110 protein-coding genes, 2 tRNA genes and 3 pseudogenes (2 of these 115 cut by a window edge) are annotated in these 111,758 nt (G+C 68.7%); 51 read left to right on the top strand and 64 right to left on the bottom strand.

Going from position 1 to position 111,758, the window contains the following annotated elements; genetic code table 11:
• Both nbrcactino_RS05930 and nbrcactino_RS05925 read right to left on the bottom strand, forming a co-directional pair.
• Positions 1–213 carry the 5' end (the start) of a dihydrofolate reductase family protein gene (locus nbrcactino_RS05930; protein WP_161926516.1) on the bottom strand. 369 nt of this gene lie to the left of the window's left edge, so the window shows 213 of its 582 coding nt (coding positions 1–213); its start codon is at positions 211–213; its stop codon lies off the left edge, out of view.
• A gap of 2 nt (positions 214–215) precedes the next feature.
• Positions 216–1,124, bottom strand: coding sequence for a helix-turn-helix domain-containing protein (locus tag nbrcactino_RS05925; RefSeq protein WP_161926515.1), 909 nt, complete (start codon positions 1,122–1,124; stop codon positions 216–218).
• A 135-nt stretch (positions 1,125–1,259) separates the two neighbouring features.
• On the opposite strand from nbrcactino_RS05925, the gene nbrcactino_RS05920 reads away from it, so the two are divergent.
• From nbrcactino_RS05920 to nbrcactino_RS05885, 8 genes and pseudogenes are all read left to right on the top strand, one after another.
• Complete coding sequence (locus nbrcactino_RS05920; protein ID WP_161926514.1) at positions 1,260–2,231, top strand: pirin family protein; 972 nt, start codon at positions 1,260–1,262, stop codon at positions 2,229–2,231.
• A 5-nt stretch (positions 2,232–2,236) separates the two neighbouring features.
• The gene (locus nbrcactino_RS05915; RefSeq protein ID WP_161926513.1) at positions 2,237–2,695 is read left to right on the top strand and encodes a MarR family winged helix-turn-helix transcriptional regulator; all 459 of its coding nucleotides are present in this window, start codon (positions 2,237–2,239) and stop codon (positions 2,693–2,695) included.
• A complete protein-coding gene (locus nbrcactino_RS05910; protein ID WP_161926512.1) occupies positions 2,692–3,423 on the top strand; it encodes a pirin family protein in 732 nt (243 codons plus the stop codon). Before nbrcactino_RS05915 ends, nbrcactino_RS05910 begins: the two co-directional genes overlap by 4 nt.
• A gap of 5 nt (positions 3,424–3,428) precedes the next feature.
• Positions 3,429–3,502 (top strand) — tRNA-Leu (locus nbrcactino_RS05905).
• Between the two features lie 75 nt (positions 3,503–3,577).
• Positions 3,578–3,763 (top strand): annotated as a pseudogene (locus nbrcactino_RS05900) (MerR family transcriptional regulator); the annotation flags it as partial.
• 93 nt (positions 3,764–3,856) lie between these two features.
• Positions 3,857–4,861: an IS481 family transposase gene (locus tag nbrcactino_RS05895; RefSeq protein ID WP_161925515.1), complete on the top strand. Its 1,005-nt coding sequence runs from the start codon at positions 3,857–3,859 to the stop codon at positions 4,859–4,861.
• A 158-nt stretch (positions 4,862–5,019) separates the two neighbouring features.
• Entirely contained in the window at positions 5,020–5,442 is a 423-nt protein-coding gene (locus nbrcactino_RS18125; RefSeq protein WP_228460698.1) for a TipAS antibiotic-recognition domain-containing protein, read from the top strand.
• Between the two features lie 176 nt (positions 5,443–5,618).
• Positions 5,619–6,485: a hypothetical protein gene (locus nbrcactino_RS05885; protein ID WP_161926510.1), complete on the top strand. Its 867-nt coding sequence runs from the start codon at positions 5,619–5,621 to the stop codon at positions 6,483–6,485.
• Between the two features lie 29 nt (positions 6,486–6,514).
• Here nbrcactino_RS05885 and nbrcactino_RS05880 read toward each other — a convergent pair whose 3' ends face one another.
• From nbrcactino_RS05880 to nbrcactino_RS05870, 3 genes are all read right to left on the bottom strand, one after another.
• On the bottom strand, positions 6,515–7,369 hold the full coding sequence (locus nbrcactino_RS05880) for a cytochrome c biogenesis CcdA family protein (RefSeq protein ID WP_161926509.1): 855 nt from the start codon (positions 7,367–7,369) through the stop codon (positions 6,515–6,517).
• Positions 7,370–7,372: 3 nt separating this feature from the next.
• Complete coding sequence (locus nbrcactino_RS05875) at positions 7,373–8,140, bottom strand: DsbA family protein (RefSeq protein ID WP_161926508.1); 768 nt, start codon at positions 8,138–8,140, stop codon at positions 7,373–7,375.
• 95 nt (positions 8,141–8,235) lie between these two features.
• Complete coding sequence (locus nbrcactino_RS05870) at positions 8,236–8,769, bottom strand: GNAT family N-acetyltransferase (protein ID WP_161926507.1); 534 nt, start codon at positions 8,767–8,769, stop codon at positions 8,236–8,238.
• A 144-nt stretch (positions 8,770–8,913) separates the two neighbouring features.
• Here nbrcactino_RS05870 and nbrcactino_RS05865 point away from each other — a divergent pair, with 144 nt between their 5' ends.
• The 4 genes from nbrcactino_RS05865 to nbrcactino_RS05850 all read left to right on the top strand — a co-directional run bounded on the left by nbrcactino_RS05865 (position 8,914) and on the right by nbrcactino_RS05850 (position 12,841).
• A complete protein-coding gene (locus nbrcactino_RS05865; protein ID WP_161926506.1) occupies positions 8,914–10,239 on the top strand; it encodes an HNH endonuclease signature motif containing protein in 1,326 nt (441 codons plus the stop codon).
• Between the two features lie 127 nt (positions 10,240–10,366).
• Positions 10,367–10,933, top strand: coding sequence for a GNAT family N-acetyltransferase (locus tag nbrcactino_RS05860; RefSeq protein ID WP_161926505.1), 567 nt, complete (start codon positions 10,367–10,369; stop codon positions 10,931–10,933).
• Positions 10,934–11,022: 89 nt separating this feature from the next.
• Positions 11,023–11,952, top strand: a complete 930-nt coding sequence (locus nbrcactino_RS05855) for an LLM class F420-dependent oxidoreductase (protein ID WP_161926504.1) — start codon at positions 11,023–11,025, stop codon at positions 11,950–11,952.
• A gap of 16 nt (positions 11,953–11,968) precedes the next feature.
• Positions 11,969–12,841 (top strand): DNA-3-methyladenine glycosylase family protein, encoded by an 873-nt coding sequence (locus tag nbrcactino_RS05850; RefSeq protein WP_161926503.1) that lies wholly within the window; start codon positions 11,969–11,971, stop codon positions 12,839–12,841.
• A gap of 10 nt (positions 12,842–12,851) precedes the next feature.
• Here the strand turns inward: nbrcactino_RS05850 and nbrcactino_RS05845 are convergent, their stop codons facing one another.
• A complete protein-coding gene (locus tag nbrcactino_RS05845) occupies positions 12,852–13,550 on the bottom strand; it encodes a response regulator (protein WP_161926502.1) in 699 nt (232 codons plus the stop codon).
• Positions 13,540–14,781 (bottom strand): sensor histidine kinase, encoded by a 1,242-nt coding sequence (locus tag nbrcactino_RS05840; RefSeq protein ID WP_161926501.1) that lies wholly within the window; start codon positions 14,779–14,781, stop codon positions 13,540–13,542. Before nbrcactino_RS05840 ends, nbrcactino_RS05845 begins: the two co-directional genes overlap by 11 nt.
• Positions 14,782–14,955: 174 nt before the next feature.
• On the opposite strand from nbrcactino_RS05840, the gene nbrcactino_RS05835 reads away from it, so the two are divergent.
• The gene (locus nbrcactino_RS05835; RefSeq protein WP_161926500.1) at positions 14,956–15,144 is read left to right on the top strand and encodes a hypothetical protein; all 189 of its coding nucleotides are present in this window, start codon (positions 14,956–14,958) and stop codon (positions 15,142–15,144) included.
• A 44-nt stretch (positions 15,145–15,188) separates the two neighbouring features.
• Positions 15,189–16,637 (top strand): cytochrome P450, encoded by a 1,449-nt coding sequence (locus nbrcactino_RS05830; protein WP_161926499.1) that lies wholly within the window; start codon positions 15,189–15,191, stop codon positions 16,635–16,637.
• 4 nt (positions 16,638–16,641) lie between these two features.
• Here nbrcactino_RS05830 and phoU read toward each other — a convergent pair whose 3' ends face one another.
• From phoU to pstS, 5 genes are read right to left on the bottom strand one after another with little or no spacing between them, the layout of a single operon-like run.
• A complete protein-coding gene (phoU, locus tag nbrcactino_RS05825; protein ID WP_161926498.1) occupies positions 16,642–17,313 on the bottom strand; it encodes a phosphate signaling complex protein PhoU in 672 nt (223 codons plus the stop codon).
• Between the two features lie 47 nt (positions 17,314–17,360).
• On the bottom strand, positions 17,361–18,137 hold the full coding sequence (gene pstB / locus nbrcactino_RS05820) for a phosphate ABC transporter ATP-binding protein PstB (protein WP_161926497.1): 777 nt from the start codon (positions 18,135–18,137) through the stop codon (positions 17,361–17,363).
• 44 nt (positions 18,138–18,181) lie between these two features.
• Positions 18,182–19,084, bottom strand: a complete 903-nt coding sequence (pstA, locus tag nbrcactino_RS05815) for a phosphate ABC transporter permease PstA (RefSeq protein ID WP_161926496.1) — start codon at positions 19,082–19,084, stop codon at positions 18,182–18,184.
• 1 nt (position 19,085) lies between these two features.
• Positions 19,086–20,117, bottom strand: coding sequence for a phosphate ABC transporter permease subunit PstC (pstC, locus tag nbrcactino_RS05810; RefSeq protein ID WP_228460697.1), 1,032 nt, complete (start codon positions 20,115–20,117; stop codon positions 19,086–19,088).
• Positions 20,118–20,139: 22 nt separating this feature from the next.
• Positions 20,140–21,204, bottom strand: a complete 1,065-nt coding sequence (gene pstS, locus nbrcactino_RS05805; protein WP_161926494.1) for a phosphate ABC transporter substrate-binding protein PstS — start codon at positions 21,202–21,204, stop codon at positions 20,140–20,142.
• A 201-nt stretch (positions 21,205–21,405) separates the two neighbouring features.
• On the opposite strand from pstS, the gene nbrcactino_RS05800 reads away from it, so the two are divergent.
• On the top strand, positions 21,406–24,579 hold the full coding sequence (locus tag nbrcactino_RS05800; protein ID WP_228460696.1) for an AfsR/SARP family transcriptional regulator: 3,174 nt from the start codon (positions 21,406–21,408) through the stop codon (positions 24,577–24,579).
• A 1-nt stretch (position 24,580) separates the two neighbouring features.
• Here nbrcactino_RS05800 and nbrcactino_RS05795 read toward each other — a convergent pair whose 3' ends face one another.
• The 4 genes from nbrcactino_RS05795 to nbrcactino_RS05780 form a co-directional block, all read right to left on the bottom strand.
• On the bottom strand, positions 24,581–25,408 hold the full coding sequence (locus tag nbrcactino_RS05795; protein ID WP_161926493.1) for an ABC transporter permease: 828 nt from the start codon (positions 25,406–25,408) through the stop codon (positions 24,581–24,583).
• Positions 25,409–25,429: 21 nt separating this feature from the next.
• A complete protein-coding gene (locus nbrcactino_RS05790) occupies positions 25,430–26,428 on the bottom strand; it encodes an ATP-binding cassette domain-containing protein (protein ID WP_161926492.1) in 999 nt (332 codons plus the stop codon).
• A gap of 84 nt (positions 26,429–26,512) precedes the next feature.
• On the bottom strand, positions 26,513–27,331 hold the full coding sequence (locus tag nbrcactino_RS05785) for an N-acetylmuramoyl-L-alanine amidase (protein ID WP_161926491.1): 819 nt from the start codon (positions 27,329–27,331) through the stop codon (positions 26,513–26,515).
• A gap of 5 nt (positions 27,332–27,336) precedes the next feature.
• A complete protein-coding gene (locus nbrcactino_RS05780) occupies positions 27,337–27,735 on the bottom strand; it encodes a hypothetical protein (protein ID WP_161926490.1) in 399 nt (132 codons plus the stop codon).
• Between the two features lie 60 nt (positions 27,736–27,795).
• Here nbrcactino_RS05780 and nbrcactino_RS05775 point away from each other — a divergent pair, with 60 nt between their 5' ends.
• From nbrcactino_RS05775 to nbrcactino_RS05760, 4 genes are all read left to right on the top strand, one after another.
• Positions 27,796–28,416, top strand: a complete 621-nt coding sequence (locus nbrcactino_RS05775) for a phosphoribosylanthranilate isomerase (protein ID WP_161926489.1) — start codon at positions 27,796–27,798, stop codon at positions 28,414–28,416.
• 4 nt (positions 28,417–28,420) lie between these two features.
• A complete protein-coding gene (locus nbrcactino_RS05770; protein ID WP_161926488.1) occupies positions 28,421–29,062 on the top strand; it encodes a hypothetical protein in 642 nt (213 codons plus the stop codon).
• 124 nt (positions 29,063–29,186) lie between these two features.
• Positions 29,187–30,962 carry an acyl-CoA dehydrogenase gene (locus nbrcactino_RS05765; protein WP_161926487.1) on the top strand — a complete coding sequence of 592 codons (1,776 nt, stop codon included), beginning with the start codon at positions 29,187–29,189 and terminating at the stop codon, positions 30,960–30,962.
• Positions 30,963–30,987: 25 nt separating this feature from the next.
• Positions 30,988–31,701: a hypothetical protein gene (locus nbrcactino_RS05760; protein WP_161926486.1), complete on the top strand. Its 714-nt coding sequence runs from the start codon at positions 30,988–30,990 to the stop codon at positions 31,699–31,701.
• 22 nt (positions 31,702–31,723) lie between these two features.
• On the opposite strand, the gene nbrcactino_RS05755 is transcribed toward nbrcactino_RS05760, so the two are convergent.
• Positions 31,724–32,974 carry a hypothetical protein gene (locus nbrcactino_RS05755; RefSeq protein WP_161926485.1) on the bottom strand — a complete coding sequence of 417 codons (1,251 nt, stop codon included), beginning with the start codon at positions 32,972–32,974 and terminating at the stop codon, positions 31,724–31,726.
• Between the two features lie 74 nt (positions 32,975–33,048).
• Between nbrcactino_RS05755 and nbrcactino_RS05750 the strand changes: the two genes are divergently transcribed.
• Both nbrcactino_RS05750 and nbrcactino_RS05745 read left to right on the top strand, forming a co-directional pair.
• Positions 33,049–33,810: an SDR family NAD(P)-dependent oxidoreductase gene (locus tag nbrcactino_RS05750; protein WP_161926484.1), complete on the top strand. Its 762-nt coding sequence runs from the start codon at positions 33,049–33,051 to the stop codon at positions 33,808–33,810.
• 112 nt (positions 33,811–33,922) lie between these two features.
• Positions 33,923–35,461: a phospholipase C gene (locus nbrcactino_RS05745; protein ID WP_161926483.1), complete on the top strand. Its 1,539-nt coding sequence runs from the start codon at positions 33,923–33,925 to the stop codon at positions 35,459–35,461.
• Positions 35,462–35,502: 41 nt separating this feature from the next.
• On the opposite strand, the gene nbrcactino_RS05740 is transcribed toward nbrcactino_RS05745, so the two are convergent.
• The 16 genes from nbrcactino_RS05740 to nbrcactino_RS05670 form a co-directional block, all read right to left on the bottom strand.
• A complete protein-coding gene (locus nbrcactino_RS05740) occupies positions 35,503–36,177 on the bottom strand; it encodes an MspA family porin (RefSeq protein WP_161926482.1) in 675 nt (224 codons plus the stop codon).
• A 5-nt stretch (positions 36,178–36,182) separates the two neighbouring features.
• A complete protein-coding gene (locus nbrcactino_RS18490; protein WP_371864488.1) occupies positions 36,183–36,461 on the bottom strand; it encodes an MspA family porin in 279 nt (92 codons plus the stop codon).
• Entirely contained in the window at positions 36,400–36,867 is a 468-nt protein-coding gene (locus nbrcactino_RS18485; RefSeq protein WP_371864487.1) for an MspA family porin, read from the bottom strand. Before nbrcactino_RS18485 ends, nbrcactino_RS18490 begins: the two co-directional genes overlap by 62 nt.
• 36 nt (positions 36,868–36,903) lie before the next feature.
• Positions 36,904–37,593, bottom strand: a complete 690-nt coding sequence (locus tag nbrcactino_RS05730) for an MspA family porin (protein WP_228460695.1) — start codon at positions 37,591–37,593, stop codon at positions 36,904–36,906.
• 326 nt (positions 37,594–37,919) lie between these two features.
• Positions 37,920–38,585 carry an MspA family porin gene (locus nbrcactino_RS05725; RefSeq protein ID WP_161926481.1) on the bottom strand — a complete coding sequence of 222 codons (666 nt, stop codon included), beginning with the start codon at positions 38,583–38,585 and terminating at the stop codon, positions 37,920–37,922.
• Between the two features lie 48 nt (positions 38,586–38,633).
• Complete coding sequence (locus nbrcactino_RS05720; RefSeq protein WP_161926480.1) at positions 38,634–39,320, bottom strand: MspA family porin; 687 nt, start codon at positions 39,318–39,320, stop codon at positions 38,634–38,636.
• A 250-nt stretch (positions 39,321–39,570) separates the two neighbouring features.
• Positions 39,571–40,209 (bottom strand): TetR/AcrR family transcriptional regulator, encoded by a 639-nt coding sequence (locus nbrcactino_RS05715; RefSeq protein ID WP_308470333.1) that lies wholly within the window; start codon positions 40,207–40,209, stop codon positions 39,571–39,573.
• A gap of 106 nt (positions 40,210–40,315) precedes the next feature.
• Positions 40,316–40,579, bottom strand: coding sequence for a ferredoxin (locus nbrcactino_RS05710; protein WP_161926479.1), 264 nt, complete (start codon positions 40,577–40,579; stop codon positions 40,316–40,318).
• On the bottom strand, positions 40,576–41,613 hold the full coding sequence (locus nbrcactino_RS05705) for an NADH-ubiquinone oxidoreductase-F iron-sulfur binding region domain-containing protein (RefSeq protein WP_161926478.1): 1,038 nt from the start codon (positions 41,611–41,613) through the stop codon (positions 40,576–40,578). The genes nbrcactino_RS05710 and nbrcactino_RS05705 overlap by 4 nt, the downstream gene beginning before the upstream one ends.
• A complete protein-coding gene (locus tag nbrcactino_RS05700) occupies positions 41,610–42,212 on the bottom strand; it encodes a ferric reductase-like transmembrane domain-containing protein (protein ID WP_228460694.1) in 603 nt (200 codons plus the stop codon). Before nbrcactino_RS05700 ends, nbrcactino_RS05705 begins: the two co-directional genes overlap by 4 nt.
• Positions 42,173–43,186: an FAD:protein FMN transferase gene (locus nbrcactino_RS05695; RefSeq protein ID WP_161926477.1), complete on the bottom strand. Its 1,014-nt coding sequence runs from the start codon at positions 43,184–43,186 to the stop codon at positions 42,173–42,175. Before nbrcactino_RS05695 ends, nbrcactino_RS05700 begins: the two co-directional genes overlap by 40 nt.
• The gene (locus nbrcactino_RS05690) at positions 43,183–43,428 is read right to left on the bottom strand and encodes a hypothetical protein (protein WP_161926476.1); all 246 of its coding nucleotides are present in this window, start codon (positions 43,426–43,428) and stop codon (positions 43,183–43,185) included. Before nbrcactino_RS05690 ends, nbrcactino_RS05695 begins: the two co-directional genes overlap by 4 nt.
• A gap of 18 nt (positions 43,429–43,446) precedes the next feature.
• Positions 43,447–44,676 (bottom strand): oxygenase MpaB family protein, encoded by a 1,230-nt coding sequence (locus nbrcactino_RS05685; protein ID WP_161926475.1) that lies wholly within the window; start codon positions 44,674–44,676, stop codon positions 43,447–43,449.
• Between the two features lie 123 nt (positions 44,677–44,799).
• Entirely contained in the window at positions 44,800–45,753 is a 954-nt protein-coding gene (locus nbrcactino_RS05680) for a hypothetical protein (protein ID WP_161926474.1), read from the bottom strand.
• Between the two features lie 5 nt (positions 45,754–45,758).
• The gene (locus nbrcactino_RS05675) at positions 45,759–47,183 is read right to left on the bottom strand and encodes a serine/threonine-protein kinase (RefSeq protein WP_161926473.1); all 1,425 of its coding nucleotides are present in this window, start codon (positions 47,181–47,183) and stop codon (positions 45,759–45,761) included.
• Between the two features lie 36 nt (positions 47,184–47,219).
• Positions 47,220–47,936: a TetR family transcriptional regulator gene (locus nbrcactino_RS05670; RefSeq protein WP_161926472.1), complete on the bottom strand. Its 717-nt coding sequence runs from the start codon at positions 47,934–47,936 to the stop codon at positions 47,220–47,222.
• A gap of 141 nt (positions 47,937–48,077) precedes the next feature.
• On the opposite strand from nbrcactino_RS05670, the gene nbrcactino_RS05665 reads away from it, so the two are divergent.
• From nbrcactino_RS05665 to nbrcactino_RS05650, 4 genes are all read left to right on the top strand, one after another.
• Positions 48,078–49,148 (top strand): ferredoxin reductase, encoded by a 1,071-nt coding sequence (locus nbrcactino_RS05665; protein ID WP_161926471.1) that lies wholly within the window; start codon positions 48,078–48,080, stop codon positions 49,146–49,148.
• 2 nt (positions 49,149–49,150) lie between these two features.
• Complete coding sequence (locus tag nbrcactino_RS05660) at positions 49,151–50,338, top strand: fatty acid desaturase family protein (protein ID WP_161926470.1); 1,188 nt, start codon at positions 49,151–49,153, stop codon at positions 50,336–50,338.
• Between the two features lie 27 nt (positions 50,339–50,365).
• Positions 50,366–50,731, top strand: coding sequence for a hypothetical protein (locus nbrcactino_RS05655; RefSeq protein ID WP_161926469.1), 366 nt, complete (start codon positions 50,366–50,368; stop codon positions 50,729–50,731).
• A gap of 146 nt (positions 50,732–50,877) precedes the next feature.
• Positions 50,878–51,393 carry a DUF4395 domain-containing protein gene (locus tag nbrcactino_RS05650; RefSeq protein WP_161926468.1) on the top strand — a complete coding sequence of 172 codons (516 nt, stop codon included), beginning with the start codon at positions 50,878–50,880 and terminating at the stop codon, positions 51,391–51,393.
• 57 nt (positions 51,394–51,450) lie between these two features.
• Here nbrcactino_RS05650 and nbrcactino_RS05645 read toward each other — a convergent pair whose 3' ends face one another.
• The 5 genes from nbrcactino_RS05645 to nbrcactino_RS05625 all read right to left on the bottom strand — a co-directional run bounded on the left by nbrcactino_RS05645 (position 51,451) and on the right by nbrcactino_RS05625 (position 55,817).
• On the bottom strand, positions 51,451–52,407 hold the full coding sequence (locus nbrcactino_RS05645) for a Ppx/GppA phosphatase family protein (protein ID WP_161926467.1): 957 nt from the start codon (positions 52,405–52,407) through the stop codon (positions 51,451–51,453).
• Positions 52,404–52,925 carry a DUF501 domain-containing protein gene (locus nbrcactino_RS05640; RefSeq protein ID WP_161926466.1) on the bottom strand — a complete coding sequence of 174 codons (522 nt, stop codon included), beginning with the start codon at positions 52,923–52,925 and terminating at the stop codon, positions 52,404–52,406. The genes nbrcactino_RS05645 and nbrcactino_RS05640 overlap by 4 nt, the downstream gene beginning before the upstream one ends.
• A gap of 7 nt (positions 52,926–52,932) precedes the next feature.
• A complete protein-coding gene (locus nbrcactino_RS05635; RefSeq protein ID WP_161926465.1) occupies positions 52,933–53,688 on the bottom strand; it encodes an FtsB family cell division protein in 756 nt (251 codons plus the stop codon).
• 13 nt (positions 53,689–53,701) lie between these two features.
• Entirely contained in the window at positions 53,702–54,988 is a 1,287-nt protein-coding gene (gene eno, locus nbrcactino_RS05630; RefSeq protein WP_161926464.1) for a phosphopyruvate hydratase, read from the bottom strand.
• Between the two features lie 73 nt (positions 54,989–55,061).
• The gene (locus nbrcactino_RS05625; protein ID WP_161926463.1) at positions 55,062–55,817 is read right to left on the bottom strand and encodes a lytic transglycosylase domain-containing protein; all 756 of its coding nucleotides are present in this window, start codon (positions 55,815–55,817) and stop codon (positions 55,062–55,064) included.
• Between the two features lie 136 nt (positions 55,818–55,953).
• On the opposite strand from nbrcactino_RS05625, the gene efeU reads away from it, so the two are divergent.
• The 3 genes and pseudogenes from efeU (at position 55,954) to efeB (ending at position 59,413) form a co-directional block, all read left to right on the top strand.
• A complete protein-coding gene (gene efeU / locus nbrcactino_RS05620; protein ID WP_161926462.1) occupies positions 55,954–56,910 on the top strand; it encodes an iron uptake transporter permease EfeU in 957 nt (318 codons plus the stop codon).
• Positions 56,903–58,120, top strand: coding sequence for an iron uptake system protein EfeO (gene efeO, locus nbrcactino_RS05615; RefSeq protein ID WP_161926461.1), 1,218 nt, complete (start codon positions 56,903–56,905; stop codon positions 58,118–58,120). The genes efeU and efeO overlap by 8 nt, the downstream gene beginning before the upstream one ends.
• A gap of 25 nt (positions 58,121–58,145) precedes the next feature.
• A pseudogene (gene efeB, locus nbrcactino_RS18480) lies at positions 58,146–59,413 on the top strand (iron uptake transporter deferrochelatase/peroxidase subunit).
• 9 nt (positions 59,414–59,422) lie between these two features.
• Here the strand turns inward: efeB and nbrcactino_RS18010 are convergent.
• From nbrcactino_RS18010 to nbrcactino_RS05595, 3 genes are all read right to left on the bottom strand, one after another.
• Positions 59,423–60,916, bottom strand: a complete 1,494-nt coding sequence (locus nbrcactino_RS18010; RefSeq protein WP_186343309.1) for a nucleoside triphosphate pyrophosphohydrolase — start codon at positions 60,914–60,916, stop codon at positions 59,423–59,425.
• 65 nt (positions 60,917–60,981) lie between these two features.
• Positions 60,982–64,566, bottom strand: coding sequence for a transcription-repair coupling factor (gene mfd, locus nbrcactino_RS05600; RefSeq protein ID WP_161927611.1), 3,585 nt, complete (start codon positions 64,564–64,566; stop codon positions 60,982–60,984).
• A gap of 238 nt (positions 64,567–64,804) precedes the next feature.
• Positions 64,805–65,947 (bottom strand): IS30 family transposase, encoded by a 1,143-nt coding sequence (locus tag nbrcactino_RS05595; RefSeq protein ID WP_228460689.1) that lies wholly within the window; start codon positions 65,945–65,947, stop codon positions 64,805–64,807.
• A 311-nt stretch (positions 65,948–66,258) separates the two neighbouring features.
• On the opposite strand from nbrcactino_RS05595, the gene nbrcactino_RS05590 reads away from it, so the two are divergent.
• The 3 genes from nbrcactino_RS05590 to nbrcactino_RS05580 are packed head-to-tail and all read left to right on the top strand — an operon-like array spanning position 66,259 to position 67,675.
• Positions 66,259–66,612: an ArsR/SmtB family transcription factor gene (locus tag nbrcactino_RS05590; protein WP_161926460.1), complete on the top strand. Its 354-nt coding sequence runs from the start codon at positions 66,259–66,261 to the stop codon at positions 66,610–66,612.
• Positions 66,609–67,106: an SRPBCC family protein gene (locus nbrcactino_RS05585; RefSeq protein ID WP_161926459.1), complete on the top strand. Its 498-nt coding sequence runs from the start codon at positions 66,609–66,611 to the stop codon at positions 67,104–67,106. Before nbrcactino_RS05590 ends, nbrcactino_RS05585 begins: the two co-directional genes overlap by 4 nt.
• Positions 67,106–67,675 carry a TIGR03086 family metal-binding protein gene (locus nbrcactino_RS05580; RefSeq protein ID WP_161926458.1) on the top strand — a complete coding sequence of 190 codons (570 nt, stop codon included), beginning with the start codon at positions 67,106–67,108 and terminating at the stop codon, positions 67,673–67,675. Before nbrcactino_RS05585 ends, nbrcactino_RS05580 begins: the two co-directional genes overlap by 1 nt.
• A 15-nt stretch (positions 67,676–67,690) precedes the next feature.
• Here the strand turns inward: nbrcactino_RS05580 and nbrcactino_RS05575 are convergent, their stop codons facing one another.
• A complete protein-coding gene (locus nbrcactino_RS05575; RefSeq protein WP_161926457.1) occupies positions 67,691–68,548 on the bottom strand; it encodes a SecDF P1 head subdomain-containing protein in 858 nt (285 codons plus the stop codon).
• 37 nt (positions 68,549–68,585) lie between these two features.
• Here nbrcactino_RS05575 and nbrcactino_RS05570 point away from each other — a divergent pair, with 37 nt between their 5' ends.
• Both nbrcactino_RS05570 and nbrcactino_RS05565 read left to right on the top strand, forming a co-directional pair.
• The gene (locus tag nbrcactino_RS05570; RefSeq protein ID WP_161926456.1) at positions 68,586–69,002 is read left to right on the top strand and encodes a nuclear transport factor 2 family protein; all 417 of its coding nucleotides are present in this window, start codon (positions 68,586–68,588) and stop codon (positions 69,000–69,002) included.
• A 25-nt stretch (positions 69,003–69,027) separates the two neighbouring features.
• On the top strand, positions 69,028–69,477 hold the full coding sequence (locus tag nbrcactino_RS05565) for a DMP19 family protein (RefSeq protein WP_161926455.1): 450 nt from the start codon (positions 69,028–69,030) through the stop codon (positions 69,475–69,477).
• 59 nt (positions 69,478–69,536) lie between these two features.
• Here the strand turns inward: nbrcactino_RS05565 and nbrcactino_RS05560 are convergent, their stop codons facing one another.
• The 5 genes from nbrcactino_RS05560 to nbrcactino_RS05540 all read right to left on the bottom strand — a co-directional run bounded on the left by nbrcactino_RS05560 (position 69,537) and on the right by nbrcactino_RS05540 (position 76,357).
• Entirely contained in the window at positions 69,537–71,048 is a 1,512-nt protein-coding gene (locus nbrcactino_RS05560) for a TLP1 C-terminal extension domain-containing protein (RefSeq protein ID WP_161926454.1), read from the bottom strand.
• A gap of 2 nt (positions 71,049–71,050) precedes the next feature.
• On the bottom strand, positions 71,051–71,728 hold the full coding sequence (locus nbrcactino_RS05555; protein ID WP_161926453.1) for a TetR/AcrR family transcriptional regulator: 678 nt from the start codon (positions 71,726–71,728) through the stop codon (positions 71,051–71,053).
• A 40-nt stretch (positions 71,729–71,768) separates the two neighbouring features.
• Positions 71,769–72,731: a metal-dependent hydrolase family protein gene (locus nbrcactino_RS05550; RefSeq protein ID WP_267130394.1), complete on the bottom strand. Its 963-nt coding sequence runs from the start codon at positions 72,729–72,731 to the stop codon at positions 71,769–71,771.
• A gap of 559 nt (positions 72,732–73,290) precedes the next feature.
• On the bottom strand, positions 73,291–74,526 hold the full coding sequence (locus nbrcactino_RS05545; RefSeq protein WP_161926452.1) for an oxygenase MpaB family protein: 1,236 nt from the start codon (positions 74,524–74,526) through the stop codon (positions 73,291–73,293).
• 106 nt (positions 74,527–74,632) lie between these two features.
• Complete coding sequence (locus tag nbrcactino_RS05540; RefSeq protein ID WP_161926451.1) at positions 74,633–76,357, bottom strand: HNH endonuclease signature motif containing protein; 1,725 nt, start codon at positions 76,355–76,357, stop codon at positions 74,633–74,635.
• Between the two features lie 234 nt (positions 76,358–76,591).
• Between nbrcactino_RS05540 and nbrcactino_RS05535 the strand changes: the two genes are divergently transcribed.
• A complete protein-coding gene (locus tag nbrcactino_RS05535; RefSeq protein WP_161926450.1) occupies positions 76,592–77,041 on the top strand; it encodes an Hsp20/alpha crystallin family protein in 450 nt (149 codons plus the stop codon).
• A gap of 103 nt (positions 77,042–77,144) precedes the next feature.
• Here nbrcactino_RS05535 and nbrcactino_RS05530 read toward each other — a convergent pair whose 3' ends face one another.
• The 3 genes and pseudogenes from nbrcactino_RS05530 to nbrcactino_RS05520 form a co-directional block, all read right to left on the bottom strand.
• On the bottom strand, positions 77,145–78,101 hold the full coding sequence (locus nbrcactino_RS05530; RefSeq protein ID WP_161926449.1) for a hypothetical protein: 957 nt from the start codon (positions 78,099–78,101) through the stop codon (positions 77,145–77,147).
• 555 nt (positions 78,102–78,656) lie between these two features.
• On the bottom strand, positions 78,657–79,397 hold the full coding sequence (locus nbrcactino_RS05525) for a hypothetical protein (protein WP_161926448.1): 741 nt from the start codon (positions 79,395–79,397) through the stop codon (positions 78,657–78,659).
• 11 nt (positions 79,398–79,408) lie between these two features.
• Positions 79,409–80,365 (bottom strand): annotated as a pseudogene (locus tag nbrcactino_RS05520) (hypothetical protein); the annotation flags it as partial.
• A gap of 52 nt (positions 80,366–80,417) precedes the next feature.
• Between nbrcactino_RS05520 and nbrcactino_RS05515 the strand changes: the two are divergent.
• Entirely contained in the window at positions 80,418–81,515 is a 1,098-nt protein-coding gene (locus nbrcactino_RS05515) for an IS630 family transposase (protein WP_371864484.1), read from the top strand.
• 162 nt (positions 81,516–81,677) lie between these two features.
• On the opposite strand, the gene nbrcactino_RS18475 is transcribed toward nbrcactino_RS05515, so the two are convergent.
• From nbrcactino_RS18475 to nbrcactino_RS05505, 3 genes are all read right to left on the bottom strand, one after another.
• The gene (locus nbrcactino_RS18475; RefSeq protein ID WP_371864483.1) at positions 81,678–81,992 is read right to left on the bottom strand and encodes a WXG100 family type VII secretion target; all 315 of its coding nucleotides are present in this window, start codon (positions 81,990–81,992) and stop codon (positions 81,678–81,680) included.
• A gap of 44 nt (positions 81,993–82,036) precedes the next feature.
• Positions 82,037–82,108 (bottom strand) — tRNA-Gln (locus nbrcactino_RS05510).
• Positions 82,109–82,181: 73 nt separating this feature from the next.
• The gene (locus nbrcactino_RS05505; RefSeq protein ID WP_161926445.1) at positions 82,182–82,937 is read right to left on the bottom strand and encodes an SDR family oxidoreductase; all 756 of its coding nucleotides are present in this window, start codon (positions 82,935–82,937) and stop codon (positions 82,182–82,184) included.
• Positions 82,938–83,050: 113 nt separating this feature from the next.
• Here nbrcactino_RS05505 and glmU point away from each other — a divergent pair, with 113 nt between their 5' ends.
• The 3 genes from glmU to arsC are packed head-to-tail and all read left to right on the top strand — an operon-like array spanning position 83,051 to position 85,891.
• Positions 83,051–84,538 carry a bifunctional UDP-N-acetylglucosamine diphosphorylase/glucosamine-1-phosphate N-acetyltransferase GlmU gene (gene glmU, locus nbrcactino_RS05500; RefSeq protein ID WP_161926444.1) on the top strand — a complete coding sequence of 496 codons (1,488 nt, stop codon included), beginning with the start codon at positions 83,051–83,053 and terminating at the stop codon, positions 84,536–84,538.
• A gap of 34 nt (positions 84,539–84,572) precedes the next feature.
• Complete coding sequence (locus nbrcactino_RS05495; protein WP_161926443.1) at positions 84,573–85,550, top strand: ribose-phosphate diphosphokinase; 978 nt, start codon at positions 84,573–84,575, stop codon at positions 85,548–85,550.
• A 2-nt stretch (positions 85,551–85,552) separates the two neighbouring features.
• On the top strand, positions 85,553–85,891 hold the full coding sequence (gene arsC, locus nbrcactino_RS05490) for an arsenate reductase (glutaredoxin) (RefSeq protein WP_161926442.1): 339 nt from the start codon (positions 85,553–85,555) through the stop codon (positions 85,889–85,891).
• 27 nt (positions 85,892–85,918) lie between these two features.
• On the opposite strand, the gene nbrcactino_RS05485 is transcribed toward arsC, so the two are convergent.
• Genes nbrcactino_RS05485 through nbrcactino_RS05460 form a run of 6 tightly spaced genes read right to left on the bottom strand, consistent with a single transcriptional unit; the run spans position 85,919 to position 91,594 of the window.
• On the bottom strand, positions 85,919–86,380 hold the full coding sequence (locus tag nbrcactino_RS05485; protein ID WP_161926441.1) for a limonene-1,2-epoxide hydrolase family protein: 462 nt from the start codon (positions 86,378–86,380) through the stop codon (positions 85,919–85,921).
• A gap of 50 nt (positions 86,381–86,430) precedes the next feature.
• Positions 86,431–87,168, bottom strand: coding sequence for a hypothetical protein (locus tag nbrcactino_RS05480; protein WP_161926440.1), 738 nt, complete (start codon positions 87,166–87,168; stop codon positions 86,431–86,433).
• A complete protein-coding gene (locus nbrcactino_RS18120) occupies positions 87,165–88,796 on the bottom strand; it encodes an ABC transporter ATP-binding protein (RefSeq protein WP_228460693.1) in 1,632 nt (543 codons plus the stop codon). The genes nbrcactino_RS05480 and nbrcactino_RS18120 overlap by 4 nt, the downstream gene beginning before the upstream one ends.
• A complete protein-coding gene (locus nbrcactino_RS05470; protein WP_371864552.1) occupies positions 88,793–89,608 on the bottom strand; it encodes a hypothetical protein in 816 nt (271 codons plus the stop codon). Before nbrcactino_RS05470 ends, nbrcactino_RS18120 begins: the two co-directional genes overlap by 4 nt.
• A gap of 5 nt (positions 89,609–89,613) precedes the next feature.
• Positions 89,614–90,642, bottom strand: coding sequence for a hypothetical protein (locus nbrcactino_RS05465; RefSeq protein WP_161926439.1), 1,029 nt, complete (start codon positions 90,640–90,642; stop codon positions 89,614–89,616).
• A complete protein-coding gene (locus tag nbrcactino_RS05460; RefSeq protein WP_228460691.1) occupies positions 90,635–91,594 on the bottom strand; it encodes a hypothetical protein in 960 nt (319 codons plus the stop codon). The genes nbrcactino_RS05465 and nbrcactino_RS05460 overlap by 8 nt, the downstream gene beginning before the upstream one ends.
• Positions 91,595–91,879: 285 nt before the next feature.
• Here nbrcactino_RS05460 and nbrcactino_RS05455 point away from each other — a divergent pair, with 285 nt between their 5' ends.
• The 4 genes from nbrcactino_RS05455 to nbrcactino_RS05440 all read left to right on the top strand — a co-directional run bounded on the left by nbrcactino_RS05455 (position 91,880) and on the right by nbrcactino_RS05440 (position 95,391).
• Positions 91,880–92,518, top strand: coding sequence for a 50S ribosomal protein L25/general stress protein Ctc (locus tag nbrcactino_RS05455; protein WP_161926438.1), 639 nt, complete (start codon positions 91,880–91,882; stop codon positions 92,516–92,518).
• A 15-nt stretch (positions 92,519–92,533) separates the two neighbouring features.
• Positions 92,534–93,103, top strand: coding sequence for an aminoacyl-tRNA hydrolase (gene pth / locus nbrcactino_RS05450; protein WP_161926437.1), 570 nt, complete (start codon positions 92,534–92,536; stop codon positions 93,101–93,103).
• Between the two features lie 70 nt (positions 93,104–93,173).
• A complete protein-coding gene (locus nbrcactino_RS05445) occupies positions 93,174–94,244 on the top strand; it encodes a beta-ketoacyl-ACP synthase 3 (RefSeq protein WP_161926436.1) in 1,071 nt (356 codons plus the stop codon).
• Between the two features lie 127 nt (positions 94,245–94,371).
• The gene (locus nbrcactino_RS05440) at positions 94,372–95,391 is read left to right on the top strand and encodes a beta-ketoacyl-ACP synthase III (protein ID WP_161926435.1); all 1,020 of its coding nucleotides are present in this window, start codon (positions 94,372–94,374) and stop codon (positions 95,389–95,391) included.
• A 6-nt stretch (positions 95,392–95,397) separates the two neighbouring features.
• On the opposite strand, the gene nbrcactino_RS05435 is transcribed toward nbrcactino_RS05440, so the two are convergent.
• Both nbrcactino_RS05435 and nbrcactino_RS05430 read right to left on the bottom strand, forming a co-directional pair.
• Entirely contained in the window at positions 95,398–96,114 is a 717-nt protein-coding gene (locus nbrcactino_RS05435; protein ID WP_161926434.1) for a siderophore-interacting protein, read from the bottom strand.
• 39 nt (positions 96,115–96,153) lie between these two features.
• A complete protein-coding gene (locus nbrcactino_RS05430) occupies positions 96,154–96,639 on the bottom strand; it encodes an MTB12 C-terminal domain-containing protein (protein WP_161926433.1) in 486 nt (161 codons plus the stop codon).
• 155 nt (positions 96,640–96,794) lie between these two features.
• On the opposite strand from nbrcactino_RS05430, the gene nbrcactino_RS05425 reads away from it, so the two are divergent.
• Genes nbrcactino_RS05425 through nbrcactino_RS05415 form a run of 3 tightly spaced genes read left to right on the top strand, consistent with a single transcriptional unit; the run spans position 96,795 to position 100,266 of the window.
• On the top strand, positions 96,795–97,544 hold the full coding sequence (locus nbrcactino_RS05425) for a TetR/AcrR family transcriptional regulator (protein ID WP_161926432.1): 750 nt from the start codon (positions 96,795–96,797) through the stop codon (positions 97,542–97,544).
• Positions 97,541–99,172, top strand: a complete 1,632-nt coding sequence (locus nbrcactino_RS05420) for a peptide chain release factor 3 (protein WP_161926431.1) — start codon at positions 97,541–97,543, stop codon at positions 99,170–99,172. Before nbrcactino_RS05425 ends, nbrcactino_RS05420 begins: the two co-directional genes overlap by 4 nt.
• Positions 99,172–100,266 carry a hypothetical protein gene (locus tag nbrcactino_RS05415; protein ID WP_161926430.1) on the top strand — a complete coding sequence of 365 codons (1,095 nt, stop codon included), beginning with the start codon at positions 99,172–99,174 and terminating at the stop codon, positions 100,264–100,266. Before nbrcactino_RS05420 ends, nbrcactino_RS05415 begins: the two co-directional genes overlap by 1 nt.
• Before the next feature lie 18 nt (positions 100,267–100,284).
• Here nbrcactino_RS05415 and nbrcactino_RS05410 read toward each other — a convergent pair whose 3' ends face one another.
• Complete coding sequence (locus nbrcactino_RS05410) at positions 100,285–101,286, bottom strand: enoyl-CoA hydratase/isomerase family protein (protein ID WP_161926429.1); 1,002 nt, start codon at positions 101,284–101,286, stop codon at positions 100,285–100,287.
• A gap of 129 nt (positions 101,287–101,415) precedes the next feature.
• On the opposite strand from nbrcactino_RS05410, the gene nbrcactino_RS05405 reads away from it, so the two are divergent.
• From nbrcactino_RS05405 to nbrcactino_RS05395, 3 genes are read left to right on the top strand one after another with little or no spacing between them, the layout of a single operon-like run.
• On the top strand, positions 101,416–103,395 hold the full coding sequence (locus nbrcactino_RS05405) for a hypothetical protein (protein WP_186343308.1): 1,980 nt from the start codon (positions 101,416–101,418) through the stop codon (positions 103,393–103,395).
• Between the two features lie 4 nt (positions 103,396–103,399).
• Entirely contained in the window at positions 103,400–103,597 is a 198-nt protein-coding gene (locus tag nbrcactino_RS05400; protein WP_161926428.1) for a hypothetical protein, read from the top strand.
• Positions 103,591–104,865 carry a hypothetical protein gene (locus nbrcactino_RS05395; RefSeq protein WP_371864482.1) on the top strand — a complete coding sequence of 425 codons (1,275 nt, stop codon included), beginning with the start codon at positions 103,591–103,593 and terminating at the stop codon, positions 104,863–104,865. The genes nbrcactino_RS05400 and nbrcactino_RS05395 overlap by 7 nt, the downstream gene beginning before the upstream one ends.
• Here the strand turns inward: nbrcactino_RS05395 and nbrcactino_RS05390 are convergent.
• Entirely contained in the window at positions 104,826–106,103 is a 1,278-nt protein-coding gene (locus nbrcactino_RS05390; RefSeq protein WP_161926427.1) for a PGAP1-like alpha/beta domain-containing protein, read from the bottom strand. The two genes, nbrcactino_RS05395 and nbrcactino_RS05390, sit on opposite strands and share 40 nt — an antisense overlap.
• 97 nt (positions 106,104–106,200) lie before the next feature.
• On the opposite strand from nbrcactino_RS05390, the gene nbrcactino_RS05385 reads away from it, so the two are divergent.
• The 3 genes from nbrcactino_RS05385 to nbrcactino_RS05375 all read left to right on the top strand — a co-directional run bounded on the left by nbrcactino_RS05385 (position 106,201) and on the right by nbrcactino_RS05375 (position 110,123).
• A complete protein-coding gene (locus nbrcactino_RS05385; RefSeq protein ID WP_161926426.1) occupies positions 106,201–107,793 on the top strand; it encodes an ATP-binding cassette domain-containing protein in 1,593 nt (530 codons plus the stop codon).
• Complete coding sequence (locus nbrcactino_RS05380) at positions 107,790–108,629, top strand: aldo/keto reductase (RefSeq protein WP_161926425.1); 840 nt, start codon at positions 107,790–107,792, stop codon at positions 108,627–108,629. The genes nbrcactino_RS05385 and nbrcactino_RS05380 overlap by 4 nt, the downstream gene beginning before the upstream one ends.
• 168 nt (positions 108,630–108,797) lie before the next feature.
• The gene (locus nbrcactino_RS05375) at positions 108,798–110,123 is read left to right on the top strand and encodes an HNH endonuclease signature motif containing protein (protein WP_161926424.1); all 1,326 of its coding nucleotides are present in this window, start codon (positions 108,798–108,800) and stop codon (positions 110,121–110,123) included.
• Positions 110,124–110,224: 101 nt separating this feature from the next.
• Here nbrcactino_RS05375 and nbrcactino_RS05370 read toward each other — a convergent pair whose 3' ends face one another.
• A protein-coding gene (locus nbrcactino_RS05370; RefSeq protein ID WP_161926423.1) for an ABC-F family ATP-binding cassette domain-containing protein crosses the window boundary here: on the bottom strand, positions 110,225–111,758 show its 3' portion. It continues 317 nt past the right edge of the window; 1,534 of the gene's 1,851 nt are visible here — the last part of the coding sequence; its start codon lies off the right edge, out of view — the gene reads right to left on this strand; the stop codon is at positions 110,225–110,227.

Here is a 111,758-nt window from a genome sequence, read left to right as displayed (position 1 = left end):
GAACCACGCCTCACCGGTCGAGGCGAGGTGGGCCAGGACCCATTCGTAGGTGGTCGAGCCCATGACCAGGGCACCGACGCCGGCGATGAACTCCGCATACGAGCCGAATCCACCGTCCTCCTGTGGCTGGCGCAGCAGCCAGTCCAACGAATCGTCGGGGTCGGCCAGGAAGCCGTCGAGGGTCGTCGCGGTGTAGTAGCGGACGGTCGTCATGGTCAGGTTTCCTCTCCCCGCACGCGGCGGGCCCAGGTGATCGGATCGCCGTCGCCGGGGGTCACGCCGGCGACGGCGAGCAGGTGTCGGGCGAGGTGGCGGCGGGCGGCGGCAAAGGTCAGGATGTGCGCGACGATGCCGCCGACCACGAAGCTCTCCGGCGGCTCGCACAAGGCGTCGACGATGCGGTCCTCCCACGCCCCACGGCTGTCGATGTCGCGCACGACGGCCAGCCAGCGCGGCGCCACCGCGTCGTGCCGTTCGATCAAAGAGGCCGGGTCGTCGGGGGCCGGCGCCGGGAAGTCGGTTCCCTCGATCGCGGCCAACCAGACCTCCTTGGCGAAAACGAGCCGGGTCAGGACCTCGCACAGCGATCCCTCCGGCCCCTCCCATTCCGCCACGGTGTGGTCAGCCAGGATGGTGCGCCGGTACTGCTCGTCGTGGACCTGCTTGGCCAGGTCGAGCAGCTCGCGCGTCTCGTCGAGGTCGTGGCCGATGAGCTGTTCGGTCAACGGGTTCATGGCGGATTCCTCGGCTCGGACCCACAGCGACATGGGTGGGTGGAAGTGGATCCCGTTGGGCGCGGGGAGCCAGTGCGACGCCGACGGCGTGCTCGGCGGATGCCCGAAGGCGCGGGCGAATGCGCGGGAGAATCCCTCCACCGAGGAGTAGCCCGCCGCCCAGGCGGCATCGGTCACCGTGCTGCCTTGGCGCAGCTGCCAGGCGGCGCGTTCGAGCATGACGCGGCGCCGCATCGCCACCGGGGCCTCCCCCGCACCCGCGGCCAGTTGTCGGGAGAAGTGGAACGGCGAGGCGTAGGCGTCGTCGGCCATCTGCGTCAGGGAGTGGTTCCCCTCGTCGAGGACGGCGTCGAGGAGTTCGCGCAGCCGGTCGCGGTTCGCGGAGGTCATGGGTTTCAGTCTGACCGTCCGGCGGGTCGGGTGCTTGACCGTTCTTGCCGGGAATAGCCCGGACCGCAGCGTGGTTGCAGGAAGCAGATAGTTCAAATTTGAGCTATTCTCAGCGAGAACCGAAGGAGACCGGTCATGCCAGCCATCACCGCCGACACCCTGACCCTGCCCCGGCTGCGTGAACCGGGCCTGGAAACGGTGTCGCGAACCGTCAAGACCATCACCACCGGCCCGCGCGGCTACGAGGGCGAGGGATTCCCCGTCGTGCGCGCCTTCGCCGGGGTGAGCAGCGCCGACCTCGACCCCTTCATCCACATGGACCAGATGGGCGAGGTCGACTACGAGCCCGGCGAACCCAAGGGCACGTCCTGGCACCCGCACCGCGGGTTCGAAACCGTGACGTACATGATCGACGGCCGGTTCCAGCACCAGGACTCCACCGGCGGCGGCGGGCTCATCGAGAACGGCGCCACCCAGTGGATGACCGCCGGGTCGGGCATTCTGCACATCGAGACCCCACCGGCCGAGCTCGTCGAATCGGGTGGGCTGTTCCACGGCATCCAGTTGTGGGTCAACCTGCCGGCGGCCGACAAGTTCCTGACGCCGAAGTACCAGAACCTCGAGGGCGAGGGGTTGGCCCTGGTGACCTCCCCCGACGGCGGCGCGCTCATCCGCGTGATCGCGGGCGAGATCGACGGCCACCACGGACCCGGAGCCACCCACACTCCGATCACCTTGGCGCACGCGACCGTTGAACCGGGCGCGAGCGTGACGGTGCCGTGGCGGTCCGACTTCAACGGACTGGTCTACGTCCTGTCCGGGCGCGGCACGGTCGGGGCCGAGGGCCGACCCATCCGCCAGGGACAGCTCGCGGTGCTGGGTTCCGGGGACGCGATCACCGTCGCCGCCGAGGCCACCCAGGACTCGAACCGGCCCGCGTTGGAGGTCCTGTTCCTGGGTGGGCGCCCCATCCGCGAACCGGTCGTCGCGTACGGGCCGTTCGTGATGAACACCCGCCAGCAGTTGGTCGAGGCCATCGAGGACTACCAGGCCGGGCGCCTGGGCCAGATCCCGCCGGACGCGATCATGCCGCACACGGTCCGCTGACGCCGATGGGCACCGACCCCCGGTGGGCCGCCTGGCAGCCGTTCATCGAGACGTCGGCGCAGATCCAGACTCGACTCGACGAGGATCTGCGCCGGCGCCACGGTTTGACCCTGGCCGATTACCAGGTGCTCCTGCTGCTGTCGCACGCACCGCACCACCGGTTGCGGATGAGCGAGATCGCCGACGCGATGGTCTTCTCGTCGTCGCGCCTGTCGTATCAGATCGACAAGCTCGCCCGGGCCGACCTGGTGCGCCGCCAGCGCGACGACAGCGACCGCCGTGGCAACTTCGCCTGCCTGACCGAGACCGGGATGACGACGTTGCGCACCGCCGCCGACGACCACCTCGCTCTCGTCAAGCAGATCTTCATCGACAAACTGACCCCCGACGACGGGCGAGCGCTCGCCGCGATTCTCGCGCGGCTGGGCGACACCCGCCGACCGACCACCGAGGAACGACCATGATCACCGTGCATCCCGGCGCGCAGCGCCACCATTGGAACAACGAGTGGCTCGACTCCTGGCAGTCCTTCCCCGCCACCGGCAACTACGACCTGGTGGGCAACGCCCACGGCGTGCTGATCGCCCACAACGACGACACGATCGATCCGGGCGAGGGGTTCGACCGCCACCAACACTCCGAGGCCGAGATCCTCTCGTGGGTCTTGCAGGGCGCGGTCGAGCACCGCGACTCGCAGGGCAACAGCGGGATCCTGCGCCCCGGCCACATCCAGCGGATGACCACCGGCACCGGGATCTCGCACAGCGAGCAGAACGCCATGCCCCGCTCGTCGCGGACCCCGACGCGGGTCGTCCAGATGTGGCTGCTGCCCGACACCCCCGGACTGCCGCCGAGCTACTCCGAGGCCGATCTGGCCGCGCGCCTCGCCGACGGCGAGTTGGTGCTGGCTGCCTCCGGCCGACCCGGTACCGACCCCGCGGTGACCATCAACAATCGCTACGCCTCGCTCTACATCGCCCGACTGAAGTCGGGCCAGCGCGTGACGCTGCCGGGCGCCCCCTTCGGACACCTCTACGTGCCCGACGGACGGCTGAGTGTCGCCGGCGTCGACGCCGAGCTCACCGGCGGCGATGCGGTGCGCTTCACCGACGCCCCGGCGACGGAGGTCACCGCCGTCGAACCCACCGAACTGCTCTACTGGGAGATGCACGCCAGCCCGGTATCGTCGTAAGCCGCGCCCCCATAGCCCAATTGGCAGAGGCAGCCGGCTTAAAACCGGCACAGTGTCGGTTCGAGTCCGACTGGGGGCACCGTATACATTCCTGCCGGCTCGCTCGCGTTTTTCGTTTGACATTGACGCAACGAGAACCTTTAGCGTGGCGGGCATGGAGTGGTCGATCCAGCAGATAGCCCGGCTCGTCAGCACCACCAGCCGTACCCTTCGTCACTACGACGAGCTCGGCCTGGTGCCGCCCAGCCGCATCGGCAGCAACGGCTACCGCTACTACGACGAGCACGCGCTCGTGCGGTTGCAGCGGGTGCTGCTGCTGCGCGAGCTCGGGCTAGGTGTACTTCCCCGACACGTTGTGAACATCTGAGGTAAGACGAAGACCTCCGGGCAGGATGTGGGTTACCACACTCACCATCTAGCCACGGAGGTCTTCGTGACTCACGCTAACGCACCTTTGACGCCGGAGGGGCGTCGACGTCTTGCTTCACTCGTGGTGGACCAGGGCTGGTCACTGCGGCGCGCTGCCGAACGGTTCCAGTGTTCACCGGCCACAGCCAAGCGGTGGGCCGACCGCTACCGCGCCGGCCAGGTGCTGACCGACCGCAGTTCCCGACCCGCCCGTTCACCGGCCCGGCTGCCCCGCCGCACCGAACGGCGGATCATCTGCCTGCGGTACACGCGCCGGTGGGGCCCGCATCGGATCGCCTATCACCTGGGTATCCCGCGTTCGACGGTCGGCCGGGTCCTCGACCGCTATCAGATGCCGCTGCTGGCCAATATCGACCAGGCCACCGGACTGCCGGTACGCAGACCGAAACCGAAACGGTACGAGGTCGGCCGGCCCGGCCAGCTCGTGCACGTCGACATCAAGAAACAAGGCCGAATCCCCGACGGCGGCGGCTGGCGTGTGCATGGTCGCGGATCGGCCGCCGACCGTACCGCCGGTGTGGCCCGCGACCGGGCAGCACGCTCGGGAGCACCGGGCTCGCGTGGCTACCGCTACCTACACCACGCCGTCGATGACCACTCCCGGGTGGCGTACTCGGAGATCCTTGATGACGAACGCAAGGAGACCGCGGCCGGCTTCTGGCGGCGGGCGAACGCGTTCTTCGCCGAGCACGGCGTGAGGGTGACCGCAGTGATGACCGACAACGGCTCCTGCTACCGCTCAACGATGTTCGCCGAAGCACTGGCCGACGCCGGGATCAAACACAAGAAGACCAAGCCCTACCGGCCACAGACGAACGGGAAGGTCGAACGCTTCAACCGGACCCTGGCCGCCGAATGGGCCTACGCGAAACCCTATGCCAGCGAAGCCGAACGAGAAGCCGCCTACACCGCATGGCTCCACCACTACAATCACCACCGACCCCACACCGGGATCGGCGGCCAAGTCCCCTCAGACCGCGTACACAACCTCACGGGGAAGTACAGCTAGGGCTGCCGCAGATCGCCGACGTGCTCGCCCAAGAGTGCGACGAGGCATCGGCACTGACCACCCATCTGTCGCTGCTACGGCAAGAACAGGACCGACTCGCCCGGCAGATCGCTGCGGTCGAGCACACCATCAACACACTGAGAGAAGGTGAAGAACTCATGGCAGAGACCATGTTCGACGGTTTCGACCACACCCAGTACAAGGATGAGGTCGAGCAACGCTGGGGGAAGGACGCCTACGCACGCTCCGACGCTTGGTACCGAGGCATGAGCGACGAGGAGCGCCGTGCCTGGCAGGCTCGGGTCGAGCAACTCGCCCAGGACTGGACCGCCGCCGCGGAGGCCGCGGAGATCACTCCCGACTCGCCGGCGGCGCAGGACCTCGCACACCGCCACATCGACTGGCTCCGTGGCATTCCGGGTACTCCGGCCGCCGAACCGGACGGCGACCTGGTGGCCTACGTGCGCGCCCTGGCCGAGGGCTACGTCGCTGATGAGCGGTTCGCGGCCAATTACGGCGGCGTCGAGGGCGCGTCATTCGTCCGAGACGCGCTCCTCGCTTACCTTGAGCGAACCCATTAGGCGCCATTTCGTAACGTATTGTTAAACTCGCATAAATAAGCCGGAAGGCCTTGTTACCCAGGGCATTCCGAGGCCCTATTGTGATTCTCGACACATCGGGTCATTCCAGCGTGCGAAGCGCCTCTCCCCCGCCATACATTCAACGCGCCAACAATGGCAAAAGGGAGAGGAATACCATGAAGTCGGGGATTAAGAAAGCGGATTCAGTCATTGAACCGCGCCACGGGTGGGGCCGACGAGTATCCGGGGCCGGCCTTGCCGGTGTCGCACTGACGGCGGCTCTCGCCACCGCGGTTCCGGCCGCGACCAATGCAGCCACCACGACGCCGGCCCACGCGTCGACGACCACATCGGCCGCCATCGTGCCGACCCACCTTCTGCGCGCCGACGCTCCGATCGTGTGGCACGTGTCGCCCGTCGCGGCGACGTCGGCCCTGCCGACGCCGGCGCTCCCGGCCGGCGCACTCGACGCGATCCCCGGCCGCCACGAGGTGGCCTCGCCGGAGGTCATCGGCCAGTCCGCCGGTGTCGGCGCCATCATCGGCGGCGTGGCCGGAGGTGTCATCGGCTTCATCGGCGGCGCGGTCGCCGCTCCGGTCATCGGCGTCATTGCCACCACGTTGATCGGCGCCGGTGTCGCCGCAGCCTGCGCCGCCGGAACTGGCGTCCTTCCCCCGGCGGGCGTCGCCTGCGCTGTTCTCCTGCCGCTGGCGATCGTGATCGCGGCCCCGGTCACGACGATCGCCGCACCGCTGATCGGAGCCGTCATCGGCGCCGGTATCGGTGCTGCCATCGGCGGCGGAGTCGGTGCGGCGATCGGCGCTTCCTACGCGTCGTCGCACGTCCCGGCCCCGAAGCAGGCCGCCGCGGCCAAGCGTGTCGCCACCACCGACCAGGGCGTTGCCGCCCCCAAGGTGCTGACCGACATCACCAAGGACACGACGGTGAAGAACATCATCAACGCCGCCGACAAGGCTGCGAGCACCCGTCCGGAGCTCGCCGGTGTCCGCGAGTGGGGCAAGCAGTTCCTGCCGCAGAACTGATCGCAAATCGCAATCCGGCCGTGGGCCCGTCACCGAAAGGTGGCGGGCCCACCGTCGTCTGGGCGTCTCTCACGCCCGTGCCCGGTCCGCCGGACGGCCCGCGACACGAGCCACCCGCCACCCACCAGAACGACCGCGACGAGTAGGACCGCCACATTGGAGACGCCCGCGGTCGTGCGCATGATCCACGATTCCAGCCGGAACTGATCGGTCGCACCGACGATGCCGCCCACCGAGGCCGACCCGTCGGTGACGAGCAGCAGGATGCCGACCCCGATGGTCAACACTCCCCCGACGATCATCGTGATCGTGTTGTGCCAGCGGCCGATACGGACCTCGCGGGGCCGCACGAGCCGGGCCACCACCGGCAGCCGATCCCAGACCACGGCCAGCACCAGCAACGGCACCACCATCCCGGCGGCAAAGACCATCAGCGTGATGCCGCCGAGCACGGCGTTCCCACCCAAGGCCGCATAGGTCAGGGCGGCGCCGAGTAGCGGCCCGGCGCAGACCCCGGCAAGACCGTATACCGTGCCGAGCGCGTAGACCGCCACCGTCGAAGTCCCCGACGAACCCGTCGTCGCCGAAAAGCTCGGCAGCGGGATCCCGACGACCATCGCCGCGCCGAGCGCGACGACCACCCAGGCCGCCACGGTGACGAACGTCGACCGGTGCTCGGTGACAAAGGAGCCGAGCGTCCCGGCCAAGATCCCCAACGGGACCAGGGTGGTGATGAGTCCGAGGTAGAAGACGCCGGTCCGCGCGACCAACATTCCCGTACTGCTGAACGCGTAAGAGAAGAACGCCGGCAACAGCATCACCGAGCACGGGCTGAGCAACGTGAGGATGCCGCCGAGAAAGGCGCCGAGGAGGCCGAGTTCCATCAGTCAGCGCGGTTGCTTCGCCGCGGTCCGCACCGCGTCATCGAGATACTTGCGGAAGGTTTCGATCGGTTGTGCACCGGCCAGCGCCGATCGCCCGGCGACGAAGAACGGGACACTCGACACGGTGAGCTGCTGGGCCTCGGCAGTGGCCGCCTGCACGTCGACGACCAGCTTCTCGTCGTCGAGGTCTTTCTCGAACCGGGCCATGTCCGGCACGCCGGCCTTCTTGGCGAAATAGACGAGGCGCTCGCGCGGGAGGTCGGGATGCCCCTTCTCTGGCGCCTCGCCGTAGACGGCCTTGATGAAAGCGAAGTACTTCCCCTGTCGGCCGGCCGCCGCCGCCGCGGCTCCCGCCTTCTCCGACTGCTCCCCGAAGAAGGCGACGTCGGTCACCTCCAGCCGGATCTTGCCGGTCTGGATGTACTCCCTCTCGATCTGCGGCAGCACCTCGCGGTTGAACACGGCACAGAAGGGACAGCGCAGGTCGGTCCACAGGACGAGGACGACTGGGGCATCGATATCCCCCATCGCCATCGGGTCCTTCGGGTCGCGGCGCACCATCTGCAGTTCGTCGGGTCGCGGCCCCGCAGCGGCGCTGCTCGGAGCCGTCGACGACGCGGGTCCCGCCGCCGGCTCGCCGCTGCGCTGCGTGATTGATGCGACGACGACGAGTGCCCCGAAGACCGCGACGACCACCGCAACGATGATGATCAACCGCTTGCGTCGGGAGAAGTCCGATTCACGCTTCCAGCCGCCCGTGGTGTCATCCATACCCCACACTTATCGGGTATCGCGGCTCGACGCCAATCGGCTGGGCCAGTCGGGCCGGATCACCCAGGGATATCAGCCGCCGGCGACTCGCCCGTTCACCGCGCTGTCCACGAGGCGCGGTCCAAGCGGTGCACGAGACAGTCGTCCTCGCCGAACACCTGGCGCCCGACCGGCACGAAGCCCAGGCGCTGATAGAACCGGTGCGCATCGGTGTTGGAGGCCAACGGGTCAATGATGATGGCGACGATTGCCGGATCGGCAAATGCGTCGTCAACGGCCTGGGTCATCATCTCGGTGCCGTAACCGCGGCCCAACATGTCTGGTTCGCCGATCCAGATGTCGACGGCACGAAGGTTGGGCCCGACATCGCCCCAATAGTGAGTGGATTCGAGCTGCGGGTCGATGATTTGCATGGCCCCGATCGGATGGCCGTCAACCTCTGCTATGAGGTGATAGCTGACCTCACTGGCCCCGGCGATTTCTTCGGTCCACGCTGTCCCATCGAACGCTGTGGTCGCCGTCGGATCGTCGGTGATACACGCGATCACGTGCGGCTCGAGATCCCAGCGTTCCAACACCGGAACATCGTCGATCGACGCACGTCGGAGGATCACCCGGCTGCCAGCCATACGTCGAGGCTAACCCCGACGTTTGAGCAGGTCAACGTCTTGTCAGACCCACAATATAGGATTACTATGTAATTGAAAGCAGATCAGCACATAGTTTCTAACCGGGTCGCACACCATGATGCGAATCCGGACCTGGGGGGTCTCATGAACCACGACGAACTTGCTGGCATCGTCGCCGAGCTGGCCGATGATTTGGCGCCGACGGCGGTCGAATCCGGGACCGGCCTGGGTGCGTTGTTGTCGTCGGCTGAGACGATTGTCGATGACAAGGCCTTGTTGGGGGTGATGGTCACCGCGGTGCGGATGGGCAACGTCGCCTCCTATCTCTTGGCCGCTGCGACGGCTCGCGCCGAGGCCATCGGTATCCCGGTACGGCACCGGTTGAAGAGCGGCCGCGATCTGTTGCGGGAGCTGCCGTTGGCGCCGGCCGCCATCAACCGGGTCGCTCGGCTGGCCCAGCACCTGGATGATCTGCCGAACCTCGCGCGCGAGGTCCGCGACGGCGACTTGGGAATCGAGCACGCGGATGCGGTGATCCGCGGCTTGGACCACATTTCCACCCGCATGGGGGCTGATGGATTTAGCGAGGTGCGGGACAAGACCACATCGACATTGTTGGCGCACGCCCGGATCGATCAACCCGCCCAAGTCATGGAGAAGGCCCGCGAACTCGGCCACGAGCTGGCACCACTCGATCCGCCCAGCACACCACCCGCGGACAACCCGTCGCTCAACCAAGCAGCGATCACCCGGACCGACGAGGGGCGGGTGACCCTCGAAGCCGATCTGGACCAGTTGTCTGGGGAGAAACTCCACACCGCGCTAGACGCGCTCGCGAAGCCCATCCCCGCACCCGACGGCTCCCCGGATCCGCGTACTCGGGCGCAACGCACCGCTGATGCCTTGGTCACCATGGTCAGCAGCTATCTGGCCTCCCGGAATCGCCCGACGGTGGGCGGAATCGTCCCGCACATCACCATGACCGTGCCCTTGCCTGTCCTGGTCGGTAGGGGTGGTGAAGGAGACTCGCGGGTCGCGCGGTTGGGATTCACCGGCTCGGTCTCAGCCGACACCGCACGAGAAATCGCCTGCGGTAGCACCGAAGTCACCGCGCTGATCACCGCAGACTCGGTGCCGTTAGATGCCAAACGCACCCAACGCTTCGTCACCGGAACCCTCCGCCGCGCGTTAGAAGCACGCGACGGCGGATGCCAATTCCCCGGCTGCGGCAGACCACCAGCCTGCTGTGAAGGCCACCATATTCAGCATTGGGCTGACGGCGGGGAGACGAACCTCAAGAACACCGTGCTGCTGTGCAGCCTGCATCACCACACGTATGTCCACGGCAAAGGCTGGAACATCCAAATCGGCTTCGACGGCCACCCCTGGTTCCAGAGTCCCGAAGGAGGTGACTGGATCCGCTGCCACAACCGACGCAGCCTCACCCTCGCCGACCACGCCGCCGCCTAACCCCGGCCACACCCACCTGAAAATTCCACCAGCGCAGCACCTTCGGCCCCCGGGCCACCCACGTACCTTGAGAACTTCATAGCGCGGCCGCCCGACCACCACTGCCTCACGCACTACGGTGGACGGCATGCCGATCGTGCCCGTCGATGAGGGAAACCGGGCGGACGCCTGCCGACTGTTGGCCCGCGCGTTCCGCGACGACCCCGTCGTCCGCTGGACCCTGGGTCCCAACCCGAAGCGCGACGACGCGATGTTTCGATTCGTCGGCGAATTCCATCGGGCGCCGGGCAGCTCGGCCCTGTACCTCGACGACGACGGACACCAACTGGGCGCCGCAATCTGGGATCCGCCCGGCTACCGGCCCGGTGCCGACAACTGGCGCAGCGGACTCCGCGCATTGGCGACATTCGGGACCCGGATCCGGCGCGGCGTCACCATCGACGCCCTGTTCACCAAGCTGCGCCCCAAGGAACCGCACTGGTATCTCTCGACAATCGGCGCGATCCACCAGGGTCGCGGAATCGGGAGCGCCCTGCTGGAGCACCGGCTCGGACAGATCAGCGGACCGGCCTATCTGGAGAGTTCCAACCGCGCCAACCTGCCGCTCTACGAGCGATACGGCTTCGAGGTCGTCGACGAGATCACCCTCCCGATGGACGGCCCGCCGGTGTGGCCCATGTACCGGCAGGGATAAGCCCGCCAGGCATGAGCCCGGCAGGGATGAGCCCGCCGGCAATTCCGACGAACCCGTCACGCCGCAGGTCATCACGCTAGGTTGGAGACGTGGACCTCCGCATTTTCACCGAACCCCAGCAAGGCGCCTCCTATGACGATCTGCTGGCGGTTGCGCACCGCGCCGAGCAGCTCGGCTTCGACGGCTTCTTCCGCTCCGACCACTACCTCAAGATGGGCGGCGTCTCCGGCTTGCCGGGACCGACCGACGCGTGGCTAACCCTCGCCGCGCTGGCCCGCGACACCTCGCGGATCCGCCTCGGCACACTGGTCACCTCGGCCACGTTCCGCCTGCCCGGCCCGCTGGCCATCTCGGTGGCCCAGGTGGACCAGATGAGTGGCGGCCGTGTGGAACTCGGCCTGGGTGCAGGATGGTTCAACGACGAGCACAAGGCCTACGGCATCCCGTTCCCGCCGGTGCGGGAACGGTTCGACAGGTTCACCGAACAGCTCGAGATCATCTCCGGACTGTGGGCGACGCCGGCCGACGAGACCTTCTCCTTCACCGGTGACCACTACACCCTCACCGACTCCCCCGCCCTGCCGAAGCCGGTCCAGTCACCACCGCCGATCATCATCGGCGGCCAGGGTCAGACACGCACACCGGCCTTGGCGGCCCGCCACGCGGCCGAGTTCAACGTCGCATTCCAACCGATCGACATCGTCACCCGGCAGTTCCGCCGCGTCTCCCAGGCCTGTGCGGCCATCGCGCGCGACCCCGCCAGCATCCGTCGCTCCGTCGGCCTGGTCCTGTGCTGCGGCGGCACCGACGACGAGTTCCAACGACGCGCCGCCGCGATCGGCCGCGATCCCGAGGAGCTCCGCGAAAACGGGGCGGCCGGCACCGTCGAGGAAACCGCCGCGGCCATCATCAAATACCGCGACGCCGGGGCCACGCGCGTCTACCTGCAGGTGCTCGACCTCGCCGACCTCGATCACCTCGACCTGGTCGCCGAGGAAATCGCCCCGCTACTCGCCTGACACCGCACCACCGCTCGTGCCACTCACCCGGACCTGGACTCCCGGCTATCCGCTCGACGTCCGCGCGACGACGGGACACCACCGGCGCGGAACCGGCGATCCCACCATGCGTTTCGACGCCGACGGATCGCTCTGGCGCACCTCCCACACCCTCGACGGCCCGGGCACTCTGCACCTGTCGGTGCGTACCGGAACCGTCGAGGCCCGCGCCTGGGGTCCCGGCGCCGCGTGGCTCATCGACCGGTTCCCCGCCTTGCTCGGGGCCGACGATCATCCCGAGGACCTGACCACCGACCATCCGGTGGTCCGGCGGCTGCACGAACGGGCCGTCGGGATGCGGCTGGGACGGACTGATCGGGTGTGGGAGGCCCTCGTCCCGGCGGTGCTGGAACAGAAGGTGGTGGGGACCGAGGCTTGGCGCGCCTGGCGCTACCTCCTGCGGCGCCACGGCGAACCCGCGCCCGGCCCCGACCCGGCGCTGCGCGTCCCGCCGCGCCGGGAGGACTGGGCCTTGATCCCGTCCTGGGAATGGCGCCGCAGCGGCGCCGAGCCGGTCCGCATGCGGACCATCGTGCGTGCCGCCGGGATGGACGTCGAACGCGGCATCGACCACCTGACGTCGCTGCGCGGGATTGGCCCCTGGACCTCGGCCGAAGTCCGCCGCCGCGCCATCGGCGACCCCGACGCCGTCCCCGTCGGCGACTTCCATCTCCCGTCGGTGGTCGGCCAGACCCTCATCGGCGAACCCGTCGACGATGCCGGGATGCTCGATCTACTCGAACCCTTCCGCGGCCAACGGGGCCGCGTGGTGCGACTCTGCGAGCGCTACGGAACCCGGCCGCCCCGGCGCGGGCCGCGGGTCTCGGTGCGCGACTACCGCGACTTCTGACCACCCCGGTCTAACCACCACCACCGTTGCGCGGCGCGACCACCCCGTGGTCGAAGGCGAAGACGACGGCGGCCGCCCGGTCGCGCACCGCCAACGCCCGGAAGATCTTTCCGACGTGGCTCTTCACGGTGACCACCGAGATGACCAGCTCCGCGGCGATCTCGTCGTTGCTCAGACCCCGCCCGATCAGTTCCAACACGGTGCGCTCGCGCGCGGTGAGTCGGTCGAGGGCTTTGGCGCCGTCACCGACGGCGACGGGTGCCGACGAGGACCGGTAGGTGTCGAGCACCCGCCCGGTGACGGCCGGGTCGAGTACCGCCTCACCGGCCGCGACCAGGCGGACCGCGCGGATCAACTCCTCGGCCGGCGAATCCTTCAGGACGAACCCGGCCGCACCCGCGCGCAGCGCCTCGGACAGCAGTTCCTCGTCCCGAAACGTGGTGAGCACCAACACCGGCGGGCCGACGCGGCCGTCGGTGTCGGCGGCGCGCAGCGTCCGGGTCGCCGCCATCCCGGAGACCCGCTTCATCCGCAGATCCATCACCACCACGTCCGGGTCATGGGCCGCCACCGCCGCGGGCAGCTCGTCACCGTCGCCACACTCGCCGACGATCTCAAAACCGTCGCGCCGGCGCAGGATCCGCCGAAGGCCGGATCGGACCAGTTCCTGGTCGTCGACGAGAACGACCCGAATCGGCTCAGCGTCCACCGAGCACCCCCTCGATCTTCGCGCACACACTGTCCGTCGTCGGCACCGCGGCGAAGACCGCGTCCACCACCCACTGCCCGTCGACGACCCCGGCCCGGAACTCACCGCCCAGGTTCTCCACCCGCGACCGCATCCCCGAGACCCCCAGCCCCGAGCCTCCCAGCCCCGAACCCCCGCGCCCCGATGACTTCGACCCTGCTGGATTGGTCACGCGCACACCGAAACCACCGGCCTCCCGCGGGCCGACGCCCACCGCGACGGCAACACCGGGCACGTGGCGGCAGGCATTGCTCAACGACTCCTGCACCACGCGGTACACCGCGAGTTCGGTGGCACTGGTCAGGTTCGCCGCCGGCGGATCGAAGCGATACCGGATTTGGGAGCCCGCCCGACGGAACCCGGCCACCAGCCGGTCCAGGTCGGCCAGGCCCGGCTGGGCCGTGTCCGGCGTGCCGTCGGAGCGCAAGAGTTCGATGGTGCGGCGCACATCCCCCATCGCCTCGCGGCCCTGGGTCTCGGCGTCGCGCAGGGCCTCGACGGCCTCGTCGACATCGCCGGCCGCGACCACCCCGTCCTCGTCGCGCCCCGCCTCCAGGGCCCGGCGCGCGGCGGTGACGTTGAGCAGCACGATGCTCAACGAGTGGGCGACGACGTCGTGCACCTCGCCCGCAATGCCGGCGCGTTCCACGACCTGCTGTCGCGACCGGGCCTGATGTTCGGCCTCCATCGCCTTCAACTGCTGCTGCAACAACTGGCCGACGCAGGTGCCGAACCCCACCATCAAGACGATCAAGCCACCCTGGTCCACGACCCCGGCCACCGCCCCACCGGCGGCCGTCGCGGCGAACAACAGCGAAAACAGCCACGCCGGGCGGAACGGCATGACCGCGGCCAACATCGTCGCACCCACCACCAGGAGCAACGGCGACACGTCACCGTGGACGGGCACCAACCAGAACAGGATCACGGCACCGATGTAGTACCCCGAGAGCAGGCCCACCACGATCTTGTGCGGGTGGACCACCGACGCCACGATGGGGCTAAAGCACAGAGCGACGGCACCGCCCAGCGCGGCCCACTGCCACCCGGTGGGGCCGGAAACCAGCCGCTGTCCGACGGCGAACAGGCAGAAGAACGCCTGGCCCAGATCCGCGATCAGCATGTAACGCGGCGGGTAGTCGTAGCCCAACTTGGCAAACATCAGCCGATAGCGCTCGAACAGCCAACCCATCCCGGTAATCGTAGTCGGCGGACCGGCCCGCCGCCTCCGTCTACGGTCGGAGACCGCCTCCACCCCGAGACGGGCAACAAGTTCCACCTCGAGGCCGCTGACCTGCGCCGATCTCCCCCATAGCGTTGATGTCACCCCGACTCCCGCCGGGTACAACAACCGAAGGAGTACGCCATGATCTACCTCGTCATCACCACTGTCGCCATCACCGTCGCGCTGGTGCTGCACGACTTCTCCCACGGCCTGGACTTCCGCTCCCGCGAGTTCGCCGACGCCCTCGCAGAGCGCGAGCGCCGGATCGAGGCCCGCCGCAACGAGGCCCGCCGGGCCCTCGCCACCGATCCGCACCAGCACGCCGCCTGAGCAGCACCCAGCGCACTACCATCAAAACCGGGAAGGGACCCTTGATGACTCGCACGATGACCGCACCGCCCACGCTCGCCGTTCCCCATTGGCACCTCGCCCCGCCCGGCGCCCGATCGGGCATCGGCGAGGCCGCCGATGACGGGCCTGCCGCGCCTGTCGCGCTCGTCAGCGGGCGCCGACTCCGCCCCCTGGGCGCGTATTCGGACTCGCTGCGGTTCGTCACCCATCAGGGCGACACCCTGTTCGCCGCGGCGGCCCGCTCGGCCGGCACCCCGGGCGGGGATGCGCTGCACTTCGACCTCGCCGGCGGCCCGGGGCCGGCCGTGGTGCTGTTCGACCCGGCGCACATCAAGACACTGATGACCGCCGACGAGTCCGTCGCCCCGTCGGCCACCCACCAGTCGCCGCTCGCGCCGATCGTGGGCCGCCAATCGGTCCTCACCTCCATCGGCGAACGGCACAAGCAGCAGCGGGCACTCCTGTTGCCGCGGTTCCACGGGAGGTCCGTCGCGAACTACCAGGCCGGCATCGAGCGGGCCACCGAGGACGGGTTGGCGGCCTGGCCGGTCGGCAAACCCGTCGCGTTGGCCGACATCGCCCAACGGATCACCCTCGACGTCATCATGTCGGCCGTCTTCGGCCTTCCCCACCCGGACGAGGCCTCCGACGCCGAACGCCGCATGCGGAAGGAGATCCTCCGACTGTTGCGGTTGTCCACCACCCCGGTGGCCACGCTGTCCCAAGTCGTCAACATGCGCTACGAAGACCCCGTCGGCCTCCTCAAACTGATCCTGAGCCGGGTGGACCGCACCATCTACCGCGTGCTGTCCGAGCGGCGCGCCCAGGGCGAGGCCGGGCTGCGCGACGATATCCTGTCGCTGCTGCTCAGCGCCCGGGACACTGAGGGAAACCCGTTGTCGGACACCGAGATCCGCGACGAGCTGATGACCCTGGTCCTGGCCGGGCACGAGACCACGGCGAACACGGTGGCCTGGACCTTCGAGCGGTTGACCCGTCATCCCGGGGTGTACCGGACCGCGCGCCGCGCGGCGGCCAACGACGACGAGGCCTACCTCGAGGCATTGCTGAACGAGTCGATGCGGGTGCGCCCGGTGGTCCCCATCGTCGCGCGAGAGTTGTTGGCGCCGTTCGACTTCAGCGGATCGACGGTCGGACCCGACGTCATCGCACTGGTCAGCATCCTGCTGCTGCACCACCGCGACGACCTGTACCCGGACCCGTTCGCCTTCGCGCCGGAGCGGTTCCTCGGCGTCCGGGTCAACCCCTACGAGCTCATGCCCTTCGGCGGCGGAATCCGCCGCTGCCTGGGCGCGCCGTTGGCGATGGCGGAGCTGCGCACCGTCGTCGGAACCATCCTGCGCCGCGTCGAACTGCGCACCCACGAATCACCGGCGGAGAAACCCCGCCACCGCAACGTGACGATGATCCCCGGTCGCGGCGGCGTCGTGATCGCCGACTCGATTACCTGAGCGGCTAGTCCGACTCCACCGACCCGACGATCTGCTCTGGCGTCTGCCCGGTCGCCTGGAACACCACGCGCCGCCCGACGGCCACCGCGTGGTCGGCGAAACGCTCGTAGTAGCGCCCCAGCAGCGTCACGTCGACCGCGGCCGCCACCCCGTGCGGCCACTCGCGGTCCATCAGGACGCTGAACAGGTGCCGGTGCAGATCGTCCATCGCATCGTCGTCGGTGTCGAGGGCCAGCGCCGCGGAGGCGTCCTCGGTGTCGAGGACGTCACGGGCCCCCTGCGCCAGCCGCACGGCCAGCCGACCCATCTCGGCGAAGTAGCCGCGGACCTCTTCGGGCAGTGCCGGGTCGGGATGGCGCATCCGGGCGACCTTCGCCACGTGCAGCGCCAGCGCGTACATGCGGTCGATGTCGGCGGCGATCTGGAACCCGCTGACGACCTCGCGCAGCTCGCCGGCCACCGGGGCCTGCAATGCCAGCAACCGGAAGGCCTGCTCCTCGGCGTCGGCGACGAGTTTCGACATTCCCTTGCTGTCTTCGAGCAGCCGCTCGGCCACGTCGAGATCGGCCTGCAGCAGCGCCTGCGTGGCGTGCTCCATCGTGGTGCCGGACAGCTCGCACATCTGGCCGAGCGTCTTGTTCAATTCGGAAAGCTGCTCGTGATAGGCGGTACGCATCTGTGTGACCTTTGCTTCGGTGGAAGTGGGTGGTGGGACGAGCAGGATCAGCCGAACCGGCCGGAGATGTAGTCCTCGGTCTCCTGCTTGTCCGGGTGGGAGAACATGGCCTCGGTGTTGTTGAACTCGACCAGTTGGCCGGGCTGCCCGACGCCCTCGAGGTTGAAGAACGCGGTCTGGTCGCTGACCCGGGCGGCCTGCTGCATGTTGTGGGTGACGATGACGATGGTGAAATCGCGCTTGAGCTCGCCGATCAGATCCTCGATCGCCAGCGTCGAGATCGGGTCGAGGGCCGAGCACGGCTCGTCCATCAGCAACACATCCGGCTCGACGGCGATCGCGCGGGCGATGCACAGCCGCTGCTGCTGCCCGCCGGACAGTCCGCCGCCGGGCTTGTCGAGCCGGTCCTTGACCTCGTCCCACAGGTTGGCTCCGCGCAGGCTGCGCTCGGCGACTTCGTTCAGCTTCTTGCCGTTGCGCTCGCCCTGCAGCTTGAGGCCGGCGACGACGTTGTCGCGGATCGACATCGTGGGGAACGGGTTGGGCCGCTGGAAGACCATGCCGATGGTGGAGCGCACGCTCACCGGGTCGATGGCCTTGCCGTAAATGTCCTCGCCGTCGAGGAGGACCTCACCGGTCGCGTACGCGCCGGGGGTCACCTCGTGCATGCGGTTGAGGGTGCGCAGCACCGTCGACTTGCCACAGCCCGACGGGCCGATGAAGGCGGTGACGCTGCGCGGCGGAACCTTGAGGGACACGTCCTTCACGGCGCGGAACTTGCCGTAATAAACGTTCAGATCAGTGATATCGAGGCGCTTGGCCATGGGGGTCTCGTCCTTACCGGGGGTTGGGGGGAGCGGGAGAAACGTCAGGATTTCTTAGGCGCGAACACGGTGGCGACGACCTTGGCACCGATGTAGACGATGGCGACGAGGATGACCAGCGTCAGCGCCGCACCCCACACCTTGTCGAAGGCGCCTTGGCCCTGGCCGTACTGCTGCACCATCATCAGCGGCAGCGACTCCTGGTTCCCCGCAAAGGGATTCCAGTTCATCGCCTTGGTCGAGCCGACGAGGATCAGCACCGGGGCCGACTCGCCCATCACCCGGGCGACGGCCAGCATCACGCCGGTCACGATCCCCGACAGCGCCGTCGGGAGCACGATGCGTACGATCGTCTTCCACTTCGGCACACCGAGGGCGTAGGAGGCCTCGCGCAGGTCCTGCGGCACGATCTTGAGCATCTCCTCGGTGCTGCGCACCACCAGCGGCATCATCAGCAGCACCAGCGCGACGGCGACGAGGAAGCCCATCCGCGGCAGCCCCAGCGTCGTGCGCCAGACCGCGTAGACGAACAAGGCGGCGACGATCGAGGGCACACCGGAGAGGATGTCGACCATGAAGGTCGTCGCCCGCGCCAACAGCGATGTCCCGTCGGAGTATTCGACGAGGTAGATCGCGACCAGGATGCCCAACGGCACCGAGATCACCGTCGCCAACAGCGTCTGCACGAGTGTGCCGACGATCGCGTTGGCCGCACCGCCGTAGCGTGCCGAACTGAGCCACCAATCCGGATTGAGGATCGGCTCGATGCCGTGCCACACCAGGGTGAGCAGCAGCCACACCAGCGGGATCAGGGCGATGATGACCGCCACGACGACCAGGATGTGCGCCGCGAGGTCCACCGCCTTGCGGCTGCCGGCCAGCGGTTTGAAACTCGATCCCTTGCGGGTCGGGGCTCCGTCCAGACCGGGGGTTTCGACGGTTGTCATATCAGGCCTGCCTTCTGCCGACGATGGCTCGGGCCGCCGCGTTGACGATGAACGTCAGCACGAACAGCGCGAGGCCGGCGGAGATGAACGCACCGGTCTTCGCGGGCGAGTCGAACTCGGCGGCGTTGTTCGCGATCTTCGTCGCGAAGGTCTCGCCGCTCTCCATCAGGTTGAAGTCGATCGGTCCGGAGTTGGAGATGATCAGGTACAGCGCCATCGTCTCGCCCAGGGCACGGCCCAGGCCGAGCATCGATCCGCTGATGTAACCGGAGAAGCCGAACGGCAGCACGGCGGTCCGCACCACCTCCCATTTGGTGGCACCCAGGGCCAATGCGGCCTCCCGGTGGGCGACCGGGGTCTGGATGAACACCTCGCGGGTGACCGCGGTGATGATCGGCAGGATCATCACGGCCAGGACGATGCCGGCGGTGAGCAGTGTGCCACCGGTCGACATGTTGGTCACGTTGTCCTTGGGCTCGCGGAAGAACGGGAGGAATCCCAGGTTGTTCACGAGCCACTTGTTGACCGGGACCATCGCCGGGCCGAGGACGAGGATGCCCCACAGGCCGTAGACGATCGACGGGACGGCGGCCAGCAGGTCGACCAGGTAGGTGACCGGGGCGATGAGCCGCTTGGGCGCGTATTCGGTGAGGAAGACCGAGATCCCCAGCGCGATCGGCATCGCGATCAGCAAGGCGATGGCCGAGACGAGCAAGGTTGCGTAGAGGAGCTTGGGGATGCCGAACTTGAGCACCCCGCCGTCGACGATCCAGTCACCGGAGTAGGTGAAGAAGTTCGCCTCGTTGTCAGCCAGCGACGGCGCCGCCGAGATGAGCAGGAAGGCGGCGATCAGGGCGATCACCACGGTGACGAGCATTCCCGAGCCGGTGGCAAGCCGGCGGAAAAGCACGTCACCGAGGCGGCTGGCCGCGGAGCCGGTGAGCGTGACGGGGGGCGGGCCGCCCGACGGCGCCGACGGTGTCACGTCGGCGTCGTCGGGCCCGGCATGGCGCCCCGTGGAAGATGTCGTCATGTGCTGCGGAGACGCCACGTCACTACTTCAGGGCGTCGATCGTCGGCTTGAGCTTGGCCTGGTAGCCGGCGGGCAGCGGCACGTAGCCGAACTCGGTCAGCCCTTCCTGGCCGTCGGCCAGAATCGTCGAGAACGCCTCGCGCAGCGCGGGTGCGGTGGCCGCATCGGAGTAGCCGGCGCTGCAGACGACCGAGTACGGGGTCAGCAGCAGCGGGTAGGCGCCGGCCGTCTTCGAGGTGAACAGCGCCTTGGAGTCGACGACGAGGTCCTTGGAGTCCGGGTTGGTGAACGTCACCGAGTCGAGGGCCTTGGCGGCCGAGTCCGCGGTGAGCTTGACCGCACCGGAACCGAAGTCGACCGAGGCGACGCCGAGCTTGTTCTCGGTCGCGAAGCCCCACTCAACGTAGGTAACGGCACCCTCGGTCTGCTTGACCGTGTTGCCGACACCGGTGGACTTCGACGCGGCCGAGCCGCCGGTGCCCTTGAACTCCTTGGAGTGCTCGTAGGGCCAGGCCTTCGGCGCGGCGAGCTCGAGGAACTTCTGGAAGTTGTCGGTGGTGCCCGAGCTGTCGCTGCGGTGGACCGGCACGATCTTGGTCGACGGGAGCTTCACGCCGGGGTTGAGCGCGGCGATGTCCTTGTCGTTCCAGGTGGTGATCTTCGAGTCGAAGATCTTCGCGATCACCGTCGGCGACAACTTCAGGTCGTCGACGCCCTGGAGGTTGTAGGCGATGGCGACCGGGCCGGCGACCAGCGGCAGGTGCCACGCGTCGTTGCCACCGCAGCGGGCCTTGGCCTTGACGACTTCCTCGGGCTTCAGCGGCGAATCCGAACCGGCGAAGTCGACGTCGGAGGCCAGGAACTTCTTGATGCCGTCGCCGGAGCCGCTGCCGGTGTAGTCCAGGACCGCACCGCCCTTGTCGGTCAGGACCTTGCCGAAGTGCTCCATGGCCTTCTGCTGGGCGGTCGACCCCTCACCGGTGATGGTCGTGGAATCCGACCCACCACCACAAGCCGACACCGCCAACACGGCGGCCACTCCTGCCACTGCCGCACTCACACGGACACCATTGCGCTGGATGCTCACTGGGAACCTTTCGTTCTGGGCGGCCCACTGTCGGGGCTCGTCGGGAACGGACGCTATGGGCCCAGGGTGGACGCCCCGGAGCGGGAAGGTGAACGAGAGCCAAACCACGTTTGTCCGGTTCGCGAAGGTTCGGTGCCGCACCGCCGGAACCCGCACCGCGGTGCGCGACGGCACCGCCGCGGATCGCACTAGGCTGGCGGGGTGCCGCACGCGTCTGACCGCCCCGCAACGGTGGGCCTGCTCGGTCCGGTCACCGTGTCGGACCGGCCGGTGCCCGGCTTGCGGGCACGACGCCTGCTCGCCTCGCTGGTCCTGGCCGACGGCCGGCCCCGCTCGGCGCAACGCCTCATCGACGACGTCTGGGAGGACGATCCGCCGGGTTCACCGCAGCAGGCGCTCCAAACCCAGATCTCGCGACTACGGCCGCTGGTGGGCGGCGCCACGATCGAGGGCGTCGGCACCTCCTACCGGCTCAGCGGCATCGAATCCGACATCACCGCGGCCCAGCGCCTCATCGCCGACGGCGGCGAGGCCAACATCGCCGAGGCGGCTGCGCTCTGGCGCGGCGAACCCGGTGACGACCTGGGCGCCGACTCGTCGGTGGCCCAGGACGTGCGACGACGCGCCGCAGTGGTGCGGCGGCGGCTCGACGACGCCCGGGCGGCCACGGCCCTGGCCAACGGCGACTTCGGGCGGGCGCGCGAGATCGCCGAGCAGCGGTGCGCCGAGGACCCGCTCGACGAGAGCGCGCACGTGCTGCTGATGCGGGCGCTGGCCGGCGAGGGCCGCCGCGCCGATGCGCTGGCCTGCTACGCCCGGTTGCGGCGGCGGTTGGCGACCGACCTCGGCGTCGAACCCGGCGGTGAGGCCACCGCACTGCACGCCGAACTCCTCGACGACCACGAGCCCGCACCCGCTGCCCCGCATCGCCGCGGGCGCTCGGTGGGCCTGCGCGCCGAGGCGACCGCGCTCATCGGCCGCGACCACGATCTCGCCGCCCTCCTCGAGACCGTCGCCGCCCACCGGGTGGTCACCATCCTCGGCCCCGGCGGGGTCGGGAAGACGCGGATGGCGAATGCGGTGGGCAACGCCCTGGCCGACCGCGGGCTGCCGGTGTTCTTCGTCGAACTCGCGTCGGTGCGCAGCGGCGACGACGTCGTCGCCGCCCTCGCCCAGGCACTCGACGTCGGCGAGACGGATCTGAGCGCGCCCGGCCGGCCGCGCCTGGCCGTCGGCGATCTCGACGACCGGCTCCTCGACGCGCTGCGCGGGCGGGAGAGCGTCCTGCTCCTCGACAACTGCGAGCAGGTGATCGACGCCTGCGCTCGCATCGTCGCCGATCTGATCGCCGTCGAGCCGCGGTTGCGCGTGGTCACCACCAGCCGCTCCCCGCTGCAGATCGCCGCCGAACAGGTGTATCCGCTGCCCCGGCTCGAGGTGGAGGGGGCCGCCCCCTCGGCCGTCGAACTCTTCGGTATCCGGGCGCGCAGCGTGCGCCCCGACATCGACCTGCCCGACGACGAGGTGACCGAACTGTGCCGCCGCCTCGACGGGTTGCCACTGGCCATCGAGCTCGCCGCCGCACGGACCCGGACGATGAGCGTCGAGGAGGTCGGGCGGCGACTGGCCGAACGGCTCGACCTGCTCCGCTCCCCCGACCGGACCGCACCGGACCGCCACCGGACGCTGCGCGCGGTCATCGAATGGAGCTGGGACCTGCTGGCCGATGATTCCCGCGACGCCTTGCGCCGGCTGTGCCGCTTCCCCGCCGGATTCTCCCCGGAGGCCGCCGCCGTCGTCCTCGGGCCCGGGCCGATCGACGACGCCCTCGACGGGCTGGTCAACCAGTCGCTGCTCGGGGTCTCCGAGGTCGCCGGTCACACCCGCTACCGCATGCTCGAGATGGTCCGCGAGTTCGGCGAGGAGCAACTCGACCCGGCCACCGGCGACGAGGTCGACGCCGCGATGGCCCGGTGGGCGCGCGACTTCGCCACCGCCATCCGGCGACGGGGCGAGAGCGGTCTGGACCGCGCATTGATCACCCTCGTCGCCACCGAGCTGGAGAACCTGATCTGGGTGCTGCGCCGCGCCCTGGCCGACGACCCGCAGACGGTGGTGACGGTGTTCCCGTTGATCGCCGCGTTCTGGGCGATGCGCGGCATGCACGGGGAGGTGCGCGCCTGGACCGAACCGATCCTCGTGGCCCTGCCGGCCCCGCCGTCCGAACCCGACGACCAGACCCGCGAGATGTGGCAGTGGACGCTGCTGCTGGTGGTCGGGCACCGCCTCCCCGACCGTGCACTGCGGCCGGTGGCCCACGGCCGCACCCTGATCCGCGCCCTGCACCGCCCGGAACTCCGATACGACTTGGCCACCGAGTTCCTGAGCAACCTGCTGCTGTCGCGCACCGCGCCACAGGGCGTGCGCACGGTGCTGGGCGCCGTCGCCTCGGCCAATCCGGAGGTCCGCCAGATCGCCTTGGGGCTCCGGCACAACCTGCGGGAGAACTCCGGCAACATCACCGGGGCGCTGGCCGACAGCGACCTGCTGCGCGCGACGATGAACCCCAACGACCCGTGGCTCACCGCGATGATCTCGGTGAGCACCGCCAGCCTGCACTCGCAGCAGGGCCGGTGGGCGCAGGCCGTCGACTTCTACCGCTCGGGGGCGGCCTCGCTGGCCTCGATCGGTGCCGACGAGGACGAGCAACAGGCACGCGGGTTCCTGGTCGCCTCGCTGATCGCCCTCGACCGCCTGGACGACGCCGAACGGGAGTTGGCCGTATTGGCCGACGGCTGGCGGCCCGGCGACTCCGACCCCCAGGGCAACCCCGAGGTCGCGGCCGGGATGTTCGTCGGATTCGCCGAACTCGCCCGGGCCCGCGGCCAAGACGGGACCGACCTGTACGCGCAGGCCGGCCGACTGCTCGTCGAACAGCACCCATTGGTGGCGCAGGATCCGGGGGCGCTGATGGTGTTGTCGGTCATCGTCACCGGGCTCTGCCGCGGCGGGGACTGGGTCCACGCCCGGTCGATCGTCGACGTGGTGCGCGACGGACTGCGCGAGATGTTCTCCCCCGTCGGTTGGCACGACATCCCCCAGGCGGCGACGATGGCGCTGGCCACCGGCCTGCTGCTGTCCACCGATCCCGACTCCGACGACGCCGCGCACCGCGACGGGGCCACCCTGATGCTGATCGCCGGGCGGCTGCACACCCGGCGCGACTACCGCACCCTCGACGAGGTCACCCGCGATCCGCGCGTCTTCTCACCGTTGTCGAACGCCCAGTGGCACGACGCCGCCGATCGCGTCGCGTCGATGTCCCGACGCGACGCGATCGACGAGTTCTACCGGCTGGTCGTCGAGCAGCGGTGACTCACCGCGCCTCGCGGATGTAGGCGCGCACCGCCAGCGGCGCGAAGATCGCGATGATCACCGCGGCACCGACCAGGCTCCACACGACGTGGGTGCCGATGTGGCCGTTGTTGCACATCTCGCGCACCGCCGAGACGAGGTGGCTGACCGGGTTCACCTTGACGAATCCCTGCAACCAGCCCGGCATCGTCTCCACCGGCACGAAGGCGTTGGACATGAAGGTGAGCGGGAACATGATCAACATCGAAATGCCCTGCACCGCCGACGCCTTCTGCATCAGGCAGCCCATCAGGGCGAAGATCCACGAGACCGCGAAGCTGCAGACGATCACCAGCAGGGTCGAGCCGAGGACGCCCAGCGGGTCGGGGCGCCAACCCATGGCGAAGCCGACGCCGAAGGTGATCAGCGTGGCCAGCAGGTAGCGCACCACGTCGGCGAGCAGCGCGCCGGCCAGCGGCGAGATACGGGCGATCGGCAACGAGCGGAATCGGTCGAACACCCCCTTGTCCATGTCTTCCCGCAGTTGGGTGCCGGTGACGATGGAGGTCACGATGACGGTCTGCACGAGGATGCCGGGGATGATCACCGGCAGGTAGTCGTGGACGTTGCCGCTGATCGCGCCGCCGAAGATGTAGGTGAACATCAGGGTGAAGATGATCGGCTGCAGGACGACGTCGAACAGCTGCTCCGGGTTGTGCCGGATCTTCAGCAGGCCGCGGTAGCCCATGGAGAAGGATTGCCGAACGGTCTCGGCGAGTCCGACGGAGGTCTTGGCCTCGGCTCGGACGGCGGCGGTCGTGATCGACCGCCGGGTCAGTGTGGTTGTCATGGAAAGTCTCCTGTCGTGGAATCAGGCGTCGGCGCCGGGTTCGGGCTTGCCGGTCAGGGTGAGGAAGACCTCGTCGAGGCTCGGCTTCTGGACCGAGATCTCCTCGATGTCGATCCCCTGCTCGCGCAGGGCGATGAGCACGTCGGGCACCGCGCTGGTGCGCTGCAGGCTGACCGTCACCCGGGCCGCCTCGGGGCTCAGCACGGCCGGATCGCCGATGACGAGCTCGGCGATCTGCGCGACGCGCGCGGCGTCGTCGCGGTCGGCCGGGGTGAGTTGCAGCGTCGACGTGCCGACCGAGGCCTTGAGTTCGTCTGCGGTCCCGTCGGCGATGACGATCCCGTGGTCGACCACCGCGATGCGGTCGGCCAGCTGGTCGGCCTCGTCGAGGTACTGGGTGGTCAACAGGACCGTCGAACCGCCGGCGACGAGCTTGCGGATCGTCTCCCACATCTGGGCGCGGGTCCGGGGGTCGAGTCCGGTCGTCGGCTCGTCGAGGAAGAGCAACGGCGGCGTGTCGATCAGGCTGGCCGCCAGGTCGAGGCGCCGGCGCATCCCGCCGGAGAACTCCTTGAGCGGGCGTCCCGCCGCCTCCTCCAGGCCGAAGTCGCCGAGCAGTTCCTCGGCGCGGCTGCGTGCCTGCGGTCGGGACATGCCCAACAGCCGGGCGAACAGCACGAGGTTCTGGGTGGCGGTGAGGTCCTCGTCGACCGAGGCGTACTGCCCGGTCACGCCGACGAGGGAGCGCACGGCCACGTTGTCGCGGACGACGTCGTAGCCGAAGATCGTCGCCTCACCGGCGTCGGGCCGCAGCAGGGTGGCCAGCATGCTGACCGTCGTCGTCTTGCCCGCCCCGTTGGGGCCGAGCACGCCGTACACCGAGCCGACGGGGACGGCCAGGTCGACACCGTTGACGGCCTTGGTCGCACCGAAGTGCTTGACCAGGCCGCGGGCGTCGATCGCTAATTCGGTACCGGTGGATCCGGTTGCGGCCGGAGCCGCGTCGATGAATGTTGTCATGCCGACGACTCTGGACCGGGCCGCTGTCGTGGGGCTTACGCCCGCTGGCACGGGCTGTCGCGCGGTGTTACCGGCGGTGGCCGCTCACGGGCAGGTGCGCGGCAGGGCCGCGATGATGCCGGTGCTGATCCCGCGCGCGTAGGCGCTCAACGCCCGCCCGGATACCGGGATCGAGCCGCCCGCACCACCGGCCGGCCCGAACTCGTTGTAGACCCACGGGGTGTTGACGGCGATCAACGAGATCACCGGGATGTTGCCCGCCCACAGTGGCGCGCGGCCGCCGAAGTTGTTGTCGCGCACCGTGACCCGATGACCTTCGGCCCTCGAGCGGGACGCCGCCACCGCGGCCGCATACCGTTGGCTCGCCGCCGCCGTCACCGGGTTGGTGAAGACGATCCGGCGCGCCCGGCCGTCGGCGCCCACCCCGCCGCGGTACAGGCCGACGCGCTGGGGGAAGACGGCGTTGACGCCGGGACTGGTGTGGATGCTCACCCCGATCGCCGCGCCGGCCCGCTCGGCCCGCGCGACGCGCTCCCGATAGCTGACACTCTCGGCCGGCGAGCGCTTGAGGAAGACGACGCGGTAGCCGCGGCCGCGCAGGGTGGCCGCGACCTGGCGGGCCACCGCGAAGGCGTTGCCGTCCTCGGCGCCGTTGGGATAGTCGACCTGCTTGATCCCGGTCACCGGGTCGAAGGGCTCGATGCTGCGCCCGTTGTGTCCGGGGTCGAGGGCGACGACGCGCGGCGCACAGGGCACGAGGCCCGACGAGCCCGCCGATCCCCCCGCTATCTCCGACGAGCCGGGCGTCCCCGGTGCGGCGTGGCTCGACGAGACCCCGACCGGGTCGGTCGCGCACCCCGCCACCGCGAGCACCGCGCAGGCCAGACCGACGGCGAGCCGCATCCGCCTCACTCCCGCCGACCCAGGCCCAGCATGGAGGCCACGCCGCGGCCCACCGACTCCACCGCGCTCACCGGGGCGAGTGCGGTGTCGACGACGCCGACGATGCGCTCGACCCGGGTCACGATGTTCTCCATCCGGCGCATCAGATCCTCGATCTGCTCGGCCATCCCGTCGACCCGGCTCATGGTGGCCGACAGGTTCGCCAATGACGAGTCGAAGGAGGTCATGGTCCCCTCCATCGACCCGATGGTGGAACCGAGGCTGACCAGGACCTCGCCCATGTCGCCCAGGATCGTCTCGACCTGGTCGACGGTCTCGTCGGCGTTCAGTGCCGCCTGCGTCAGCTTCCGCAGCCGTTCCCGTCCCGTCCGCGGACCATCGCCGCGCGCTCCACGATCTGCCATGGGCCGATTATCACCCTGCACCCGGCGTGCTGTCCGGACATCACCACTACGCTGGTCCGCGTGGATGTGCCCGTTTATGTGAAGGTGTGCGGCCTGACGACCGTCGACGCGGCCCGCGTCGCGGTGGACGCCGGGGCCGACGCCATCGGCATCGTGATGAACGAGACCTCGCCGCGCGCGATCGACATCCCCACCGCGCGGGCGATCCTGGCGGCGGTGGGCGATGCCGCCGACACCGTGCTCGTCGTCAACGACAAGACCGCCGTGGCGGCCGCCGAGCTCGCCGCCGACCTCGGCGTCGACGTCCTGCAGCTGCACGGGACCTACACGCCCGAGGACTTCCGCCTCGCGCGGGAACGCGTGGCCCGGCTGTGGCGGGCGACGTCGTCGGCGCATGACCCGGATCTGACCGTCGGCGCCTACGGCGAGGAGGCGTTGCTGCTGGATGCCGCCCGTCCGGGCTCCGGGCAGCGGTGGGACACCGCAACGCTGACCCACCGCCCCCGCGGGCGGTGGATCCTGGCCGGCGGGCTCCGGCCGGACAACGTCGCCGAGGCGATCGCCGCCGCCGCCCCGTGGGGCGTGGACGTCTCGTCGGGGGTCGAATCGGCCCCCGGCGTCAAAGACCACGAGGCGATTCGCGCCTTCGTCGGTGCGGCCCGCTCCCCCGGTGCATCATGACCGGATGAAGCTCTATGCCGACACCCCGGTTCGACGGTCCCGGCAGGTTTTCGGCGATCTCTGGGTGGTTGCCTGGTCGGCCTTCTCGGTGTGGCTCGCCACCAAGGTGTACGACGTCACGATGGCCCTGGCCGTTCCCGGCCGCAAGATCGAGGGTGCCGCCACGACGATGGGTCAACGCTTCCGCGACGCCGGCACCAGTGCCGACCACGTGCCGGTGGTCGGCGACAAACTCGCCAAACCCTTCAGCGGTGCCGGGGGCGCCGCGGACGCCCTCGCCGACGCGGGGCGCTCCCAGGCCGAGGCCGTGCACACCTTCGCCTGGTGGTTGGCGATCGCCGTGGCCATCGTGCCGATCGTCATGGTGCTGACCATGTACATCCCGCTGCGGCTGCGCTTCGTCCGCCGGGCCAGCACCCATGTGCGCCTGCGCGACACCGAGGCCGGGATCGACTTGCTCGCGCTCCGCGCGATCACCGGTCAGCCGCTGAAGGTGCTCAGCGCGATCTCCGACGATCCGGCCGGTGATTGGCGCATCGGCAACGCCGCGGTGATCCGATCCCTCGCGGCGGTCGAACTGCGCGACTGCGGGCTCAAGCCCAGCGCCGTTATCGCACCTCGGACGCCTGGGCCAGCGCCTGGGTGAAGATCGCCGTCGGCTGCGCCCCCGACACCGCGAACGTGCGGCTGCTTCCTACGCACTGTTTGCCCCCTGTCGGTACCGCCGTATTCCCGACCGTCCGCGCCGAGGCCCCCGATAGGGTTGGCCCATGGCCCATCTGCTTTCTCGCCGCGATCTGGATTTCCTGCTCTACGAGTGGCTCGACGTCACCGCACTGACGGCGCGGGAGCGGTTCTCCGCGCACTCGCGCGAGACCTTCGACGGCGTCTTGGACCTGTCGGCCGACCTTGCCGAGAAGCTGTTCGCCCCGCACAACAAGGCCGGCGACCAGCAGCAGCCGCGGATGGGCGACGACGGCCGCGTCGTCATGATCCCGGAGGTCAAAACGGCGGTCGACGCCTATGCCGCCGCCGACCTCATCGCCGCCCCGTTCCCCGAGGAGTACGGCGGGTTGGCCTTGCCGTCAACGATCAGCCGCGCCTCGATGGCCTGGTTCCAGGCCGCCAACCCGGGCACCTCGTCCTACGGCCTGTTGACCACCGCCAACGCCAACCTGCTGTTGGCCCACGGGTCGGCCGAGCAGATCGACACGTGGGTCCGGCCGATGCTGCGCGGCGACTACTCCGGCACGATGTGCCTGTCCGAACCGCAGGCCGGCTCGTCGTTGGCCGACATCACCACCCGGGCAACCCCCGCCGACGACGGCACCTACCGCATCACCGGCACCAAGATGTGGATCTCCGGCGGCGACCACGAGCTCACCGACAACATCGTCCACCTCGTCCTGGCCAAGGCCCCCGGCGGCGGATCCGGGGTGAAGGGCATCTCGCTGTTCATCGTCCCCCGGTTCCTCCCCGACGGGACGCGCAACGACGTGGCGCTGGTCGGGCTCAACCACAAAATGGGCAACCGCGGCACGGTCAACACGTTGCTCAACTTCGGCGACGGCACCTTCCCGGTGGGTGACGGATCCGGGGCGGTGGGCTACCTCGTCGGCGAGGAGCACCGTGGGCTGTCCTACATGTTCCACATGATGAACGAGGCCCGCATCGGCGTCGGCTTCCTCGCCACCGCCATCGGCTACGCCGGCTACCTCGCCTCGGTCGACTACGCGCGCGTCCGGACGCAGGGCCGCGGTCTGGCCGCCGCCGACCCGGCCCCGGTGCCGATCATCGACCACGCCGACGTGAAGCGGATGCTGCTGGCCCAGAAGTCCTACGTCGAGGGCGCCCTGGCGCTCGGGCTGTACTGCTCGCGCCTCGTCGACATCGAGGCCACCTCGACCGGGGACGAACGCGACCAGACCCACCTGCTGCTGGAGGTCCTCACCCCGATCGCCAAAGCCTGGCCGTCGCAGTGGTGCACCGAGGCCAACAACCTCGCCATCCAGGTCCACGGCGGGTACGGCTACACCAGCGAATTCGACGTGGAGCAGTGCTACCGGGACAACCGGCTCAACCCGATCCACGAGGGCACCAACGGCATCCAGGGCCTCGACCTGCTCGGCCGCAAGGTGGTGATGAACGGCGGCGCCGGCCTGGCCCTGCTCGCCCAGACGATCACCGCGACGACCGAGAAGGCGCCCGCCGACGGGGAGGCCGCCGAGTTCGCGGCGGCGTTGCGCGCGGCGGTCGACGAACTCGTCGCCACCACCGCCGCGCTGTGGGCCGACGCGGATCCGACCGTGGCACTGACGAATTCGTCGGTGTACCTGCAGGCGGCCGGTCACATCGTGATCGCCTGGATGTGGCTGGAACAGTTGCTGGCGGTCGGCGATTCGACCGGCGACTTTTACGACGGCAAGCGCGCGGCCGCCCGCTACTTCTTCCGGTTCGAGCTGCCCGGCACCGGGCCGCAGTTGGCGCTGCTGCGGTCGCTGGACCAGACGACGGCGCAGACCGACCCCGCCTGGTTCACCGCGTAAGGGCCCGACGGGTAAAACTGTTCCCATGAACAAGCCGGTGGCGCAGGCCTGTATCGCGGTCGACCTGGTCCTGCTGGTCGGCCTGGTGATCTGGCGGCCGTGGGGCCCGATCCCCATGGTCATCGTCGGCACCGTGCTCTTCGCTGGGGCCCTGACCGGTCTGCTCCTGATTCCGCTGGGCCCGGATCCAGCCGCCGCCCGCGTCCGGACCGCGGCGCGCGTGCCCACCTCGCCGCCGGCCCCCGAGCCGGTGCGTCGCCAGTGGGAACGGGCGGTAGAACACCACCGCGGTGTGCTCAGCGCCTACGGCGCGTACGAACTCGATCCGTCGATGTTGCTCAAATACCCGGCGATGTGGGATCTCTCGGCCCCCGCGGTCACCAACTTCCACGACGCGTTGGAACTCGTCGGCAGCCTGGCGACCGACGACTACCCCGACGAGAAGTCGGCCCGCGACTACGTCGATGCGGTGACGATGCTGCGCCGCGATTGGGCCGCGGCCGACCGCTTCGCCCGCTCCACCGGCACCGCGAACCTCGCGCAGGCCGATGCCGCCGCGTGCGAGCGCGCCCTCAAAGTGTGGAATCACGCCGACGGCACCGACGGCCACGAGCGCGCCGCCTACCTCAAGCAGGTGATCGCCACCATCGACACCCTCAGCGAGCGGGGCGTCATCACCGCGCCCGAACAGATCCAGGCCCAACTGGCCACCCAGGTGCGCAAGGCCATCGAGAAATAGCCCGGCGAAGTAACCCGGCGGGTCAGTACCGTCCGGTCCGCATGAACACCCCGTCCATCGTGTAGATCCCGCCGGGGCGATCCGACGAGGGCCCGACCTGCATGCGGATCGCAGGGGTGGTGCGATCCGCCCCCGGCACCCGCCCGACCTCGAGGCCGACGAGTTCGGTGTCGTAGGCCGGCGACTTGGCCCGCGCCATGATGTCGTCGCGCACCTTGAGCAGCGTCTCGGTCCGCAGCGCGGTCAACGCGAATCCGGGCTGGGTGTAGGAGCGGTCGGTGCGGCGCACCAACGGGAAGTTGCCCGGCACGACCACGATCTCGTCGACCGGACCGGAGGCGAACCGGATGACGAATCCCCCCGAGTTCTGCACCGAGGACGCCGAAATCGAGGACGCGGCGTCGTCGTAGGCGCGGAAGTCGAAGCGGTTCACGATCGGCGCGTCCGGGTCGAGCCCGTTGGCGACCATGACGCGCTGCGCCAACGGCACCACCGTCGCGAGCCAGGCCGCGTCGGCGGTGTCGGCGACATGACCCTGGTCGTCGACCTCGATCTCGTTGCCCGACAACGAGAACTCGCCGACCAACTTGTGGTCCTGGTAGCGCCGCTTGACGGTGATGCCATCGGAGGCGTGCTGGTGGGTCAGGTCGGCTTTCAACGCGGTCGTCATCGCCAGCACCTGCGGGCGCGCCTTGTCCAGGTCCATCCGGGCGACCTCGGCCCGGCTGAAGGTGTTCCGGTCGGTGGCGCGGCGGCGGTACTCCCGCGACCAGCCGCTCGATTCGGAGAACGAGGTCGACACCGAGTCGCCGTTGCGCGGGTCGAAGACGTCGAGGCTGATCCGGTCGCCGTCGATGCCCACGCGCAGGACGGTGGCCGACCCTCGGGGCACGAGCCGGTCGGCGCGCTCGAGCGCGGCGGCCAGGCGGGCGTTCGGGTTGGCGGCGATCCGGTCGTCGGCCGTCTTCGCGGCATTCGGGACGAAGCCGGGGTCGCCGACGCGTGGGGCCACCGGGTTGTCTGACGCCCCGACCACGACGGCCACACCGATCCCCACCGCCAACGACAACGCCGCCACGACGGCCACCGTGATCCGGGCCTCGCGCGGATGCGTCTTGCGCAGCGACCAGACCAGTGCGGCCACCACCAGGAAGGCGGCCACGATCGCGATGATCCGCACCGCGGTATTGGTCGACACCGCGGCGACGGTGAGCCCGATCGCCCCGGCGAATCCGGCCAGGATTACGCGGAGGTACGGGTCGCTGCTGTCCATGGGGACAAACCTTAGCGAGACCGTCTGTCGTATGGTGGCCGCGGACACATTGAACCGATGAAAGGCAGCCCGTCATGGCGATTACCGACCTGTTCTCCGTGGAAGACAAGGTGGTCATCGTGACCGGCGCCTCGTCGGGACTGGGCGTTGCCTTCGCGACCGCCTTCGCCGAAGCCGGCGCCGACGTGGTCATCGCCGCGCGCCGCGTCGACCGGCTCGCCGAAACCGCCCAGGCCATCGAGGCCACCGGCCGCAAGGCGCTCGCGGTGGCCTGCGACGTGGCCGACCAGGCCGCCTGCCAGCACGTCGTCGACGAGGCGATCGCCACCTTCGGCCGCGTCGACGTCCTGGTCAACAATGCCGGTGTCGGCACCGCGGTCCCCGCCACCAAGGAGACCCCCGAGCAGTTCCGGCAGGTCATCGACGTCAACCTGAACGGCTCGTACTGGATGGCGCAGGCCTGCGGGAAGGTCATGGGCCCGGGCAGTTCGATCATCAACATCGCCTCCATCCTCGGCATCACCACCGCCGGCCTGCCGCAGGCCGCGTACTCGGCGAGCAAGGCCGGCGTCATCGGCTTGACCCGCGACCTCGCCCAGCAGTGGACCGGCCGCAAGGGCATCCGGGTCAACGCCCTCGCACCGGGGTTCTTCGCGTCGGAGATGACCGCCGCCTACCCCGACGCCTACCTCGAGTCGCAGGCGTCGCGGATGCTCGTCGGCCGGACCGGCGACCCGGCCGAACTCGCCGCCACCGCCATCTGGCTGGCCTCGGCGGCCAGCGGCTACGTCACCGGCCAGACCATCGCCGTCGACGGCGGGTTGACCGTCACGTAGCCGGGAAATCTGGTCGTCGGGACGCTAGGCTGACAGCGTTCCCGATGCCCGTTCCCGATGTGTCACAGCCCGCATCGGTGCACGTCTGCTTCCCTTCAGCCACGGAGATCCAGTGTCCGGTAGCCCGTTTGCAGGTTTGACCCGTCGGGAGCTCTTTGCCGCCGCTTCGGCGGCCGGCGGTGCCGCGGCGCTGGCTACGTTGGCCGGCCCGGTCATCGAGGAGGCGTATGCCGCCGACCCGGCCGGGACCGGGTCGCTCAACGACATCGACCATTTCGTGTTCTTCATGCAGGAGAACCGGTCCTTCGACCACTACTTCGGCACGATGTCGGGGGTGCGCGGCTTCGGCGAGCCCTCGCCGGCCTGGAAGCAATACGGCTGGGCCCCGGGAGTCGGTCCGACGCGGCGCGGGTACACCATGCCGTTCCGCCTGGACACCACCCGCGGCCCGACGCTGGACGGCGAATGCATCAACGATCCCGACCACTCGTGGGCGGGCATGCACAAGGCCTGGAACGGCGGCCGCAACGACGGCTGGCTGCCGATGTCGATCGCCTCGGTGGGTCCGGCGAACGCGCCGGCCCTGATGGGCTATTACGAGCGCGAGGACATCCCGATCCACCGCGCGCTGGCCGAGGCCTTCACGGTCTGCGACAACTACCACTGCTCGGTGTTGGGGCCCACCAACCCGAACCGGTTGTATTGGGTCAGCGCGCATATCGATCCGGCCGGGGTCCGCGGCGGCCCGGTCCTGGAGACCCCGACGATCCTGCCCAAACACGTCTACCGGTGGCGCACCATGCCGGAGAACCTGTCCGAGGCGGGGATCTCCTGGAAGGTCTACAACAACCGCGACCAGGGACCGATCTCCACGGCGCTGCTCGACGGGATGATCGGCTGCTTCACCCAGTCGCGCGACCCCGACTCCGAACTGGCCCGGCGCGGCATCGCGCCGACCTATCCGAACGACCTGGCCGCCGACGTGCGGGCCGGGCGGCTCCCCCAGGTCTCCTGGGTGGTGCCGCCGTTGCTGCAGTGCGAACACCCGGCTCTCCCGGCGGCTTTCGGCGCCGCCGGGCTGATCGACCTGCTGCGCATCCTCACCTCCAACCGCAAGGTGTGGGAGCGCACCGCGCTGATCGTCAGTTACGACGAGAACGGCGGGTTCTTCGACCATGTCGTCCCGCCGACCGCCCCGAAGGGCACGCCCGGCGAGTACGTGAGCGTCCCGGATCTGTCGACGGTGAAGGCCGCCAAGGGGATTCGCGGCCCGATCGGCTTGGGCCACCGGGTACCGGCCCTGGTGATCTCGCCGTACAGCCGCGGCGGACTCGTCGCGTCGGAAGTCTTCGACCACACCTCCCAGTTGCAGCTCATCGAGCGCCGCTTCGGCGTCGAGGTGCCGAATCTGACCGCGTGGCGCCGGGAAACCACCGGCGACATGGTGTCGGCCTTCGACTTCGCCCATCGGCGCCGCGCCGGGCGGGTGCGCCTGCCGGATCCGGGGCCGAAGATGCAGGCGGCCGCCGCGCAGTGCGGGCCCAATATCGGGTTGGGGTTTGCGAGTCTGGGGATCCCCTATCCGGTGCCGCCCAACCGGATGCCGAAACAGGCGCCGGGCACCCGCCGCTCCCCCAGCGGTGCGGTGTAGCCCGGCGCCTGTTCGGTGCCTGGTATCGCGGTACGGCCGATTCAGCCGATCGAGAACGGACGTCCGAAGAAGTCCAGGATCTGCGTGGCGTAGTCGGTCTCCACGGCCAGCCGCATCCATGACCGCGCCTGGGCGAAGCCGATGCACCCGGTCAGGCCCAGCTGGGCGTTCACGTAGCGGTACTTGACGTGGTCGGACTTCTTGACCCGGAAGTACGGCTCGTGGCGCTCGGTGCTGAAGTCGTCCTTGCGCTCGGCGTCGGTCAGGTTGAAGAAGGCCGCCTTGCCGGGGCCCAGCGCGATCGTCGATCCGGCGCCGGCCTCGTCGATGCCGTCGAACTCCGAGAAGTTGGCGTCACCGCCCTCCAACGCGTTGTCGATGTTGTCGAAGAAGCCCTGACAACCCACGATGTAACCGGGCCGCACCTTGAACTGCTTGATCTCCCGCGAGGCGGTGATCTGGTAGCGCCCGGACACCCACACGTTGCGGTGCAGCGGGGTGGCGCCCAGGGAGGCATTCACGACCGCCCGCTCGTGGGTGCGCCGCATGGTCACCACCGTGCCGTCGCCCATCCGCAGGGTCTTCACCTCGCCGGGCAGGTTCACCCGGACATCGGCCGCCGCCCACGGCGGCGGGGAGACCCCGACCGTCCCGATCAGCGCGCCGGCCACGACGGCCAGGACCGCCGTCGCCCGCACCATGTTTCTCATCGCCATCGCGGTCAGCCGATCGAGAAGGGACGGCCGTAGAAGTTCACCGTCTGCATGGCGAAGTCCGTCTCGATCATCACGCGCACCGTGGAGCGCGCCTGCGCATAACCGCCGCAACCGGTCACGCCCAGCTGGGCATTCACATAGCTGAACCGGGCCACCCGGGTGTCGGTGAAGGTCGGGTAGGGGTCGTGCTTCTCGGCGCCGAAGTCATCGGCCGACTCGGAGTCATTGATGTTGAACTGGACGACCTGACCGGGGCCAAGATGGGCGGTCGTCCCGGCACCCACACCACCGAGTCCAGTTTCTCCCCCCCGTGTTACGCAAGTCTGCGTCTCCCGCGTCGCCGCCGACGTCGAGCCCACCGAAGTTCACCTGGCAACCCACCTGATAGCCCGGCTGGACCTCGATCTTGACCACGTCGCGCGAGACGCGCACGGTGTACTTACCCGAGACCCAGGCGGCGCGGTGCACCGAGGTGCCGCCCATCGACCCGACGACGCGGGCCCGTTCCTTGGTCCGGTTCAGGGTGATGACGGTGCCATCCCCCATCCGGTAGCTGCTGTTTTGGGCCGGCAACCGGATCTGCTTGGCGGCGTGGGCCGGGGCCGGGACGCTCAGGACCGCTCCGAGGGCGGCCACCGCGGTCGCGGCGGCGGTCACCAGCACGGCACCGCTGTTCATTCGCTTGGTCATTGTCTTTTCCTCAGTGTTCGTGTGGTCGGTGCCCGGTCAGCCGATGGAGAACGGCTTGCCCCACAGCAGGATCTTCTGGTGGTTGTTGCCGGTGGTCTCCACCACGGCCAGCGAGCGGGCCTGGGCGTAGCCGCCGCAGCCCTGGATGTCCATCTGCGAGTTGCGCCAGTTGAAGTAGTAGGTCCCCGGCTTGGTCATCTGCTTGCGGTCGACCAGGGCGTATTTCACCTGCCCCGGCGCCAGCCCGAGGCTCAACGAACCGTTGAGGCCAAGGGCAGCGAGCGGCCCCAAGTTCCCGAGGGCACCGCCCCCACCGAGGTCCAACCCGCCGATGTTGACCTGGCAGCCGACCACGTAGACCACCGTCGTGGTGGCGCCGGCACCGGTCGTCGAGGTGCCGTTCGATCCCGGCATGTCGTCCTCACCGAGGGGACCGTTGTTCGGCCCGGCATCGCTCTCGTCGATGTTCGGCGCGAGGACCCGCACATTCCCCGACACCCAGGCGCTGCGCCCGGCACCGTTGGCCGCCAAGGACGGGCCGACCCGGACCGACTCCTTGTTGCGGATGATCGTCAGACCGTCCTCACCGTGGGCGCGCCCACTGGGCAGACGGGAAAAGGAATCGGCGTGGGCAGGGACCGCGGTCACCAGGGCGGCGGCCGCGGCCAAGCCCGCAGTGACAAGGCGCGCGGAGGCAAAGCGTGCGGGACGCATACGGATAGTCACGATTCAGGTCTCCTCAAGGCGAAAGTGTGGTTACGATCCCCGACTCCCTCCCGAGGACCACGAGAGGAATGCTATGCAAACCTGAGAGGAGAATGAAAGCGCATGCGCAAGCCTGCATGTTCATGAGCCCTACATCTGGGTTACGGAGACGTTAACTCAGACAGGCCCACCCCACCCGAACTGGCCGAACACCGATGCGCGGCCAGCAACGAGAATTAACACGATTCCCGCCACTTCCACCGTTGGCGCAGGGTTCGGCACGGGCCGTTCAACGCATTTCGGCCCCACCGACACGTGGTCGGTGGGGCCGAAAACGGTGGTGCGTGTCAGCCGAGCGAGAACGGGCGGCCGTAGAAGACCAGGTACTCGGTGGCGTGCTTGGTCTCGACCAGGACGTTGGCGATGGACCGGGCCTGCGCGAAGCCGGCGCAGCCGTTGAGGGTCAGCTGGGTGTTGTAGTACCCGAACTTCACGTCGTCCTTCTTCTTCCAGGTCACCTTCGGCTCGTGCTTCTCATTGCCGAAGTCGTCGGCCTTCTCGGTGTCGACGATGTAGTAGTTAGTCGCCTGGCCGGGGCCGAGGGTGAAGGTGGCACCGCCGGACGGCTTGATCTCCACCGGCTCGGGCGTGGTGTCGATGGTGCCGGACCCGCCTTGGCCCTTCACGCCGCCGAAGTTGACCTGGCAGCCGACGACGTAGCCGGCGCGCAGCTGGATCTTCTTGGCGGGCTCGGAGGTGCGGATCCGGTACTGCCCGGAGACCGCGGCGTTGCGGTGCACCGGGGTACCGCCGACGGAGGCGTTGACGATGGCCCGCTCTTGGCTGCGGCTCATCGTGACGAGGGTGCCATCCCCCATCCGTTTGGTATCGGTCTGCGACGGCAGGACGACACGGGTGTCGGCACCGGCCAGGGCGGGGGCGAGCACCGACGCGGCGGTGGCGACCACCGTCGCACCGGTCGCCGCGGCGATCAAGATTTCGCGCTTGTTCATGGATTCCTCGAATTCAAGTGAAGGGTCGTGGTGACGGTCGTGGGGGGATCAGCCGACGGAGAAGCGCTTGCCGAAGAGGCTGACCTTCTGGTGGTTGTCACCGGTGGTCTCGACGATGACGAACGAGCGTGCTTGGGCGTGACCGGCGCAACCGCCGATCTCCAGCTGTGCGCGGTCCCAGTTGAAGTAGTAGGTACCCGGCTCCTCGAGCTGCTTCTTCTCGATGAGCACGTACTGCACGCGGCCCGGGCTCAGCGGCAGGCTGAGCGTTCCACCGGCCATCGGCAGGGGGTTCGCGAGGCTCTCCAACGAGCCGGTGATGCCGGCGTCGAGGTTGCCCAGGTTCACCTGGCAGCCGACCACATAGCCGACGGTCAGCGAGGCGGCCGCACCGGTGGTCGACGCGCCGTTCGAGCCCGGCATCGCATCCTCACCGCGGGGACCGTTGTTGGGACCGGCCTCCTGCTTGTCGATGTGCGGGGCCAAGATCTTGGCCTTGCCCGACAACCAGGCCGAGCGGCCGGCGCCGTTGGCGGCGATCGACGGTGCGACGCGGGCGCTCTCACCGGTCTTGATGATCGTGATGCCGCCCGACTTCGCCGTCCCGTTGGGCAGGCGGACGAACGTGTCGGCATGGGCCAGCGCCGTCGAGCCGGCGGCGATGGCTGCGACGACGGCCGGTAGGACGGCGGCGAGGGCGGCCAGGCGCTTCACGGCACCCGTGGATGTGCTCATTGTGTTCCTTCTCCCTTGGAAACAGGTCTGGTTGGAGCGGGGACCTCGGCCCGCGCCCGACAACGCGCCGAACGTTACGGAGAAGAAATGGACAGAAAGTGGCCGTGGGCTGGCCGTGGATGAAGTATTGACACCGCCGGGATGAACAAACCGTGAATGACCAGCGCAAACTTTTCGTCCGCGAAAATTATTGGCCCGCAAGGTAATTGAAATCGGCTCGCGTCGAACGCCAGAACCGGGTTGGGCGCAATCAGCCCAGCATCGGAACCAGGAAGCGGCGGGCGAGGTCGGCGAGCGCCTCGTCGTCGTCGATGTCGACGATCGCACTGGGCGTGGTGAGGAAGGAGGCCGAGATCCGGACCATCACCTCGGCGACGAGCTCGACGTCCAGGTCGGCCGCGACGTGTCCGGCGTCGCGCTCCTTGCCCAACTGCGCGGCGACGAACTGCCGCACCACGGCGATCAACCGGCCGTCGTCGCCCATGGCGCGCACCAACATCTCCGGTTCCGCGGTGGCCATCCCGCCGATGATCGGGTTGTTGCGGATGGCGCGCATGGAGTGGGTGAATCCCACCACGACGCGTTCCTGGACCGTCGCCGCCTCACGGATGTCGATCAGGAACTGCTCGAAGTAGTCGCGGTACTCGCGCTGGGTCACCTGCTCGACCAACGCGTCTTTTGTGGGGAAGCGGCGGTACACGGTGATCCGGGCGACGCCGGCCCGGCGGGCCACGTCGTCCATGGTGGAGTGGCGGACCCCGATGGCGCTGAACTGCTCGCGCGCCGCATCGAGGATCCGGGTGCGGATGGCGTCGTCGTCGGCCGCCGGAGCGGTGTCGGCGAGGACTCGACCCAGCATCGCGGCGGCGCCGGGATCCTGCTCGAGCACTGCGCCCCACTCTCCGACACCGTGCGGTCTCAGCTCCCGTACCCGCCGAATCCGGTTGATCCGGCGTCCAACCAGTACAGCAGATTTTGCAGATAGTGAAAAATGCTCATGTTGTCGATCCCCTTTCCTTGTTGTTGTGCGGTGGTGTGTTGGTGCCGTCGTCAATCCGGGTCCACCGGAGCGCACCGGCCGGGCACAGGGCCACGGCGACCCGCGACGGTCCGCGCTCGGTGACCGGGTCGACGATGATCGGGTAGCCCCACTCGTCGCGTGACACCGCAGCGTCGAGCAGGTGGGCGCACACCCCTTGGCCGGTGCAGGCGGTGCGGTCGACGGCGAGTTCGCCGCGGTGCCCTCGGTTCGCCCTCACGGCCGGCCCCCGATCGGGAAGCTGCGCAACGCCGAGTCGAGGAAGCCGGCCACGCCGTCGGGATAGCGGCACGCCCCACGGCCCGGCAGCCCTTCGATACGTCGGGTCAAGGCGGTGATCCGCGCCGGTGCCGGGTCGACGAGCACCGAGAGAAGTCCGTCGCGCAGTGCCGGCACCCCGAACATGCACGGCCCGCACTGACCGGATGACTCACCGGCTGCATAGGCGAGCGCACCCAGGACGATCGGCCACGGGTCGCTGCGGTCATCGACGACCCGGACGACGCCGCTGCCCGGTTGGGTACCGAACCGGGCGAGCCCGACCCGCGACCACCGGAGCGCCGGTTCCGCCGCCGGGACGAAACCGCCCGCCAGGCCGCCGAACCACAGTGCGCCCGGCACGCCGGTCGGACCGCCGCCCAACGCCAGCAGCTCGGCGGTCGACATCCCGGCCTCCGCCTCGTAGACCCCCGGTTCGGCAACCCCGTCGACGAGGGCCACCAACCTCGGGCCGGGTTCGACGCGGCTGCCGAAGGACCGGAACCACCGTGCCCCCCGATCAGCGATCTGGCTGATCCGCCACACCGTCTCGGCGTTGAGGACCAGCGTCGGGCGCAGCCGCCGCCCGCGCCCGTCGCGCGCACCGGCCGCAATCGGCTCGAACCGCATCACCGGCCGGGCACTCCCCCCGTGCACCAGGCTCACCAGTGCGGATTCCTCGGAGGCGACGTAGCGGCCCGGCACCGACACGGTGGCCACCCCCGCCCGGTGCAGATGCGCCAGCGTCGCCGATCCCCGTCGGGCCGCGACCCGGACGGTGCCGCGGGTGACCGCCCGGGCACCGGCCAGCATTTCGGCGAGGTGGTGGGCGACCACCCAGCCGTCCTTGCGGGCATCGAGCTCGCCGTCACAGGCGTTGACGATGAGGTCGGCGCCGTGGTCGGCCGCGAGCGCCACCTTGGCGCCGGTGGGGAAGTCGGCCCCGCCGCGCCCGGTGAGTCCGGCCGCGGTCAACAGGCCGGCCAGCGCCCTCACGCCCACTCCCCCGCCGCGGCCGCCGCCCGTCGTCGGCGATCCGGGCTGCGGCTGCACACCCGCCACACCACGGCCGTGACCATCGCGGCACCGCAGGCAATGGTGATCGCGCGGAATCCGGGTTGATCGGCCGAGGCCATGGTCAAGGCGTGGACCACCGCCGCCGCGGCCGCCGCATACGACGCCCAGTGCAGCGACCGCCAGACCCGGTGGGACAGCCGGGGACGCAGCCACGACGTGATCCCGACGATCAGCACCGCGTCGAGCGCCACCGTCCCGACCGCCACCCAGGTCCGCCGATAGCCGGCGGTCAGCGGCAGGAAGATCGAGCGCCAGGCCAGGTCCACGTAGGTGTCGATGACCGCGGCGCCGATGTGGACCACGAGCAGGACGGCCAGGCCGACGGTGAGATAGCGGTGCAACCCGGCGACCCAACCGGCCGAGGCCGTGGGCAACGGGCGGTCCGCCGCGGTCACCGCGCCGAGCACCACCACCGAGGTGAGGAGGATCAGCGCCACCACGCCACCGGCCCGCGAGGCGAACCACAGCCACGGGCTGCTCACCGCGCCCGCCGGGCCGAACCGTCCGACGACTCCCATCCCGGTGTGGTGACCACCCGCCCGTCGGCGGCGACGAGGCGGGCCGGTACGCCGCGCTCGCGCAGCCACCGCGGTGCCCGATCGTCGAGGATGATCGCCGCGGTCGACGCGGCATTCGCCTGGACGGCATCGGGAGCCGCGCAGGTGACCTGCACCCATCGCGATCGGGCCGGGATGCCCAGTCGCGGGTCGAGGATGTGGTGGTGGACCATCCCGCGGTGGCGCCACGTGCGCGCCCGCGTCGACGAGGTGGCGAACGCTTGCCCGGTACCGCGGACCGACTCGCGGATCTCCCCGTCGCCGTCGCGGATGCCGATCGACCATCCGTCGGCCGGTGGCGGGCCGGCCACCGCGATATCGCCGCCGAGGTTCACCAGGTAGCCGCCGGAGCCGGTGGCGGCCAATTCGGCGGCGATCGTATCGGCCGCCCAGGCCTTCGCGCTCGCGCCCAGGTCCAGCGCCACCCCGGCCGGCAGCAGCAACAGGCCGTACCCGCTGTCGAAGTCGAGGGCTCGCGGGCGCCGGCGGCCCGGGGCGCGTCCGGGTGCGGGAAAGTCGCGGGTGACCGGCGCGGAGAAGTCGTCGGGCCGCCCGCCCCGCGCGCGCACCTCGTCGAGGTCGGCGTCGTAGCCGCAGGCCACCAACTCGGCCCCCAGCGTCGCGGTGACCAGCCCGCCGGTCAACCGCTCGGTCCGCAATGCGGCGGCTAGGCACGCGGCCAGGGTGGTACCGACCACGATGCGCAACGATCCCCCGGGATCGGCCGCGGCCAGCGCGCCGCTGCGGGCGTTGATCCGGGCGAGTTCGGAGTCGCCCCGAAACCTCGACACGGCGACGTCGAGCGCGCCCAGCCGCGCCCGCAGCACCGATACGGCGCGGGTGAGCTCGTCGGGGTCGGTACACGTCACGCCGACCGTCGTCCCGATCGCGGCCAGGGTCTGTGAGACCGGGCCGGCCGTGGCGGCGGGGATCACGACGCCTCGGTCGTCGAGTGCGGCGGCTTGCCCGTTCGGCGCACCCGGGACACCGGCACCCAGCCGGTGAACCCGACCGGCTCACCGATGGCCGGCGCGGGACCGACGGGCGGCACGGGCGCCGTCTGGGCCGAGTAGTCGTCGTTCAACGCAACCGCGATGCCGACGGCCAGGACCCCGGCGCCGGCGACGATGGCGGCGGACGTCCGCCGGATCTGGCGGAGGTGGGTTGCACCGGACATGGGAGGTCTCCCGTCGGGTCAGAAATGCCGGTTGTGTTGGGGGAGCTCGATCGAGAGCGGCATGCGCAGCTCGGACATGTACCAGAGCACGAACTGCCGGAGGAACTCGTCGAACAGCCAATAGGCGTTGTCGGTGATCGGGGCCGCGGTGACGATCCCCGAGCGCACCGCCAGGTAGGGCGGCCAGCTGAACTCGAGCAGCGGGCTCCAGACCGGTTCGCGGGGCACCCGGATCCAGTTGGCGATCTTGTCGCCGAGGATGTAGCGGGTGAACGCGCCCAGGATCGGTTTGCTCAACAGCGTCAGGTCCAATTCGTTGCCCAGGCGCAGGAGGTCGTCGGCGAGGCGGACCCCCTCGCGGGTGGGGGCCAGCACCGGTTTGAGGATCTTGCGCGACTGGCCGTTGGCCTGCCGCCAACTGGCCGGGATGTACTCATCCTTGATGCCCAGGAGGTGCCCGCAGACCTGCCACGTGTGCAGGTAGCCCTTCGACTGATCGGGCGGCGTCGGAATCCCCCACTTCACCAGGGTCTGCATGATCGTCGTCGGCAGGCTGTGCCAGGTGACCATCAGGTCTTCCTGGCTGATCGGGACGTACTGCTTGGGCCAATGCGGCGATTGCGGCAACAGGTGGCGCACCGCCGCGTGGATCATCCGCGTCTTCACGCTGGTGACGATCATCTGGCCGTCGGGCTGGTAGGCATTGACCGTGCCGATGTCGTAGCCGAGCTTGGCGGTCTTGGCGATGCGGTCTTTGAAGAACTGCCCGCCCTTGGAGTAATAGACCGCGCGCGCCTCGTTGGGAATGACGGTGGACATCATGCCGCTGGCGAAGGCGTAGAGCACCGAGATCACGGTGCCGTGCTTCTTGTTGTACTCGAAGCCCGCCGCCAGCTTCCGGTGATCGGTCCACGAGGGCAGGATCCGCGCGTACTCGATGAAGTCGCGCAGCTCCGAGGGCAACCCCTTGGGGACCGGCTGGCCGTTGCGCACCCAGGTCCGCAGTTCGGCGTTGATCCGGTTGACGTTGTGCTTCTCCAGGACGTTGGCGATGACCGGGTCGGCCTCGGGGTCCCACACCGTGCGGGGGTCCGCTCCCGCCCCGTGTCCGGCCACCGATCCGCGCGGCGACCAGGACCACGGCTCGGCCCGGGCCGCCGGCGCGGCCATCGCCAGGGCGCCGACCCCGCCCAGCGCGACTCCACCGGCCTTCAGTGCGGCACGCCTACTGACCTCAGCGTCACCCATCGCAATCCCCTCGATTCAGATACAGAGATACATTCGTCGTTCGTTTGTATCTCTCATCTGAACACAGGGAGACTCAGATCACACCAAAATCGACAGAATTGCCCCGTCGAACCGTCGGGACGGTCAGCAGAAGCCGCGCGGCAGGTTCCTGGCGTTGCGGCTCAACCACACCCCCACATGGTCGAGCGCGGTGGTACCGGTGGCCATGGTCGTGCCGGTCCCGAACGTCACCATCGCCACCGCGGTCTGCGATCCGTCGCGATGGGTGATCACCGCGATCTGGCGGACCACATAACCGCTCGACCGGCCTGGACCCCAGCCGCCCTTCACCTCGGTCTTCGACTTCAGCTTGTCCGCGCCCCACCGCTGGTTGCCGTCGACGCGGCCCATCAGGGTGCGGACCCGTCCCGCGTCGGGCAGGCAGGCGAATCCCGCGGTGAACCGCGCGGCGTTCGCCACGGGCCACACCGTCTGGCCGAAGATCGAATACGGCGGCCGCTTGGCGACCGCCGGGACTGTCGTGCGGTCGTCACCGCCCTCGCGCAGCACGCGCGTCACCGCCGCAGCGGCCTGCCGGTCGTCGCCGAGCGAGCGCCACAGCGACTGGGCGGCCGCATTGTCCGACGCGGTGATCGCGGCGACGGTCGCGGGCATCGGCCCGCCGTGGTGCCGCTCGGCGGCCACCGCGAGGGCGACTTTGATGCTGGACCAGGCCACCTGCGGCGGGTCGATGTCACCGAAGACGATGGGCTCGGCCGGGCGGCCGACCGGCAGGATCGCCAATGCCACCTTCTGGTTCGCCCCGACGTCGGCGAGCGCCTTGTTCAGGTCCCCGTACGCTGCGGCCAGCGCGGGGATGGCCGCACTCATCGGCGGGCCCGGCGCGGGACGGGGCGCCGACCGGCTCACCGACGACGGGACCGACGACGCGGGTGGCGAGACACTCGGCGACGACTCGCTTCGCCCCTCCTCGCCCTGTCGCTCCTCGCCACCGCAACCGGCCGCGGTGAGGCCGATGGCAGTGGCGATGGCAAGGGCAACCGGCACGGCGAGGAATCGGGCGGGTGAACGATTCATGGTTCCTAGTAGATATGCACGACCGCGTTGTTGCCCCCGCGACACACCACGATCTCCCCGCTGGGCACGCAGCTCATCGTGTAGCTCCTCCCCGTTGCGGGGCTGAAAGCGTCCACCGTGCGGGCCTGCCCCTTCGGCCCGGCGGCCAGGTAGGCATCGCGGACCGCCGCGGCGAACGGACAGGTCGTCACCGACGATCCAACCCCGACGGTGGTGTCACACGGGATCGAATCCGGCGGAGGCGTCGCCAGCGTGGTGGTCGTCGGCGTGTGGGTCTCGGTCACCGTCACCGGGCCGCCACCGGACCGGTCGGTCCCATCGGGCCGCAGCATCAGGAAGGCGGCGACCGCGCCGCCGACCAGGGCCAGCACCGCCGCCAACCCCAGGGCCACCGGCCATCGGCTGCGTCGCGCCGCCGGCGGCGCCACCGGCGGTGCGTAATACTGCGCGCCGGTCGAAAACCCGGGCGCGTCGGGATAGAACGGTCCGGTCGGGTACATCGGGCCGGTCGGCTGGAGTTGCGGGCCGGTGGGTTGCGGGCCGGTGGGTTGGGGGCCGGCCTGGCCGATCACCGTCGTCGGGCTCCATTGGGAACCGGTCGCCAGCGCGGCGCGCGCCGCGGCCGCGAACTCGCCCGCCGTGGCATACCGCTGCGCGGGATCGCGGGCCAGGCCGCGCGCCAGCACCTCGTCGAACCCGATGGGCAGACTCGGGTCGATCGAGCTCGCCGGCGGCGGATCGTCGAGCAGGGCCGCCTTGATCGTGGCCGCCTGCGTCGCCCCGGGATGGGGCACCCGGCCGGTAAGGGCTTCGAAGGCCACCACCGCGAGGGAGTAGACGTCGCTGGCGACGGTCGCCTCGTGGTCGTCGAAGATCTCCGGCGCGAGGTAGGCGATGGAACCGATCGCGGTGCCCAGCTTCGTCAGATGCGGTTCGCTGCCGTCCGCGGCGCGGGCGATGCCGAAGTCCACCAGATAGGCGAAGTCACTCGCGGTGAGCAGGATGTTCTCCGGCTTCACGTCGCGGTGCACCAGGCCGGCCGCATGCGCCGCGTCGAGGGCCTGCGCCACGTCGTCGACGATGGAGACGACGCGCTCGGGGGCGAGTTTTCCCGATCCGCGGATGGCCGCCCGCAGATCCGATCCCTCCACCACCCGCATGTCGAGGTACAGGGTGCCGTCAATCTCGCCGTAGTCGTGGATGGGGATGATGTGCGGATCGCCGAGCCTGGCCACCGCGTGCGACTCGCGACGGAAGCGTTCGGCGAAGGATTCGTCGGCGGCCAAGGAGGCCGGGAGCAGTTTGAGCGCGACGGTGCGGTCATTCTTGGTGTCGACGGCCCGGTATACCTCGCCCATCCCCCCGCGGCCCAGGAGTTCCCCGAGCTCATAGCGGCCGAACGTCGTGCCGGTCCGATCACCCTGCGTCATGGGAGCAGCATACGGCGGCGGCGGCCCGCCGACAGGTCAGCCGGAGCGCTCCGGATCCCATCGCGACATGCCCAGGAAGACCAGGACCAGCTGGCGCTTGGCGCGTTCGATGACCTCGGATTCCACGACGGCGCCGCGGTACTCGCCGTCGAGCAGATCGGCGACGGCGGCGAGCATGACGTTCACGATCAACCCGGCGGCGAGCTCGAGGTCGTCGGGCGACCACGCCCCCATGTCGGGCAGCCTCGCCAGGTCGATGGCCAGCTCCTTGCCGAAGAGGCGCAACTCGGTGTCGATGGCGCGGCGGATCTCCGCCACGCCGCCGTGCTGTTCGCGGACGAGGAAGCGGAACTGGGCCTCGTTGTCGCGCACGTGGTCGAGGAGGATCTCGAGCGAATTGGTGGCCGTGGGCAGGGCGTTGCGGGAGGCCAGGTTGCGCCGACCCTCGCGCAGCGCGCGCCGCAACACCCGCATCGAGTCCTCGACGAGGGTGACGCCCAGGTCTTCCATCGAGCTGAAGTGCCGGTAGAAGGCGGTCGGGACGATGCCGGCACCGCGGGCGACCTCGCGCAGGCTCAGGCTGGCGAAGCTCCGCTGCGCGACCAGGTCCATCGTCGTGTCGAGCAGGGCCTGCCGGGTGCGGTTCTTCTTCTCCGCCCGTGACTCGGTGTCCCGCGACGACGACCGCCGCGACGACGAGCCGCGTGAACGACTGGAGCGCTGCTCGTCGCGCACGTCATCGGCCGGGGTCACAAGCCCCGAGTGTACGGCGGTGACGGCCGTCACATGACCTCCCCTTGACGCGGTGCTATCAACATGTGGCACACTTTTTGGTGTACACACGTTCACTGTAACGCCAACAGCCCACTCGCAAGCCTCAAGGAGGCAGTCCGCATGAGCTCCCGACTCTCCACCCTCGTGGGATCGGTCGTCCAGGCCGCCCTCGCCCCACACCCCGTCGACCGCTACCTCGAACTCGTCGACCCGATGGTCACCTGGCGCGACCTGCGCGCCGAGGTCGTCGCGGTCCGCCGCGCCACGCCGCGCACCGTCACCCTCACCCTGCGCCCCACCCGACAGTGGAAGGGCCATCAGGCCGGACAATACGTCCAGGTCAGCACGGTGATCAACGGGGTTCGGCACAGCCGCTGCTTCTCGCCGGCCAATGCGGCCGGCGACCGCCGCGACAACATCGAGTTGACCATCACCGCCCACGACGACGGCTTCGTCTCCCGCCACCTGTACGACCACGCCCGCGTCGGCACGGTCGTCGGCCTGGACCAGGCGGCCGGCGACTTCACCCTCCCCGCCGACCCGGGTCGTTCGGTCGTGTTCATCAGCGGTGGATCGGGTGTTACACCCGTACTCTCAATGCTGCGTACGCTCGTCGCGCGCGACTACCGCGGATCGATGACATTCGTTCACTACGCGCGTTCCGCCGCCGACGTCGCCTACTCCGCCGAGCTGCACAACCTCGCGGCGCTCTACCCCAATCTCGACCTGCGCCTGCACTACACGCGCGGAGCGTCGCCGGACCATTTCACCGGGGAACACCTCGCCGGCATCCCCGACGACGCGCAGATCTTCCTCTGCGGCCCGGCCACCCTGATGGACGCGGTCCGCAGCCACGGTGAAACCGCCGGATTCGCCGACCGCCTCCACACCGAGGCCTTCACCCTGACCATCCCCGAGGTCGATCCGAACGAGCCCGTCACCGGGCAGCTGAGCTTCACCGACTCCGGGGTGACCGCCGAGAACGACGGGCGGACCATCCTCGAGCAGGCCGAATCCGCCGGCCTGTCCCCGGAGAGCGGATGCCGGATGGGCATCTGCTTCTCCTGCACCAAGGTCAAGAAGTCCGGGTGCACCCGCAACGTCCTCACCGGTGAAACCGACACCGAAGCCGACACCCACATCCAACTCTGCGTCAACGCTCCCGTTGGCGATGTAGAAATCGAGGTCTAGCCATGGCACTGCACATCAGCGCTCTCCACGACGCCACCACCCGCACGCCCGCGCTCACCAGCGTTGCGCCGATCACCGAGGTCGACCTGACCCGCGAGCAGGTCGAGGAGATCGGGCGCGAGCTCGAAGAACTCCGCGCCAGGATCATGTCCGACGTCGGCGAATCCGACCGCGAATACCTGTACAAGATCATCCGCGCCCAGCGCGGACTCGAAATCGGCGGTCGTGCGCTCATGTACCTCGGCTGGTTCCCGCCGGCCTGGATCGCGGCGGTCGGCATGCTCGGGGTGTCGAAGATCCTCGACAACATGGAGATCGGCCACAACGTCATGCACGGCCAGTACGACTGGATGCGCGAGGACACCTACAACTCGCGCGAGTTCGAGTGGGACACCGTGTGCCCGGCCGAGCAGTGGCGCCACAGCCACAACTACATGCACCACACCTTCACCAACATCATCGGCGAGGACCGCGACATCGGGTACGGCATCCTGCGGATGGCCCGCGACCAGAAGTGGAACCCCGTCTACCTGGGCAACCTCGGCTACGCCGCCGCGCTGATGGTGCTGTTCGAGTGGGGCGTCATGGCCCACGACCTGGAGGTCGAACGCATCGCCACCGGCGAGCGCAAGTGGTCCGACGTCAAGGGCCTCGTCAAAGGCATGTGGCGCAAGGCCGGCAAGCAGGTGCTGAAGGACTACCTGATCTTCCCCGCACTCACCGGCCCGCTGTTCATCCCGACGCTGCTGGGCAACGCCTCGGCGAACCTGATCCGCAACCTGTGGGCCTTCTCCATCATCTTCTGCGGCCACTTCCCCACCGGCGCGCAGACCTTCAGCAAGGAGGAGTGCGAGAACGAGACCCGCGGCGAGTGGTACATCCGCCAGATGCTCGGCTCGGCCAACATCACCGGCGGCCAGCTGTTCCACATCATGAGCGGCAACCTCAGCCACCAGATCGAGCACCACCTGTTCCCCGACGTGCCGGCCAACCGGTACCCGGAGATGTCGCAGGAGGTCCGGGAGATCTGCCAGCGGCACGGACTGCCGTACAACACCGGCAACCTGCGCAGCCAGCTCGGATCGACCTGGAAGAAGATCGCCAAGTTGAGCCTGCCGAATTCGTGGACGCGCGACGACGACGACCTCGTCGTCAACATCGAGCGCGCGAATGCCGTCAAGGCCGGATAGCCGCCACAACGGGTACTCTGATCGGCTATGAGCGACGAGCAACCGCGACTCCCCGGTGTGGGGCGCGACCTGGACTTCGAGCGCCTCGAGCGGGGCAAGGACCTCGCCCAGGAAGCCGTGCAGACGACGGCGACGCGCGTCGGGAGGATCGCCACGATCATCACCGGCGCCGTCGTCGACGTCGCGCGCGAGATCGGTGAACTCATCACCGACGGTTTCGAGATGCGCGAGGCGGCCAAACGCGCCAAAGACGATGCCGCCCGTCTCGACCGGATGGCCCGCGAGCGCCTCGTCGACGAGGAGGACGACGACCCGGTGATCGGCGAGCTCGAGCAAGCACCGGTATCCCTGCAAAAAGCGATCGAGGCACCGGTCGAGAACGAGGATCGATAGCCCACCCGAGGTGGCCCGAGCCGGATTTCCGCCGGCGGGACTCGACTAATCCCGATCCGGCAATTGTGCGCAGGGTGAATCTAACCCCGCACCCCGGCTGATCTGCGATTACCGTTGACGGGGTCTGTTACTTGGAGGTACCCACCATGTCCCTGCGCGAGGCTTTCGCCTTCCCCAATCCGGTCAACGATTACGCGGCCCGTTCGACGGCCGGCCTGGTCATCGCACTGGCCGTCGCTTCGATCGTCGTCAACCAGTGGTGGCTGTACGCGATCCTGGCGCTCGGATTTGCGCTGCGCGTCGCCGGCGGACCGAAGTATTCGCCGTTCGGCCGCCTCGCCGTGCATGTCATCGTGCCCCAGGTGTGGAAGAAGGAGAAGCTGGTCCCCGGGCCGCCCAAGCGCTTCGCCCAGACCGTCGGCCTGACCTTCGGCGTGGTGGCCACCGTGCTGAGCCTGCTCGGTTTCGGCCTGGCAGCCCAGATCACGATCGGCCTGTTGATCGTCGCGGCCTTCCTGGAGTTCGCCTTCGGCATCTGCCTGGGCTGCATCACCTTCGGGTACCTGCAGCGCGCGGGGATCATCCCCGAGTCGGTCTGCGAGGCCTGCAACAACCTCAACCTCGATCGCGGTGCGGCCACCCTCGACACCAGCGCTGCCTGAGGGCCCAGTCGGCGAGATTGAGGGCCCAGTCGGCGAGATTGAGGGCCCAGTCGGCGGTTAGGGCGCGTCGAGCAGGTTGAGCGCGATGCCGTCGAGGATGTCGTGCTCGGAGACCACAATGTCGGTGATCCCGGCGCGGCGGCGCATCTGCTCGGCGAGCGCATCGGTCACCAGGGCGCCGGCACCGATCACGTCCACCCGGCCCGGGTGCATCACGCCCAACGCGGCCCGCTGCGCCCGCGGCATCGCCACGATGTCCCAACAGACCCGGTGCAGATCGGCCAGCGTCGCCCGCGACAGATGGATCTTCGCCGGGTCGTACTCGTCCAAGCCCGCCACGAGCGCGGCCAGGGTGGTCATCGTGCCGGCCACGCCGACCCAGGTGCGCACCGACGACACGTCGACCGCGGCGAAAGCCGGGGCCAACCGTTCCCCGATGAACTCCTGCGCGTCGGCGATCTCCTGCTCCGACAGCGGATCGCCGCGCAGACACCGCTCGGTGGTCCGCACACATCCCACATCGGCCGAATAGGCGGCGATGACGCCGCCCACGTCGCCGACGACGAGTTCGGTCGATCCCCCGCCGAGGTCGGTGACCGCGAACGGACCCGATGCCGGGTCCAGGTCGCCGACCGCACCGCGGAAGGACAGCCGCGCCTCCTCGTCGCCGGTGATGACTCGGGCCACGGCGCCGGGGACGACGGTGCCCAGCAACTCGGCGGTCATGGCGAAGAAGTCGTCGCGGTTCGCCGCGTCGCGGGTGGCGGAGGTGGCGACCATGTCGACGCGCTCGACGCCGAGCTCGCGCATCGTCGCCGCGTAGCCGGACAGCGCCGCGCGGGTCCGCTCGATGGCCTCGTCGGCGAACCGGCCGGTGGCGTCGACGCCCTGGCCGAGGCGCACCACGAGCATCTCGCGGTGCAGGTCGGTCAGCCCGGCCCCGTCGCGCGCCGGATCGGCGACGAGCAGGCGGATCGAGTTGGTCCCGCAGTCCACGGCGGCCACTCGGATCACTGCTGCTCCTCCGGTTGTGGGGTCGAGGCCGGCCAATCCGCCGGCAGCGCCGTCCCCCGCAACCCGTCATCGCAGGCCAGCGCGACGGCCTCGTCGCCGAACGGGTTGAGGCCGGGCCCCTTGGCCAGCGAGTGCGCCATCAGCACGTGCAGGCATTTGACCCGGTCGGGCATGCCGCCGCCGCTGAAGTCGGTGCCCAGCGATTCGATCTCGTCGCGCTCGGCCAGATAGCTCTCGTGGGCACGGCGATAAGCCGCGGCCAACTCCTCGTCGGCGGCCAGCCGCTCGGTCATCGTCTTCATCACGCCCGAGGACTCCAACCGGCTCGCCGCCGAGGTGAGGCGCGGATCGGTCAGGTAGTACAGCGTCGGGAACGGAGTCCCGTCGGGTAGATGCGGCGCCGTCTTCACCACCGCCGGACGCCCGTCGGGGGTGCGGTAACTGATTTCCAGGACGCCGCGCGGCTCTCGGCCGAGTTGCTCGGCGACAACGGCCAAATCGGCCTGTGACACATTCACCGCGGCATCACTTCGCCGGCGGTGTCGACACCGAGTCCCACAGATTGGCATACCACGGGTTGGCTGCGCGTTCGGCGGCCCGTCGTCGTTCCTGGGCCTCCCGGTCGCGCCCGGGGATCTCCAACACGAACGGGATCTCGCCCGGCCGGACGTACCGCAGCCGGGCCCGGGCCTGCGCCTCGACGTAGGCCGGGTCGCCCTGCTCGTTGACCTTGCGGGTCAGCTCGGCGTTCTCGCGCTCGACCGCCGCATTGGCCGCACGGACCTGGTCGAGCTCGGCGCGCTGGGAGAAGTAGGTGCGCAGCGGCACGGCCAGCGTGAGCGCCACGAATCCGAGGACGACGGCGAGCACGATCGCACGCCGCGGGTTGAGCCGGTGCCACCGGGCCGCCAGGGCGGCGGCGGGCGCGCGGCCGGCCGCTTCGAGGCGGGCGCGGCGCGCCGCAGACTTCTCGGCCCCAGACTTCTCGGCTGCGGCTTTCTCGGCTGCGGCTTTCTGCGCCGTGGACGTCTCGTCGGAATCGTCGGCGACGACGTCGAGGACGGCCGTGGCCGAGTCGTCGAACGGACCGTTGCCGTCCTCCCCGATCAGGTCGAGACTGATCGCGTCGGTGATGGGGCCGGTGCCGCTCGTCGGCGCCGGGTTGCGCGGTCGCCGCCCGGCGGCCTGACGCGGCGACGCCGGCCGGGCCGAGGCCGGACGCGAACGCGACGAACGGGCGGACCGTGCCCGGCCCGCCCGTTCGTTTCTGCGCTCTGCCATACCTTCTAGCTAATCACGCCTGCGGCGAAAACCGCGGGAAGGCGAGGTCCCCGGCGTACCGTGCCGCATCGCCCAGGCCTTCCTCGATGCGCAGGAGCTGGTTGTACTTGGCCACCCGCTCGCTGCGCGCCGGCGCACCGGTCTTGATCTGGCCACAGCCGCACGCCACCGCCAGATCGGCGATGGTGGTGTCCTCGGTCTCGCCCGACCGGTGGCTCATCATCGTCTTGTAGCCGTTGTTGTGGGCCAGCGCCACCGCGTCGAGGGTCTCGGTCAGCGTGCCGATCTGGTTCACCTTGACCAGCAGCGCATTGGCCGCACCTTCGACGATGCCGCGCTCGAGGCGCTCGGGGTTGGTGACGAACAGGTCGTCGCCGACCAGCTGCACCTTGTCGCCGATGGCCTCGGTCAGGGCGACCCAGCCCTCCCAGTCGTCTTCGGACAGCGGGTCCTCGATCGAGACCAGCGGGAACTCGTCGACGAGCTTCGCGTAGAACTGCGCCATCTCCTCCGCCGAGCGGGTGGCACCCTCAAAGGCGTAGCCGCTGCCGGCGGTGTAGAACTCGGTGGCCGCCACGTCGAGCGCCAGCACGACGTCGGTGCCGAAGCGCAGACCGGTCCCGGTGATGGCCTCGGAGATGATGCCGAGCGCCTCGGTGGTGCCCGCGACGTTGGGGGCGAACCCGCCCTCGTCGCCGAGGCCGGTGGACAGGCCCTTGGCCTTCAGCACCGACTTGAGCGAGTGGTACACCTCGGCACCCCAGCGCAGCGATTCGGCGAAGGTCGAGGCGCCGATGGGGGCGATCATGAATTCCTGGACGTCGACGCCGGAGTCGGCGTGGGCACCGCCGTTGATGATGTTCATCATCGGCACCGGCAGCACGTGGGCGTTGGGACCGCCCACGTAGCGGTACAGCGGCAGCGCGGCAGACTCTGCGGCGGCCTTGGCCACCGCCAGCGAGACACCCAGCAGCGCGTTGGCGCCCAGTCGCGACTTGTCGGCGGTGCCGTCGAGGTCCAGGAGGGCCTGGTCGACGAGGCGCTGGTCATCGGCCTCGTAGCCGACGATCTCCTCGGCGATCTCGGTGAGGACCGCCTTCACCGCCTTCTGGACGCCCTTGCCGCCGTAGCGGTCGCCGCCGTCGCGCAGCTCCACGGCCTCGTGCTCACCGGTCGACGCGCCCGACGGCACTGCCGCGCGGGCGAGCGTGCCGTCCTCCAGAGCCACCTCGACTTCGACGGTCGGGTTTCCGCGCGAGTCGAGAATCTCGCGCGCGCCCACCTGCTCGATCATTGCCACGGCTGTCTACCCCTCATGGTGCGTTGGTGTGGTGTTTCACCAAGGGTAATACCGGGCGTTGCGGCCCGTGCGCTCAGTACCGAACGTTGACCGAGTAGGCGTTGGCGCGGTCGCGGACCTCTTCGGCATACGGCCGCGACTGGTTGTAGACCATGAGTGCGGCCGTCCAGCCGCGTGCGGTGGTCATGTCACCGCCGGCGGCCACACACAGATAGCGCGCCGCCGACAGGGCGGCGTCGTCCATGTTGTCCGGATCGGCCTTGCCGTCGCCGTTGGCGTCGACGCCGTAGCGCTGCCAGGTTTCCGGCAGGAATTGGAAGGGGCCCTCGGCCCGCACGTAGTTCGGGCTGCCGTCGGCGCGCGTCGGGTGCACCTGGTCGACCATGCGCATGTTCCCGTTGGTGCCGTCGAGTTCGGGGCCCCGGATCGGCGGACTGGTGTCGCCGTTGAGGGCGACCCGGGCGCCGTGGTGGCGGCCGTGTTTGCTCTCGGTCCCCGCGATACCGGCCAGGGTGGTCCAGGCGATCCCGCACTCGGGATGCTGCTGGCGCTGGATCTCCGCCGCGTTGCCGTAGGCCTCCAGCGCCGTCACCCCTATCCCCGTCGCGTTCGAGATGGGCCGGGCCCATGCGTTCAACCGGTCGGCGGTGCGACCCGGGCGGTGGATGTCGATGTACGGGACGGGGGCGCCGGCGCCGGGCGGGACGCCCTTGGGGATGTTCATCCGGTGCCGCGAGGGCAGGTCGACGCAGCCCGCACCGACGACGGCGATGGCGACCAACGCCAACGCCATCATCGCCAAGCGCCCGCGGCGCCCCGTGCCGGTCATGGAAGAACCCCCTGGAAGACTGTCTGTCCGATTGTTCCATATCGCGGTCGGGGCAACCTCTTCCTTCTCGCCGAACCCGGTGCGCGCGTACATCGTTTTTCGGTTAGGCTCACCTTTTCCGAGGACGGAGTCCCGCATGCCGACCTTTGCCGCTGCCGAGCCGACGGCCTCGCTGCTGACCCAACTCACCGGGAGCAGCGTCATCGGTCTGCGCGAGGGCCTCGAGACCGGGATCGTGGTCATGATCCTCGTCGCCTTCTTGGTGAAATCCGACCGGCGCGATGCCTTGCGCTACGTCTGGCTCGGTGTCGGGCTGGCCCTGGTCATCTTGGTCGCGGTCTTCCTGGGCATCCAGTTCGGCACGTCGACGATCGACTCGAAATACGCCGAACTGGTCGCCGGGGTCGCCTCGCTGGTCGCCGTGGCGATCGTCACCTACATGCTGCTGTGGATGAGCAAGGCCGCCGCGCACCTGTCCGGCGACCTGAAGGCCGGCCTGTCCGATGCCCTCGCCACCGGGCCGTTCGCAGTCTTCCTCTTGGCCTTCCTGGCGGTCGGACGCGAAGGACTCGAGACCGCACTGTTGATGGCCGGGTACGCCGAGAGTGTCTCCGGCGGAATAGTCCCGCTCCTCGGATTGCTGGTGGGGATCCTGGTCGCGGTGGCCATCACCGTCGGCCTCTACTTCGGCGCGGTGCGGATCAACTTCACGGTCTTCTTCACCCTCACCGGCACCTTCCTCGTCTTCGTCGCGGCCGGAATCCTGGCCTACGGCGTCCGCGCGATGGAGAGCTACGGGTGGCTCGACTGGCTCCCCGGGCACGGCGAGCTCGCCTTCCACCTGACCGGCTACCAACTCGACTCCTGGTACGGGTCGATCCTCGCCGGGATCTTCAACTTCCGCCCCGACCCGACCTGGCTGCAGGTCGCGGCGTGGCTGCTCTACATCGCCATCGTCTTGCCGATCTTCCTGCGCCGACAACTCGGCGGCCGCCGCGCCCCTGCGGCCCGCCCGTCTGACTCCCCCACCCCCTCCGAATCATCCCCCTCCCCATCACAATCACCCTCACCGAAAGGCTCCACCCATGCGTGACACCTTCCGCTTCCCGACGACGGCGGCCGCGCTCGGCGCCGTCGCCGTCGTCGTGCCGCTGGCCCTCACCGGTTGTGTGGCCAAGGACTCCGCCGCGACGACACTGGCGGTCACCTCCACCGACACCGAGTGCAACCTGGATCCGACGACGGCGGCCACCGGGTCCGTCGGGTTCAAGGTCACCAACAACGGCTCCAAGGTCACCGAGTTCTACGTCTTCGAGGGCTCGCGCGTCCTCGGCGAGGTCGAGAACATCGCGCCCGGCGTCAGCGGCAAGCTCACCGTCGAGCTGGTGAAGCCGGGCACCTACGAGGTCGCCTGCAAGCCCGGTATGGTCGGCACCGGTATCCGCCAGACCATCACGGTGACCGGCGAGGAGAAGACCAAGAACGAGGCCCCCGCCGACGTCGAGCAGGCCAAGAAGCGCTACCTCGCCTTCGTCCGCCAGGAGGTCGCCAACCTCGAGGCGGCGACCGTCACCTTCGTCGACGCCATCAAGCGCGGCGACTACGACAAGGCCCGCGAACTGTTCGGCCCCACCCGCAGCTACTACGAGCGGATCGAGCCGGTGGCCGAGTCGTTCAGCGACCTCGACCCGAAGATCGACATGCGCTGGGACGACACCGCCGACGGGACCGAGCGCTTCACCGGCTTCCACCGGATCGAGCGCTACCTGTGGCCGCCGAAGGCCGACGAGATCGGCGACGCCGACGGCAAGGTCTCCCCGGCCGACGCCGCAAACGCCAAGAAGGCCGACACCACCGAAGAGATCCACAAGGCAGCCGACGAGTTGCTGACCAACGTCCGGGCGCTGAAGACCGAAGTCGACAAGCCCGACTTCACCTTTGACACCCAGCTCTTCGTGCAGGGCCCCAAGGCGCTCATCGACGAGATCGCCAAGACCAAGGTGGCCGGCGAGGAGGACCGCTACTCCCACACCGACCTGTGGGACTTCGCGGCCAACGTCGAAGGCAGCCAGCGCCTAATCGGCGAGCTGCAGCCGATCATCAAGAAGCGCGACCCGAAGCTGATGGAGACGATCACCAAGCAGTTCGACGAGATCAACGCGGCGATCGACAAGCTCCGCGAGGGCACCGGCTACGTCTCCTACGACAAGGTCGACGAGGCCACCCGCAAGGCGCTCTCGGCGAAGATCGACGCCTTGTCCGCGACGCTGTCGAAGGTCCCCGCCGTGGTGATGAGCAAGTAGCCGATACCACCGCTACCGTGGACTGATGGAGATTTCACGGCGCCGGGTCATCGGCGCGGGAGCGGCGGCGGCGGCGCTCACCGGCGCCGCCGTCGCCGGTGGCGCCGCCGGCCGGGCCACCGCTCCCGACGCGGTCCACGTCGGCAGCGTCGCGTTCCGCGGAAAGCGGCAGGCCGGGATCGTCACCGAGGCGCAGGATCGGCTGCACTTCGTCGCCTTCGACGTCGTCACCGACGACAAGGCCGAACTCGCCGCGTTGTTGCGGGCATGGACCACCGCCGCCGAGCGGATGACCCGGGGCGAGGAGACGACGCCGAACGGCGCCGTCGGCCTCGGTCAGTACTCGCCGCCGGCCGACACCGGTGAGGCGCTGGGCCTGCCCGCGTCGAATCTCACGCTCACCATCGGTTTCGGCCCCGGCCTGTTCGGGCCGACCCCACTCAAGCCGGACCGCCGCGACCGGTTCGGATTGGCCGCGCGCCGGCCCGCGGCACTGGTCGACCTGCCCGCTTTCCCCAGGGAACGGATCGACCCGAATCGTTCCGGCGGCGACATCTGCGTCCAAGCATGTGCCGACGACCCGCAGGTCGCGGTGCACGCCGTCCGCAACCTGGCCCGGATGGGCTTCGGCGTGGTGGCGGTCCGCTGGTCGCAACTGGGGTTCGGCCGCACGTCGAGTACGACGCGGTCCCAATCGACCCCGCGCAACCTGTTCGGGTTCAAGGACGGCACCGCCAACCTGCGGGCCGAGGACACCGCGCTGCTCGACGAGTGGGTGTGGGTCGACGACCGGGACAACCCGGCCCGGCCGACTGGATGACCGGCGGCAGCTATCTGGTCACCCGGCGCATCCGCATGGACATCGAACCGTGGGACCGCTCGAACCTGCTCGAACAGGAGCAGATCATCGGCCGGGAGAAGGGGTCTGGTGCTCCGTTGGGCCAAGACGCGGAGTTCGCCGATCCCAACTTCGCCATCACCACCGGCGCGGCGCCGCTGATCCCGGCGGATTCCCATGTGCGACTGGCACATCCAGAATTCAACGACGGTGTGCGCCTGCTGCGCCGCGGCTACAACTTCACCGACGGCTCCGACGGCTTCGGCCACCTCGATGCCGGATTGTTCTTCATCGCGTTCTGCCGCGACCCCGGCAAACAATTCGTGCCGATGCAGCGCAAACTGATGCTCGACGATGCGCTGACCGAATACCTGATTCCCAACGGTTCGGCCGTATTCGCCTGTCCCCCCGGCCTTTCCGACGGCCAGTGGTGGGGCCAGGCCCTGTTCGGCTGACCCGCGCGGCTACTCCGTGGAGAAGATGATCCGCCCCGACGGCGCCTCCGGCACCCGCGGCGCGCGTGTGCGGATCGGGTCGTCGGCGTCGACCGGCCGCGGCACCGTCGAGGTCACCTCGGGCTCGTCGGACACCCGGATCCGGAACGGTCGCTTCACCTCTGGTTCCGGCTCCGGTTCGGGCTCGGGTTCCGGTTCTGGCTCGGGTTCGGGCTCCGACTCGACTTCGAGCACGGGCTCCGGCTCGACTTCGAGCACGGGGTCCGGCTCGGGCTCGGGGTCCGGCGCCAAGTGCCTGGGCGAACTGAGCACCGACTCGCCGGTTCCCGGCCGGATGATCGTCGGGAAGTGGGTGATCGGCGGATTCGGGTCGATCGGGTTCAGATCGACGACGAAACCCTCGCCGATGAGTTCCTGCGATTCCGACACCGGGCCCACGAACTCGGGCTCCGCCGGGAAATAGGCGGTCGGCGCCGGCGCCGCGGCCATGTCGGCCGGGTCGGTCGTCGGGATCCGATCGGTGCGCGGTTCGGCCGCCACCGGTGGGACTTCCTCGGTCGGCGGGTCGTCGTACCCGGTTTGCTCCACCGGCACGCCGAGATAGAACAACCACAGGTCGGGGGTGTTGAGGGTGATGCCCTCCTGCGCCGCCCGCCCCTCCGCGTGGTAGACGAGGTCCATCAGGTCCAGGGTGCGCTGGCGCGTCGCATCCTCCACCGAGTCGGCACCCGGTTCGATGTCCACGCGCAGCAGCGCGGGGTCGACCTGGGAGCGCGGGAACCCGGCGGCGGCCAACCGCTCGAGCACCTTCTGCGCCAACGACAGGGCCGGCGCGGTGGTCACGATCCCGTCGAGGACCGACCCGCGTTCCCGCTCGGCCGCCTTCGCCGCCTCCCAGTCGGCGATCTGGCGCTCGAGGTCGCTGTGCTCGCCGGATAGCACCCCCGGCGTGCGGCGCGTCACCTTGTCGATGAACGCCTGCGCGACGTCGTCGATGTCGAACGGCTCGGTCGGATGGTCGGCGGCGATCCGGGCGTGGAACAGCACTTGGAGGAGGAGGTCGCCCAGCTCGTCGCGGAGGTCGGCGATGGTTCCGACGTCGATCGCGTCGAGGAGTTCGTACACCTCCTCGAGGGCGAACCGGCGCAGCGAGTCGTGGGTCTGCCGACTCTCCCACGGACCGTTGGCGCGCAAATGGTCCATCAGTTCGACGGCGTCGAGCAGCGTCGTGCCGGACCGGCGCGGCGGCGTGACCTCGACCGGCGGCGCGAGCAGCACCTCGCCCCGCTCGATGCGGACGTGGACCAACGGGTGGTCGGGGTCCGTGCTGATCAACACCGTCGCCGGATCACCGTCGTCGCCGACGGCCACCTGGGCGTGCGGCAGCGCCCACAACACCGATGCCGTGACGTCCTCGGTGACCTGCACGGGCCCGTTCACCAGCTTCGCAGCGGCGAACGGCAGCAGGTCCTGCTTCTGCGGGTCCAACAGGACGACGGTCATGACTCCCCATTCCTCGGTTACTGGTATTTCACACCACACAGGCGGAATTCGCTCGCATCAGCGCGCTAATCCCGGCGAGTCACCTGGCTCAACATGGTGGTGAGGTAGTCGATCAACGGCTCGTCGCGCAGCAGCGGCGACCCCATGCCGCCCGCTTTGGGGATCGGCAGCGCGACCGTCGACGTGGTGGGCCGATAGGTCGCCGCAGGGTAGAGCCGCTTGAGCCGCACCTGCAGGCTGTCCGGCAGCGGCAGCGGCGAAATCCGGATCTGCGTGCCCGCGACGGTGATCTCGGTGATCCCCAACTCCCGGGCCCGCAGGCGCAGGCGGGCGATCGCGGCGAGCCGCAGCGTCTCGGTGGGCGGCGGGCCGTACCGGTCGGTGATCTCGGTGAGCACCGCGTCGACCTCGTCGTCGTCGGCCGCGGCGGCCAACTTGCGGTAGGCCTCCAACCGCAGCCGGTCGGCGTCGACGTAGTCGACCGGGATGTGCGCGTCGACGGGGAGGTCGATGCGCACCTCCTTGGTCTCCTCGGTGGTCAACGGTTGGCCGTCGGCAGCGGCGCGGTAGGCCTGAACGGCCTCCCCGACCAGGCGCACATAAAGGTCGAAGCCGACGCCCGCGACATGCCCGGACTGCTCGGCGCCCAACACGTTGCCGGCCCCGCGCAACTCGAGGTCCTTTAGCGCCACCGCCATCCCGGCCCCCAGCTCGTTGTTCTGGGCGATCGTCGCGAGGCGGTCGTAGGCGGTCTCGGTCAGCGGGCGGTCGGGGCTGTAGAAGAGGTAGGCGTAGCCGCGCTCGCGGCTGCGCCCGACCCGGCCGCGCAACTGGTGCAGCTGCGACAGCCCGAAATGCTCGGCGCGGTCGACGATGAGCGTGTTGGCGTTGGCGATGTCCAGACCGGTCTCGATGATCGTGGTGCACACGAGGATGTCGTATTCGCGGTTCCAGAAACCGGTGACCGTCGACTCGAGCTGGTCCTCGTTCATCTGGCCGTGGGCGACGGCGATCCGCGCCTCGGGCACCATCTGCGCCAACTCCCGCGCCGTCTTGTCGATCGACGACACCCGGTTGTGCACGTAGAACACCTGGCCGTCGCGCAGCAGCTCGCGGCGGATCGCCGCCGCCACCTGCTTGCTCGAATACGCCCCGACATAGGTGAGCACCGGGTGGCGCTCCTCGGGCGGGGTGAGGATGGTCGACATCTCGCGGATCCCGGCCATCGACATCTCCAGCGTGCGCGGAATCGGCGTCGCCGACATGGTCAGGACGTCGACGTGGGTGCGCAGCGACTTGATGTGCTCCTTGTGCTCCACGCCGAAGCGCTGCTCCTCGTCGACGATGACCAGGCCGAGGTCCTTCCACCGCACGCCGGTCTGCAGCAGTCGGTGCGTGCCGATGACGATGTCGACCTGGCCGTGCGCCATCTGCTCGATCGTCTCGCGCGCCTGCGCGGCCTCGGTGAACCGGCTCAGTCCGCGGATAGTCACCGGGAACCCGGACATGCGCTCGGTGAAGGTCTGCAGGTGCTGCTGGGCCAGGATGGTCGTCGGGACGAGGACCGCGACCTGCTTGCCGTCCTGCACGGCCTTGAACGCGGCCCGCACGGCGATCTCCGTCTTTCCGTAGCCAACGTCGCCGACGATGACGCGGTCCATCGGCACCGGGCGCTCCATGTCGGACTTCACTTCGGCGATGACGGTGAGCTGGTCCTGCGTCTCGGTGAAGTCGAACGCGTCCTCCATCTCCTGCTGCCACGGGGTGTCGGCGGCGAAGGCGTGACCGGGCGCAGCGTGCCGCGCAGCGTAGAGCTGGACGAGCTCGCCGGCGATCTCGCGCACCGCTTTGCGGGCCTTGCGCTTGGTGTTCTGCCAGTCCGAGCCGCCGAGCTTAGACAGCGACGGCGCCTCGCCTCCGACATAGCGCGACAGCTGGTCGAGGGAGTCCATCGGGACGTACAGGCGATCGCCGGGCTGTCCCCGCTTACTCGGCGCGTACTCGAGGACGAGGTATTCGCGGCGGGCGCCGGAAACGGTGCGCTCGATCATCTCGACGAAGCGCCCGATCCCGTGCTGGTCGTGGACGACGAGGTCGCCGGAGGTCAGGGCGAGCGGATCGACCTGGTTGCGACGCTTGGCGCCGAGCTTGCGCCCGTCGCGGGTCCCCGCCACACGGGTACCGGTGAGGTCAGCCTCGGTGACGACGACAAGTGGAGTGGCAGAAGCGTTCTCGGCCCGCACGCCAGCGCTCCCGGCGCCGGTACAGACGATTCCGTTCCGAAGTGTGCCGTGATAGATCGTGACCGCGTCGGCGACGGGCGCCTGGCCGTCGTCGGCCATCGTCGAGGGGACCTCTGCCTCGCCGAGCCGCTCGGCGACGCGAGCGGCGGTTCCCTTGCCTGCAACGACGATGGCCGCGCGACCGCCGTCGGTGACGTGGGCGCGCAGCTGGGCGAACGTCGCCGCGATCTCGTCTTCATGTCCGCGCGGCGCCGGTCCCGGTGCCACGTCGAGGACGACCTCGTCGTCGGCTCCGGTGCTGAGCGGACTCAGCGTCCACCAGCGGCGTCCGGCGGCCGTCGTCGCCTCCGCAACGTCGTCGAGCGGCCGGTAGGCGCTCGCGGAGAACTCCTTGGTGAGCGGGGCGTCTGCACCCATGCCTGCCGCCGTCCACGCTGCGTCGAGAAACTCCTTTCCGGTGGCGGCCAAGTCGGTGGCCCGAGTGCGGATCTTCTCCGGATCCAGCAGGAGCACCAGGGAGTTGCCCGGTATGGCCTCGGTGAGCAGTTCCAGCTCGCCGTCGACGAGGACCGGGATGAGCGCTTCCATTCCCTCGACGGGGATCCCCTCGCTCAGCTTGGCCAGCATCGACGACAGTTCACTGCCCCCCTCTTGCTCGTCGAGGAGCGCTGCGGCGCGGCGGCGTACGGGCTCGGTGAGTAGCAGTTCCCGGCAGGCGTGGATGATCACCGGGCCGGGGTCGATGTCCGGGTGGGTGCGCTGGTCGGCGACGGAGAAGGCCCGCACGTCGGTGATCTCGTCGCCGAAGAACTCGATGCGCACGCCGTGCTCGGCCGTCGTCGGGAAGATGTCGAGGATGCCACCGCGCACCGCGAACTCACCGCGCCGGCCGACCAGGTCGACACGCTCGTAGGCCATCTCGACCAGGCTGGCCAGCAGCCCGTCGAAGTCGATCTCGTCGCCCTCCCGCAACGTGATCGCCGACAGCTTGCCGAGTCCGGGTGCCATCGGTTGCACTAGCGAACGCACCGTCGTGACGACCACACGCAGCGAACTGCCCGGTTCGGCGAGCCGGTGCAGCACTGACAACCGCTGGCCGACGGTGTCCGCGCTCGGCGAGAGCTTCTCGTGGGGCAGCGTCTCCCACGACGGGAACAGGGCGACGGCGTCGGCATCGTCGAGGAGCTCGCGCAGCTCGGTGACCAGGTCTTCGGCTTCGCGTCCGTTGGCCGACACCACTAACAACGGATCGGTCGTGGCCTGGGCGAGCGCGGCGACGGCGAAGGGGCGCGCGGCGTCGGGCGCCGTGATCGACAGTCGGGCGGATTCGAGATGTGCGGTGAGGCCGGTGAAGGTCGGATCGGCGCACACCGATTGCGCGAGACCGTGCAGAACCGGGGTGTGCAGAACGGGGGTGGATGCCACTTGGGACAGTCTATCCAGGCCCCCACTCCCGCCGAGTGGGCACCTCACCTCCGCCGACTGGGCACCTCACCTCCGCCGACTGGGCACCTCACCTCCGCCGACTGGGCACCCCACCCCGCCCAGTGAGCACCTGAGTTCCGCCCAGTGGGCACCTAACCCCCGCCGACTGGGCACCACGGCGTACACGTTGGGCACGCTCGGCGGAAATCTGGGGGCGGATTCAAGTGGTCGGTGCAACGGAATCTGTCGGTTTGGATTGTAGGAGTTCTTCGAGCTTTTCGGCGGGGGTCATCCAGTTGAGGCGTTTTCGGGGTCGGTCGTTGAGTTCGGCGGCGACTTGGTCGAGCATGCCGGGGCCGAAGAACGATAGGTCGGCCCCTTTGGGGAAGTACTGGCGGAGTAGGCCGTTGGTGTTTTCGTTGGTGGCGCGCTGCCAGGGGCTGTGGGGATCGCAGAAGTAGATCGGTAGGCCGGTGGCGTTGGTGATGGCGGTGTGGTGGGCCATTTCCACTCCTTGATCCCAGGTCAACGATCGACGCAGGATTTCGGGGATGGTCGGGATGGTGCGGGTCATGGCCGCGGCAACGGTGGCGGCGGTGTGATCGCCGGGCAGGTGCACCAGCATCAGAAAGCCGGTGGTGCGTTCGACCAGGGTGCCGATCGCCGAGCGGTTACCGGCTCCCATGATCAAGTCACCCTCCCAGTGGCCGGGGACCGAGCGGTCCTCGACTTCGGCGGGACGATCGCTGATCATCACCATGTCTTTGATCCGGCCTCGACCGGATGTGTCTCGGCCTGCGGGTTTGCGTCGTATCCGCCCGGTGCGTAGTGCTTTGGCAACCTCGGCGCGCAAACCACCGCGGGCTTGAACATACATCGACTGGTAGATCGTTTCGTGGGACACCCGCATCTCCGGATCGTCGGGATAGTCGTGCCGTAACCGGTGGGCGATCTGCTCAGGACTGAGCCGTTTCCCCAGCATGTCGACGACTTCAGCGTAAAGCGCGGTGCCAGGTTGGAGTTTGCGCGGTTTGGGTCGCCGCCGGCCCTGGTCGACCGTCGTCTGCGCCACGATCGCCCGATACCGGTATTCACCGTCACCGGCGGGCCGGCCCCGCACCAGTTCCCGGCTGATGGTCGAGCGGGAACGACCCAACAGACGCGCGATCCGCGCCGGCTGCGACCCTTTGCCCACCAGTTCCTCGATGCAGCACCGATCAGCGAAGGTCAACCGGCCCGTGCCGGCGCTGATCCGGCTTTCCAGTGCCGTTGCTGTTGGTTTCATTCCGCCAGCCTGGGCCAACCACAGGGCCCCGGAGTTGCGCGACACACCAGCAGCGCGCGCCGCAGCCTTGATCGTCATCCCCGTAGACAGGCCCTGCCAAAACAACTCACGCCGCTGGGTTAACGGCGGTCGATCAGCGACCCCCAACTTCCCCAACCGTCGTCTCGAACCACCATCACCCATGCTGACCTCCGCAAACTCGTCGGCCGTTGCGGCGATCGCTTGAGTCTGCGGGGCACGCTCGGCGGAAATCTGGGCACGGTCGGCGGAAATCTGGGCACGGTCGGCGGAAATCTGGGCACGGTCGGCGGGATATTCAACCAAATGGTTGACAACCCTGCCTCGCGAATGGGATGGTTATTAAACCACCCGGTTGATTAAGGATGGACATGACGGACCAGCTGTCTTTGGTGTTCTCGGCCCTCGCCGACCCGACGCGACGCGACATCGTCGCCCGGCTCACCGAGGGGGACGCGACCGTGAGCGAGCTCGCGGAACCGTACGACGTGAGCGTGCAGGCGATCTCCAAGCACCTCAAGGTGCTCGGCGACGCCGGCCTGGTCACCCGTGGACGCCAAGCGCAGACCCGTCCGGTCCACCTAGAAGCGGAGGTATTCGATCTGATGACCGCGTGGATCGAGCGGTACCGGCGCCAAGCCGAGGAGCGTTATCAGCGCCTCGACGCGGTACTGGCCGCGATGAACGAGAACGACGACCAATCCGACCAAGGAGCAGCATCATGAGCACGACGACCCACCCCGAGGCCACCATCGAGGCCCACCCGACCCTGCCGATCATCACGATCACCCGCGAGTTCGCGGCCACCCCGGCGCAGGTGCTGAAAGCCCACACCGACCCGGAACTGTATGCGAAGTGGGTCGGCCCCAACGGCATCACGACGCGCATCGACCACTGGGATGCTCGCCGGGGCGGCAGCTGGCGATTCAGCAACGTCGTCAAGGACGACGGCGACCAGGAATACAGCTTCTACGGTTCCTTCCACGACATCACCGACGACAAGATCGTGCAGACGTTCACCTGGGAGGGCCAGCCCGAAGGTGTCTCGCTGGAGACCCTCACCGTCGAGGACCTGGGCAACGGCCGCACCCGGCTGGTCGCCCAGTCGCTCGTCGACAGCATCGAGGGCCGCGACGCGTGGCTGCGCAGCGGCATGGAAACAGGCGTCAACGACGGCTACGCCAAGCTCGACGATCTGCTCGCCGAAGGTGCGGTCTGATGTTGCCGACGCAGCCCGCGCAACGCCACCGTGCCGTGGCGCGAGAATTCAGCGACCGGGTCGCCGGGGTGGCCGATTGGGCCGCCCCGGCGCCCGTCGACGGCTGGACGGCGCGCGACGTCGTCGGGCACCTCGTCGAATGGTTCCCCGGCTTCCTCGCCGCGGGAGGCGTCCAGCTCTCCCCCGGCCCCGCGGTCGCCGACGACCCGGCCGGCGCGTGGAACCACCACACCGAACAGGTGCAGGGATTGCTCGACGGACCGGACGCGACATCGGAGTTCAGCCATCCCATGGCCGGATCGATGCCGCTGGCCGCTGCGATCGACAATTTCTACACCGCCGACGTGTTCATGCACACCTGGGACCTCGCTCGCGCGAGCGGCCAGAACGTCGCGCTCGACGAAGAATTCTGCGCGACCCTCCTGGAAGGCATGGCACAGATGGAGGAGGTTCTGCGTTCGTCGGGTCAGTACGGGCCGGCAGTACCGGTCTCCGACGACGCGCCCGTGCAGGATCGCCTCGTCGCCTTCATCGGGCGCGACCCGCACTGGAGTCCAGATTCCCCGTGACGGTGCGGCGCGGATTCAATCCTTCGGCGTGAACCGCACGGGCAGCGAGCCGGACGTCAGCATGCTGGCGAGATGTTTCGCCTTCGCTTCGTCGAAGTCCCCCGAGATCTCGGTCGGCCCGGCGATGGCGGTCTGGATCACCGGAGCGGAGAGCACGCGGGAGTCGAGGACGAAGGCCGTCGCCTGGCCGATGTTCTCCGCGGTGTAGGCCGGCCACTTCGCCTTCGCCTCGCCACGGAACTCCATAGTCACGTTCCACTTGCCGTTGCTTCCCCGAGTCGCGCCGGCATTCTCGATCTCGGCACCGCTGATGATGGCCGGACCGAGGGAGTAGACGGACTTGCCGTTCTGCGAACAGGCGACCAGAAGATCCGCCGCATCGTCGCGACCCGCGAGTTCGTCCACTCCGTCACCACATTTCAACTGCTGTGCGCGGCGCGCCATCTCGGCCGGCGGAGTGACCGCGTTCGCCTGTCGGAGTTCGACGTCGAGGCCGGCGGCATCGGGCGCCGCCGGTGCGGTGAACACCACCGGCCGAATGGCCAGCACGCCGGCCGACGCCAGCGCGACGATGTCCGCGCGCGTCCCGCTTGCGATCGTGACCACGACGCGGCCGTCGCTCTCGACCGTCACCTTCGGGTCGGCGATGCCGTTGTCGGAAAGACGCTGGGCCAGCAACTGCGCCGCCTCGGTTACCAGCTTCTCCCGGTCGGTGCCCGGCGCGAACTCCCCGTCGGATGATTGCAGCGATTCGACGGTGAACTCGACTCGCGCTCCCTCCCCGGACCCGTCGCCGGAATCGCGGGAACACCCCGCCACCAGGCCGACGGCCAGCAGCAGGGCGAAGATGAGCACGCGGATTGAGCGATTCACCCCCTCAGTCTGCCACCGCCGTGCCACCGTCGAGGTCATGTCGCTTTCGTTGTCAGAACTCGCCGATCGCGCTGCGATCTCCGACCAACTCACCGCCTACGCCACCGCAGTCGACTCCGGACGGTTCGACGAGCTGTCCGGCGTGTTCACCCCGGACGCACTCGTCGATTACTCGGCGACCGGCGGCATCGCGGGCACGCCGGCCGAATGCGTAGCCTGGCTTGGCACGGTGCTGCCGTCCTTCACCGCGTATTGCCACTTCCTCGGCAACACCGAGTTCCATCTCGCCGACGGGACCGCCACCACGCGCACGTTGTGCCTGAACCCGATGCAGGCCGGTGACAGTGCCTTTCTGCTGGCCATCTACTACAACGATGATTGGCTCCGGACCGACGAGGGCTGGCGGATCACCCGCCGAGTGTTGGAGACGAAGCTGAACCAGACGCTGGGCTAGTGCCCGTGACGCTAGGCTCTCCCGCATGAGCACGTATGACGAACGGCTGCTCGACCTGGGGGCGAGGGCATCGGACATCATCACCGAAGCAGCGGACCTCGACGGGGATCTGCGGGACCTGGTCTACACGACCGTTCTGGCCGCGGACTTCGAGTACCAGGTGAAGAACGGCGGGTTCGAGCAACTGATCCACAACGCCGGAACCGAGCGCCTCGAGCAGTACAGCAGCCTGCTGAGCGCCGTCAACGCACCGGTGGCGCTGTCGTACTACCGGCGCGTCATCGCGCGCTGCGCGGAAGACTTGGAAGACTTCGAGCGGTTCATGGCCACCTACCCGGCAGAGCCGACGAAGCTCGGTATCGACATCATGCAGATCGGCATCGAATACCTCACCGGCGGTGTGCCTTTCGCTTCGGAGATCGGCGACTTCATGGACCATGCCGAAGCCAGCCTTCCGCCCAAGATGTCCCCCTGATCCCGACGGGGCACTGCCTCAGCGATCCGGCGCACCATTCCTAGTGCCCGTGTCGGAAACTAGCCGAGTTCGGCGACGTTGCGCCCGTCTGCGGTCTGTACCTGTACTCGGCGTCCGATGGGTTCACCTGTGGCGAGAAGATCGGCCAGCACGGCGTCTGAGGCCGAGGCGTGCGCATAACAGCGTTCACCGGAATCGTTGCGGCACACCAGGATTCCTAGGTTGTTGCCGCCGAAGGGGACGACGGTGAAGGTCTCGATCGTCGCGCCGCCGGCGAACTCGTCCACCGCGGCGACTCGGGGCTCGTCACCGACCTGAGGCGCACGCTGCCACGCCCGCGGCGTCGTCGAGTACACGCCGACCGCGTACTTGGAGATGATGCCGCCGTTGGCGGCCACCAGGCCGAGGGTGCCCGGACGTGCGCGCAGACGCTCGACGACCTCGGCGATGGCATGCATCGAGTAGTTGTTGCCCGCACCGCCGAAGTACGGCAGCCCACCGGTGAGCGTCAAGCCGCGCGGATCGCCGGCATCGAGACCGAGCGCGTCACAGGCGGCGAACACGGCAACCGGAAAACAGCTGTAGATGTCGAGGAAGTCGATGTCGCCGATGGATGCTCCTGCGGAATCCAACGCTCCCCGCAGTGCCGCGCCGGCTGCCGCCGACGATCCGAGTGACTCGCGTTCGAGCATCGGGGCTGCCGAAGCCTTCGCGTGGCCGTGCAGGAAGACCCAGCGCTGCGGATCGACGCCGAGTTCACGCGCACGGGCGACCGACGTCATCAGCACTGCGGCGCCCTGGTTGACCTGATCGCGAGCCACGAGGTAGCGCGGATACGGGTCGGCGACCAGGCGGTTCTTCTCGGTGATTTCGACCAGCTCGGCGGCCGAGCGTCGCGTCGGCGCAGCCGAGTGCTGGTTCGCCGCCGCCACTTCGGTGAACGGTGCGAACAACTCCCCCATGGCCTTCGCGTAGGCCTCGCGGGACAGACCCAGGTGGGCACGGCGAGCGTGTTCCAGCAGAGCGTATTGCGACGGCGGGCCGATCAGGCCGTGGCGAATCCCCGAAAGGGACATCATGTCGTCGAGGCCGTACCCGCGGTCCTCGAGCTGTCCGCCGCGCTCTTCACCGTGGTCGGGCGCATCGGCGCGACCGGCGAAATGCCGCGCCGTCGACATCGCTTCGGAACCGACGAGCAATACCGAATCCAATGTGCCGGAAGCGATCTGGTCGCCGAACTCGGCGACGAGGCGCTGGGGCCCGTCGCCGCCGACGACGTCGTACACGGCGTGGGTCGGCTCCATCGCGAGCCGGTCGGCGACCGACCGCGGGTAGTTGTCGGAACGGCCAAGCGGAGCAACGGCTTTCGCATGCGACGCCTCGAATTGCCGAACGCCGACGACCACTGCGCCGGCAAGCTCGGCAGGCGATACGCCAGCGTCGTCGAAGGCGCGCCGCGCCGCTTCGGCCGCCAACTCCACCGCGGACATGGCCCGGTAGGCAGGGTCGTCGAACTTCTCGGAGAACTGCCCGACGCCGATGAGGACCGGCGTCGTCGGATCGATCTGCATGGTTAACTCTGCTTCGCGCGTTCGGGGTTGACCGTCCGCTTGACCGGCTCGACATAGTCGGCGGTCACCAGTTGCGGGTCGGGTTCTAACCGGGTCAGCCCATTCCAGCACAGGTTCACCAGATGCGCGGCAACGACCTCCTTGGCCGGCTCGCGGACATCGAGCCACCACTGGGCGGTCATCGACACCATCCCGACCAGTGCCTGCGCGTACATCGCGGCAAGTTTCCGGTCGAAGCCGCGGCGCTCGAAGTCGGTGCCCAAGATGTGCTCGACCTGGCTCACCGCATCGTTGAGCAGGCTCGAATACGTCGCGTTCTCGCCGTCGCCGCTGCCCCCGCCGCGGGCGAGAATACGGAACCCATCCGGCCGTTCCTCCATGTAGGTGAGCAGCGCGAGGGCGACCTGCTGCACACGGTGCCGCGAGCGCGTCGTGGCCAGCGACGACGTGATCATCTCCAGCAGGGTTTCCATTTCACGGTCGACGATGACCGCGTAGAGCCCTTCTTTTCCGCCGAAGTGTTCGTAGACGATCGGCTTTGAGACGTTCGCGCGCTGCGCGATCTCTTCGATCGAAGTGCCCTCGTAACCGCGCTCGGCGAACAGTCCGCGCGCGACTTCGATGAGTTGCGCGCGCCGTTGGGTACCCGTCATCCGGGTGCGCGGCGGTGGCTGTGCCATGGTCGCCAGCCTAGTCGGCCCTCGAAGGGTGCGACGTCACCTACTGGTTCTTGTAGACGACCCCGTCCTTCATGATGACGTCGAAGTTCTTGCCCGGGTCGGCGATGAGGTCAATCTGCGCGAGGGGATCGCCGTTCACCAGGATCAGGTCGGCCAGCGCGTTGGGCTCGACCACGCCGAGCACTCCCGCGTACGGACTGCGCGGGCCGCTCGGGCCCAGCAGCGCCGCGTTGTCCAACGTGGCCAGGCGCAGCATCTCGGCCGAGCTGAACCATTCCCGCAGCGAGAGCAGCATCGAATTCTGTTTGGGGTTCTCGGCCGGCTCGAAGAGGAAGTCGGTGCCCCACGCCAGTTTCAGCCCAAGACGCTTCGCCGCCGGCCACACGCGGGAATTTCCTTCGACGACGGCCTTGCGCTTCTCCCTGCGCTCGGGGGCCATCGCGTCGGTGCTGGGGACGAGGTACTGTCCGCTGAGCCAGATCTGTCGTTCGGCGAGCAGTTGCAGGGTGGCGTCGTCGAGCAGTTGGCCGTGCTCGATGCACGCGACGCCGGCCTCGACGGCGCGACGGACCGCTCGCGGCGTGTAGGCGTGCACGGTGACGTAGGTGTTCCAGTCGCTCGCGGCCTCCACCGCCGCCCGCATCTCGTCGAGCGTGAACTGCGTGACGTCGATCGGATCGTAGGCCGACGACGTGCCGCCGCCGGCCATGACCTTCAGCTGGCTGGCGCCCATCCGCAGGTTCTCCCGTGCCGCGGTGAGCACTTCGTCGCGACCGTCGACGATGAACGTCGCACCGATCTCCTCGGCGCGCGACTGCTTGCCGGTGAATCGTCGTGACTTCTCGGTCGGCGCGCGGAAGTCGCCGTGGCCGGAGGTTTGCGAGATGATCGCGCCCGACGGCCAGACCCGCGGGCCGCGGGCTTGTCCTCGATCGATCGCCGCCTTTAGCGGGAAGATCGGCCCGCCGACGTCGCGCACACTGGTGAAGCCGCGCTGGAGCATCTGATCGGCCGAGGTCAGGGCGGCGCGCGCGTAGAACTCGGTGTCCTTGGACGCGTCGTTCAGATCGGGCCATGGTGGCGCTGCCGAACACGAGGTGGACGTGGTTGTCGATCAGGCCCGGCATGAGCGTGCGGCCGCGGCCGTCGATCACCTCGGCGCCCGGTCCGGCGGACTGCCCGGCGCCGATCGCGGCGATCAGATTGCCGCGCACCAGGACGTCGGTCGGTGCACCGAGGCGACCTGCCCGAACGTCGAGTACTCGTACGTTGCGGAACAACGTCTCGGTGGGCCGCACCGGCGCGGCGACCGACGAGGACTCGGTGCCAGCCGAATCGTCAGTGGAACATGCCGCCAGAAAGGCCGCTCCGAATGCGGCGGCACCCACCGCGAGGAAGTGGCGACGATTCAAGTCCACACACCGGCATTGCTTCGAATGAGAACCCTGCTCAGACACACGAATCTTCGTTCGGCGGGATCGTCTCATCGTAGGCATGCGCAGCCGCGCATGTCGCGCCGTTCGGCCATCCTCACCGCGTGCCGGATAATCGTGGGGAATAGTTCAGACGGGCAGCTTTCCGACCTCGGCGGCATCGCGGCCGAAGTGCCTGCGCATAGCGAGATCCGCCGCTGCTTTGCCGCGCCATTCCAGATAGCGGTCGCCGAGTGGAGTGCGGCCGATGATTCGATAGTTGACCGTGTTGCGGAGCAACGCGGATCCGAATGCCCATGGCAGGCGCTGCGGCAGGCGCAGGTCGCGCATGCCGCGCGGGCCGAGGAACCCCTCCAGCATGCTCAGCAGCCGTTCACGCTCGTAGCGGGCGGCGAACCTCGGGAACCGGCGATAGTCGAGGTCGGACTGAACGTCGACGAGGGCGTTGGCGAGCTGACCACCGGCGGGCGTGACGTCGGACTGGACGAGCAGTACCGCATAGCTGAGCGCGTGCTGGCTGCGTTCGTCGTCGAACAGCCAATCGTCGTCGACGCCGATGAGCCAGCCGACGTACTTCCAGAGGTGCATCAGCGCGCGTGAATCCTCCCGGCCGACCGGCACCCCGAGGGCACGAACGCCCATCAGGAGCGCCCCGGAGAACAGATTGAGCGTCGCAGCGAGGTCGGCCTGGTTGATCGGCAGTCCCCACTGTTCGCTGTCCCAGCGGCCGTTGCGCTCGAAGGAGTCGTTGACCAGTGCGTGCATCAGGCGCACGTGTACTGTCAGCTTCCACCCTTCGCCGAATCGGCGCATGCCGCCGTCCTGGGCGACGGCGATCGCCCACGTCTGCGTCTCGCCGAGGCGACGTTTCGCCGTCGCCGTCCGCAGTCCGCCGGTCTCCGCCAGCAAGTCGACCGGGCCGCCGAACCGGTAGCCGCCGATCAGGCCGAGCTGCAGGAGGACATCGCTGGCGTTGCGCCCGAACTGCCGATTCACCCGCGCACCGCGATCGCACAGCGCCAAGTCGACCCAATCCGGCGTCTCCTCAACCGTGGCGAAGAATTCGCGAAGCGCAGCCGGAGCGTCGTCGGCTACACCGTGTTCGAGCGCGGAGTGGAAGTCGCGCATGCTGACGCGCTGTGAATCGCCTTCGGGCCGCCGCATAGCGGCGACCAGCGCAGCCGCTGGCTCGTCGCGTCGCATCAGTCGCGCACCGATCATCGCCAATTGCTCGTCGGAGGGCTCGTCAAGACGCCAGTAGGTCTTCAGCATCCGGCCGATGCGGCGTCCCCGATGCGGCGCGGCACCGTACCGCTTCGGGGGCGACGAGAACGGCCGGTCGACGACGGCTTCCACAGAAGGCATGAGACGAATATACCAATTCGTCTCATGCCGGTCGATGCTTGCTGGGTCGAAGTTCTGTCGCGGCTGAGGGCGGCATCTCTAGCTGGCCACCGGCGTCGCGCGACAGCTACGCGGCCGCCTGCAACGCCGCTTCGATGGCGGTCTCGACGGGGGAAGACTCGTCTCCGGGAGGGTCGACGTCGAATAAGTGGCCGACGTCGAACGAATCAGGCCGAATGCGCATCATCGGTGGCGGCCGGGATTCAGCCGGTTCGGAATCGACTGGCTGGGATGCGGCCTGATCGGATCCCGTCGACAAGAATTCCGTCGGCTGGGACTTGTCCTGCGGCAAGAGGTCGGTTTCGGCGGAATCCGCGGCCGCAGAATCGGTTTCGGTCGCACCGTTTCCATCAACGGGATGGCCCCGCAGGAACCTCTCAGGGTGATGAACCGGGTTGGTGCGATAGGGCAGATCGGTTCCGGCTGGTCGCCATCCGATGCGACCTTGGTCCGGGCCGTCGGCGACGATCGCCGTTTCCCATTGCCCCGGTTTTGGTCCGACGTTGCGATTGTCGGGTCCGCACGCTCCGGTCAGGTCGGCGACGTCGGTCATCCCACCGTCGGCGAAATCGGCCGTGGCGTGATGAGCCTGGGTGCGGCAGAACGGTTCCGTGCATCCCGGTCGAGTGCAACCGCGATCACGCCCGAACAGCGCGATGCGCTGCGCTTTCGTCGCGAAACGTTTCCCGCGCCCGAGGTCGAGGATTTCACGGGTACGACCTTTGAATACCTCCAGCCACGGGACCGCATCGGCGGCCAACTCGACGAGATCGCCGACGGGCACCATCGTGCCTGTCGCGGTCAAGCCGATCCCGGCGTGACGCTCCAAGTCCTGGCTGTCGACGGTGACCACCAACTCGGCGGGCAACCGCTCCGGTCGGCCCAGCGCCCCGTGTCCCAATACCCAGTCCAAAGCGCGATCCAGCGCGTCGGCGTTGCGCTGCGCGGAACTGCGCGTATCGCGTTTGACCGCCTCGGCCAGCGCCTCGCGATCATGCTCGCAAAGTTCGGCTGCCGACCCGACGAGACTCTGGGCATCGTCGGGATTGTTCATCCCGGGAGCAGCCCAATTATGCAGCAGGACTTCCAATTTGGCGCGAGTGGACGGTAGGAGCCACCCCGACACCTTCGACATCAACTGAGCGTCCTGGCGCGCAATGATGAACCCGCGTTGCCGCCGCCGATCCGTGTCGTCGGTCAAGGTGCCATCGGGATCAAGGTGCGCCAGCAACCGCTGGCCAACAGGCCGCAGATCGGCCGGCGCCAGTTCTCGGGCAGCCGTCGCCATGATCTCCACCGCGGTCGCCACCTCGTCCGGTGACGCACTACGCGGGACCTTCGTCATGATCTGCTCGACCTCGTGCACGTGGTCGCTAGAGACTTCGCCCTGGGCGACCGCGGCTGCGATCGGCTCTCTCTTCGGCGGTAGCTTGTCGCCGGTCATCGAGGTGAAGACGCCGATCGCCTCGGCGACCTCGACGCGGCGTTTCGCCTCACCGTTACCCAGCCGGTGATGCTGTGCGTAGAACCGCTTGATCGAGGTTTGCCCGACCGTCCGGAACAGCTCACGGTCCGACACTTCCACCAGTAGCGCCGCATTCGCACCGTCGGCGCGGCGCCACGCGCCCTCCAGTACCTCGACCGCCTCAAGTACCTCGGCATCTACCGACAAACCCAACGGCAACGCGGCCAGCTTCCCCACCGCCGCGTCGATCACCTTGGCGAGTTCCAGCGGCGAATCCGGCAGCTCCTCAGCCATCGTGTTGTGCATATCCGCGTCGGCGTCGCTCATCGGATCCACCCCCTTCGACCCGTAATCGAATATTTGTTTCGAATATCAGTTCACATTATCATTCTGATGTGACTCGCACAACACCAATCCGGAGCCCGGCCGATCCACCGATCTAGCACTCTCGATGCCCGAGTGCTAGAAATCCGTTCTCCGCATTGGTATCTTTGGTGGTGTACAGCACGTGTGCTGCCCGTCAGGGTGGCGGGCAGCCTCGGATTCAGGAGGTGAGTTGCTGTGCTTCGTTTTGATCCATTCAGCGATGTCGATGCGCTTGCTCGTGAGCTGATGACCGGTACGCCGACCGGAAGTCGACGCGCACCCCGATTCATGCCGCTGGATCTCTACAAGGTCGACGATCACTACGTCTTGATCGCCGATCTTCCCGGCGCGGACCCCGGCTCGATCGACGTAAACGTCGACAACGGAGTCCTGACCCTGTCCGCGCAACGCACTACTCCGTCGGAAGACGGAGTCCAGTGGCTCGCCAGCGAGCGCTTCTCCGGCGCCTACCGCCGTCAGCTATCCCTCGGCGACGGCATCGACAGTTCCCGGATTTCCGCGAACTACGACAACGGCGTCCTCACCGTCACTATCCCGATGGCCGAGGAAGCCAAGCCGCGCAGGATCGAGGTATCCCACAGGGGCGGGCGACAGGCGATCGAGACGAGTTCGACAGTCACATGACGGCCGAACCGACGGTGCTGATCTGCCGGCCAACCCGATAGGAGCGAAGCGGGGCCGTCGAGTGGAATCCTCGACGGCCCCGCTTTGCGGCGTTCAGCAGCGACTACAGGGCACCGGCCTTCTGCAGCTTGGAAACCTCGTACGCGGCCGAGGCGATGCCGACCGGGGTTGCCACGACAGCGCCACCGACGATCGCGCCGGTCGTACCAATGGTTCCGGCACCGACGACACAGCCGAGGACGACCGGCAGCACGGGCACCGGGACCGTCACCTGCATGGCCACCGCGCCGATCGGGCAACCGACGACCGCGCCGGCCACGCCACCGACCATGGCGCCCACGCCGTAGGCCAGGCCGAAGTGGGTTCCCACGTTGCCGATGGCACCGTAGATCGCCTCTTCCTTCTCCTCGGCGGTCAGCGGCTTCTTCGGCCCCTCGGCCGCCGCGGGGACGCGGAAGGCAGGCTGTTGCGAGGCCGCCGTAAGCAACGGGGTGATCGCGCTGACGACTTCCCTCGGGATCATCTTTCCGGCGTCGCGCGGCAGCATTCCGGTGACGTCGCCCGGCACCATGTTGGCGAATTCACGAGGAATCATGCTTCGCACGTTCGGCGGCACCATGTCGGCCACCGGGGTCGGCGGCGTCCACGCTGCCGACGGAGCCTTGGCACTAGCGACCGGCGCCTTAGGCGTCACCGGCGCGTTGGGCGAGGCAACCTTGGACGGGTTGCCGAATACCGCGCGCCCGCTGGCGTCCTTCACCGCGACCTGACCGGGCGAGGTGCTGAACGTACCCCAGGGGGTCTTGATCTCAGCCGCACCGGCCTTCGCGTTTCCGGTGTAAGTCACACCCGGCGCAATTCCAGCACTAATAGTGTTGGGATTCTTCGGCGCCTTCTTGGCGGGTGCGGCTTCGGCCATCGATGCTCCGATAGTGATTGCCGTACCAGCCAAAACCGTGGCTGCGACGCCCTTAGTCAATGCGTTCATTTCAACCTTCTCTTCATGCCTATCGCCCACGACAAATAAGCCCGTGGCGATGCGGGTTGGAACCAGCGCCATTGCCAGATACCTGTTTATTGACGTCGTCCGAGAGGGGCTGACAGCCGATTTTCTGGATGTTGTCAGCTTGCCTTCAGCGGCGTCTCATATCGGTTTACCACGCTGTGATCCGACGGGCAAACCGAGAATTTTCGACGGACTTCATCGCCGATTCGGCCAATTGTTTACGCCAGGTAACGCGCCCAGGCATCTTTGTCCGGTTTCGCGATAACATGAACGAAATGGAAACAGCTACGCATACTAACGAAACAATGGCGTAACACGACACCTCTCACCGATCCCCTCAGGGATGAGAGATAGTGTGATCTAAATCACATGCCTACCGATGCATGACGGCCCTCCCGGGCCAGTCGCCGCAGGACAGTCGCGAGCGACTCCCAGGTTGGCGCACGGTCGTCACCCAGCCCGACGAGCAGGTTGGTTGTCGGCCACGTCGTGGATGATCCCTCCGAGATCGGCAGTCCCGGCCACCTTCAATCGAGCGGCCCGCACGAGCACTGACCAGACCTGACCCCAGCCAGCTACTCAATTGGCGATCGCTTTCAACTTGCATCTCTATCGCCCAGATAGTGCGAGCTTATTGATCGCCATAACGAACAAGGGCATGAATAGCCCTTGTTGGTCACCATCGAAACCGCTACTAATCACCTCGAGATGGGTCCCGATATCGCCGATCTGTGCGTATCCTTCGGTGCGGTAGCTAGAAATTCGACCAGACGAGTCTGCACGGATAGTCCATGACCTAACGTATACCTGGACTCCAGAGGGCAGGCCCGGCAGATCGGACAGGTCGGTCTCCATCTTCTCCGAGGACATCGCACCGCTTAAATCAGTCATCGTACGAACCTGACACGCTGAGCCGATTTGCTTCTGCACGCCAAAATCACGCTCGTCATGAACTATACGCTGAGTAGACTGCGCACCATCGCGAAGCGCAGGCTGATAGAAGAGCATAGCGGACTGAGGGAACTCCATAGCTCGTCTAATACCTGCAACGATTATAGTGTGACACTCGCCAGGCTCCGACTGTACAGTTTGCTCTCGCTTGAATCGCTCCACGAAGGGAGTGAACGGGTTGGTCATCGATACCGCGCGATACCCACGCGGGAAGTCGTCGACCGTGAGAAAGAGGGCTTGGTCAGATGCAATCGTGTTGTTCGCCGTAGACGTGGGCAAGTCGACGTCCGGTTCACCACCTGAATTCGCTTGAAACGAATACACGCCGAACGATAATGCACCTACCAATGCGACGACCAGCAGAACAATCCCAATATGGAAGCGTCGAAGTCGGAGCATCGTGAACCTTCTTACGCCCCTGGGCGAGGAGCCTGTACTCCGTAGCGATCCTGAAGCACTCGAACTTGCTCCGTGCTCACCTTGTGCCATTCCGGGTGAGGCGATAATGGAATCTCGTTAATCGTTGCTGCAGTTGATCGCGAGGCAGAGTAGTCATATTGATACTCAATCTTGAGGTACTGCTTTCCATTTATGGTCACTTCACGCATACTCGTCGGCGTGGCCCCGTCTGCTCGTAGCCGAGTCGATTGATAGACTTTGATATCGATTTCTTTTTCCTGCTTAGGAAAGGGAATAGTGACCTTATCTGGCCGCCCTTTCGGAGCGTCCTTCGGATTCAGAGTGTCCGACCAAGGTCCAGTCACCCCACGATCGTAGGGACCGAATCTTACGCCTCGCGCATAGTGGCGACCCAAATCGGTTCGCGGGTTCGAAGGGTCGTCGTGCCACCCTTTCGGCAACTTCATTGGCACGTAGCGGACCGTTCCTAATGGATCGTACATGGAACTTTTCTTCTTGGCCGCTTCGTCAACTTGCGCGGCAGGCATGCCCGGGAGTCCACTCACAGGGCGAGAGTCGGGCGAGGACGGTCGGACTTGGTCCAATGGAATCTGACCAGTCGCCCCTTCGATTGCGATCGCGAGATTGCGATCAGCTTGATTGGCATCTTGCATCAAGATATTGACCTCGTGCTGGTATCGCTCTTTAAGCGCCCGTCGCGCAGCGGCGTCCAGCGCGGCACCGGTAGATCCCAGCTCCTCCGCCAGGCTCACCCCTTTGGGATCACTGACCATTCCGTTGCCATCATCCAGAACCATTCCCGATCCGGTTATCGCTCGTTCTAGGTTGTCAAGACGCCGCCTGATATCCCGAATCTGATTGACGGCCTTCTTTGCGAGCACGCCGACCTCCGCGACCACGTTGCCGTGTGCATCGATATCCTTCCGATGCCCTTTGCCCGCGTTCCTAGTGGCGCGTGTCGTTAATCATTGAACAGTTTGTTTGCTGCGAGAATAGGGTGTGGCTAATCGACCTGCTCCTGCTGTGACGTTGCGTGACGGCGACCGTGCTGTGCTCGAATCGTGGACGAGGTCGTCGACGGTGCGGGCGTCGGCGGCCAAGCGTGCGCGGATGATTCTGCTGGCTGCCGACGGTGTGCCGAATCTGCGGATTGCCGAGCTGGTGGGCTCGAGTCGCACGACGGTGATCGCGTGGCGTGAACGCTATCTCCAGGCAGGTCTGGACGGCCTGTCGGATCGGGACCGGCCGGGGCGGCCGCGGCAGCTGGATCAGGACGCGATCATCGTCGCCACCTTGACGCCTCCCCCGAAGAGCCTGGGTGTGACGCACTGGTCGACCCGGATCCTGGCCGCCCGGCTGAAGGTTTCGCCGGCATCGGTCGCGCGGGCCTGGAGGAACTATGGCATCAAACCGTGGAAAGCCGAATCGTTCCGATTCTCCACCGACCCCGAACTGGTCGGCAAGGTCACCGACATCTGCGGCTTGTACCTGAACCCGCCAGAGAATGCGATCGTGCTCTGCGTCGACGAGAAGTCCCAGATCCAGGCACTGGACCGGACCGTGCCGATCTTGCCGATGCAGCCCGGGCGGATCGAGCGCCGCTCCCACGACTACTACCGGCACGGCACCACCACCTTGTTCGCCGCCCTGGACATCGCGACCGGGAAAGTCACCGCCGCCCTCAAACCCAAGCACCGCCATCAGGAGTTCCTGGCCTTCCTCAAACAAGTCGAACGGGCCCACCGCGGCGCCGTCGACGACACCGGCATGCCAGTCGAGCTGCACCTGGTGATGGACAACTACTCGGCGCACAAGCACGCGAACGTCAAGGCCTGGCTGGACAAGCATCCGCGGATCGTCGTGCACTTCACGCCCACCCACGCCTCCTGGATGAACCTCGTCGAGGCCTGGTTCGGGATCGTCGAACGACAAGCCATCCGCCGCGGAGTCTTCACCTCCGTCAAGGACCTCAACACCAAAATCCGCGCATTCATCGACGGCTGGAACCCCAGAGCCCAACCATTCATTTGGACCAAGACCGCCGACCAAATCCTGGACAAAGCGAACCGCCCAACAACTTCAAACTCGCGCCACTAGCTGCGTTGCCGGCGTAACCCGACCAGGTCCAGGGACGAAAGACTTCCGGGTTGGCCAACGGCTTGCCGAGCAGTTCACACGTCTGTTTCCGTTGCTCAGTGATCCCGAAGACCCGCTCTACATCTTCGGGCCGCCATCGCCGAATGAGGTAGGGAGGCATGGTTAGTCCAGATTCAAGCGAGCAGACTTGCCTGCTACAACATTGAAACGCCGCGTGTTGTCCTGTTCTTGCCTCTCATAGCGATACCCGGCCGCACGTATCGAGTCACCAAAGTCCTCGACGTTGTCAGTGATCGTGCGCGCCGATGATGACCACTCGGCAAAGCATTGGTTCAGTGCAGCGCGGCTACGAGGACCCCACTGCTCGATAGCAGCGACCAGCTCGCGATTCTGAGCGGCGAACTCTCGGCGCGCGTCCTCGGCACACCCGCAGAGCTGGTTTCCATATCGGACCAGCTCTTCCGGATCAACTCTCAATTCGCCCTAGTCAGCCATGCCTCGCTCCCATCTGCTCACACTTGCTCCGCCGCCAGGACTCGAACCTGAAATGCCTGAACCAAAATCAGGAGTGTTGCCAATTACACCACGGCGGATTGGGACGGCCCCGAAGATGCCGCCGTGGAGATTCTGCCACAGCGGCACCGACGGGGTCGGAGGAGATTCCGGTTAGTCCTTGGGACCGCCCGCGACGTAGATGACCTGGCCGGAGACGAAGCCGGCCCCCTCGCTGGCGAAGAACGAAGCGGTGTGCGCGATGTCTTCGGGTGCACCAACGCGGTTCACCGGGATCGCCGCAGCGCTCATCTTCTTGAAGTCGTCGAAATCGACACCCATGCGTGCCGCGGTCGCCTGCGTCATCTCAGTCTCGATGAACCCGGGCGCGATGGCGTTCGCGGTGACGCCGAACTTGCCCAGTTCGATCGCCAGCGTCTTCGTGAAGCCCTGCATTCCGGCCTTCGCGGCGGAGTAGTTGGCCTGACCGCGATTCCCCAGCGCCGAAGTGCTCGACAGGTTCACGATGCGGCCCCAGCCGGCGTCGACCATGTGCTTCTGGCACGCGCGGCTCATCAGGAAGGCCCCGCGCAGGTGAACGGCCATGACCGCATCCCAGTCGTCGACGGTCATCTTGAACAGCATGTTGTCGCGGATGATGCCGGCGTTGTTGATGAGCACGACGGGCGGGCCGAGTTCGTCGGCGATCTTGTCGACTGCCGCAGCGACCGAGTCCTCGTTCGAAACGTCGGCACCGACCGCGATAGCCTTGCCGCCCGCTTCGGTGATCGCCGCGACGGTGTCCGCGCACGCGTCCGCGTCGAGGTCCAGCACCGCGACCGCGAGTCCGTCCGCTGCCAGCCGCTTGGCAACCCCCGCTCCGATGCCCCGCGCCGCGCCGGTGACGATCGCTACCTTCTGTCCGCTCATCGAGCTCCTCCATCCATGTCTTCTCCGACACGGTCCTGCGAACCGTGCGGCCACCACGTTATCGGGTTGCGTAGGATTTGTTCGTCGTCCATTCACCGACATTGAGGACGCTGATGACGGAAACCGGCCAACGCGCGATCATCGTGCTCGCCGCGGGTGCGGGTACCCGCATGAAGTCGAAGACCCCGAAGATCCTCCACGAGATCGGCGGCCGATCACTTGTCGGACACGCGCTCACCGGCGCGGCCGGGATCGGCCCCGACTATCTGGTCGCCGTCGTCAGCCACGAACGCGAACGCGTGACGGCGGCCATCACCGACATCGCGGCCGGCCTGGACCGCGAGATCCTCATCGCCGAACAGGACGTGCCGCTCGGCACCGGGGATGCCGCCCGGGCAGGACTGAGCGCACTCCCCGACGACTTCACCGGCACCGTGGTGATCACCGTCGCCGATGCGCCGCTGCTCGACGGACCGACGCTCTCCGCACTCCTCGACGAGCACGACGGCAGTGCCGCCGACGAGCCTGCTCAGCCCGCGTCGGTCACCCTCACCAGCTTTATCGCCGACGACCCGACGGGTTACGGCCGCATCGTCCGCGACGACGTCGGTCGGGTCACCGCCATCGTCGAGCACAAGGACGCCGACGACGAGCAGCGCGCCATCACCGAGGTCAACGCCGGCATCTACGCCTTCGACGCCGCGACACTGCGCGACGCGCTCGGTTCGCTGTCCACCGACAACGTCCAGGGCGAGTACTACCTGACCGACGTCGTGGAGATCGCGAACGACGCGGACAAGCCGGTGCGCGCCCACATCGTCGATGATCCCGCGGTCGTCGCCGGCTGCAACGACCGCGCCCAGCTCGCGGACCTCGGCGCCGAGCTGAATCGGCGCACCGTCCGCCGACACCAGCTCGCCGGAGTGACGATCGTCGACCCGTCGTCGACGTGGATCGACGTCGACGTCACGATCGCACCCGACGTGCGCATCGAGCCCGGTGTCCAGCTGCACGGCCGGACCAGCATCGAGACCGATGCCGTCGTCGGGCCGGATTCCACCCTCACCGACGTCGCCATCGGCGCCGGCGCCCAGGTGATCCGCACGCACGGATCGGATGCGCGGATCGGCGCTGGCTCGACCGTCGGCCCGTTCGCCTACCTGCGCCCGGGCACCGAACTGGGTGCCGACGGCAAGATCGGCACCTTCGTCGAGACGAAGAACGCTCAGATCGGCACCGGCTCCAAAATCCCCCACCTCACCTACGTCGGCGATGCGACGATCGGCGACCACAGCAACGTCGGCGCGTCGAGCGTCTTCGTGAATTACGACGGCGAGAACAAGCACCGGACCGTCATCGGATCGCACTGCCGCACCGGCTCGGACAACATGTTCGTCGCACCGGTGACCGTCGGCGACGGGGCCTACACCGGGGCCGGGACCGTCGTGCGGCAAGATGTTCCCCCGGGGGCGCTCGCCGTCTCCGCAGGCGAGCAACGCATCATCCGCGGCTGGGTGGCAAAGAAGCGACCCGACTCGGCCGCGGCACGTGCCGCGGCGGAGGCCGAAACCGAGCCGAACGCCTCGACCACAACCGAATAGCCAGCCCCACCCCTCTAGCAAGATTGAGAATGCCATGACCTGGACCGTCGACAACCGCAAGAACCTGATGCTGTTCTCCGGGCGCGCGCACCCCGAGCTCGCCGACACCGTGGCGGACGAGCTGGGCATCAAGGTGACGCCGCAGGTCGCGCGCAACTTCGCCAACGGCGAGATCTTCGTGCGGTTCGAGGAGTCGGTGCGCGGATCGGATGCCTTCGTCCTGCAGAGCTGCCCCGCACCGCTCAACGAGTGGGTGATGGAGGCGCTGATCATGATCGACGCCCTCAAGCGCGGTTCGGCCAAGCGGATCAGCGTGATCCTGCCCTTCTACCCCTACGCTCGCCAGGACAAGAAGCACCGGGGCCGCGAGCCCATCTCGGCACGCCTCATCGCCGACCTGATGAAGACCGCGGGCGCCGACCGCATCATCACCGTCGACCTGCACACCGACCAGATCCAGGGCTTCTTCGACGGCCCCGTCGATCACATGCACGCGCAGGGCCAGCTCGCCGAGTACGTCCGCGAGCAGTACGGCACCGACAACATCTGCGTCGTCTCGCCCGACTCGGGCCGCGTGCGCGTCGCGGAGAAGTGGGCCGACGCGCTCAACGGCGCCCCGCTGGCCTTCATCCACAAGACGCGCGACCCGCTGGTGCCCAACCAGGTGAAGTCCAACCGCGTCGTCGGCGAGGTCGAGGGCCGCACCTGCGTGCTGATCGACGACATGATCGACACCGGCGGCACGATTGCCGGGGCCGTCAAAGTCCTCAAGGACGCCGGTGCGGGCGATGTCATCATCGCGACCACCCACGGCGTCTTCTCCGACCCCGCAGCCGAGCGCCTGGCCAACTGCGGCGCCAAGGAGGTCATCGCGACCGACACGCTGCCGATCCCGCCGGAGAAGCGTTTCGCGAATCTCACCGTGCTCTCGATCGCCCCGCTGCTGGCCCAGACGATCCGCGAAGTCTTCGAGAACGGCTCGGTGACCAGCCTGTTCAACGGCAGCGCATAACGATGACCACGATCTACCACAATCCGCGTTGTTCGACGTCGCGCAAGACGCTGGAGCGGTTGCGCGACGCGGGGATCGAGCCGACGGTCGTGAAGTACCTCGACGAGGGCTGGAGCCGCGAGCAATTGGTGAAGCTGTTCACCGATGCGGGACTCACCCCGGGTCAGGCCGCACGCAAGCGCGAGGCGCTTTACAAGGAGCTGAATCTCGCGCAGGCTTCCGACGACGAGATCCTCGACGCGATGGTCGAGCACCCGGTGCTGGTGGAGCGTCCGTTCGTGGTCACCGCCAAGGGCGCGCGCCTCGCCCGCCCGATCGAGCAGGTCGACGAGATCCTCTGAGCGGTTCGCCGCCGCGTCCGACTGGGGCTATACCGGACGAAGCTGGTGGTCGCCGTCGTCGGTCAACGACCGGATCGGCTTGACCGCATCGGGGAACACCAGCCCGACGACGGCCCGGGCCATCGCCTTGGTGCAGTCGAAAAAGTCGAAGTAATCGCGCCAGACGACGATCTTGCCGTCGCGGATCTCGAAGTGCCCGCACACCCAGAACCGCAGGCGCAGCGGCCCAAGACTCAACAGGTCGATCCGCTCGTTGAGGACCTTGTCGCCGTCGGCCGCAGCCGTGAGTATCTCCGCGTCGAAGTGGACGAGCCGTCCGTTGAGCGCGCGCATGACCCGGGAGAACAACTGCTTGCCCCGGACGGCGGGGAAACCCACGTTCTCGTACAGGATGTCGTCGCCGACGATGGCGAGCGCGTCGTCGACGTGGCCCGACGCGAGGTCGCGCAGGAACTGGGTGGTCAGCTCGACTGGATCGGTGGTGGCCATGTCTCCACCTAACTACGGCGACTCGGCCGCAGGCAACGGGTGCGGGCGAATCAGTGATCCGACGCCGCGAACACCCGCCACCCCGCCAGGGCGGCCACCGCGACGACGATCGCGAATCCCAGTGCACCGACTGGCCATCCCAGCGTGGTGTCGACCTGGTCGCTGCCCGCGGCTCGCGCGACCAGGGTTCCAGGCCCCGATCCGACGACCCAGCGTTGCGCACCGCCGAGCGCCGGACCGAGTGCCTGGGGGCCCAGCAGCACGACGATGAGCGCGACGGCCGTCGTTATCGACCCGCGTAGGACGAACCCCGCCGATGCTCCGACAAGGGCCACACCGCCGCCGATGACGGCGACGGCCGCGACCGCCCACACCGGCCCGGTGTCCACACCGGACGGCGGCGCGGCGAGGACCACGACGATCAGCGCGGCAACCGCGGACACCGCCATCGCCACCGCGGCGACGGTCGCGACGGCGAGAAGTTTGGCCGTGTAGAAGGTCGACCGCCTTGGCACGATGAGCAGGCTGGAGACGATGGCCCCCCGCTCGTACTCGGCCGTCGTCGCATACGCACCCCATAGCGCGAAGATGAGAATCGGGATCGCAGCGGCTGAGACCGCCACCCGGACCGCCGTCGTCGACTCCAGCGAGTCGGCGCGGCTGAGCACGATCAGCGCGGTCAGCGGCGTGGCGACGATCCCGATGCCCAGACCGACGACCAGGGCAGGTGTTCCGGCGATCTTTCGCAGCTCGGTCAGCCATGCCGGGCGGACTCCCCCTGCGCTCACAGCTCGCCCACCTCGGCCAGGTACCGCTCTTCCAGACCGCCGGCTCCTGCCGCCCACACCGCCGCGGTTTCATCGACGGTCACCGTCCCGTCGACGAGGACGACGACGCGGTCGGCCAGCGCCTCGACCTCCGACAGCAGATGTGTGGAGAGCAGCACCGTGCGCCCGCTGCTGGCGTACCGGATCAGCACCTCGCGCAGCCACCGGATCGCGCCGGCGTCGAGCCCGTTGTGCGGCTCGTCCAGGACCAGGACGTCGGGCTCGCCGATCAGCGCGGCGGCCAGGGCCAGCCGCTGACGCATGCCGAGCGACAGCTGGCCGATCCGCGCGTCTGCATAGTCCGCCAGCCCGACCAGCCGCAGTGCTCGCGCGGTCGCCTCGGCGTCCAGCCGACTCGCCGTCGCGACGAGATCGAGATGGCCGCGCACCGACCGGGACGGCGCATACGCATCGACGTCGAGCACGGCGCCGACCGCCCGTGCAGGCGCCCGGTAGTCGGCGAGCTGTCGGCCACCGATGCCGACGCGGCCCGACGTGAGCGGTTCGAGTCCGAGGACCGCGCGCAAGACCGTCGTCTTACCCGCCCCGTTCGGCCCGAGAAGCGCCGTGATCTCCCCTGGCCGCGCCGAGAAGGAGACCCCGCGCAGCACCGCGACGCCGGCCTTGACCTTGACCGCCGACTCGACGGTCAGACCGCCTGCCTCGACCGCGACGCCGGCACTAGCGGACACGCGCACGGCCTTGCCCTTGGGCGAGAACCGAATGCGCTCACCCGGTCTGGCCAGCGATGCGACCGTCTGCCTGCCGCCCTTGGCATTGCGGATCATCTGCGCCTGCCAGGCGACGAAGCACACCGCCTGCGGCGTCGACGCCCAGCGCTGCAGGATCGGAGTCAGGTCTCTGGCGATGTTGCCCTCCAGCGCGAGCAACTGCCGCCGGTACGGGCCGTAGAACGGCAGGATCGCCTCAAGGACGACCGCCAGCACGGCTTGGACGCGCTCGATCAGCGGATTGATCCACGGCAGGTTGCGCGTGATGATCGGCTCGATCTCCGCCAGCAACGGGCCCGCGATGCTGAGCACCGGCTGGTACACCGAACCGAGCGCGAAGGCCTCCGACATGAACGGCCCGGCCATCGGCGCCAGGTTGATCATCGACGACAAGCCGCCCAACTGCTCCGGACGGGGCTCCGGCCAATCCGGGCACTTGGTGGTCGGTCGCCAGTCCTGACCGTCCGGTCCGGTCACCAGCGGTGCGCCGGGGAGCCCGCCAAGGGCGCCCGGCGTTGCCGGGGAGCCGGGTGTTCCGGGCGCCGCCTGCCCCGGAGTGCCCGGTGCCGGTGCGCCGCCGGGCGCCGGAGCGTCCAGCTGCGGCGACGGCAGGTCGCCGCCCGGAGGAGCTGGAACGACCCCGGCAGCACCGGAGGGCGGGAGCGCCAAGGGCGGAACGGCCACCGGTCCACGTTTCTCCGCCGCCCGCTTTGGTGCGTTGTCAGCGGTGGCCGAGACGACGTGATAGCCGGAATCGGCCGTTCCCGACGCCTGCAGCGCGGACGCCGAGGCGGTCAGGATCACGACGACCGCCACGGCGCGGGTGACCAGCACCCCTCTGCTTGCCCGGGCGCTCATCGGTCGCCCCGACCGGCCGAGTCGGCGGCCGCCGACGGTTGCGCCGCGGTGGGCTCGAAAACACCCTCCAGATGCCAGATCCCGGTGAAGCCGTTGAACGGTCCGCCTTCGATGTGGCTGGTCCAAGTAAGGACGAATCGGTTCTCCTTGTCGAGTGTCCCCGACGCCGAGTCACCGGTGACGTTGGCCTTCGTCGGCACGTCGAGCCACTTGTTCGCCACCCAGTCCCACGCGCGACCGGCCGCCTGACCTCCGGGAGCGACCGCGCCCGTGCTGTCCACCGGCTTCGGCGCACCCTGGTTGAACTCCTGCCCGTTCCACGACGCCGCCCACGACGACAGGTCCGCGGTGAGCTTTCCGTCGCTCAGCGTCACCGTCGGCGGAGGCAATTGCGTGCGCGTCTGCGGGTCGGTCTGGTTGGTCGAGATGCCGAACCGGACCGCGAAGAACTTCGTCGGCTTGATGACCGCGTCGGCGAAGGAATCGCCGTTGGACCCGAAGGACGGGCTCGGTTCCGACTGGTAGGCGCCGGTGCGCAAACCACCCGAGGTACCCGGCTCCAGCAGGGTCGCGCGGCCACCGTCGGCGGTCGAGTTGCGGTTCTCCATGTACGGCCCGTTCTCGACGGTGCCACCCGGCTGGAGCATCCGGAACCAGGTTCCGGTCAGCTTTCCGCCGCCCTGGTCCGCTCCCGGGGTGAAGCGGAAGAGGCCGACGAGTTCGCCGTCGCCGACGCCCGAGCCGGACGAACAGGCCGAGATGCCGGAGGCGACCAGCGCCGCCGCGGCCACGGCGATCACCGCCCTGGTGATTCGGTTCACGGGAGTTTCCCTTCTTTCGTACGCACTCCGAGAAGTGCGAGACCAACGGCTCCGGCGCCCGCCGCCAAGCACGCAGCAGGCAAGAGCTGCCAGCCGGTGACACCGGGGATCGGCGAGAGACGGCCCAGTGAATCGAGCGCCCGATAGTTGGTGATGTTGTCGTTGATCTGGCCGACGAGATCGGCAAGATCACGTGAAGCCTGCGGCCAACCGGCTTTGAGCCGGTCGAGCTCGGCGGCGTCGGCGGCGGCCAGTCGGACCCCGGACCCGGGATAGCCGGTGTCGATCTCGCCGACCGCCCCCACGACGATGACGAAATCCGATTGGAGGGTGCGCACCTGCTGTTCGTTCATGATCACCCCGAACCGGTCGACGAGAGCCTGCGCCGGGGCCGCGCTCGTCCACACGCCGCTGGTCAAGACGAAGGCCATCAGGCCCAGTCCGGCCGCCGACGCCACCACCGCGCCGAACCGGGCACCCCGGGTGTCCGACGAGCGCAGCGCGACGCCGCCGCCGACGGCGGCCAGCCCGACCACGACGAGCAGAAGCGGCACCCGGTCGAATCCGCCGATGCCGGCGAGTCGGTCGAAGTCGCCGGTGCCGGCACGCACCGAACCGATCAACTCCGAACCGCGGGCGTCAATCCCCGGTGCCGCGTCCCGATAGGCCGCGACGCCCGGATAGTGCCGGTCGTCGACCCGATAGCGGTCTCCGATGCGGTGCAGTGTCGAAGCGCCGTCGCGCAGGAACACCAGGTCGGCGTCGTAGCGGGCCAGGCTGTCGGGAGCCATCAGCGGTTCGAATCGGTCGAGCAGCTGCGCCCCGGCGGCCACCTTGGCGAACAAACCCAACACGAACGGCGCGGCGACGACCACCAGGCCCACCCCGATCAGGGCCGTCGCCGGCCAGCGCCGGCGGCGCACCCGCGGGGCGCGCGGCACCGCCGGGGCGGGCGGCAGGTCGAGTGCCGCCGGCTCGGGTTCCGCCAGCTCGAGTCCGGCGGGGTCGGCGACCAGCTCAGTCATGCGCGCTGTAGCGCCGGACAAGCCGGTCGGCGTTGGTCAGCAAGGCCGTCGCCAGGGCGACGATCGCGAGCAGCGTCGCGATCCCGGCGGTGCCCTGCCAGAAGCCGCGGTTCGTCGGGGCCACCGTGATGGTGTTGTTCACCACCGGGGGCGCCGCGGTCACCGTGACCGGGGCCCCGGGGGCCGCCGGCGCCCCGGGTACGGCGGGCGCACCGGGCGCACCGGGTGCGGCCGCGCCCCGCTGACCGGGGGCCGCTGCGGCGCCGGTGGCCGTGGCCCGCCCGGTCAACCGCCAGAGGCCGGTGAAGTTGTTGAAGGGACCCCCGACGATCTGACTGGTCCACTCGATGGCGTAGTCACCGGTCTGCGGGTTGTACTTGCCGCGCACGGGCGAGGTCTTGCCCGGCAGCCCGCCGCCGGGCTTGGGCGCACCCTGGTTGAAAACCTGCTTGTTCCACGTCACCCCGAACGCGCTGAGGTCACCGGTGACCTCGCCACCGCTGTGGTAGAGCACGGGGGTGCCGGCGCGCTGCCGGGTCTGCGGGTCGACCTGGTTGGTCGCCGTGGCAAACCCGACGCCGTAGAACTTGACCGGGCGGGTGACGCTGCCCGACAGGGCGTTGCCGGCCGCGTCGAATGCCGCCGCCGGCTGCGGCTGGTAGGCGCCGCTGCGCAGCCCGCCGGCCGATCCCGGGGACAACGGGGTGATCGTCTTGTCCGAGCAGGCCGAATCGCCGTTGGCCAGGAACGGCCCGGCCGTGGTCCCGGCGGGCAGGATCATCCGGAAGTAGGAACCGGTGACCGTGCCGCCCGAACAGGCGCCCGGGGTGATGGCGAACAACCCGTTGATCGGCGTCGGTGCCGCGCTCGCCGCCGGCAGGCCCACCGGCCCGACCGCCAGCCCGGCGGCGGCGGCCACCGACACGGCCGCGCGCATACGAAATCCCAACATGTCCACTCCTTGCTCCCCCTGGCGGACGCGAGACTGCGCGCACCATCGTTCGGGGGCCAAGTGTGGTGATCACCGGCCTGAGCAGACAAGGTTAGATTCGCCAAGACGCTAATCCACCCGCTACGCTGTACCGGTTGTCACGGCGAGGGTGGCGGCGGCGCGAGCCGCGAGACCACCGTTATCGGCGCGACTGAGACAGTCTTCCTGCGTTCGCGCAGATGCTCCTCGGTGTGTGCCCGTCGTGTGCCGCACAGAACCAATCGTTTTGGAATGAGGAGAACCACCATGGCCGCATCTGCGCCGAAGCTGTCCGCCACCCTGCGCGAGGAGAAGGGCAAGGGCGCCGCCCGCCGCGCCCGCCGCGCCGGCAACGTCCCCGCCGTCCTGTACGGCCACGGCGAGAAGCCCCGCCACCTCGCGGTCGCCGCACTCGACTTCGCCGCGATCCTGCGCAAGAACGGCACCAACGCCGTCGTCGACCTCGACATCGACGGTGAGAGCCAGCTGGCCCTCACCTGGCAGGTCGACGTCCACCCGATCAAGAGCTACCTCGAGCACGCCGACTTCCTCATCGTCCGCCGCGGCGAGAAAGTGACCGTCGACGTCCTCGTCGTCGTCGAGGGTGACGCCCAGGGCGGCACCGTGGTCACCCAGGACGCCAACACCCTGCAGGTCGAGGCCGACGCCCTGTCGATCCCCGAGCAGTTCACCGTCTCGGTCGAGGGCGCCACCCCGGGCACCTCCATCCACGCCTCCGACGTGGGGCTGCCCGCCGGCGTCACCCTGGTGTCGCCGGAGGACACCCTGGTCGTCGCCGTGCACGAGGCCAAGGCCGCGGCCGAGCCGACCGACGAGGCCGAGGGCGGGGCAGCCGCCGAGGGCGGCGAGGCCGCCGAGGCTCCCGCCGAGGACGCCGGCGAGTAAGTCGGGACCACCGGCGTGAAACTCGTCGTCGGGCTGGGCAACCCCGGTCCCCGTTACGAGAAGACTCGCCACAACATCGGTGCCATGATCGTCGACCACCTCGCCGCCGAACACGGCGCGAGGTGGTCGACGCACAAGCGCTCCGGCGCGGAGACGGCATCGATCACCCTGGGTGGCGAGTCGGTCCTGCTCGCCAAGGCCCGCAAGTTCATGAACGAATGCGGCGCCAACCTGGGGCCGCTGGCGAAGTTCTACTCGATTCCCCCGGCCGACGTCGTCGCACTGCACGACGAGCTGGACATCGAATTCGGCCAGGTCCGCCTCAAGTTCGGCGGCGGCGAGGGCGGCCACAACGGTCTGCGCTCGCTGACCTCGGCACTGGGCGGCCGCGACTATTCGCGGGTCCGCCTGGGCATCGGCCGTCCCCCGGGGCGCCAGAATCCGGCCGACTTCGTCCTCAAGCCGTTCGCGGCCCGCGACAAGGACGCGGTCGCCCTGTTGATCGCCAACGGGGTCGAGGCCACCGAACTGCTCATCGCGCACGGCCTGGAATCCGCCCAGAACACCGTCCACGCGTGGGGCTGAGTTCTACCCGCCAGTAACCTGAAGGAACACCATCGGCCGCCGCCCGGCCGAGCGCGACAAGGAGTGCATCGTGGCAAACCTCGCGGCAAATCCCGCCCGAACCAATGTGGCCATGCTCGGGATCGGCGCCTGCCGGCCCAAGCGGCTGGTGAGCAATGACGAGGTGTGTGAGGTTCTCGACTCCTCCGACGAGTGGATCTTCGAGCGCAGCGGAATCCGCAACCGCCGCTGGATCTCCGGTGACGAATCGGCGCGCACCCTGGCCGCCACCGCGGCCGAACGCGCCATCACCAACGCCGGCATCGACCGGGAGAAGATCGGCGCGCTGATCCTGGCGACCGGCAGCTGGAAGACCAAGATCCCCCACGGCGGCCCGATCATCGCCTACGACATCGGCCTCAACGGCATCCCCGCCTACGACGTGGCCGCGGGCTGCGGCGGCTTCGGCTACGGGATGGGCATCGCCGCCGACACCGTCCGCGCCGGTTCCGCGGAGTACGTGCTCGTCGTCGGCGTGGAGACGATGTCGGTCGTCATGGACCCGACCGACCGCGGCACCGCCTTCATCTTCGGCGACGGGGCCGGCGCCGTGGTGATCGGCCCGAGCGAGGAGAACGGCATCTCCCCGGTGGTGTGGGGTTCCGACGGTGAGCACGCACAGGCCATCTCGCAGAATTACGACATCCCCGAGTACATGGACCGCGCCCAGGAGTACCAGGGCAAGGACCCGGCCACCGACCCGGTCGGGCGCATGGTCGTGACCATGGAGGGGTCGGCGGTGTTCCGCTGGGCCGCCATCACCCTGCCCAAGGCACTCACCTCGACGATGGAGCTCGCCGGCGTGAACACCTCCGACATCGAGGTGTTTATCCCGCACCAGGCCAATGCGCGCATCAGCGAGCTGATGAAGAAGAACCTCGGCTTCCCCGACGACCTGCCGATGGCCAACGACATCGAGAACACCGGCAACACCTCGGCGGCCTCGATCCCACTGGCGATGGAGGAAATGCTGGCGACCGGCAAGGCCAAAGGCGGCCAGACCGCCCTGCTGCTGGGCTTCGGAGCCGGTCTGAGCTACGCCGGTGCCGTGGTCACGCTGCCGCCGAACCCGACGATCAGCAGCTTCGACGACCTGGACTGATGCCATCGGCGCCCCGGGGCGTACTTCCCAGTAACCGGGTCGCTGTGAGAACGTGGAACGCGGAGCAATGACCGCGGAACAGTCCTGCGGAAAATCAATCCGGGGGAACACGGAAGGCATCACGCACATGGTCGAATTCGCAGAGGTCACCGGGACCCGCAACATCGGGATCCTCGGAATCGGGGCCTACCGGCCCGATCGCGTCGTCACCAACGACGAGATCTGCGAGAACATCGACTCCTCCGACGAGTGGATCTACACCCGCACCGGGATCAAGACGCGGCGCTTCGCCCGCCGCGACGAGACGGCGATGGACATGGCCATCGACGCCGGCCGCAAGGCGATCGCGAATGCCCTGCTGTCCGGTTCGGACATCGACGCGGTCATCGTCGCCACCAACACGCACCTGCTGTTGACACCGGCCGCGGCCACCGCCGTGGCGACCGCCCTGGGCGCCAACGGGGTCCCCGCCTTCGACGTCACCGTCGGCTGTGCCGGCTTCGGCTACGGGATGGCCCTGGCCTCGGACATGGTCCGCGGCGGCAGTGCGACGAACGTGCTCGTCGTCGGTTCCGAGCAGTTGTCGGTCACCATGGACATGAACGACCGCAGCATCTGTTTCATCTTCGGCGACGGTGCGGGCGCGGTCGTGGTGGGCCCGACCGAGCAACAGCAGCTCGGCCCGGTGGTCTGGGGCAGCGACGGCTCCCAGTTCGACGCGATCCGCCAGGACATCGACTGGATCACCTTCCTCGACGGCGACGACCACGCCAACCGGCCCTACCTGCGCATGGAGGGCACCAGCGTCTTCCGCTGGGCCGCCTTCGAGATGGGCAAAGTGGCCCAGCGCGCCCTGGAGGTGGCCAAGGTCGACGTCAGCGACCTCGACGTCTTCGTGCCGCACCAGGCCAATTCACGCATCAACGAGCTCCTCGCCCGCAGCCTGAACCTGAACGAGAGCGCCGTCATCGCCAACGACATCGAGCACACCGGCAACACGTCAGCGGCCTCGATCCCGTTGGCGATGGAAGACCTGCTGTCCACCGGCAAGGCGAAGCCCGGCGACACCGCGCTACTCCTCGGCTATGGCGCCGGCCTGTCCTATGCGGCGCAGGTGGTCAAGATGCCGCCGGTGCCGTTCGAGTAGCGACTCCTAGCCCGGCGAGGCCTTCCCGACCCGCCAGTACCCGCAGAACGTCACGTTCGACTTGGGCACGCCCCGGTCGTTGACCAGGTGCCGGCGGACCCCGGTGGCCACCGCCGACTCGCCGACGGCGAACGCGTAGAGGCTCGGGGCGAGGTCCAGTTCGCGCAGCGCCGGCAGGGCTGCGGTCCCCGGAGCGGAGTCGGGGTCGCGGATCACCCAGTGCACCGTCATCCCCTCGGGTGCGTCCACGTCTTGGCGGTCGCGGTCGTCGAAGAGCTCGATGATCGCGTCCCCGTCGGCGTCGCGCGGCATGTCGCGCAGGATGCCGAGGGCGGCCGGCATACCACTCTCATCGGCGACGATGAGGTGCTTGCCGGCCGGCACCGGTGCCCACCCGCAACCCTGGTCGATGAGCGCGATCTGGGCGCCCGGCTCCACCGACGACGCCCACGGACCGGCCACCCCTTCGGTGCCGTGGACGATGAAATCGATGTCGATTTCGCCGGTGGCCGGATCGTACTGCCGCAGCGTGTAGTTGCGGATCATCGGACGGGTGCCCTTGGGCAGCGTCATGAATTTCAACAGCCCACCGAACCCGAACCGCTGCGGCAGGTTGTCGAGCCGGTCGCTGTCCCGAACGGGGATGGCCAGGCGGAACCACTGGTCGAAACCGGTGTACTCGAAGCGGTCCAAATCCCCGCCGCCCAGGGTCACCCGGATCACGTGCTCTCTCTTGGTGCGGGAGGGGTGTCGTGCGGCTGCTCAGTATCCCCACTGAGGGTTGCCGTTGCACCCGCCGATTTCGGCACAGGTGGCCTTCCAATCGAGCTTCCAGCGGCCATCGTCGCGGACGTAGTGCCCCTTCAGCTTCTGGGCCGGGAATCCGGCGATGGTGCCGATGATCGGCACCGACATCGTGGTCCCGGAAATCGCCGGCGCCGCGGTCGCACGGATGGTGATCGACAGCAGGTCATAGCTCTGGCCGAAGTTCTTCAACATCTTGATGTTCTTACGCAGCTGCGGCGTGTCGCCCCGGTAGCTGTTCGCCAGTTTCGGCGCCTCGCCGATCGCCGGATTCCACATCGCGACGTACTGCAGCTCGAGTTGCTTGGCGGACGGCCGTTCAGCGCGCACGTACAGGTCGCCGGTCTTGGATTGTTTCACCGTCGAGTCGGCGTTGGCCGGCGCGGCCAGGCCCAGTGCCAGCAGTAGTGCCGACAGGCAGGCCACCGTCAGTCTCGTGATCATCGTCGAGTCCCCTTGTCTTTTTCGTCCTCATCGACAAGCTCCGGGAGCGCCCGGACTGGGGTCCTCGGTAAGGCTTGCCTTAGCGACGCTAGAGCAGCACACGCGCATAAGTCAACGTGACATGTATTTCTTCTGCGGCGCGATAGCCTCGACGCATGGCACCTGCGACCGGGAAGTCGACGAGGCCGCGCGGTCGGCCCCGCATCGACGGGCCGCACCCGCCGCTGAGCCGTGACACGATCACCGACGCCGCGCTGCGCCTCGTCGCCGACGAGGGGTTCGGCGCGCTCACGATGCGCACCCTCGCCCAGAACCTCGACGTCACCGTGCGCGCCCTGTACCGCCACGTCGCCGATCGGCAGGAGGTGGTCGACCTTCTCGCGGCCCGGATCATCGACCTGCAAGCCGAGCACGTCTTCGACGTCGACGATTGGCGTGCCGGGGTCCGCCAGCTCTACCGGGGCACCCGCGAGGCCTACCGACGCATCGGCCGCGGTGTCCTGTTCGCGTTTGACGAGACCGTCACGCCGTCCGAACTCCCCGAGGGCCGAATCCTGCTCCCCGAACAGCTCCTCGCCTCCCTGACGAGAATCGGGCTGTCCCTGCCCGACGCCCTGCTCTGGCGCCAGCAATTCCTCACCGACGTCTTCGGCTTCGCCCTGCTCGTCGACTACCGCTACGACCGCACCCCCGACGAACTGCGCGTCGCCCTGGCCGCCCCGGTTCCGCCGCCGTGGCTCGATGCCCACCCCGACGCCGTCGCCCCCTTGGCCCGCGAGGCCCTTCGACTGCCGCCGCGATCGGCCGACGACCTCTTCGAGCAGACGATCGCCCGCGCGATCCGCACGATCGAAGCCATGCGGACGGCACCCCGGCCCGACACCCCCGGTATCCTCGACGGGTGAGTTCCAGCCCCGACACCATTGCGCGCGAGGTTCGTCGGCGGCGCACCTTCGCCATCATCTCCCACCCCGACGCGGGTAAGTCGACGATGACCGAAGCCCTGGCCCTGCACGCCCGCATGATCAGCGAGGCCGGCGCCGTCCACGGCAAGGCGGGCCGCAAGGCCACCGTCTCGGACTGGATGGAGATGGAGAAGGCCCGCGGGATTTCGGTGAGCTCGACGGCGCTGCAGTTCAACTACACGCCGACGGGCTTGGCCAACGACGACCCGGACCCCTCGGCACTGCCCAACGTGATCAACCTGGTCGACACACCGGGCCACGCCGACTTCTCCGAGGACACCTACCGGGTGCTGACCGCCGTCGACGCGGCCGTCATGCTCATCGATGCCGCCAAGGGCCTCGAACCCCAGACCCTGAAACTGTTCCAGGTGTGCCGCCACCGCGGCATCCCGGTGATCACCGTGGTCAACAAGTGGGACCGGCCGGGACAGACGCCACTGGAGTTGATCGACGAGATCTCCGAGCGCATCGGCCTGACGCCGACGCCGCTCTACGTCCCGGTCGGCATCGCCGGCGACTTCCGCGGCCTCTACGACCGCCGCAGCGGGAAGTACATCAAGTTCTCCCGCACCGCGGGCGGGGCCAAGATCGCCCCGGAGGAACTGCTCGACGCCGAGACCGCCGCGGCGACCGAGGCTGACGCGTGGACCGCCGCAGTCGAGGAGAGCGAATTGCTCTCGGAGATGGGCCAGGACCACGACCAGGAACTGTTCCTGGCCGGCGAGACCTCGCCGATGATCTTCACCTCGGCGATGCTGAACTTCGGTGTGCGCCAGCTCCTGGAGGCCCTGGTCTCCTACGCGCCGGCACCGGCGGGGCGGGCCGACGTCGACGGGACCGTCCGCGAGGTCACCGACCCGTTCTCGGCCGTCGTCTTCAAGGTCCAGGCCGGGATGGACTCGAGCCACCGCGACCGGCTCGCCTACATGCGCATCGTCTCCGGCGAGTTCGAGCGCGGCATGGTGGTCACCCACGCCCAGACCGGCCGCCCCTTCGCGACGAAGTACGCCCAGGCGGTCTTCGGCCGCGACCGCTCGACCGTGGACACCGCCTTCCCCGGTGACGTGGTCGGACTGGTGAACGCCACCGCGCTCGCGCCCGGCGACACCCTGTTCGACGGCCCGCGGGTCGAGTTCCCGCCGATCGGCTCCTTCGCCCCGGAACACTTCGCCACGCTGCGCGCCCGCACGGCCGGCAAGTACAAACAGTTCCGCAAGGCGATGGACCAACTGGAGTCCGAGGGCGTGGTCCAGGTGCTGCGCAACAACACCCGCGGCGATGCCTCCCCGGTCCTGGCCGCGGTGGGGCCGATGCAGTTCGAGGTCGTGACCGCGCGGATGCTCGCCGAGTTCACCGTCGAAACGCTGTTGGAACCGCTCGGCTACTCGCTGGCCCGCCGCACCGACGAGAACAGCAGCGCCGAGCTCGACCGGCAGCGCGGCGTCGAGGTGTTCACCCGGACCGACGGTGCGCTGTTGGCCTTGTTCAGCGACAAATGGCGACTGCAGTACATCGAGAAGGAGCATCCGGACTTGACCCTGGAACCGCTCGTCGCGGCGGGCGACTGATGACGCCGCGCCGCCGCCACCCGCTCGTCGCCGCCACCGCGGTGGCAGCCGCCGCGCTGGTCGCCGTGACCGCCTGTTCGGGGGACCCCGAACCCGCGCCGACCAGCCCCGATCCGTCGGCGGCCCGTCCCGGCACCCCGCGGGTCTCAATGCGTGAATGCCAGGAGATCCCCTCCGACGGACGCGTGTACCGCTCGGGGGCGAATCTGGTGTTCGAGCGCGGCTCGATGCTGGTGGCGCTCCCGAAGGACCGCCATCCCCGGCCCACGACGCCGTCGGCGGCACCCACCCCGATCCCCGGCACCCCGACCCCGCCGCCGGGCCCCGGGATCCCACCGGCACCGGTCCCGCCCACCCCGGTCCCCCCCACGCCGGTCCCACCGCCCAATGTGCTCCCGAATCCGGCACCGCCGCAGAACGTACCGGCCCCGGTTCCCCCGCCGGCCCCGGGCTATCCGCCGGCCCACCACCGCCATCACCATTCCGGGCTGAACGGCCCGTCCGGGCACCAGGCCGTCCCGGTCACCAATGCTCCCACCGCCCCCGACGCCGAGTCCGACGAATGCGTGTCGTTCCGCAAGTGGGGCAACCGCTCGCCCGAGGTACCGCCGGACGGGCTGCTCTTCACCTTCCGCGGCCGGGGCAACGAAGGCGGCCAGATCTCGTTCGCGGCCGTGGCCCTCACCGGCGGGGTGCTGCCCCCGCTCGGCCCGGTGCGGCCCACCATCGGACCGCTGGTCACCACCATCCCGGCGGACATCGGAGTCTCGCTGGGCGGCAAGTACTACCTGGCCACCGGGTGCCCGCTCAAAATCGTGGCGATGTCCTCGCATCGTGCGGCCGGACATTTCGCCTGCCCCAACGCCCTCCCGATGAAGGAAAACCCGCTCGGGCCCGACGATTCGACGCCAGACGCCGACGACGAGGAGACGCCGACCGCGGCGCCCGGGCAACCCGCACCGCCGGCGCCCGGCAATCCAGCACCGCCGGCGCCCGGCAATCCAGCACCGCCGGCGCCCGGCCATCCAGTACCGCCCGCGCAGGCGAATCCCGACGCTATCCCCCTGTCCGGGTGGTTCGAGGTGAAGCCCTAACCGGACCGGTCGGCCGGTTCAGTCCCCGACGATCCGGCGGACGACGGCCGGATCGACGTCGTCGATCGACGCCGGGGTGAAGGCGGGCTGTCGATCCTTGTCGACGAGGACGGCGCGCACCCCCTCCGCGAAATCGGGGGTCACGGTGATCTGCTCGGCGGCGTGGAGCTCCCGGTCGAAGCACTGGTCCAACGAGCTCGTCGCCCCGCGGGCGATCATGTCCGCGGTGACCACCAGACTCGTGGGCGAGCACCCGTCCATCAACGCGGCCATCTCGCGGGCCCAGTCGTCGCCACCGCGCAGCCCGCCGAGGACCGCGGGCACCGAGTCGGTACCGCCGAAGTAGTCGGCGATCGCGCGCAGCGGCAGCGGGTCGGCGGCGGGCGCCTCGTCGAAACGGGACAGCGCCTCCCCCAGCGGCACCCCGGAGCGGATCGCATCGGCGAGGTCGCCGACCGAGGCCGAGGCGACCGAGTGCGTGGCCAGCCCCACCTCGATCGCCTGCGTGCCGCGGATCCGCGCGCCGGTCAGCCCCAGCCAACGCCCGACCCCGACCGGCAGCCGCGGCAGGAAGTAGGTCGACCCGATGTCGGGGAAGAACCCGATCGCGGTCTCGGGCATCGCGACCAGCGCCTTTTCGGTGACCACCCGCACCTCACCGTGGACGCTGATACCCAGACCGCCGCCCATGGCGGCGCCGTCGATGAGCGCGACATACGGCTTCGGGAAATTGGCGATCAGCTGGTCGAGCGTGTACTCGGAGCTGAAGTAGCGCGTGATCGCCGCCGAGTCGCCGGCCAGCGCGAAGTCCCGGATCGCGCGGATGTCGCCGCCGGCGCAGAACGCCCGGTCGATCCCCGAGGTCACCAAGACGGTCGCCACCGACGGGTCGTCGGCCCACCGCTGCAAGACCGGGGTTAGATCGTCGATCATCTCCTGGTCGAGGGCGTTGAGGGCTTTCGGCCGATTGAGGACGATTTCGCCAACACCGTTGGCGACCGCGGTCATGATGGAAGACATGACGCACACCCTACCGACCTGCGATCCGATGGCGATCCCATGAGCGGCTCCGCGTGGACGTCCAGCAGCCCGGCCGGACCATTACAATGCTCATTGTCATACAGCGGTTCGCCGTGCCATACTCAGCCAATGCTTACCTCCGACATGTACGCGGCCGGCGCGCACCCGGCGAACCTCGCCGCCGACGCCGGTGGCGGTGCCGCCCTCGACCAGGTCTTCGGGATGACCGCCGTCGCCGCCGTCGTCTCGATCCTGCTGTTGTGGATCGCCTACCGCCACCGCACGTACAAGTCCGACTGGCTCCAGGACTGGGCGAGCTGGCTGGGCCGGATCGGCGACCGCCCCACCTGGTCGGTCATCCCGGTCTTCCTGTTCACCACGACGATCCTGACCGCCTTCCTCGGCTTCATCTGGGACGTCAGCCTGCACATCGGCCGCGGCCGCGACGACGGGCCGCTGGCCAACCCGGCGCACTACTTCATCCTCGTCGGCCTGTTCTTCCTCTTCATCGCCGGCGCACTCGCGATGATCCTGCCGCGCAACGACGACCGCTCGGTCGCCAAGCCCGGCATGGCCGCGGTGCGGATCACCCGTGACTGGTTCAGCCCGACGGCCGGGATCCTCGTCGCGGCCTGTGGCCTCTACGCGCTGATCGGCTTCCCCCTCGACGACATCTGGCACCGCATCTTCGGCCAGGATGTGACCCTCTGGGGCCCGACGCACCTGATGTTGATCGGCGGCGCGGGATTCTCCCTGATCGCGATCATCCTGCTCATGCACGAGGGCTACCTGGCCGCCACCGCGAGCAAGCAGAAGCAGCAGGTCCCCACCGGCGAGCCGTCGCGCCTGTTCGGCTGGCAGATCCCCGCGTGGGTGGTCGGCCCGACCATGACCAAGATCTCCCAGAGCCTGGCCTGCGGCGGTCTGCTCATCGGACTGTCGGTGTTCCAGGTCGAGTTCGACTTCGGCGTCCAGCAGTTCCGCCTCCTCTTCCACCCGATGCTGATGATCGCCGCCGGCGTCTTCGGCTGCGTGGTCGCCCGCCTGTGGGCCGGTACCGGCGGGGCGATCATCGCGGTGGCCTTCGCCGCGGTCATCCGGACCGTCGTGGCCGTCCTCGTCGGCCCGATCCTCGGCGAACCGACCAACACCTTCCCGCTGTACCTGGCCATCGCCGTGGTGGTCGAGTTGTTGGCCCTCATCCCGCGCCTGCGCGACAACGCGTTGACCTTCGGCGCCGTCGCCGGGCTGGCGGGCGCGACCGTGGGCGCGTTCGGCGAGTCGCTGTGGGTCGGTTCGATGTTCGTCACCCCGTGGCCCGCGAGCCTGTGGCCCTCGGCCCTGGCCGTCGGGATCCCCGTCGGCGTGACGGTCGGCCTCACCGCCGGACTGCTGGTCCGCGCGCTGCAGCCCCGACCGCTGCCCCGCCCGGCGGTACGCCGTTCGATCGTGGTGGCGATGATCCTCGTCGTGGCCGGTTCGACCCTCTGGGGGTTGCACATCACCGTCCCGCAGAACGCCTCGGCCACCATTGCGCTTACCGAGGCCGCGCCGGTCGACGGGTTCCGAATGGTGACCGCCGACGTCGAGATCGCGCCGACCGACCTCATCAGCGACGATCCCGAATGGGTCACCATCCTCGCCTGGCAGGGCGGCGGCGACACGCTGCGCGGGTTGGTGATCGACCGCCTGGAGAAGGTGGGGCCGGGTCGGTACCGCTCCACCAAGCCGGTTCCGGTGGACGGCAATTGGAAGACCGTGCTGCGCGTCCAAGACGGCACGATGCTGACCGCGCTGCCGATCTTCATGGCCGCCGATTCGGCGATCGGGGCTGCCGGCGTCGCCGCCACCCCGCACATCGTGCGTCCGCTGGGCCGCGAGATCGACGTCCTGCAGCGCGAGCGCAACTTCGACCACCCGGCGTGGCTGTTCTCCGCGGCGACGTGGGTGGTGGCCGCGATGACCATCGCGCTCATCTGGGTCTTGTGCTGGGGTGCGGCCCGCATCAACGCCGCCTATTTCCCCCGGGAGGACCAGGCGCCGCTGAAGTTCCAGGGCAAGCGCGGGTCGTCGGCCAAGCGAACCCCGGCCGCTACCTCCTCGGCGTAGCGGGATGGACCCGGTCTACCTGGCCGACCACTCGGTCGTCACCGCGATCCCGGCTTTCGTCCCGGCTTTCATCGTCGTCGCCGTCATCGTGACGATGGTGCTGCGCGACCGGCGCCGCGACGAGGCCGACCGCGAGGAGGAGGGCGCTTTCCTCGACGAGGATGAGCTGCCCGAGTCCGAGCGCGACGAGGACCGGTGGTGACGCAACTGCTGGCCCACGGGACCGGCGAGGCCGCGGCGTTCCCGGTGGACATCACCTATGCGCTGATCGGCGGGTCGTGGGCGCTGGCGATCTCCTTCCTGGTGCTCGCCTTCGCCTGGAAGTCGCCGCGGCTGGGCCCGGACAAGCACGTGGCCGTTCTCCCCGGGCTGACCCGGCTGGCCGATTCCCCCGTCCTGCGCACCGCACTGGGGGTGCTCGGCATCGCTGTCGCGGTCGGCGCCGTGACCACCGGGTTCCTCGCCCGCGACGAGCACGACAACCCGCTGGTCGGGGCCTTCTTCATCTGGCTGTGGGCCGGGTTGGTCCCGACGTCGCTGCTGTTCGGCCCGGTCGGGCGGTTCCTGTCGCCGGTGCGCACCCTGCACCGGTGGGGGTCGGCGGCGGTGGGGCGGCCTCCCCGGCGCGGCCTGCTCGACTACCCACAATGGCTGGGACGCTGGCCCGCGGCGGCCGGCCTGTTCGCCTTCGTCTGGCTCGAGCTCGCCGTCGTCGAGAAGGGCTTCGGCGCCGTCGCGTGGTGGTGTGCCGCCTACCTGGTGATCACCGCGGTGGGCGCGGTCGTCTTCGGGGACACTTGGTTCTCCCGCGCCGAGCCGTTCGAGGTCTACAGCGCCACCATTGCGACGTTGAGCCCGCTCGGACGGGATCGGTCGACGCGGATGCTGGTGCTGCGCAACCCCTTGCGCGGGCTGTCGGACTACGGCACCTGGCCGGGGGCGGTGGCGGTCATCGCGGTCTTGCTGGGATCAACCGCGTTCGACGCCTGGTCGGCCACCCACAGCGCGGTCGGTATCCCGGCGCGCACCGCGATCCTGGCGGCGTTCATCCTGGGCGTGGGCGCGACCTTCTGCCTCGCCACGATGGCCACCGGCGGCGTGACCCCCGCACAGCGGCGGGCCATCCCCGGGGAGATGGCGCACACGCTGATCCCCATCGCGGTGGGCTACCTCGTTGCGCACTACGCGAAGTATTTCGTCGAGGACGGTCAGGTCGTCCTCCACTCCTGGCTCAAGGCCGTGGGGCTCGGCACACCGGCCATGTGGACCCCGTTCACCGACCATCCGACCGCCTTGTCGGTGCTGGCCGTCGCGGCCATCATCGTCGGGCATCTGCTCGCCGTCGTGGCCGCGCACGACGCGGCACTGCGCATCCTTCCGCGCCGCCGCCACCTCACCGGTCAGCTGGCGCTGATGCTGCTGATGGTCGGCTACACCTTCACCGGGCTGTGGCTGCTGTTCGGCGGTTGATCCGAGGCCGTCGGCGCCTCGTCCGGTCCGAACCAGTCGACGAGTTTGTCGGCCACCCGCTCGTCGTTGAGCAGGGTGAAATGGTGCGACTTGCCCAGGTGCAGCCCGTTGGCGGGCGCGAAGCCGATACGACGGGTGACGGTGTCGCCGCTCGCACTGTGGTGCAGCACCAGCCCGTCGCCGATGATGCGCGACAACGGGTTTCGCGGGTTCGCGGTGACGGTCGCGGAGACGAAGTAGTGCTCGGCGCCCGGGAGTAGCTCGACCTCGGCGGCGACGGCGCGCGCCAGGTCGTCGGGGTCCCGCCCAGTCCAGTCCTCGTCGACGATCGACCCGCCGCGCAGATCCCGGATTCCGCCGCTGCGACGGCGCAACAGCCTGCCGAAGGCCCTGGTCTCCGGCAGCCGCATGAGGGCCGCGCTGCCGTGGTGGGCGATTCCTTCGAGCGGGGCGCCGAGGTGCGGTGTCCCGAGGCTGACGCTGGCGGTCACCATGTGGACCCAGCTGTGGCCGGCGGCCCGGCCGTAGTGGGCGGCGCTGCGCGCCACCAGCCCGCCCATCGAATGGCCGAGCAGGCCGATCGACTCCACCGGCACCGGCCAGCGGCGCACCACCTCGTCGAGGAGTTCGGCGAGGTCGCGGCCGTTCGTGGAGATGTGGCGGCCGGTGTTGTAGCGCAGGAAGACGGTGGTGACGCCCTCGCGTGCGAGCCGTGGCCCGTAGGGTTCGGATTCGCCGATCGCCCAGGAGTATTCGGTCTCGACCAGCCCGTGCACGGCCACGACGATCCGCCCGGTGGCCCCCGGGTAGGCCCGCGCCAGCGCGTCGGCAGTCGGCTCGACCGCCACCCCGTCGACGCGGAGGGACATCGCCTCGGCGAGGGGTGACTGGCGCGCGTCGAGTTCGTCGCCGATCACCCCGTTCACGGCGGCGATGATCGCGGCGCCGGTCTTGGTCGTCGACGGCGGGCGCTGCAGCGGCAAGTCGCCGACCCGTCCGCCGACCGAACCGGCGATCGTCATCGACTCGCCGACGATCCGGTAGACGCTGTCGGTGATGACGTCGTGCACGGCCTTGACCGGGGCCGATACCGGGCCCACACCCCACCGCACCGCGGCGAAGATCCGGTCGGAGACGGCTCGGTGGGTGTCGTGGATCCCCGCGGAGGCCTTGCCGAGTTCGGTCAGCCCGAGTTCGGACAAGGCGCGCACCTCGGTGCGCCGGTCTAACGTCGTCATGGTTCGAGTGTACATCTGTGCACTGAAACCTTGTCTGGTGCACCCGGCAATATTCGCTGTACGGCCGCCTCGAGACCACCTAGCCTGGTCGGCACCGATGTCTATTCCCCCCACTCCTCCCTCCTCCGCCGCCCAGCCGATCGCGGGGGTCACCGCCTCCGGCGTGGACTTCGCCTGGCCGGACGGCTCCCCCGTCTTCACCGGCCTGACCGCAACCATCCCCACCGGCCTGAGTTCGCTCGTCGGCGCCAACGGCGTCGGCAAGACGACGCTGCTGCGGCTGATCACCGGCGACCTGCGTCCGACCGCCGGTTCGATCAGCACCGTCGGGACCGTCGCGCGACTCGACCAGACCCCCGCGGCCGATCCCTCGGCGAGGGTCGCCGACCTGATGGGCATCAGCGCGACGCTGGCGGCATTGGCGCGGATCGAAGGCGGGTCGGTCGCCGCGGCCGACTTCGACGCGGTCGGTGACGACTGGGACATCGCCGAACGCGCCCGAGCCGAACTCGACGCGCTCGGCCTGCCCGACGTGGCGTTGGACCGCCCGATCGCCGAATTGTCCGGCGGCGAGGGCACCCTCGTCGCCCTCGCCGGGTGTCTGCGACAGCGCCCGTCGGTGTTGCTGCTCGACGAACCGACCAACAACCTGGACCGTCGGGCCCGCGGCCTGCTGTTCGAAGCCCTCGGCGGCTTCGCCGGAACGTCGGGCCGCTGTGCCGTCGTCATCAGCCACGACCTGGAACTGCTGGAGTTGGTCGACACCACCATGGAGTTGTACCGGCCGCGGCCCGGCGCCCCGGTGCAGCTGCGCGCCTTCGGCGGCCCCTACTCGCATTACCGCGAGGCCATCGACGCCGAGCAGGAGGCGGCCGAAGCCGCCGTCGCCAACGCCAGCGGCGATCTGGCCAAGCAGCAGCGCGAACTCGCCCAGGCCCAAACCAAACTGGCCCACCGCGCCCGCACGGCGCGCAAGGCGCAGGAGGAGAAGCGGGTCCCGAAAATCGTCGGCGGTCTGCGCCGCAATGCCGCCCAGGTGTCGGCCGGAAAGCTCGCGAACGCCCACCGCGACGACTTCGGGGCGGCCAAGGAACGGCTCGCCCACGCCGGCGATGCCATCCGCAAGGACCGGCACGCCGTGATCTCGCTGCCGCCGGTCGAGGTGCCCGCCCGGCGCCAAGTCGTCATCGACGACCGGCTGCGGATGGACGGACCCGAACGGGTCGCGATCACCGGACCCAACGGCTCGGGAAAGTCGACGATGCTGCGCGACCTGGTCGCGTCCGCTGCCATCGCGGTCCCGTACTGCTATGTGCCCCAAACGATCAGCTTCCCCGACGAACAGGAAACGGTGGCCGGCGCGGCACGGGACGCGGTACCCGAGGCCTCCGCGGAGGCACTCCACGCCTCCCTCGCCCGCTTGGGCCTGCGGGGCGACGCGGGCGCCCAACCGATCCACACGCTCTCGGGCGGGCAACGCTTGCGGGCCGCGCTGGCCATCGGCCTCGTCGCCGATCCGCCGCCGATGCTGCTGATCCTCGACGAGCCCACCAACAACCTCGACATCGACACCGTCGAGGTGCTGGCCGATGCCTTGGCGCAGTGGCGCGGCGCCCTGTTGCTGGTCTCCCACGACGAAGGATTCCTCGACCGCGTCGGGGTGGACCGGCGCGTACCGTTGGCCAAATGACCACGATCACCCTGAACGACGGCACGTCCATCCCCCAGTTCGGATTCGGCACCTGGCAGATCCCCGACGCCGAGGCAACCCCCCGGGTGGCCGAGGCCTTCGAAGCGGGCTACCGCCACATCGACACGGCCCAGATGTACGGCAACGAGTCCGGCGTCGGCCGGGCCATCGCAACGAGCGGATTGGCCCGCGAGGACATCTACATCACCACCAAGCTGAACAACAACAATCACGCCCCCGACCGGGCGATCGCCTCGATCGACGACTCCCTGGAGCGCCTCGGGCTCGACTACGTCGACCTCTTCCTCATCCACTGGCCGCTACCGATGATCGACATCGACTACGTCGACACCTGGCATGCCCTCGAAGAGATCCGCGGCACCGGGAAGGCCCGGTCGATCGGGGTTTCCAGTTTCACCGAGGAGAACCTGCGCCGGGTGGTCGCTTCCGCGTCGATCGTGCCGGTCGTGAACCAGATCGAGGTCCATCCCTACCTCTCGCAGACCGCGTTGCGGTCGGTCGACGCCGACCTCGGAATCGCCACCGAGGCGTGGTCGCCCCTCGCGCAGGGACAGGTCTTCGACGATCCGGCGCTCGCAGCCATCGCGGAACGGCTCGACCGGCCGGTGTCTGCGGTGGTGCTCGCCTGGCACCTGCACCGCGGCGACATCGTCTTCCCCAAGGCGTCGAGTGCGGCCCGAATCCGGGAGAACTTCGCCGCACAAGACCTGAAGCTGGGTGCCGACGATATCGCCGCGATCGACGCGCTCGACCAAGGTCGCCGGATCGGCCCGGACCCGGCGACGTTCGACTGGGTGCCCAACGAAGAGGTCTGACCGCACTTCTTCCGACGAGGCCCCGCCTCGTCATATCTGCAGGTCAAACTGCCAATCCGCGGTTGTCAGACCCCTGATCTAGTGTAGGTGTAAATAGAAGGACATCAGTACACAGTTTCTAATCCGAGTTTGCACCACACGATGCGAACCTGGATCTGGGGGGGCCACATGAACCACGACGAACTCGCCACATTCGTCACCGAACTGGCCGATGATTTGGCGCCGACTGCGGTCGCATCCGGGGCCGGCCTGGGTGCCTTGTTGGCGTCAGCGGAAGAGATCGTCGACGACAAGGCCGTGTTGGGGGTGATGGTCACCGCGGTCCGGATGGGCAACATCGCCTCCTATCTCTTGGCCGCCGCGACAGCTCGCGCCGAGGCCATCGGCATCCCGGTACGGCACCGGTTGAAGAACGGCCGGGACCTGTTGCGGGAATTGCCGTTGGCACCGTCCACCGTCAACCGGGTGGCCCGGTTGGCCCAGCATCTGGATGATCTGCCGAACGTGGTGCGTGACGTCCGCGACGGCGACCTCACCGTCGAGCATGCGGATGCGGTGATCCGCGGTCTCGACCACATCGCCACCCGCATCGGCCCAACCGGTTTCGACGAGGTACGGGAGAAGACCGCCACCACACTGTTGGCACATGCGCGGATTGATCAGCCCGCCCAAGTCATCGAGAAAGCCCGCGAACTGGGCCACGAGTTGGCGCCGCTGGATCCGCCCTCCACCCCACCGGCAGACAATCCGTCGTTGAACCAAGCAACGATCAGCCGGACTGATGAAGGGCGTGTGGCCCTCGAAGCTGATCTGGATCAGCTGTCCGGCGAGAAACTCCACACCGCCCTGGATGCCCTGGCGAAGCCCATCCCGGCACCCGACGGCTCCCCCGATCCGCGTCCCCGGGCCCAACGCACCGCCGACGCCCTGGTCAGCGTGATCAGCAGCTACCTGGCATCACGGAATCGCCCGACGGTGGGCGGAATCGTCCCGCACATCACCATGACCGCGCCCTTGCCTGTCCTGGTACCCGACAGCCCTCTAGGCGAGGCTCACGCCGCACGGCTGGGATTCACCGGATCGGTATCAGCGGACACCGCACGGGAAATCGCCTGCGGCAGTGCTGAAGTCGCCGCGCTGATCACTGCGGACTCGGTGCCGTTAGATGCCAAACGCACCCAACGATTCGTCACCGGCACCCTCCGCCGCGCGTTAGAAGCACGCGACGGCGGATGCCAATTCCCCGGCTGCGGCAGACCACCAGCCTGCTGTGAAGGCCACCATATTCAGCACTGGGCCGACGGCGGCGAGACAAACCTCAAAAACACCGTCCTGCTGTGCTCGCTGCACCACCACACCTACATCCACGGCAAAGGCTGGAACATCCAAATCGGCTTCGACGGCCACCCCTGGTTCCAGAGTCCCGAAGGAGGTGACTGGATCCGCTGCCACAACCGACGCACCCTCACCCTCGCCAACCACGCCGCCGCCTAACCCCGGCCGCGGCCTGACATCTCGACCCAGCGATTTCAAACCAGCGCAGCACCTTCGGCCCCCGGGCCACACACGTACCTTGAGAACTTCATACCGGCCCCTCAGCCCAGGTCTTCGACGGCCTCGGCCGCGGCCAGCCACTCGGCCTCGGCCTGGTCTTTCTCGGCAACAACTCGCTTGAGTTCGGCGTCGAGCTCCACCAGACGCGCCGGATCGGTGGCGGCGTCAACCAGATCGGCGTGCAACTGCGCCTCCCGTGCAGCGAGCTTGTCGATCTGGCGCTCGAGACGGCCCATCGCCTTGCGCGCCTCCCGATGCTCAGCCGACGAGGTCTTCGGCTGTGCCCCCGCCTTAGCCGCTGCCTTAACCGCCGCTGTCGCTGGCGCCTTCGCCGACGCCGCAGCCGTCGGGCCGGCACCGGCGATCAGCTCTTGGCGCTGCTGGAGGTACTGCTCGATGCCGCGCGGAAGGTTCGTCAACTTCCCGTCGCCGAATAACGCCCACGTCGAGTCGCAGATCCGCTCGATCAGGTAGCGGTCGTGGCTGATCACCACGAGCGTACCCGCCCACCCGTCGAGGAGGTCCTCCACCTGCTGCAGGGTGTCGATGTCGAGGTCGTTGGTCGGCTCGTCGAGCAACAGGACATTCGGCTCGGCCATCAGCACCCGGGTCAGCTGCAGGCGCCGTCGCTCGCCGCCGGACAGGTCCCCGACCGGTGTCCGCTGCCGCGCCGGCGAGAAGCCCAAGCGCTCGGCCAGTTGACTCGCGGACAACTCCTTGTCGCCGACCATCATCCGCGTGGCCACCTCCTCGACCGCGTCGAGGACCCGCTGATCCGGATCGAGATCGTCGAGTTCCTGGCGGAGCCATCCGATGGACACCGTCTTGCCCTCGATCCGCCGACCGGGTGCCACCGGGACCTCGCCGGCCAACGCGCGCAGCAGCGTGGTCTTGCCGGAACCGTTGACGCCGACCAGGCCGATCCGCTCCCCCGGCGCCAGTCGCCAGGTCAATCCGTCAAGGAGGACCGTCGACGATCCGTCCGCGGCCGGCGGGGTACTCAGATGGGCGTCTTCCAACTCGATGGCGACCCGACCCAGGCGGCGTTTGGCGAAGGCCGACAGGGTGACGGTGTCGCGCGGCGGCGGCACATCGGCGATGAGCCGCTCGGCCGCCTCGATCCGATACTTCGGCTTCGACGTCCGGGCCGGCGGACCGCGCCGCAGCCAGGCCAATTCCTTGCGCGCCAGGTTGCGCCGGCGCTCCTCGGCGGCATCGGCCAGCCGGGTGCGTTCGGCGCGGGCGAAGACCCAATCGTTGTACCCGCCGTCGTACTCGTCCACGGTGCCGCCATGGACCTCCCACGTGCGCTGAGCGACGGTATCGAGAAACCACCGGTCGTGGGTCACGACGACGACGGCGTCCCCGCGCGAGACCAGATGCCGTGCCAACCACTCGACGCCTTCGATGTCGAGGTGGTTGGTGGGCTCGTCGAGGACGAGCACGTTGGCATCGGCCACCAAGGCGGCCGCCAGCGCGACGCGGCGGCGCTGGCCGCCGGACAATTCACCGGTGCGGCGGTCCAGCAAATCGGCGACACCGATCCCGGACAGCACGTCACGGATACGCGGATCG

This window comes from Gordonia crocea (assembly GCF_009932435.1).
Lineage (GTDB): Bacteria > Actinomycetota > Actinomycetes > Mycobacteriales > Mycobacteriaceae > Gordonia > Gordonia crocea.
Note: the sequence above shows the minus strand (reverse complement) of the source record. Positions and strands in the feature narration are given on the sequence as shown.

What these genes read in the sequence shown, in the direction of transcription:
- nbrcactino_RS05770 (WP_161926488.1), top strand. Translation starts at nt 28,421, where the DNA reads ATGAAGCTCTATGCCGACACCCCGGTTCGACGGTCCCGGCAGGTTTTC.
- nbrcactino_RS18120 (WP_228460693.1), bottom strand. Translation starts at nt 88,796, where the DNA reads ATGAGCGCCCGGGCAAGCAGAGGGGTGCTGGTCACCCGCGCCGTGGCG.
- nbrcactino_RS05780 (WP_161926490.1), bottom strand. Translation starts at nt 27,735, where the DNA reads ATGGCAGATCGTGGAGCGCGCGGCGATGGTCCGCGGACGGGACGGGAA.
- nbrcactino_RS05430 (WP_161926433.1), bottom strand. Translation starts at nt 96,639, where the DNA reads ATGATCACGAGACTGACGGTGGCCTGCCTGTCGGCACTACTGCTGGCA.
- nbrcactino_RS05750 (WP_161926484.1), top strand. Translation starts at nt 33,049, where the DNA reads ATGGCGATTACCGACCTGTTCTCCGTGGAAGACAAGGTGGTCATCGTG.
- nbrcactino_RS05410 (WP_161926429.1), bottom strand. Translation starts at nt 101,286, where the DNA reads ATGTCTTCCATCATGACCGCGGTCGCCAACGGTGTTGGCGAAATCGTC.
- nbrcactino_RS05925 (WP_161926515.1), bottom strand. Translation starts at nt 1,124, where the DNA reads ATGACCTCCGCGAACCGCGACCGGCTGCGCGAACTCCTCGACGCCGTC.
- nbrcactino_RS05565 (WP_161926455.1), top strand. Translation starts at nt 69,028, where the DNA reads ATGAGCACGTATGACGAACGGCTGCTCGACCTGGGGGCGAGGGCATCG.
- nbrcactino_RS05505 (WP_161926445.1), bottom strand. Translation starts at nt 82,937, where the DNA reads ATGAGCGGACAGAAGGTAGCGATCGTCACCGGCGCGGCGCGGGGCATC.
- nbrcactino_RS05690 (WP_161926476.1), bottom strand. Translation starts at nt 43,428, where the DNA reads ATGTCCGGTGCAACCCACCTCCGCCAGATCCGGCGGACGTCCGCCGCC.
- glmU (WP_161926444.1), top strand. Translation starts at nt 83,051, where the DNA reads ATGACGGAAACCGGCCAACGCGCGATCATCGTGCTCGCCGCGGGTGCG.
- nbrcactino_RS05400 (WP_161926428.1), top strand. Translation starts at nt 103,400, where the DNA reads ATGGACCCGGTCTACCTGGCCGACCACTCGGTCGTCACCGCGATCCCG.
- nbrcactino_RS05740 (WP_161926482.1), bottom strand. Translation starts at nt 36,177, where the DNA reads ATGGCGATGAGAAACATGGTGCGGGCGACGGCGGTCCTGGCCGTCGTG.
- pstB (WP_161926497.1), bottom strand. Translation starts at nt 18,137, where the DNA reads ATGGCCAAGCGCCTCGATATCACTGATCTGAACGTTTATTACGGCAAG.
- arsC (WP_161926442.1), top strand. Translation starts at nt 85,553, where the DNA reads ATGACCACGATCTACCACAATCCGCGTTGTTCGACGTCGCGCAAGACG.
- nbrcactino_RS05570 (WP_161926456.1), top strand. Translation starts at nt 68,586, where the DNA reads ATGTCGCTTTCGTTGTCAGAACTCGCCGATCGCGCTGCGATCTCCGAC.
- nbrcactino_RS05765 (WP_161926487.1), top strand. Translation starts at nt 29,187, where the DNA reads ATGGCCCATCTGCTTTCTCGCCGCGATCTGGATTTCCTGCTCTACGAG.
- nbrcactino_RS05915 (WP_161926513.1), top strand. Translation starts at nt 2,237, where the DNA reads ATGGGCACCGACCCCCGGTGGGCCGCCTGGCAGCCGTTCATCGAGACG.
- nbrcactino_RS05485 (WP_161926441.1), bottom strand. Translation starts at nt 86,380, where the DNA reads ATGGCCACCACCGATCCAGTCGAGCTGACCACCCAGTTCCTGCGCGAC.
- nbrcactino_RS05660 (WP_161926470.1), top strand. Translation starts at nt 49,151, where the DNA reads ATGGCACTGCACATCAGCGCTCTCCACGACGCCACCACCCGCACGCCC.
- nbrcactino_RS05760 (WP_161926486.1), top strand. Translation starts at nt 30,988, where the DNA reads ATGAACAAGCCGGTGGCGCAGGCCTGTATCGCGGTCGACCTGGTCCTG.
- nbrcactino_RS05835 (WP_161926500.1), top strand. Translation starts at nt 14,956, where the DNA reads ATGATCTACCTCGTCATCACCACTGTCGCCATCACCGTCGCGCTGGTG.
- pstA (WP_161926496.1), bottom strand. Translation starts at nt 19,084, where the DNA reads ATGACAACCGTCGAAACCCCCGGTCTGGACGGAGCCCCGACCCGCAAG.
- nbrcactino_RS05465 (WP_161926439.1), bottom strand. Translation starts at nt 90,642, where the DNA reads ATGACTGAGCTGGTCGCCGACCCCGCCGGACTCGAGCTGGCGGAACCC.
- nbrcactino_RS05865 (WP_161926506.1), top strand. Translation starts at nt 8,914, where the DNA reads ATGAACCACGACGAACTTGCTGGCATCGTCGCCGAGCTGGCCGATGAT.
- nbrcactino_RS05795 (WP_161926493.1), bottom strand. Translation starts at nt 25,408, where the DNA reads ATGACAACCACACTGACCCGGCGGTCGATCACGACCGCCGCCGTCCGA.
- nbrcactino_RS05680 (WP_161926474.1), bottom strand. Translation starts at nt 45,753, where the DNA reads ATGAATCGTTCACCCGCCCGATTCCTCGCCGTGCCGGTTGCCCTTGCC.
- nbrcactino_RS05415 (WP_161926430.1), top strand. Translation starts at nt 99,172, where the DNA reads ATGACGCCGCGCCGCCGCCACCCGCTCGTCGCCGCCACCGCGGTGGCA.
- nbrcactino_RS05540 (WP_161926451.1), bottom strand. Translation starts at nt 76,357, where the DNA reads ATGAGCGACGCCGACGCGGATATGCACAACACGATGGCTGAGGAGCTG.
- nbrcactino_RS05875 (WP_161926508.1), bottom strand. Translation starts at nt 8,140, where the DNA reads ATGGATGACACCACGGGCGGCTGGAAGCGTGAATCGGACTTCTCCCGA.
- efeO (WP_161926461.1), top strand. Translation starts at nt 56,903, where the DNA reads ATGCGTGACACCTTCCGCTTCCCGACGACGGCGGCCGCGCTCGGCGCC.
- nbrcactino_RS05375 (WP_161926424.1), top strand. Translation starts at nt 108,798, where the DNA reads ATGAACCACGACGAACTCGCCACATTCGTCACCGAACTGGCCGATGAT.
- nbrcactino_RS05495 (WP_161926443.1), top strand. Translation starts at nt 84,573, where the DNA reads ATGACCTGGACCGTCGACAACCGCAAGAACCTGATGCTGTTCTCCGGG.
- nbrcactino_RS05790 (WP_161926492.1), bottom strand. Translation starts at nt 26,428, where the DNA reads ATGACAACATTCATCGACGCGGCTCCGGCCGCAACCGGATCCACCGGT.
- nbrcactino_RS05920 (WP_161926514.1), top strand. Translation starts at nt 1,260, where the DNA reads ATGCCAGCCATCACCGCCGACACCCTGACCCTGCCCCGGCTGCGTGAA.
- nbrcactino_RS05665 (WP_161926471.1), top strand. Translation starts at nt 48,078, where the DNA reads ATGAGCTCCCGACTCTCCACCCTCGTGGGATCGGTCGTCCAGGCCGCC.
- nbrcactino_RS05625 (WP_161926463.1), bottom strand. Translation starts at nt 55,817, where the DNA reads ATGACCGGCACGGGGCGCCGCGGGCGCTTGGCGATGATGGCGTTGGCG.
- nbrcactino_RS05720 (WP_161926480.1), bottom strand. Translation starts at nt 39,320, where the DNA reads ATGAGCACATCCACGGGTGCCGTGAAGCGCCTGGCCGCCCTCGCCGCC.
- nbrcactino_RS05700 (WP_228460694.1), bottom strand. Translation starts at nt 42,212, where the DNA reads ATGGGAGTCGTCGGACGGTTCGGCCCGGCGGGCGCGGTGAGCAGCCCG.
- nbrcactino_RS05550 (WP_267130394.1), bottom strand. Translation starts at nt 72,731, where the DNA reads ATGCTCCAGCGCGGCTTCACCAGTGTGCGCGACGTCGGCGGGCCGATC.
- nbrcactino_RS05635 (WP_161926465.1), bottom strand. Translation starts at nt 53,688, where the DNA reads ATGGCAGAGCGCAGAAACGAACGGGCGGGCCGGGCACGGTCCGCCCGT.
- nbrcactino_RS05860 (WP_161926505.1), top strand. Translation starts at nt 10,367, where the DNA reads ATGCCGATCGTGCCCGTCGATGAGGGAAACCGGGCGGACGCCTGCCGA.
- nbrcactino_RS05870 (WP_161926507.1), bottom strand. Translation starts at nt 8,769, where the DNA reads ATGGCTGGCAGCCGGGTGATCCTCCGACGTGCGTCGATCGACGATGTT.
- nbrcactino_RS05880 (WP_161926509.1), bottom strand. Translation starts at nt 7,369, where the DNA reads ATGGAACTCGGCCTCCTCGGCGCCTTTCTCGGCGGCATCCTCACGTTG.
- phoU (WP_161926498.1), bottom strand. Translation starts at nt 17,313, where the DNA reads ATGCGTACCGCCTATCACGAGCAGCTTTCCGAATTGAACAAGACGCTC.
- nbrcactino_RS05385 (WP_161926426.1), top strand. Translation starts at nt 106,201, where the DNA reads ATGTCTATTCCCCCCACTCCTCCCTCCTCCGCCGCCCAGCCGATCGCG.
- pstC (WP_228460697.1), bottom strand. Translation starts at nt 20,117, where the DNA reads ATGACGACATCTTCCACGGGGCGCCATGCCGGGCCCGACGACGCCGAC.
- nbrcactino_RS05785 (WP_161926491.1), bottom strand. Translation starts at nt 27,331, where the DNA reads ATGCGGCTCGCCGTCGGTCTGGCCTGCGCGGTGCTCGCGGTGGCGGGG.
- nbrcactino_RS05405 (WP_186343308.1), top strand. Translation starts at nt 101,416, where the DNA reads ATGCTTACCTCCGACATGTACGCGGCCGGCGCGCACCCGGCGAACCTC.
- nbrcactino_RS05655 (WP_161926469.1), top strand. Translation starts at nt 50,366, where the DNA reads ATGAGCGACGAGCAACCGCGACTCCCCGGTGTGGGGCGCGACCTGGAC.
- efeU (WP_161926462.1), top strand. Translation starts at nt 55,954, where the DNA reads ATGCCGACCTTTGCCGCTGCCGAGCCGACGGCCTCGCTGCTGACCCAA.
- nbrcactino_RS05685 (WP_161926475.1), bottom strand. Translation starts at nt 44,676, where the DNA reads ATGGGTGACGCTGAGGTCAGTAGGCGTGCCGCACTGAAGGCCGGTGGA.
- nbrcactino_RS05590 (WP_161926460.1), top strand. Translation starts at nt 66,259, where the DNA reads ATGACGGACCAGCTGTCTTTGGTGTTCTCGGCCCTCGCCGACCCGACG.
- nbrcactino_RS05440 (WP_161926435.1), top strand. Translation starts at nt 94,372, where the DNA reads ATGGTCGAATTCGCAGAGGTCACCGGGACCCGCAACATCGGGATCCTC.
- nbrcactino_RS05910 (WP_161926512.1), top strand. Translation starts at nt 2,692, where the DNA reads ATGATCACCGTGCATCCCGGCGCGCAGCGCCACCATTGGAACAACGAG.
- nbrcactino_RS05555 (WP_161926453.1), bottom strand. Translation starts at nt 71,728, where the DNA reads ATGGCACAGCCACCGCCGCGCACCCGGATGACGGGTACCCAACGGCGC.
- nbrcactino_RS05545 (WP_161926452.1), bottom strand. Translation starts at nt 74,526, where the DNA reads ATGCCTTCTGTGGAAGCCGTCGTCGACCGGCCGTTCTCGTCGCCCCCG.
- nbrcactino_RS05455 (WP_161926438.1), top strand. Translation starts at nt 91,880, where the DNA reads ATGGCCGCATCTGCGCCGAAGCTGTCCGCCACCCTGCGCGAGGAGAAG.
- nbrcactino_RS05380 (WP_161926425.1), top strand. Translation starts at nt 107,790, where the DNA reads ATGACCACGATCACCCTGAACGACGGCACGTCCATCCCCCAGTTCGGA.
- nbrcactino_RS18125 (WP_228460698.1), top strand. Translation starts at nt 5,020, where the DNA reads ATGGCAGAGACCATGTTCGACGGTTTCGACCACACCCAGTACAAGGAT.
- nbrcactino_RS05650 (WP_161926468.1), top strand. Translation starts at nt 50,878, where the DNA reads ATGTCCCTGCGCGAGGCTTTCGCCTTCCCCAATCCGGTCAACGATTAC.
- nbrcactino_RS05840 (WP_161926501.1), bottom strand. Translation starts at nt 14,781, where the DNA reads ATGGGTTGGCTGTTCGAGCGCTATCGGCTGATGTTTGCCAAGTTGGGC.
- nbrcactino_RS05460 (WP_228460691.1), bottom strand. Translation starts at nt 91,594, where the DNA reads ATGTTGGGATTTCGTATGCGCGCGGCCGTGTCGGTGGCCGCCGCCGCC.
- nbrcactino_RS05560 (WP_161926454.1), bottom strand. Translation starts at nt 71,048, where the DNA reads ATGCAGATCGATCCGACGACGCCGGTCCTCATCGGCGTCGGGCAGTTC.
- nbrcactino_RS05525 (WP_161926448.1), bottom strand. Translation starts at nt 79,397, where the DNA reads ATGCTCCGACTTCGACGCTTCCATATTGGGATTGTTCTGCTGGTCGTC.
- nbrcactino_RS05885 (WP_161926510.1), top strand. Translation starts at nt 5,619, where the DNA reads ATGAAGTCGGGGATTAAGAAAGCGGATTCAGTCATTGAACCGCGCCAC.
- nbrcactino_RS05725 (WP_161926481.1), bottom strand. Translation starts at nt 38,585, where the DNA reads ATGAACAAGCGCGAAATCTTGATCGCCGCGGCGACCGGTGCGACGGTG.
- nbrcactino_RS05580 (WP_161926458.1), top strand. Translation starts at nt 67,106, where the DNA reads ATGTTGCCGACGCAGCCCGCGCAACGCCACCGTGCCGTGGCGCGAGAA.
- nbrcactino_RS05675 (WP_161926473.1), bottom strand. Translation starts at nt 47,183, where the DNA reads ATGACGCAGGGTGATCGGACCGGCACGACGTTCGGCCGCTATGAGCTC.
- nbrcactino_RS18485 (WP_371864487.1), bottom strand. Translation starts at nt 36,867, where the DNA reads ATGACCAAGCGAATGAACAGCGGTGCCGTGCTGGTGACCGCCGCCGCG.
- nbrcactino_RS05425 (WP_161926432.1), top strand. Translation starts at nt 96,795, where the DNA reads ATGGCACCTGCGACCGGGAAGTCGACGAGGCCGCGCGGTCGGCCCCGC.
- nbrcactino_RS18010 (WP_186343309.1), bottom strand. Translation starts at nt 60,916, where the DNA reads ATGACCGTCGTCCTGTTGGACCCGCAGAAGCAGGACCTGCTGCCGTTC.
- nbrcactino_RS05830 (WP_161926499.1), top strand. Translation starts at nt 15,189, where the DNA reads ATGACTCGCACGATGACCGCACCGCCCACGCTCGCCGTTCCCCATTGG.
- nbrcactino_RS05585 (WP_161926459.1), top strand. Translation starts at nt 66,609, where the DNA reads ATGAGCACGACGACCCACCCCGAGGCCACCATCGAGGCCCACCCGACC.
- nbrcactino_RS05530 (WP_161926449.1), bottom strand. Translation starts at nt 78,101, where the DNA reads ATGGCGCTGGTTCCAACCCGCATCGCCACGGGCTTATTTGTCGTGGGC.
- nbrcactino_RS05595 (WP_228460689.1), bottom strand. Translation starts at nt 65,947, where the DNA reads ATGACGATCAAGGCTGCGGCGCGCGCTGCTGGTGTGTCGCGCAACTCC.
- nbrcactino_RS05755 (WP_161926485.1), bottom strand. Translation starts at nt 32,974, where the DNA reads ATGGACAGCAGCGACCCGTACCTCCGCGTAATCCTGGCCGGATTCGCC.
- nbrcactino_RS05390 (WP_161926427.1), bottom strand. Translation starts at nt 106,103, where the DNA reads ATGACGACGTTAGACCGGCGCACCGAGGTGCGCGCCTTGTCCGAACTC.